Raw genomic sequence first — 111,762 nt, 5'->3', positions numbered from 1 at the left:
ACGGCCGCCAGATCGCGGTAGCGGTGGTGGGCGAACAGAGTGGCCGCGTCGACCGCGTCCTCGATCGTCGTCACGGCGTCGTCCCTGGTGAGCATGGTTTGAGTCTAGACGACTCTTACCTGGTTCGGCAAGGGGGTCCGTATGCCCGCCGACGACGGGCGAAGAAGCGAAATGGTTACGGAAACGGTCGTGTAGGTACAAATCCCGTGCCGTTCGACCGCTCCGGAGAATAGACTGAAGTGGCCGAACAAGGGGGTGGTGACCTTTCCGGAACAGTCGCGGAAAAGCCAAGGGGTGGCCGTTCTGCTCGCGATCGGAATCGTGCTGGGATCCATCGCGGCTTTCGCCGGGAGATGGACGGCCGAGGGGCTGGCCGGAAGGTACGATTTACGCGCGGTGGTCTCTGTGTCGGATTCCAAGACCACCGAAGGACAGAACGGCCCGCACACCACTTACGAGATCATGGCCGTCACGGAAAACGGCCGTGCGCTCGAGCTGCCGACGGCCGAGACGTTCGGCCTCGCGGAGCCGGTGATCGTGCGGCTTTCCTCGCTGACGGACCGGGTGCTGTCCGTCCGTGGCGCGGACGCCGTGGTGGAAGCCCACCATCCGGGGGAGAAGATCACGGCGATGTCGATCGGCGGAGCGCTCGTGGTGCTCGGGGTCGTCGTGGCGTTCCTCGTGGCGAGGCCGGTGACCGTGCGTAAGTCGCTGTCGTTCCTGGCCGGGTTCGCCTTCGCCGCCTATGTCGTGCTGGCACCGCTCGGTTTCGGCGGGACGGCGTACCGCGAGGCGGCCGATCCCGTTCCGAACCTGTGGGAGCATCGCCGCGAGGCCTGGGGGCCGCCACCGGTGATCGGCAAGGGACAGACCGCGGTGTCGGGGGAGTCGGCCGTGCGTGTACTCGACAGCCGACCGGAGCCGCCAGAAGGAGCCGAGGCGTGGCTGAGCGGGTTCCGGGTCCTCACCTTGCAAATGGAGGCGTCCAGGCTGGGCGACACGGCTTTGGAGCTGTCAGCCGACGAGCACGGTGCCCCGCAACGGGTCAAGGACTGCGCGGGCGCTCCGGATGCTTTCGACGGCACCGCGGGTCTCGTCTGTTTCGTGGTTCCGGCCGGGTATCAGCCGAAGTACCTTCTCGTCGGCAATCTCGACCGGGAAGTCCTGCTGGCGCTCCAGTGATTCGAGGAAAGGAATTCCGTGCCGGAGAAACCATCGAATTCCGGGGTTCTTTCGCAGGTTTTGCAGTTCGCGATCCCGTTCCTCGTTCTCTTCGGGTTCGTCTGGGGGTTCTTCGGCTCCGATGTCCGTGAACTGAGCACCGGCGAGGACGTCACGATCACCGAAATCTCGGGGTGCACCGCGGAGGGATCCGCGGTCGGCGGGCAGACGCCCTACTGTGCCGGGAAGTGGCGGTTCGACGACGGGCGTACGGGAGGCGGCAGGATCGAAGGCGGCAAGACCACTGAAGGCGACAAGGTCTTCGTCGGCGACGGATTCGCCTACAGTTCGAGGTCCTCGCTGATCTGGAGCGTGTCGCTGAACGGTCTGCTGGGGCTGTTCCTGCTGGGCCTGGTGGTCGTCGGGGCCGTGCTCCACCGGCTGGACAAGGCCCGGCAGCGTCGCGAGGAGTGACGCCGCCGGGGTGCTCAGAGCCGGGTCGCTTCGATCTGCCGCTCGTCCTCCGTGGAGCAACTCGTCACCGGATCGTTCGGTCCGCTCCCGCACGTCCACGCGCCGATGACGACCGGCCCGGGGCCCTGCGGCGAAGCGGCTTCGGCGGGGGTCAGCTTGGCGAAGTAGTCCGTGAGCACCTGCGTCGCTTCGGCGCAGTCGGTCTTCCCGTGGGCGACGACCTTGTTCTTCGCGCTCTGAAACCCGGTGACCTCGCCACACGGTGTTCCAGTCGGGGCCTTTTCGGCAACGGGGGACGACGGCGCCGGCGCGGCCGACGGGGTGGGATCGGCGCCGCAGCCGCTCAGCACGACGACGGCCAGCAGGACAGGGAGTGCGGAGAAGCTCTTCATGGGCCCTTCTTCTCGGGGATGGTTCATTCGACGGGGACGACGGCGGCGAACACGTTCTGTTCGCCCTTGCCGCAACTGGTGCCGCCTTGCGCGGCGGGAGCGCCGGAGACGCACAGCCAGCCGTCGACGGTCTCGCTGACCGGCTCGTCCGAGCTCGCGGACTGGCGTCCGGCGATCGTCTTGTGGAACGAGCCGACGATCCCGGTCGCGTCCGCGCAGGAGACCCCGGGCCCGTTGAGTACCTGCAGGGTCAGCCCGCTCGCCGCGGTGACCGTGCCGCACGAACCCTGTACCGGTTCAGCCGGTTTGGGTTTGGGGGCGGATTTCGGGGCAGTGGACGGACTCGGCGCGGTCTGCGAGGGGATCGGCGGTACCGGCACGCTGGTCACGTTCGAAAGGGGTGCGGGCGGCGAGACCGACACGGAGGTGACAGGCGGTGGCGGATCTTCGCCCGAACAGGCGGCGAGTGTTCCGGCGGCCGCGCAGGCCGCGAACAGGCGCCGCCACGTTCCCGTGGTCGTCGAGACGGGCAAGGCGATCCTTTCGTCGGCCGTTGCTGGCCTGCCCATTCTGACCAGGGCGGGCCCGATGCCGTGGCATTGAGCCACGTTCGATGCGCGGGAGGCTATCGCGCCGAGGGCGCGGCGGTACGCGAGGACCGCCCAACCACTGTCCATTATGGACAATTAACATGCCGTCACAGCGTGACGACACCCTACTGTCGTCGCGAACCGATCGGACGAATCCGGCACCGGGTCGTTAACGCCCGGCTCTGTTCCGCCGAAAACAAAGGTAGCGCTCCGGCGTGTCCCAGTCCCCGTCACCGAAACCGTGAGAGCGATGAAGACCGACGAACAGAACGACCCCGCGTCATTCGAGGCCACCGCACCGGCGAGCACGGAGCTGCCACCCACGGCACCGTGCACCGTCGTCTGGTGCGGCGGCCGCCCGTACGTCCTGGAGAGTTCCTCCGGCCACACCCGCTGGATAGGTACCGACCATCGGGGCAGGCCCGTGGCGCTGACCAGCGCGGACCTGCAACGCCGCGGCTGGAGCCACACGCGGGCCAGCTGACGCGGGAGAACCCGCCGCCGCTGGATAGGCTGAGCGGGTGAGTACGCCCCCCGAACCGAGCGTGACCAGCGAAGAGCCTTCTTTGCTGCGGCAGGCCCTGAACGTTCCCAACATGCTTTCGATCCTCCGGCTCGCCGGGGTGCCGGTCTTCCTGTGGCTGCTCCTCGGCCCGAAAGAAGACGGCTGGGCGTTCGCGCTGCTCGTGTTCAGCGCGCTCACCGACTGGCTCGACGGCAAACTCGCCCGCTGGCTCAACCAGATGTCCCGGCTCGGTCAGCTGCTCGACCCCGCCGCCGACCGGCTCTACATCCTCGCGACGCTCGTCGCCTTCCTGATCCGCGACATCATCCCCTGGTGGCTGGTGGTCCCGCTGGTCGTCCGCGAGGCCGTGCTGGGCGTCTGCGTACTGCTGCTGCGCCACCGCGGGTTCGCTCCGCCGGAGGTCACCTACATCGGCAAGGGCGCCACCTTCGTGCTGATGTACGCGTTCCCGTTCCTGCTGCTCACCCAGGGCGGTTCCGACCTCGCCACGATCGCCCGCCCGATCGGCTACGCCTTCACGGCGTGGGGTGCGGTCCTGTACGTCTATTCGGGCGTGCTTTACGTCGTCCAGACGGCCCGGGCCCTGCGAACGGCCGATCCGGACTAGGCCGTCTCTCCCAGAGTGGGGTTGGCAGGTTGGGCGAGGACACGAGCGTGCTTTTTCGGCCGGAGGCCTCGGATTTGCGAAGGCCGGCCGCTGATACGGCTGGGTGAGGGACCAGCTGATGCCGCGGCCCGGCTGCGGAAGTCCGAAACCACGCTTCGAGAGCCACAGTCCAGGCCGTGTCCTGGCTTGCGGGAGGCGCCGGGCGCCTGCCCCGGCGGGATGCGAAACTGCGCGCGTCGGTTTCGAGCGAGGGCGTCAGAAAGGGGAGCGGCGTTGTCCACTCCAGAAGAACTGCGTTACACCGAAGAGCACGAGTGGGTCTCCGTGCGCGACGGAGCGCTCGTGCGCGTGGGCATCACGGAGTACGCCCAGGACCAGCTCGGTGACGTGGTGTTCGTCGACCTGCCGGAGGTCGGCAAGCAGGTCGGCTCCGGCGACGCGTTCGGCGAGGTCGAATCGACCAAAAGCGTTTCCGAGCTGTTCGCCCCGCTCGACGGGGAGGTGGTCGCGGTCAACGACGCGGTGACCGAGTCGCCCGAGCTGATCAACAGCGACCCCTATGGTGAGGGCTGGCTGATCGAGCTCCGCCTCGACGACGCGAGTACGGTCGAATCCCTGCTCGAGGCCGAGGCGTACCAGGCCCTGATCAAGGAATAGCCGCTGGCCGCGGCCCTCCGGTCCGGGTAGGGGGAGCCGCGGACCGGAGATTCGATCAGACACGGTACGTTTGTCTTCTGCACGTTCTTGAGTAGTGGCAACACACATGCGTTAGGAGAGCTCAGGTGAGCACGAACGACGGGCCCGGCGTTCCCCCGGAGCAGTCTCCGGAGCGGACTTCTGTCTTCCGGGCCGACTTCCTGGCCGACGTCGAAGGCACTGAGGCTCCTCCGACAGCCGAGGCGCCCGTCCAGGGTGTGGACGCGCTGCCCGCGGGTTCCGCGCTGCTGGTCGTGAAGCGGGGCCCGAACGCGGGTTCGCGCTTCCTGCTGGACCGCGACACCACCAGTGCGGGACGGCACCCGGACAGCGACATCTTCCTCGACGACGTCACGGTTTCGCGGCGGCACGCCGAGTTCCGCCGTGAGGGTGGCGAGTTCGTCGTCATCGACGTGGGCAGCCTCAACGGCACCTACGTCAACCGCGAGCCGGTCGACCAGGCCGTCCTCGCCGGTGGCGACGAGGTGCAGATCGGCAAGTTCCGCCTGGTCTTCCTGACCGGTCCGGGTTCCGGGGGCCAGGGGGCACAGTGACGGCGGCCGGGCGGCCTGATCGGGATGCGTCGCAGCGCGATGGGTTGAGCATCGGGGCCGTGCTGGCACAACTGCGCGGTGACTTCCCCGATGTCACCATCTCCAAGATCCGGTTCCTCGAGGCGGAGGGTCTGGTCCAGCCGGGCCGGACCCCGTCGGGGTACCGGCAGTTCGCCCCGGCGGACGTGGAGCGGTTGCGATTCGTCCTGTCCGCCCAGCGGGATCACTACCTTCCACTGAAGGTCATCAAGGAACAGCTGGACGCGGCGGATCAGGGCGCCGCGCTCTCGGCGGAGGTGCCCAAGCCGCCGCGAAAACTCGTTTCGCTCGACGCCCCGGGGGAGAACGGCGGACTGCCGTCCCCCGGGGACTTCGAATGCGATCGCGAGATCAGGCTGACCGAGGAAGATCTGCTCCGCCAGGCCGGCATCGACGCCGCTACCCTGGCCGAGCTGCGGCAATACGGTCTGGTCCGCCCAGGCGTGGCGGGGTTCTTCGACCCCGACGCGGTCCTCGTGGCGAAGACCGTGAAAGCGATGACCGAATTCGGTATCGAGCCGAGACATCTGCGTGCCTTCCGGGCCGCGGCCGACCGCGAAGTCGGCCTGCTGGAGCAGATCGTGACCCCGGTGTATCGGCACCGTGACGAGGACGCCCAGGCGAGGGGCGACGAGGTCGTCCGCGAGCTCGCCGCACTGACCGTCGCGTTACATACGCTCTTGGTGAAGGCCGGAATACGGGCCGTCACGGGCGGCTGAGTGGTTACGGGGACCGGGAACCGTGGTGAGTCCACTTGTCAATGACTGAATGTTCGGCATCCAATGCCGTACCGTGAGAGTTGGTTTGCCACGAGCGAACCGGGAATGTCGGAGACAGCGAGCACAGCGCTCGGAAGACGGGTAGCGTCGGGATCGCCGTCGCTTGATCGTCGAGACAAGCGTTGCGGCCCGTGCGCACGAGAGGGAGGCGAAGCCCGATGAGCGAGATGCGCGTCGTCGGCGTGCGGGTGGAGCTGCCCGCGAATCAGCCGATCTTGTTGCTGCGGGAAACCGAGGGCGAGCGATACCTGCCGATCTGGATCGGCTCGGTCGAGGCCACCGCCATCGCGTTGGAGCAGCAGGGAGTCCGCCCGGCCCGTCCGCTGACACATGACCTGCTCAAGGAGGTCATCGGGGCGCTGGGCCGCGAGCTGGAACAGGTCGTCATCACCGACCTGAAGGAAGGCACGTTCTTCGCGGAACTGGTCTTCGACGGCGACATCCGGGTTTCGGCGCGGCCGAGTGACTCGGTGGCGCTGGCGTTGCGGGTGGGGGTTCCGATCCACGCCGTGGACGCGGTGCTGGAGGAAGCGGGTCTCATCATCCCCGACGAGCAGGAGGACGAGGTCGAGAAGTTCCGCGAGTTCCTCGACTCCGTCTCGCCGGAGGACTTCCGCGGCGCGGACACCTGACCCGTATCGCGAGATCTTGAACGAAGGGGCGGCGCCGGTAGCGCCGCCCCTTCTTCGTGCGTGCGGTGTTGAGCGCTGCCACGCCCCGGTCACGAGAGCTGAAGGGGACCATCCCTTCATCTCACGCGGTGAAGGGCGCTTTACCCGCATCGCATGCGGGGAAAGTCCCCTTCAGCTCCACGACCTCAGGCAGCGGTCGCCCGTGTGAACAGGTCCGCCAGTTCCCGCCCGTACCGTTCCAGGTCCAGCTTCGGGTCCGTCGCGAACTTCGCGGCGACGCCGTCGACGGCCTGAGCGATCGACAGGGCCATCACGTCCGGCGCGAAGTCGCCGAAAGCGCCTTCCTGCTGGCCTTGCCGCAGCTGACGCTCGAGCCGACCGGTGCGAAACTCCTCGACGATCGGCGCGGACATGAACCAGCCCTCGGTATCCGATCCGCTCGAAGCCATCTCGACCATGACCCGCACCAGTTCCGGGTACGACCCGAGGAACTCGATCTCCGCCTCGATGTAACCGCGCAGCAACCCGGCCCGGTCGGCCGTGCCCTGAATCCGCTCCTCGAGGAACTTGTCCTTCATCCCGGTCGCGGTGGTGACCACGGCCTGCATCAGGCCCGCCTTGTTGGTGAAGTGGTAGGAGATGATCCGGGTACTGGACAGCCCGGCGCGTTCCTTGATCTTCGCGAAGGTCGCCTTGTGGTAGCCGAGATCCGAGATCGTCGCGATGGTGGCGCCGACGATCTGGGCCCGTCTGGCGGCCTCGGTGACCGACAGTCCGAGCTCCGCCTGTACCGCGCTCGCGGCGGTTTCGGTGGAAGGAGTTACTTGCATGAGTAAAAAATAACACGGCTGAGTAAAAGTGGCAACGGTGCAGCCGAACGGGGGGCCACTCCCGGCAAGCCTCAAGAAGAGCTTGAGGTTGACCGCGCGTCGCGTTGACCGCTTTGCCGGACGCGCTTACCGTCAATGGAGGTAAGTCGCCAAGGTGTGATTCGGATGTCTGGGGCATCCGTCTTGACGGTTGACTCCGGTGCGGACTCACGTGGGTCCGCGCGGCTTTGTTCGCCGGCCGCCAGGTCGGGCGAGGGGAGGCATGGCGTGGTCGAGGCTGGTAGCCCTCAAGAGCCGCTCGTTCCGGTCGGAGACGGCGAGCAGGGTGAGCTGTTCCCCGACTCTTCCCTTCCGGACGAACTCGTCGGCTACCGCGGTCCCGCCGCCTGCCAGATCGCCGGGATCACCTACCGGCAGCTCGACTACTGGGCCCGTACGAAACTGGTCGCGCCGAGTATCCGCACGGCACACGGCTCCGGTTCGCAACGGCTGTACTCGTTCAAAGACATCCTCGTACTGAAGGTCGTCAAGCGCCTGCTGGACACCGGCGTCTCGCTGCAGAACATCCGGGTCGCCGTCGACCACCTGCGCCTGCGCGGTGTCCGTGACCTCGCCAGGGTCACCCTGTTCTCCGACGGAACCACCGTCTACGAGTGCACCTCACCCGAAGAGATCGTCGATTTACTGCAGGGCGGCCAGGGCGTTTTCGGCATCGCCGTCAGCGGCGCGATGCAGGAGATCAGCGGCACCATCCACGAATTCCAGGCCGAACGGGCCGACGGCGGCGTGATCGAAACCGTCACACCGGACGAGCTCACGCAGCGCCGTAACGCACGTCGTACCGGCTGATCATGAAGCCGCGCGAGCGGCAGGGTAGGCTCACTTTCGCGGTCGACGAATCCGCGCGGGAGAGATCGAGCCGATAACAGCTCGGCGCCGAAGGAGCAAGTCCTCCCCGGAACCTCTCAGGCACCCTGGACCGCGCGGACTAGACGCCTCTGGAAAGTGAGTCGTCAGGTCACCACCTGGCGGCTCCGCCGACGGTGCAAGCCCGACTCAACCCACGGGCGAAACTCTCAGGCGCCCCCACGGGGGTACGGACAGAGTGGGGAGGGCCAGGACAATCCGTCCCGGCCCCACCCCGCGTCTTGGGAGGTCCCCGATGGAGCCTGTTTCACTGGCCGCTCTCGAATGCGGATCGCCCTTCGCGGACCGGCACATCGGCCCCGGTGCCGAAGAACTCACGCGCATCCTCGACATCGTCGGCGTTTCGTCGCTCGACGAACTGGCCGAGCGGGCCGTCCCAGCTTCGCTGCGGGAGTCCGCGACACCGCCGGACCTGCCGCCGCCCGCCACCGAGACCGGCGCGCTCGCCGAACTCCGCGCGCTGGCCGCGCGCAACCGGCCGATGGTCCAGATGATCGGCCTCGGCTACCACGACACCGTGACCCCGCCGGTGATCCGCCGCAACGTGCTGGAGAGCCCGGCCTGGTACACCGCCTACACGCCGTATCAGCCGGAGATCTCGCAGGGCCGTCTCGAAGCGCTGCTCAACTTCCAGACCATGGTCGCCGACCTGACCGGCCTGCCGATCGCCAACGCGTCCATGCTGGACGAGGCGACCGCGGCGGCGGAGGGGATGACCTTGGTCCGCCGCGCCGGAAAGTCGAAGTCGAACCGGTTCGTCGTCGACGAGGACACTCTGCCCCAGACGATCGAGGTCCTGCGCACCCGCGCCGAACCGCTCGGTATCGAGCTGGTGACCGCCGACCTGTCCCAGGGCATCACCGGACTCGGCCTCGGTGGCGACTTCTTCGGGGTGCTGCTGTCCTATCCCGGCGCGTCCGGCGTCGTCCGCGAATGGGACCACACCATCGCCGAGGCCAAGGCACTGGGCGCGGCCGTGGTGATGGCGGCGGATCCGCTGGCCTTGACCCTGCTGCGGTCGCCGGGTGAGCTCGGCGCCGATGTCACGGTCGGGTCGACGCAGCGGTTCGGTGTGCCGATGGGTTTCGGCGGCCCGCACGCCGCGTACCTCGCCGTGCGGCGAGGGCTCGAACGGCAGCTGCCCGGACGGCTCGTCGGGGTGTCGAAGGACGCCGACGGCACCCCCGCGTACCGGCTCGCGCTGCAGACCCGCGAGCAGCACATCCGCCGCGAGAAGGCCACGAGCAACATCTGCACCGCGCAGGTGCTCCTGGCGGTCATCGCGTCGATGTACGCGGTGTACCACGGTCCCGAAGGACTCCGTGCCATCGCGAACCGCGCGCACCGGATGGCCACCGTGCTCGCGGCCGGGCTCGCCGAGAGCGATGTGGACGTCGTGCACTGCGAGTTCTTCGACACCGTCATGGTCGCGGTTCCGGGCCGCGCCGCCGGAGTCGTCGCCACCGCACGGGACCTGGGCGTCAACCTCCGGCTCGCCGACGCGGACCACGTCGCCGTCGCCTGTGACGAGACGACAACTCGTGAGCACCTTTCCCTGGTGTGGAAGGCGTTCGGCGTCGCGGTGTCCGATGTGGACTCACTCGACGCGGACACCGCCGACGGTTTTCCGCCGGACCTGCGCCGTACCAGCGAATACCTGACGCATCCCGTCTTCCACGCATACCGCTCGGAAACCGCGTTGCTGCGGTATCTGCGGGCACTGTCGGACAAAGACGTCGCGCTCGATCGCAGCATGATTCCGCTCGGCTCCTGCACGATGAAACTCAACGCCACGGCCGAAATGGAGCCGATCACCTGGCCGGAGTTCGCCGGGCTGCACCCGTTCGCGCCCGCCGAGGACGCGGCAGGATCACTGTCCATCGTCAAGGATTTGGAGCACTGGCTGGCCGGGATCACCGGCTACGACGCGGTTTCCCTGCAGCCGAACGCCGGCAGTCAGGGCGAGTTCGCCGGTCTGCTGGCGATCCGTGCCTACCACCGCGAGCGCGGGAACGTGGCGCGCGACGTCTGCCTGATCCCGTCGAGCGCGCACGGGACGAACGCGGCCAGCGCGGTGATGGCCGGAATGCGCGTGGTCGTCGTGAACTGCGACGACGAGGGCAACATCGACGTCGGCCACCTCAAGTCCACAGTGGACGAGCACGCCGACGACCTGGCCGCGATCATGATCACTTACCCGTCGACACATGGGGTTTACGAGGACACCGTCCGTGAGGTCTGCGCGCTGGTGCACGACGCGGGTGGCCAGGTGTACGTCGACGGGGCGAACCTGAACGCGCTGATCGGTGTCGCGCAGTACGGCCGGTTCGGTGCCGACGTCTCGCATCTCAACCTGCACAAGACCTTCTGCATCCCGCACGGCGGCGGCGGTCCCGGCATCGGGCCGATCGGCGTCCGGGCGCACCTGGCACCGTACCTGCCGAACCACCCCCTGCAACCGGACGCCGGCCCGGCCACCGGTGTCGGTCCGATCAGCGCCGCGCCGTGGGGCAGCGCGTCGATCCTGCCGATCTCCTGGGCCTACATCCGGATGATGGGCGCCGAAGGCCTCAGGCGTGCGACCCTGACCGCGGTCGCGAACGCCAACTACGTCGCCAAGCGCCTCGCCGAGCACTATCCGGTGCTCTACTTCGGACACGAGGGACTCGTGGCGCACGAATGCATCCTCGATCTCCGCGCGCTCACCAAGCGGACCGGCGTGACCGTCGATGATGTCGCCAAGCGGCTCGCCGACTACGGGCTTCACGCGCCGACGATGTCCTTCCCGGTCGCGGGCACGCTGATGGTGGAGCCCACCGAGAGCGAGGATCTAGGTGAACTCGACCGGTTCTGCGACGCGATGATCGCGATCCGCGGCGAGATCGACCAGGTCGCCGCGGGGGAGTGGCCGGTGGCCGAAAGCCCGCTGCGCAACGCACCGCACACCGCGCGCTGCCTCGCCGGGGAGTGGGATCGCCCGTACAGCAGGGAGATCGCGGTCTTCCCCGCCGGTTTCACCGCCGCGAAGATCTGGCCACCGGTGCGGCGGATCGACGGGGCCGCGGGTGACCGCGACCTCGTCTGCTCCTGTCCGCCGCCGGAGGCCTTCGCCTGATCGTCAGCCGGGCATCTTGTCCAGAAAGCCCAGCACCTGCTTGATCCGGCCGTCCTCGACGGTGATGACGTCGAAGCCGATCGCCAGGGGCTCCTCCGCCCCCTCCGGGCCGAGGTGCCACTGGAACCGCGCGATGTCGTGGTGCGCGTCGGGGGTCGACGGCAGGCTGAACCTCAAACCCGCGAACTGGGCCTGCGCACCGGCGATGAACCCGTCGACGCCGTCGTGCCCGGTGACCGCGCCCAGCGGGTCGGTGTAGGCGGTGTCCTCGGTGAACACTTCGGCGATGAGCGCGCGGCGCTTGTCCTCGTCGGTCTCGTTCCACACGGCGATGTACTGCTCGGTGACGCGCTGGATCTCCGACATGGTGCCTTCTCTCGTTGGTGGGTAACCGATGTCGCAACTCTGACCGGTGCGGGTGGGGCACGTCGATTACGTGCGAGGTAATGGCGGCCCGGCACCCTTGGCCGTAGGTTCGTGATCGTGACGACCACCTTGACGGCGGGCCGCGCCGGCCGCCCTGTCGGCGAACTCCTGCGGGAATGGCGCGATCGCCGCCGGATCAGCCAGCTCGACCTCGCCATCTCCGCGGAGATCTCGACCAGGCACCTGAGCTTCGTGGAGACCGGGCGGTCCAAGCCCAGCCGCGACATGGTGCTGCGGCTGGGAGAACACCTGGAGGTCCCCTTGCGGGAACGTAACCGGCTGCTCCTGGCGGCGGGCTACGCGCCCGCCTACCCGGAGAGCGGTCTCGGCGACCCGGAACTGGTGGCGGTCCGCCAGGCGGTCCGGCAGCTGATGTCCAGTCACGAGCCCTACCCCGCGGTTGTCGTCGACCGGGGGTGGAACCTGGTCGACGCCAACGCGAGCGTGTCGATCATGACCGATCTGGTCTCGCCGACCTTGATGACACCGCCGGTCAACGTGCTCCGGCTGACCCTGCACCCGGAGGGGATGGCGCCGTACGTGCTGAATCTGGGGGAGTGGCGCGCACACCTGCTCGGCAGGCTGCGGCGCCAGGTGACCCAGACGGCCGATCCGGTCCTGACGGAGCTGCTGGAGGAACTGCTCACCTATCCGTGTGATGATCCCGTGCCCGAGGTGGAGGTCCCCGGCCCGGGTGACATCTTCGTCCCGCTGCGGCTACGGCACGACGGGGTGGATCTCACCTTCTTCGGCACGGTCTCCACCTTCGGGACGCCGCTGGACATCACGGTCGCCGAGCTCGTGATCGAGTCGTTCTTCCCAGCCGACACGGCCACGGCGGAGTATCTGCGCGCGTACGCCCGGCGCGGGGTGGAATGATGCGGGGCAGGAAACCCCGCCGCACACCCCAGTGAGGATTTTTCTTCCATGGCCGTGCCTTCCGTCGTCCTGAACAACGAGGTAGCCATCCCCCAACTCGGTTTCGGCGTCTGGCAGGTGCCCTCGGGCGACACGGCCAAGGTCGTCCGGACCGCGATCGAGGCCGGGTACCGCAGTATCGACACCGCCGCGTCGTACCGGAACGAAGCAGGCGTCGGTGCGGCGATCCGCTCCGCGGGTGTGCCTCGCGACGAACTGTTCATCACCACCAAACTGCCGAACCCCGGCCACGGCTACGACGCGGCGCTGCGCGCGTTCGACGCCAGCCTGGCCGAGCTGGGCCTGGACCGGGTCGACCTGTACCTGATCCACTGGCCGATGCCGACCCGCGGCAAGTACGTCGAAACCTGGCGGGCGCTGGAAAAGCTCTACGCCGACGGCCGGGTGCGGGCCATCGGGGTGTCGAACTTCCACCCCCCGCACCTCGAACGGCTGTTCGACGAGTCGGGGATCGTGCCCGCCGTCAACCAGATCGAGCTGCATCCCCGCCTGCAGCAGAAGGCGTTGCGGGAGTTCCACGCCGAGCACGGCATCGTCACCGAGGCGTGGAGCCCGCTCGCGCAGGGATCGCTGCTCTCGGATCCGACCCTGAACGCGCTCGCGGCCAAGTACGGCAAGAGCCCGGCGCAGCTGGTGTTGCGCTGGCACTTGCAGCTCGGCACGGTGGCCATCCCGAAATCCGTGACCCCGTCCCGGATCCGCGAGAACTTCGACGTCTTCGACTTCGAACTCGCCGAGGACGACCTCGCCGCGCTCGCCGAGTTCGACGACGGGACACGCACCGGCCCGGACCCGGACACCTTCGACCTCGTCTAGGAGCTGAAGGGGACTTTCCCCGCATCTCACGCGGCGAAGGGCGCTTTCCTCCCATGACATGCGGGGAAAGCGCCCTTCAGCTCACGCGAGGAAACGGTGGGGCTTAGGTGGCCTTGATGCCCGCGGCGGCGAAGTCGGCCTGCTGGGCTGGCTGCTGCAGGAACTGCCGGAACGTCTGCGAGGCGCGCATCTGGACCTCGTCGATGCTCTTGCCGGCGAGTCCGACGAGCGGGTAGTCGGCCGAACGCGCTGTCGCGACCGACTGGGCGGGCGAACCGACCAGTTCGGGCTTCGCGATGTTCAGTTCGGTCACCCAGTAGGAAGACTCGGGGATCCAGGCGGCGGGGAGACCGCCGATGGAGTCCAGGTTCGTCCGTCCGACGAGGCCGTCGAGCACGGAAGCGGAGGGCAGCGCGTCGATCTGGATGATCACGCAGTGGTCGCGGACCACGGTCGCGGCGTTGTTCCACCGGTCCGCGGCCGCCCGGAGCGGCTTCTCGATACTGGGGGTGACGATGATCCGCATCGGCGTGTCACCGGCACTGCAGGCCTTGGCCTGGGCTTCGGCGCGGGTGTTGAGCTCCCCGTCCGCCCAGTTCCAGCCGAACACGCCGATCGCGACCAGGACCACGAGGACCAGGCAGGCGATGGGCCACTTGGCGATCCGGCGCCGCGGGGCCTTCTTCCCGATGATCCGGTGCGAGCCGGTCGCCTCACCGCGACCCTGAGGCCGTTTCGGCGGGTCGAGGGGATGCGGCACCGGCTCCTCGGCCACGCTGTGTCGCCCCATCGTTGTCCTTTCGAAACGTGCGCGCTCGCGCTGCGTATGCAATCAAACCGTTATCACTCTAACAGGGGAGGATGTTACGGGGAATGCGACGACTCACAGTTGTTTTCCGCGGGTGGCGGGCATCCTCTTTAACTCGGTCAGAAGTCGTTTGCAATGCGCTATCAGGTGCTCACGCAGCGGCGCGGCCCGGCGGGCGAAACCGGCCTGGGTGCGGGCGTACTCGGCCCGGCCTTCCGGGCTCTCGATCCGCACGGGTGAGTACCCGAACGCCGCGAGGTCGTACGGGCTGGCGCGCATGTCCAGCTCACGAATGTCCGCAGCCAGCTCGAAGCAGTCCCCGACCAGCTCAGCGGGCACGAACGGGTCGAGTTTGTAGGCCCACTTGAAGAGATCCATGTTGGCGTGCAGGCAGCCCGGCTGCTCGAACTCGATCTGGTTCTCCCGCTCCGGCCGCAGCGTATTACGCGGCTTGGCGGGCTCGGTGAAGAACCGAAAAGCGTCGAAATGCCCGCATCGGATCTCCAGCGACTCGACGACGCCGTCCGTTCCGGCCGAGCCGAGCCGGAGCGGAAGCTGTGAGTGACGAACCTCATCCGCCGATTCCCGGTAAACCATTGCCCATTCGTGAAGCCCGAAACAACTGAGCCTCGGCGCGCGCGACGCGGTCGCGGAAAGCAGGCCGACGACGAATTCGGCGGTTTTGGCCCGGCCCTCGGTGAAGCCCGCCGGGTCCAGCATGACGCCGTCCGGTGTCTCGACGTAGCCCTTCCGCTCCAGGAACCGGTGCGCTGACCGGCCTTCGAGCGCGACGCCCGGCCCCGGCTGCCAGCGTTCGACGTGGCCGGGGCGGTGCGAGTAGTAGGTGAAGAGGAAGTCGAGGACCGGGTGCTTCTCGCCCCGCGAGCGGCGGCGCTGGTGCGGCGTCGTCCAACGCCGCATCCGCGTGACGTGGTCGTCTTCCCGAGCCCGCCAGGCAGGCTCGGAAAGAACGATCACGCCGGTCATGACATGACGTGGGTGCCGTCGCGGACAGTTCCCACGTATTCCTCGACGAGGTCCTCCAGCGCGACGACCCCGATGGCTTCACCCGCCGGGTTCAGCGCCCGCGCCAGGTGACTGCCTTCCTTGCGCATCGCCGACAGCGCCTCGTCCAGCCGGGCGTCGGCACGCAGTTCGGTCAGCGTGCGTGTCTTGCCCGACGGCACCGCGGTCGACGGCTCCTCGCCCACGAGGTCGAGGACGTCCTTCACGTGGATGTAGCCGGTCAGCGACCCGTCGTCGGCGCAGACCGGGAAGCGCGAGAAGCCGGTCGAGGACACCGCGCGCTCGACGTCGCCCAGCGTGGGCGAGCAGGGCAGTGTCGTCAGTTGCGCCGTCGGGACCAGGACATCGGCCACCGTTTTCTCCACCGACGACAGCGTCTTGCTCAGCCGCTGGTGCTCGGACTGCTCCAGCAGCCCTTCGCGCCGCGATTCACTGAGCAGTTCCGCGAGTTCGTCGGAGGTGTAGGCGGTTTCGAGTTCGTCCTTCGGCTCGACCTTGAACAGCCGCAGCAGCGAGTTCGCCACGAAGTTCAGCAGCCAGATGAACGGGTTGGCGATCTTCACCCAGGCGACGTGCACCGGGACCAGCCACAGCGCCAGCCGCTCCGGTTCGGCGATCGCGAGGTTCTTCGGCACCATCTCGCCGATGAGGACGTGCAGGATGGTGATGAACGCCAGCGCGATCGCGAACGAGATCGGGTGCAGCAGCACGTCCGGGATTCCGATCAGCTCGAAGAACCCGGCCAGCTGATGCGCGATGGCGGGCTCGCCAAGCCGTCCGAGCAGCAGTGAGCAGATCGTGATGCCGAGCTGCGCGCCCGCGAGCATGAGCGAGACGTTCTTGCTCGCGTTGATGACGATCTGCGCGCGCGTCTTTCCCTGCTCCAGCAAGGCTTCCAGCCTGTCGCGCCGCGACGAGATCAGGGTGAACTCGGCACCGACGAAGAAGGCGTTGGTCAGCAGCAGTACCACGACGAGGAAGATGTTGAACCAGTCGCTCATCGGGCGGGCTCCTGCTCGGCGGAGGTAGCGGTTTCGCTGACCCGGCGGACTTCGACCTCGGCGATGCGGAGACGGTCCATTTTGGTCACCGTGAGCCGCCAGGCATCGAGATCGGTGGCGTCTCCGGGGGAGGGGATCCGGCCGAGCCGCTCGAGGATCAGCCCGGCGATGGTCTCGTAGTCGCCGTCCGGCATGCGGAACCCGGTCTCGTCGGTGACTTCGTCGGCGCGAAGCTGCCCGGACACGAGCCAGTTTTCGGCGCCGACCTGTTGCGAGGAGGGCTCTTCCTGGTCGTCGTGCTCGTCACGGACATCGCCGATGATCTCCTCGACGACGTCTTCCAGTGTCACGAGGCCCGCTGTGCCGCCGTACTCGTCGACGACGATCGCGAGCTGGAACCGGGAATCACGCAGCCGGTTGAGGAGCGAGTCGCCCGGCAGCGATTCGGGCACGGTCGGGATCGGCCGCATGACCGAGCCGATCCGCACCGTGGCGCGCTGGCCCGCCGGGATGGTGAACGCCTGTTTGATGTGCACCGCGCCCTGCACGTCGTCGAGATCCTCGGTGTAGACCGGGAAACGCGAGAAGCCGGTGCGGCGGGAGATCTCGATGAGGTCGTTGATCGTGTCGTCCACGGTCAACGATTCGAGCTGGACGCGTGGCGTCATCAGCTCGTCGGCCGTCCGCTCGCCGAAGCGCAGCGACTTGTCCAGCAGTTCGGCTGTCGAAGTGTCGAGCGTGCCGCTTTCGGCGCTGGAACGCACGATCGAACCGAGCTCCTGGGGTGAACGGGCCGAACGCAGTTCCTCCTGCGGTTCGACACCGAACTTGCGGACCAGGAAGTTGGCGCTGTTGTTCATCAGGGTGATGAGCCAGCGGAACAGCGACGAGAACCGCGAGTGGTACCCCGCGACGGCGCGCGCGGTCTGCAGCGGCCGGGCGATCGCGAGGTTCTTCGGCATCATCTCGCCGAGGATCATCGACAGCGACGTCGCCAGGATCAGCGCGACCGCCAGTGAGACGCCGTTCGCGACACCTTCGGAGAAGCCGATGGCGGTGAACAGCGGGTGCAGCAGGTCGCCGATCACCGGCTCCGCGAGGTAACCGGTGATCAGGGTGGTGATGGTGATCGCCACCTGCGCGCCGGAGAGCTGGAACGAGAGGGTGCGGTGCGCCTTCTGCACGGTGTGCGCGCGACGGTCGCCGACCTGGCGGACGTTCGCGTCGACCGTGCTGCGCTCGAGCGCGGTGAGGGAGAACTCAGCGGCGACGGCGAGGCCGGTGCCGATGGTCAGCAGCAGGAACAGGAGGATGCCGAGAACGGCGAGCAGGATTTCCATCATTTCCTGCCGGCGGGGACGGAGTCGGCGGGAAGATCCGCGGAACAGCCGGGTGTGCCACCCGGCTCGATACTGTCACCAGGTGACTGCGCGTCGCGCACGAAAAGAGTCACTCCTCAATCGGATGAATCGACCAGAGACCGCCGCTGTACTGCGGCGATAGGACAATCTTAACGCGTTCCCCCGGCCGCGTGGGCGCGGTGCCGCCGCACACTCTCCTCGACCAGGTCGAGGACGGGACCGAGATCGTCGCCGGGCTGGCCCGTCGCGAGGTGGGAGACGAGTCCTTCGAGGACCAGTTCGAGGTACGCGGTCAGGACGTCGACATCGACGTCGTCGCGCAGGATCCCGGCGTCGCGCTGGCGCAGCAGACGGCGGCGGGTCGCGGTGGTCAACTGCTGCGACCGCTCGGCCCAGCGGGCGCGGAACTCCGGGTCGGTCCGCAGCCGCCGCGAGACCTCCAGCCGCGTGCCGAGCCAGTCGGCGGGGTGCTCGCTGCGATTAGTCAGCAGGTCGCGCATCACCTGGACGAGCCCTTGCTCGGCGACGACGTCGGCCATGCGGACCGCGTCGTCCTCGGCCAAGGCCAGGAAGAGGGACTCCTTGTCGCGGAAATGGTGGAAGATGGCGCCGCGGGAAAGGCCGGTGGCCTCCTCGAGCCGCCGGACCGTGGCACCCTCGTAGCCATAGCGTGCGAAGCACACACGGGAGCCGTCGAGGATCTGGCGCCGGCGTGCGTCGAGGTGATCCTGGCTGACCCGTGGCATCCTGGAATCCTGTCACCGAGAGCCCGGGTAATGCAATCCGTACGTACGTACTGTGATCAGTTCCCGGGATCTTCGCCCGACAGGGGAACCGGTCGGCCTCGACACGCGTCCGACTACTCGGCCGGATCGGCTGACACGTCGACCGCCACTTGGCTACGCTTTGTCCGTCACGGTGCGTGAATGCTGAGGGGAAGGTGCGGGGCGTGGACATCATCGGCGATGCCGCCAGTGCGGTAAAGGCCGTCTGGGGGGACCTCTTCACGCCGCCGGAGCCGACCGTTTACGGCGGCGGAGGCGGTGGGGGCGGCAACTTCGAGATGAGCCCCGAGGAGCTGAAGACCGTCATCGGGCTGTGGGAAGACGAGCTGCAGAAGGTCGTCGACGACGGTGACAAGATCGATTTCATCCTCAGTGACCTGATGCCACCGGGGCAGGACGAAGCCAGCTCCAGCTATGTCAATTCCGGTGTTGACTCATTGCTCGCCCTGCAGAAGCAGAACGACTCGATGAAGGCTTACATCGAGGGCTACATCGCTAAACTTGAAGTTGCCCGTTCGAAGACTATGGCCACGGACGCGGCGAACACCCTGCGCACGACCTGAGGATGCCGAACGTGTTGAGGAATCGTGCCGCGGTGGCGGCGCTCGTGCTGGTTTCCGTCGCGGTCGCCGGTTGCACAGGAGAGACCCCGGGTACGCCGACGCCGACCCCGGGAACGTCGCCGTCATCGGCTTCGTCCGTCGCGCCGGAGGATCCGAATGTGCCGAAGGTGGCGAATCCGCTGGACGCCTCGGCGTTCGTCGGTGACGTCTGCAAGCTGCTCCCGGACGCCGCGGCAGCGGACCTGGGGTTCACCGCGCCAGGCGAACCGAAGGACGAGAGCAGCAATCCCGGTTGCAGCTGGGGGATTCGCGGCAAGGCCGACAGCCTGTTGATCATCCTCGGCAGCGGCAACCGCGAAAAGGGCATGGGTGGCCTGGCCGGCCTGCACAAGGCCAAGAAAGCCGGTCAACTGAGGTTCCTGGAGCCAGGTCCCGATGTCGACGGCTATCCGACCGTCTACTACGGAATCCAGGACCGGCGAGCGGGCGGCAACTGCGACCTCGCGGTCGGCGTCGCCGATGATCTGACGGTCAACACCCTCGCCGGGGGCTACGACAATGAGCAGGATTCCTGTGGAACCGCGCAGAAACTCGCGTCGGCCGTGATCAAGACACTCAAGGGGGCATGAGGGTGGACGGCAAGCAGATTTACGAGAACTTCACCGAGGGTGACACACGCAACCTGCGCAGCGCGGCCGATCGCATCTCGGACCTTTCGGACGCCTATGTCGATCGAGGCATGGCCATCAAGTCCCTGCAGTCGCGGATGACGTCGTCCTGGACGGGTTCCGCGGCAGACGCGGCGAACGCCGGCGCGGGCCCGCTCGAGCAGGCGTTCCGCGAGACCGCGGACCCGCTGTTCACCACGAAGGCCTCGGTCACCACGCAAGCGGACAGCTTCGACGACTCCGGGCAGACGGTCGTCCCCGTGCCGCCGAAGCCCGAAAAGCCCAACCCCTGGACCACCGGCCTCAAGGGTGCGATCCCGATCGCCGGTCCGTTCATGGTCAACAACGACATCAAGAACTACCAAGAGGGCGTCGCTAAGCACGAGGCGGCGAACCAGAACAACGTCCGCGTGATGGACCAGTACGACTCGGTCACCAGCAGCACGAGGTCGTCGTTGCCGACCGATTACGGCGTGCTCAAGAACGACGGTGCGAACGTCAGTGTCAAGGTCGGTGGCGGTCCGCCGCCGATCAAGCCGCCGCCCGTCATCCCGGTCAAGCCCGGTAAGCGGGGCGGCGGTGACGACGAGAACGACGAGAACGACGGCACCGACACGAGCGGCACGAACGACAACGACAACAATCAGCACCAAAATCAGAATCAGAACCAGAACCAGAACAAGCCCGGCGTCGGCGAAGACCGGCCGGTGAACCCGAGGGACAAGCCTGGCGGCGACCCCAACGTCACGACGCCGACGAGGAAGCCGGGGCCCGGGGACACGACGCTCCCGTCCGGCGGCGGCAGGGGCAAGCCGGGACAGACCACCGAGATCCCGGGCCGGGACGTCGGGCGCGGTACTGGCGGCAACCCCGACGACGTGCTCGGCCTGACCAACGGTCTCAACCAGAACAACGGCCCCGGTGGCGGCGGGGCCAACCCGCCCGGAAGCACCGGCGGCGGACGCAACGTTGCCGGGCCCAACAGTGCCGCGGGCAGGCTTCTCGGCGGCGAGGGTGGTACCGGTGGCCGCGCGGGCGGTCCGGGTGGACCCGGTTCCGGTGGTCTCGGTGCGGGCAGGGGCTCCGGCATGGGTGGCCTCGGCGGTGGCATGGGTGGCGCCGACCACCTGGCGGGTGGCCGTGGAGGGGCAGGCCGCGGCGGAGGTCAGATGGGTCCGATGGGTGCGGGCGGCAGGCGTGCCGAGGGCGACGAGGACGACGAGCACCAGCGTCCCGACTACCTCATCGAAGCCGACCCCGACGCGATCTTCGGCACCGACCAGCGGACCAGCCCGCCGGTCATCGGCGAGTAGCGGATGACCCTGAGAACAGGCCGGGTGGACGTCCCGGTCGAAGCCTTGGCGGTGCTCGCCGAGCGCGAACGCGTCGGCGACCTGCACATCACGCTGCGTCCCGAACCGCGCTGGTTGTCCAGGACAGCCCGCGCGGAGGCGGACAAGCGAGTGGAAGCCGCTTTGGCGCAGGCCGGGCTGCTGGATTCGAGCGGCCGCGCGTCGGTCGACTTCCTGGACTGGCTGCCGGTGCTCACGAAACCGGCGATCGAGTACTACGGCTGGGTGAACGCGGGCGGTCAGACCTACGGCCTCCTCGCCGCGTCGCTGGGGTTGCAGGCGGTGCTGGCGGTGTCGTCCGGTGACTGGGTCGGGCTGCAGGAGATCGACCGGCGACGGTTGCCCGAGTCACTGATCGAGCAGTTGCCACCCGTTCCCGCGGGTGGCGGCAGGCTTCGCACCGTTCGGGCGTACGAGCTCGAAGAGGCGGCGCGGCGTGGGCCGGACACGCATTCGCTGCCGCCGGTGATCGCGGACATCGTCAGCCTCGTGCAGCGGCCGGTCGAAGGGAGCGGTGAGCTCTACGTCGGCAAGCGGGACGAAGTCGGCAGACACGTGGCGGTCGAGGATCCGCTGCACTTCGCCGACACCGACTGGGGCCGGTACCTCAGCTACACGACCGGGCAGGGCCACGACGCGGTGGTCCACATCGGCCCCGCGGGCCCGTCCGAGCTGGCAGACGCGCTCCGGCACGTTTCGGGGACGCTGGGCAGCTAGCGCAAGTCCTTGAAGGTCTCCTTCCCTACCGTGAGGGTCAGGGTCCCTGCAAAGTCGAGGTTTCGCGGGCCAGGCGGTTATTCGTCGCGGGGTCACACCGGTTGCGGAGCTTGATCAACAGGGGTTCAGGGACCTGCCCTCCGGCCCTCCCCGCTCGGCCTTGCAGGCACTAGCGATGTCAAGTCCGGACTACCAACAGCAGGGCTGACCAGCAGCTCTGCGACTTCGCCGGGACGTTGACCTTCAGGGTAGGCAAGGAAGCCTTCACGTCGTTCTGGACCGAAACCTCGCACACCAAGCCACCCTCCCGGCTATTGTGACAGCGCTGTTGTATTCTTGCGGGTCTGGGAGGACGAGGAACGTGACACGGCTATACCCGGAAATCGAACCGTACGACCACGGGATGCTCGACGTCGGCGACGGGCACCTCGTGTACTGGGAGGTCTGCGGGAATCCCGACGGCAAACCCGCCGTCACACTGCACGGCGGCCCGGGGACCGGCTGCAGCGCCGGTCTGCGCCGCTACTTCGACCCGGCCAAGTACCGCGTCGTGCTGTTCGACCAGCGCGGGTGCGGCCGGAGCACGCCGCACGCGGGGGAGCCCGACGCCGACCTCTCCGCCAACACCACCGACCATCTGATCGCCGACATGGAGAAGCTTCGCGAGCATCTAGGCATCGAGAAGTGGCTGCTCTTCGGCGGTTCCTGGGGCTCGGTGCTCGCGCTGGTCTACGCCGAGCGGAACCCCGGCCGGGTCTCCGAGATGGTCCTGATGGGCCTCGCCACCGGACGTCGGAGCGAGACCGACCTGCTCACCCGCGGCCTCGGCGGCGTCTTCCCCGAAGCTTGGGCCAAGTTCCGTGACGGTGTTCCCGAGGCGGAGCGCGACGGCGATCTGGCGGCCGCGTACCTCAAGTTACTCCTGGATCCCGATCCCGCGGTGCACGAGAAGGCGGCCGCCGACTGGTGTGCCTGGGAGGACGCGATCATCCTGACTTCCCCGCCGTACAAGAGTTTCGAGACTCCGGAGTTCCGGCTCGCCTTCGCCAGGTTGGTCACGCACTACTGGAGCCAAGGGTCCTTTTTGGACGAAGGCGTGGTGCTGAGGGAAGCCAAGACGCTGGCCCACATCCCGGCCGTGCTCGCCGAGGGAAACCTCGACCTGAGCAACCTCATCGGCACCCCGTGGGAACTGGCGCACGCCTGGCCGGGCAGCGAACTGGTGGTCATCGCCGAGGTCGGCCACAGCACTCAGGACGAGCCGATGCGCGAAGTCCTCGTCGGCGCGACAGATCGCTTCGCTTCGTAAGCCCGATCCCGCGCGCAGGCCCCCTTCCCTCGGTCCAGCCGAGGGAAGGGGGCTGCACGCGCGAGACGTCAGGGAATGACCAGTGCGGGGGCGGCTTCATGGGCGGCGTCCGAACGGGTGGTTTCGGCGAGCCGCAGGCCGGTGGTGCGCGGGGCGATCCGGTCGAGGTTCCACGAACTCAGCAGCAGCGCCACCTTCGTCCGCATCTCGGTCCGCAGCCGGAGGAACGAGTCGGCGGGGTCCGCGCCGACCTCGCCGAGCAGGAGCCACCACGCCCACGCGGCCGCGCCGGCGTTGGCGACGAAGTCCGGGATCACCGGGATGCCCCGGGCCGCGAGGACCGCTTCGGCGTCGGGTGTGGTCGCCGCGTTGGCCGCTTCGATGACGACCTTCGCCTTGACTACGCCCTGGTTCCCGGCGCGCAGCGCGTAGGAGATCGCCGCCGGGACGAGGATGTCGGCCTCCGTCGCCACGATCTCGTCACGGGGGAGCAGCCGGACGTCGGATGGCAGCCGGCCGCGGTCGATCTCGCCGTAGGCGTCACGCAGGTCCAGCAACGCCGGGATGTCGAGGCCTTCGGGCCGGTACAGCGTTCCGGCGGCGTCGGCGACCGCGACGATCTTCATCCCGGCTTCGTGCAGGTACCAGGCCGCGCCGCCACCCATGGTGCCGATGCCCTGCACGGCGACGGTCGTCTTCTCCACCGGCCATTCCCACGCGTCGGCGACACCGAGGCAGGCCTGCGCGACACCGTAGCCGCCGATGACGTCGCCGAGCAGGAGGCCGCCGGGGACCGGGGTGCCCAACCCGGCCTGCACGCGGCGAAGGGTGTGCGCCGGATCAGCCGAACGGCGGATCGCGGCGTGGTACGACTGCTCGAGTCCCAGCTTCGCGAACACCTCGTCGATCAGGTGCTGAGGCACGCCGAGGTCCTCGGCGGTCACCCAGTGGTTGTCGATCCACGGCCGCAGGAACGCGCAGAACCGTTCCAGCACACCAAAAGCACGCTCGTCCTTGGGATCGAAGTCGATGCCGCCCTTCGCGCCGCCGACCGGCAGGCCGAAAGTCGCGGTCTTGTTCGCCATCCCCCTCGCCAGGTCTTCGACCTCGGACATCGTGCAGCCCGCGCGCATCCGGGTCCCCCCGGTCGCGATGCCGGAGACCAGGCTGTGCACAACGAGGTAGCCGGTGGCACTGGTGACGGCGTCGGTCCAGATGAGCCTCATCAGCGGTTCGGCGTTCCTCGCGGCCATGCGGCCACCTCCTTCGGGATCCGGGGTTCGTCCTGCGCCACTTCCGAGAGTGCGCCCCACCAGGCGCGGGCGTCTATTTACCGAATCTGAACGATGATGTGCAGAGAAACTGGTGTAACACGTCAACCGGCATCCGCGACCGCGCCCGATTACGTTGGTGACATGGAGCTTTCGTTGCACCGCCTGCGGATGCTCCGCGAGCTGAGCAGGCGCGGCACCGTCACGGCGGCCGCCGCGTCACTGCACTACACCGCTTCGGCGGTGTCGCAGCAGCTGGCCCAGCTGGAGCGGGACGTGGGCGCGAAACTGTTCGAACGATTCGGCAGACGGGTGCAGCTGACCGAACTGGGACTGCTGCTGACCGAGCACGCCGAGGAGATCCTGGGGTCGGTCGAGCGGGCGACACTGGCGTTGGAGGAGGCACAGGAGACGGTCTCGGTCCGGCTCATGGCCGGCGTGTGGGCGTCGGTCGCTTCGGGGCTTCTGCCACACGCACTGGCCGCGCTCGCAGGCGAACATCCGGGGATCCAGGTACGGACCCGTGAGCTGGCACCCGAAGACACCGCCGACGCCGTACGTGACGGCGAACTGGACCTGTCGTTCGTGATCGACTACTCCGACGCGCCGATGCCGTGGGACGCCGGGCTGGAGCGCGCGGTGATCGCGGTCGAACGGCTGCACGCCGCGGTGCCCGCCGGCGCCGTCCCCGCCGGGAGCGCGTCCCTGCTCGAACTGGCCGAGCATCCGTGGATCCTCGCCAGCCCGAAGAGCCACTTCGGTCGCGCGGTGCGCACCGCCTGCCACCGGCACGGGTTCGAACCCAAGATCAACCACGAGGTCGAAGAGCAGTCGACGGCGATGGCGATGGTCCGGGCGGGGCTCGGGGTGACCCTCGTTTCGGACCTCGGGCTCGGCCTCCGGCCGCCGGGCATCGACGTCGTCGCGTTGACCACACCGCTGCTCCGAACGGTTTCGATCGCCTACCGGACGACGTCGGCCCGGCGGCCCGCGCTGCAGCTGGTGATCCAGGCGGTGCGCAGCGCGGCCGCTGCGCTGGGCCTGGGCACCGAGCCCGCTTTGCCCTGATTCGTCCCGTCTTGAAAGGTGGTCCGCCGATCCTGCCCGGCAAGAACGCACCTGAATTTGTCGGACCCCGCGTGTAGCGTCCGAAGTCAAGGTTCCTCCTTGATCGGACTACCGACTGGACGGTGGAAAGATGACAACTGTTCACGATTTCCCCGAGAAGTCCGGGAGCGCGTCGAACGCGACGGCGAAGGTCCTGTCGGACCGCGCCGAAGGTGAGGCGTATGTGGCTTCCGTGTGTTTCAAGCACGGGCCACCGAGACTCCTCGGCGTAGAGCTGGAATTCACCGTGCACTACGCCGACGAGCCCGCCCGGCCTCTCGATCCCGACGATCTCGCCACCGCGCTCGGCCCGCACACCCCGCGGACACTGCGCCCCGACAGCCCCGCCCTCCCGCTCCCGGCAGGCTCACCACTGAGCCTCGAGCCCGGATGTCAGGTGGAGATCTCCGCTCAACCACAGACCACGCTGCGCCACCTGGACGCCGTCGTCTCGGCCGATCTGGCCCACCTCGAAACCCTTCTCACCACCCGAGGCCTGTACCTGGGTGACACCGGGATAGACGGGCACCGGGCCCCTGACCGCAAATTGGGCACACCCCGCTACGCCGCGATGGAACGCCGCTTCGCCCCGATGGGTGACGGGGGCGCGACGATGATGTGCAGCACCGCGGGCCTGCAGGTCTGTGTGGACACCGGCGAGGCGGGAGAACTGGCCACCCGCTGGGCCGCCGTCCACGCGCTCGGCCCGCCACTGCTGGCCACCTTCGCCAACTCCCGGGTCCACGCCGGTCGCGACACCGGCCACGCGTCCGCGCGCTGGCTGGGTGTGATGGACACGGAGGAGGCCCGCACCCGGTCGGCGGCGCCGTCCCGGGATCCGGCGGGGGAATGGGCACGCAGGGTCCTGGACACCCCGCTGATGGTGCTGCCCGGTCATGGCTGGGACGCGCCCGATTCCCTGACCTTCGCCGACTGGATCGACGGGCGGGGCGAGGGCGCCGGACTCGGCAAGCCGACCGAGGACGACCTCGCCTATCACCTGACGACCTTCTTCACGCCGGTCCGTCCACAGGGGTACCTGGAGATCCGCTACCTGGACGCCCAGCCCGCCGCCAGGTGGCTGCACCCGGTGGCCCTGCTGGCCGCACTGCTCGCTCGCCCGTCCACAGTGGACAAGGTGCTCGAGCTGTGTGAACCGGTCATGGGCCGGTGGGAGTGCGCGGCCCGGTTCGGCCTGTCCGACCGGGCGATCGCGGGCGTCGCGAGCGAGGTGGTGGACCTCGGCTGTGCCGAACTCGGCATGACCGGTCTGCCGCCGGAGACCATCACGGAGATCAGCGAGGGTGTGCAGTCCCTCGTGCACGGTTCGAGGAGCCCCCAGTCATGAGCGTGGAAAGCACCGAGATCAACCCGCTTCGCGCGCTGAGCCCGCAAGACCTGCGGGCCCACGCGGCCGAGGCGCTCACCAGGGCCCGCGAACGCAGTGTCGTGCTGACCGACGCCGTCGACGACGAAGACCTGGTGCGCCAGCATTCGAAACTGATGTCGCCGCTGGTCTGGGACCTGGCACACATCGGCAGCCAGGAAGAACTCTGGCTGGTCCGTGACGTCGGCGGCCGCGAGGCGCTCCGGCCGGACATCGACCAGATCTACGACGCGTTCCAGCACGCCCGCGCGGATCGCTCGGAGCTGCCGCTGCTGGGCCCGGAGGAGACCCGCAAGTACGTCCGGGAGGTGCGGGAGAAGTCCTTCGACATCCTGGAAAACGTTCCGTTGCAAGGCAGGCGGCTCACCACGGACGCCTTCGCCTTCGGCATGATCACCCAGCACGAGCAGCAGCACGACGAGACGATGCTGGCCACCCACCAGCTCCGCAAGGGCGATCCGGTGCTGCACGCGCCCGCTCCGCCGCCGTCACGGTCCGGGTGGCTGCCCGCCGAGGTCTTCGTGCCCGGCGGTGCCTTCACCATGGGCACTTCGGCCGAGCCGTGGGCGCTGGACAACGAGCGCCCGGCGCACGAGGCCGCGGTGGAGGCGTTCTTCATCGACACCGCCCCGGTCACCTGCGGGGCGTACGCCGAGTTCCTAGACTCCGGCGGTTACGAAGACCCGAAGTGGTGGAGTGAGCGCGGCTGGGCGTACCGCGGTGAGCACGGCATCGACGCGCCGCGCTTCTGGAAGCGCGAACAGGACGGCTGGTGGCGGACGCGGTTCGGCGTCTACGAGAAGGTGACCCCCGCCGAGCCCGTGGTCCACGTTTCCTTCTACGAGGCCGAGGCGTACGCCGCTTGGGCCGGACGGCGCCTGCCGACGGAACCGGAGTGGGAGAAGGCAGCCCGGTTCGACCCGGCGACCGGCCGATCACGCCGGTTCCCTTGGGGAGACGAGGAACCCGGCCCCGAGCACGCCAACCTCGGGCAGCGGCACCTGCGGCCCGCGGAGGCGGGCGCGTACCCGGCGGGCGCATCGCCACTGGGGGTGCATCAGCTGATCGGCGACGTCTGGGAGTGGACCAGCAGCGGGTTCGAGACATATCCGGGATTCTCCGCGTTCCCGTACAAGGAGTACTCGGAAGTGTTCTTCGGCGGGGACTACCGGATCCTGCGTGGTGGCTCGTTCGGTACGGACGCGGCGGCCATCCGTGGCACGTTCCGCAACTGGGACCACCCGATCCGGCGACAGATCTTCTCGGGGTTCCGCTGTGCCCGAGACGCGCGACCGGGCGAGGTGGGCTGAGCGGCATGTGCCGTCATCTCGCGTATCTCGGCGAGCCACGTTCGCCCGCCGAGCTGCTCTTCCATGCCCCGCATTCGCTGCTCGTGCAGTCCTATGCCCCGGCCGACATGCGGGGCGGCGGCTCGGTCAACGCGGACGGGTACGGCCTCGGCTGGTACGCCGAAGGTCCCGATCCGCTGCGGCTGCGCCGGTGCGCTCCCTTGTGGACCGACGGAGACCTGCCCGCGCTGGCCGGGTCGGTGCGGGCGCACGCCTTCATGGCGGCGGTTCGCAACGGCACCACCGGGATGCCGGTGGTCGAGGCGGCCAACGCGCCGTTCACCGGCGGCGGCCATCTCTTCAGCCACAACGGGATGGTGAAGGGCTGGCCGGGTTCGATGGCCGAACTCGCCGCGAAACTGCCGATCACCCGCCTGCTGACACTGGAGGCGCCCACGGATTCGGTGCTGCTGTGGGCTCTGCTGCGTGAACGGCTCGAGGCGGGCGAAGACCCGCTCTCGGCCGTCGCGTGGTTGACCGGTGTGGTCGAGGAGGCGGGGCCGGGTTCGCGGCTCAACTTCCTGCTGACCGACGGCCGGACGCTCATCGGCACGGCGTGGACGCATTCCCTGTCCTATCGGGACACCGGTGACGGTGTCGTCGTCGCTTCGGAACCGTGCGACGACGGTCCCGGATGGACTCCCGTTCCCGAACACCACGCCGTGCGGGTCACCGGCACCGGCGTGGAAGTCCTTCCCCTCGAAGCCGATCGGAGCACTGAGGCAAGATGACCGAAGTGGACCTCGACGTACACCGCAGCGAGTCGGACATCACCGAGCAGCTGCGCGCGGACGTCCGCACCGGCCTGGAAGCGGACCAGAAGTGGTTGTCGCCCAAGTGGTTCTACGACGCGCGCGGCAGCGAACTGTTCGAGAAGATCACCACTCTTCCCGAGTACTACCCGACCCGCAGCGAACGGGAGGTGCTCGCCGCGCGCGGCGGTGAGATCGCGGAAACCTGCGGCGCGCACACCCTCGTCGAACTCGGTTCCGGATCGAGTGAGAAGACCCGGCTCCTGCTCGACGCGCTCACGAGCCATGGCACGCTGAAGGAGTTCGTACCGCTCGACGTCTCCGAAACCGCGCTCGCCGAAGCCGCCGAAGCCATCAAGGCCGACTACCCGTCCCTCGAAGTCCGCGGCGTGGTCGGGGACTTCACCCAGCATCTCGACCTGCTGCCGGGCGACCGGCCGAGGTTGGTGGTCTTCCTCGGCGGCACGATCGGCAACTTCCTTCCCGCCGAGCGCGCCTCGTTCCTGCACTCGGTTCGCGAAGTGCTCGACGAAGGGGAGTGGCTCCTTCTCGGGACGGACCTGGTGAAGGACCGGGAGACGCTGGAACGTGCCTATGACGACGCGGCGGGGGTCACCGCCGAGTTCAACCGCAACGTGCTCCACGTGATCAACAACGGCCTCGGCGCGAACTTCGATCCGGCCGCCTTCGAGCATGTCTCGTCTTGGGACGAAAAGAACGAATGGATCGAAATGCGCCTGCGTGCCCGCGAGGCGGTGACCGTCGACATCCCGGGCGCTGATCTGCTGGTGAAGTTCGCCGAGGGCGAGTACGTGCGCACCGAGATCTCCGCGAAGTTCCGGCGGGACGGAATCGCCGCGGAACTGGCCGAAGCCGGTTTCTCGATGGAGAAATGGTGGACGGACTCGGAGTCGCGGTTCGGGGTGAGCCTGGCAAGATCTGTGCGTGGCTAACGCTCTTACGTCCCTCGCTCGCGCACTCGGCACGAAACCGTGGCTGATGGGGCTCGCGGGCGGGATCATCTGGGTGGACAAGAAACTCCACCGGCTGTTCAAGGGGAAGGTGAGCCTGGTCGCGCTGGCCGGGCTCCCTTCCCTGCGGCTGACCACGACCGGCCGCAAGAGCGGGCTACCTCGCAGCACCCACCTGCTGTACTTCCCGCATGAAGGGGACTTCGTCCTCGTCGGCTCCAATTGGGGAAGGCCGAATCATCCGGCGTGGACACACAACCTGCGCTCGCGTCCGGACGCGAGCGTCGCGCTGGCCGGCAAGGAGATCCCGGTCAAGGCCAGGGAACTCCTCGGCGACGAGTACGACGCGATGTGGAAGCTCCTGCTGGACTTCTGGCCGGGTTACTCCATGGAGGAGCGATCCGCTCGCCGCGTGTTACCGATCTTCGAGTTGAAGACCCCCGCTCGCTAGGTTCGTACCATCCTTTCGGCCGGTGACGGGGTTACCGGCTTGTGCGAGGCTCGCTGGGTGTTACGCGCCGTGACGTCGGCGGCGCGCCGAGCGACGTGTCGCGACACGTCGCCAGCCGAGGGAGGAGTCGTTTTGCCGAGATCCACAAGGAGGCCGGTGCGCGGTCTCGCACTGGTAGGGGCACTCGTGGCCGGCGCCGCGTTCACCGGGCTTTCCGCCGGTAGCGCGGTCGCGGCCGAGGGCGGCGGGCTCTCCGCCGCCCAGGTCGGTGCGACCCCGCCGGTGAACTGGGAGGCCTGCACGGCCGACCAGATCCGCGGTGTTCCCGCCGACCAGGTCAAGTCCTACAGCTGCGCGCGCTACCGCGTGCCGATCGACCACGACAACGCGGCGCTCGGCACCATCGACATCGCGATGCTGAAGCGAGCGGCGAAGACGCCCGGCACAAAGGTCGGCTCGCTGTTCCTCAACCCGGGTGGCCCGGGCGGTTCCGGGTTCCGGATGCCGATCGGTGCCACGAACTACTTCCAGCCGCAGGTGCTGGACCGGTTCGACCTGATCGGTTTCGACCCACGCGGGGTCGGCGCCAGCAACCCGCTCAAGTGTTTCACCACGCAGGAGGACGCGAACGACGTCTTCGCCGCGCAGATCCCCGTACCGTTGTCAAGGCAAGAGATCTCCGGAACGCTGGCGTCGTACCGGGACTACGGCCAGTTCTGCAAGAACAACGCCGGTGCGCTGCTGAACCACATGTCCACCAAGGACGTCGTGCGTGACCTCGACAAGATGCGGGCGGCCGTCGGCGACCAGAAGCTGACCTTCGTCGGCTTCTCGTACGGGACCCTGATCGGGTCGACGTACACGGGCATGTTCCCGAAGCAGAGCCGTGCGATCGTCATCGACGGCAACGTCGACCCGGCGCTGCGCACCAGCGACGGCGTGCAGTACGACCGCGAGCGTGCTCGCGGTTTCGAGATCGCGCTGGACGCCTTCCTGCGCAAGTGCGGGCAGGTCGGGCCGAAGTGCTCGTTCAGTTCGGGCACGCCGCGGGCGAAGTTCGACGAGATCCGCGAGTACCTGCGCCGGCAGCCGATCAAGCTGCCGGACGGGAGCACCTACGACATCAACGCGTTCACCAGCACGGTGGCCGGGGTGCTGTACTCGCCGACGTCGTTCCCGCCGCTGGCCGACGACCTGCAGACGCTGTACAACGTCGTCCACCCGCCGTCGGCGCAGACGCAGACGGCACAGGCCGTCGAGCTGAAGGTGCTGCGATCGGGCGCGAACGGGCGCGCGGACGCGGACCCGGACAGCCCGTATGTCGGGGACGACTCCTACTTCGCCGTGAACTGCTCGGACAAGAAGATCACGATCAAACAGGAGAAGGTTCCGGGGATCGCCGCGAAGTGGGAGAAGGAATCGCCCACTTTCGGCCGCTATCAGGCGTTCGCCGACATCGCGGGCTGCCCGGTGTGGCCCGCGAAGAAGCCGGACGTGTTCCGCGGCCCGTGGCGGGCCAAGACCGACACCCCGGTGCTGGTCGTCGGCAACTACTACGACCCGGCGACCCAGTACCTGTTCTCGAAGCGGATGGCCAACCAGCTGGGCAACGCCCGGCTGCTCTCGGTCGACGCCTTCGGGCACTGCATCCTGGGTGACTCGCTCGGTGTGGACAAGGTGACGGCCGATTACCTGATCGATCTGAAGGTTCCGGCCAACGGCCAGGTGTTCCAGCCGAACGTCCAACCGTTCGAAACAGCCTGATCTCAAGCGTGTGACCGCGAAGGCCACCTCTGAGGCGATCACCGTCTCGGAGGTGGCCTTCGCGGCGCCGCTGGCTCAGACGTCGATACTCGCGTAGGTGTCCAAGCCGTAGTTCGTGGCGTACGCGTTCTCGACGCCGACCAGCAGATCGACGATCTCGAAGTACCGGTCCCAGAAGGGCGTTTCGCGTAGCGCCTCGACGAGCAGCTGGTACGAGTGGTGGTCGTCGGCCTCCCACACCCACACGTCGGTCACCCGCGCGGAGTAGAACTCGGTGTCGTAGAAACGGGAACGGACTCCCTTCACCTTGCTCTCGATTGCCGGGAGAACTTCGGTCTTGAAGGATTCCACGCGCTGTTCGACCGTCAAGCCGAGCCATTCGGGGGTGGTCTTCACCAGTATGAAGGCGGTTACCGCGGACATTGTGCTTCCTTTCAGGCGTACGTGCTACCGATTCCCGGGAGTGCGGGAAAGTCGTGACTGCAGGACGACGAGCGCACCGAGGACGAGCACGCTCACGCCGATCACCCGCAAGGCCGTGCTGGTGCTGGTGACGAACGCGGAGATCACCTCGGGCGCGCGGTCCGGCGCGACGGCGAGGGCCTGCGCCACGGTGTGCGGATCATGGTTCGCGCGGATGTCGGGCGGCAGCGCGGCGACGAACCGTCCGGTGAGGACGGTGCCGATGACCGCGACGCCGAGCGCGCTGCCGAACTCGCGCGTGGTGGCCTGCAGCCCGGCGCCGACACCGGCTTGAGCAGGGGGCAGCGAACCGGAGATGGCGGCGGACAGTGTCGGAAGGGCCAGCGTGACCCCGATGCCGGTGACCACGAGCCAGGCCGCGTAGACGATGTACGGCGTCGCGGCGTCGATTGTGGACAGTCCGATGAGGCCACAGCCGCCGAAGGCGAACGCCAGCGCGACGGTGGCGTCGACGCCGACGCGCTGGACGAGGCGGCCGACATGCCGTGCGCCGAGGATGATCGGGATGGTCATCGGGATGATCCCGAGCCCGGTCAGCAGGACGCTGAAACCCTTGCCGTACTGCAGGAACGAGGCGTTGACGTAGAACAGCGCGAACATCCCGAAGAAGATCGCGGTCATGCCGAGGCAGGCGCTGCGCAGCGCGGGGACGCGGAACAACCGGGGATCGAGCAGCGGGTGCTCGACCTTCAATTCCACGAACGTCCACAGGACGAACAGCACGAGGGCGCCGGCGAACCCGATCAGGACGATCGGGCTGGTACAGCCCGCTTCGGGTCCCTCGACGATGCCGAGCAGGAGGGCGACCGACGCGCCGACGAGCAGGAAGGCGCCGAGCAGGCTGAGCGGGCGGTCGTGTCGCGGGGACACCGGCGCGACGCGGGCGACGAACGCGGCGAGCAGTAGGGAGATCGGGACCGCGACCGCGAACAGCCAGCGCCACGACCCGCCGGAGAGCACCGCGCCACCGCCGACGTTCCCGACGATACCGCCGATCCCGGTCATCGAGGCCCAGGTCGCGATGGTCACGCCCTTGCGCTCGGCGGGCACGGCGTGGAGCAGGACGGCGAGCGTGTTGGGCAGGACCGCGGCGGCGCCGATTCCCGTGATCGCCCGGCCCGCCAGCAGGACGGGCACGTTCGGCGCGACCGTCGAGAGCAGCGCGCCGAGGCCGAACAGTGCCAGGCCGGCGAGGAGGACCCCCTTGCGGCCGAAGCGATCGCCCGCGGCGCCACCGAGGATCACCAGGCAGGCGAAGAAAATGACGTAAGTGTCGACGATCCAGACCAGCGCCGACGCGGACGGGCGCAGGTCGCTCGCGGCCAGCATCGGGACGGCGAGGTTGATCGCGGCGACCATCCCGACGACGAGCACGACGCACGCGCACATGACGGCCAGCAGGCCGCGTCGCGCGACCGGGCGGCTCGCGTCGGCTGCCGGATCGTCGCGGATGTGAAGTCGAAGTGGCATGTCTTTTACGCTATGGACCAGCAGCTACTTCGTGCCACGCAACTTTGGCAAGGACGAGTTGCGTACAATGCAACTATGGTCGACCAGTTGGACCTGAACCTTTTACGCGTGTTCGACGCGCTGCTGCGGGACGGCAGCGTCACCGCGGCCGCCGAGCGCCTGCACCTCTCGATCCCGGCGACGAGCCGGGCCCTCGGCAGACTGCGGCGGGCGATGGGGGACCCGATCCTGGTGCGCGCCGGCCGTGGGATGGTGCCGACGCCCTTCGCACTGCGGACCGCGCCGCGCGTGCGGTCACTGCTCGACGAGGCGTCGGCTCTGATCAGCGCCGACCGGGAACTCGCCATCGGGGACCTCGAACGCACTTTCACCATCCGCATCAACGACGGCGTCGCCGCGACGCTGGCGACGGCGGCCGTCGAGGCGACCGCCGCCGTCGCGCCGGGTGTGGTCCTGCGCTTCGTCGGGGAAGGCAGCGAAAGCACCGAGGCGCTGCGGGACGGCTCTGTGGATCTGGACATCGGCGCCGGTGACGTCTCGGCTCCCGACATCCGCTCGATGCTGCTGTACCGCGAACGAGTGGTCGCGATCGTCCAGGCGGACAGTCCACTGGCGCGCACGCGCCGCCCGACGCTGGCGCAGCTTTGCCGGTATCCCCACGTTTCCGCCTCCCGGCGCGGCCGCACCCGAGGGCCGCTCGACGAGGTCTTGGAGGCCGAGGGACTCCAGCGCCGGGTCGCGGCGATCGTCCCGACGTCCGCCGTCGCCGCGTTCCTGGTCGCGTCGAACGAGTACATCGGACTCGCGCCGCAGCGGCTCGCCGAGCAGTACGGCCGGTCGCTCGGCATCCGCTGGTTCCCGATCCCCGCGGACCTCCCGGAGATCGAAGTGCGCCAGCTCTGGCACGCCCGGCTCGACGCCGATCCGGCCCAGCGCTGGCTGCGCGGCACGATCCGCGACGCGTTCGATTCACCCGCTTAGCGGCGATTTCCGGAGCCGGAATTGACCTGGGAGGACTGATCGCCTCTCGCCAAGGTGATCTCGATCTGCGGCTTGCGTCGCAGCTGGGGGAAGGAAAACTTCGCGTACCAACAGAACTCTGTCCATCGCCGGGACGTCCGCGGTCACGCTGGCCGTTCTCGTTCCCGGCTCGGCTTCGGCGGCGCTGGCGAGATCAACGACGCCGGGATAGCGGTCGGCTGGTCCGACACGAGCGGCGCCGACGACGAGGTCACCGATCTCGGCACCGCGGCCGGTGACACCGGGAGCGAGGCCACGGGGATCAACGACGCGGGAACGGTGGTAGCGCGGTTGTTATCGGGAGCGACGTATTGCCAGGCGGACGCGATCAACGCCACCGGTGAGATCGGCCGGTCCGCTGGAGCGTCGACGGGAAGGTGACCGCACTGGCCATGCCCGGCGGGACCTCCGGTGGCGGGGCCGCGATCGCGGACGACGGCACTGTCGCGGGCTACTTCGCGTAGGTGATGGGCTTCGGTGCCGACGGCGACGATCGTCGACAGGGTGCAGCGGTCGGTCGGCGGTAGCCACGGCGTGTTCGCGGTCGGTATGTCGAAGGACACAGAAAGGGCGCTCCACCGCCGTGCGCTGGAACTCCGAGGAACCCTCACCGACTTCGGAAGGGCGGCTGGAGCAGGGCCGGGAACCATCACCTTCGCCACCTCGGTCAACACGCACGGGGTGATCGTCGGCCGGTCCAGCGCGGTCGCGGTGCGCTGGACGCCTTGATCGGCGTGGTATCTTCCGAAGGTTGATCAACACCGTTCGAGTACGAAAGCGAGGTGAGCGGCACATGCCGGAAGACAGTTCTGGAACGACCGGATGCGGTCGCCGTTCACCCGTGTGCGCGGTGCGGTGACCTTTCCGGTCTCCTTTCCCTGTCTGGCCTTGTGTGCGCACGCCAGAAAAGAGCCGGAATCATGAACACCTTCGAAATGCTGCTCAGGGTCGGCACCGGCGTCGGACTGGGCGCCGTCATCGGCATCGAGCGCCAGTACCGCGCCCGGATGGCCGGACTCCGCACCAACGCCCTCGTCGCCGTCGGCGCCACCCTCTTCGTCCTGTTGTCCGCGCACGGTTTCGGCGGGCTGGACACCAGCGGTGACGCCGACCCGACGAGGGTGGCCGCCCAGATCGTTTCCGGCATCGGCTTCCTCGGCGCCGGGGTGATCCTGCGGGACGGCCTCAACGTCCGCGGACTCAACACGGCCGCCACACTGTGGTGCTCGGCGGCCGTCGGATCCCTTGCGGGAGCGGGACTTTACGTCGTCGCGCTCGCGGGGACGGCCGTGATCGTCGGGGTCAACGTACTGTTGCGCCCGCTCGGCCACGTCCTGGACCGTCGCCCGGAGAACCGGGAAGAGTCCTCCGAGCAGGAAGAGCGCGAGACGGCTTAGTGCCCTGTGAGGTTGTCTTTGCCCGTCGCTGGTTTCGGTACAGGGAAACCTTGACCGGTTGATCTCGTGAGTGGGACGTTGAGTGTCCAGGTTCTACCCTCGGGGCAGCCACCTGGGAGTAGGCAAATACCTCCTCAGTTCTCTTTTCGGCTGGGCAAGGGTCGCTCACCCGGCGTCCTGGTGGTGAAGGCCTCCTTGCTGATCGCTGGTGACACTGAGACGACCGTGACGCCACGCTCCGCGCTTGAAGTCCGTGAAGGCCTCCTTGAGGGACCCAGAGTCCCTCAAGGAGGCCTTCACGGACCCGCCACCCGACACGAGATCGTTCGGCCCAAGCGGTCCAGGAAATCCAGCAGGAGCCGGGAAAACTCGGTGGGCTTCTCCAGGTTGATCATGTGCGCGACCCCGGGAACGACAAGTTTCCGGGGTCGCGTGCCTCGCGATCGATCTGCTCGGCGATGTCGAGGATGCCCGAAAAATCCAGTTGGTCCATCAGCGTGAAGCTGGTGCCACCGTGCCGGGTGATCGTGTGCGTGTACATCTCCCGGCACCGTCGGCGGCTTCCTGGTCGACGTCCGCCGGGGGGCCGTCCACCCGCATCCGCAATACGCACTCGATGGCGGCGGGGAGATCGCCTCTGGCGCCGGCTTCTTGGAGTTTTTGTTCTGTCCAGGACACAGGGGTCTTTCGTCGTCATCGCGCTGCGGCCGGTGGCCACGAGAACGAGGTCCTCGACGAGGTCTGGGCAGGTCAGGACGAAGTCCATCGCGATCCGCCCGCCACCGGACGACCCGATCAGTGAGGCGCGGGGGAGTTCCAGGGCGGTCATCAGCTCGCGGAGATCGTCGTAGTGCCTGAACCGCTCGGTCGGTGTGGACGATCCGCCGTGTCCCCGGGCGTCGTAGCGAACGGCGGTGCAGTGGTCTTCGAGCGCTGACATCTCGGCGTCCCACATGCGGGAGTCGAGCATCCCGCGCGCCATGGCGGGCACGGTACCGAAGAAACGCAAGAGGCCCCTTTCCCCGCACTTCGGGGAAAGGGGCCTCTTGCGTACAGAGTGCTTACGCCTGGGTCATCTTCCGCAGGACGTACTGCAGGATGCCGCCATTGCGGTAGTAGTCCGCCTCACCCGGCGTGTCGATGCGGACGTCCGCCTCGAACTCCACCTTGGTGCCGTCGGTCTTCGTCGCGGTGACGTGGACCGTGCGCGGGGTCTCGCCGTCGTTCAGCTTCGTGATGCCCGAGATGTCGAACGTCTCGGTGCCGTCGAGGCCGAGCGACGAGGCCGACTCGCCCGCCGGGAACTGCAGCGGGATGACGCCCATGCCGATCAGGTTCGACCGGTGGATCCGCTCGAACGACTCGGTGATCACCGCGCGGACGCCGAGCAGCGAGGTGCCCTTGGCCGCCCAGTCGCGGGAGGAACCGGAGCCGTACTCCTTGCCGCCAAGGACGACGAGCGGGATGTTCTGGGCCGCGTAGTTCCGCGCCGCGTCGTAGATGAACGACTGCGGGGCGTCGTCCTGGGTGAAGTCGCGGGTGTAGCCGCCCTGCACGTCGTCCAGCAGCTGGTTGCGCAGCCGGATGTTCGCGAAGGTGCCGCGGATCATGACCTCGTGGTTACCCCGACGGGAGCCGTAGGAGTTGAAGTCCTTCTTCTCCACACCGTGCTCGGTCAGGTACTGCGCGGCCGGGGTGCCCGGCTTGATCGCGCCGGCGGGGGAGATGTGGTCGGTGGTGACCGAGTCGCCCAGCTTCGCCAGCACGCGGGCGCCGGAGATGTCGGTGACCGCCGACGGCTCCGCCTTCATGCCGTCGAAGTACGGGGGCTTCCGGACGTAGGTGGACTCCGCGTCCCACTCGAAGGTCTTGCCCTCGGGGGTCGGCAGCGACTTCCACCGCTCGCCACCGTCGAAGACGTCGGCGTAGTCCTTGGTGAACATCTCCTGCGTGATGGCGTAGTCGATGGTCTCCTGGATCTCCTTGGCCGCGGGCCAGATGTCCTTCAGGAAGACGTCGTTGCCTTCGGTGTCCTGGCCGAGCGGCTGGTTCTCGAAGTCGAAGTCCATCGTGCCGGCGAGCGCGTAGGCGATGACCAGCGGCGGCGACGCGAGGTAGTTCATCTTCACGTCGGGGTTGATCCGGCCTTCGAAGTTCCGGTTGCCCGAGAGCACCGAAACCGCGGTGAGGTCGTTCTCCTGGATCGCCGCGGAGATCTCGTCCGACAGCGGGCCCGAGTTGCCGATACAGGTGGTGCAGCCGTAGCCGACCAGGTGGTAGCCCAGCTTCTCCAGGTACGGCCAGAGACCGGCCTTGCTGTAGTAGTCGGTGACGACCTGCGAACCCGGCGCCATCGAGGTCTTGACCCACGGCTTGACCGTGAGGCCCTTGTCGACCGCGTTCCGCGCGAGCAGTGCCGCGCCGAGCATGACCGACGGGTTGGAGGTGTTGGTGCACGAGGTGATCGAGGCGATCACCACGGCGCCGTGGTCGAGGACGAATTCGCCGCGGTCCGACGTGCTGACCTTGACCGGGTTGGTCGGGCGGCCGCTGTGGCCGTTCGCCGCCGACTGGACCTGGACCTCGACCGCACCCTCGTCCTTGAACGAGAGGGCGGCCGGGTCGCTGGCCGGGAAGGACTCCTCGACGCTTTCGTCGACGTTGGTGTGCGGGACCTGCTCGCCGCCGACGTAGTCGTGGATCGACTTGCGGAACGAGTTCTTCGCGTCGGTCAGCTCGATGCGGTCCTGCGGGCGCTTCGGGCCGGCGATCGACGGGACGACCGTGGAAAGGTCCAGCTCGATGTACTCGGAGAACTCCGGCTCGTGCGACGGGTCGTGCCAGAGACCCTGTTCCTTGGCGTAGGCCTCGACGAGCGCGACCTGCTCCTCGGACCGGCCGGTGAGCTTGAGGTAGCGGACGGTCTCCTCGTCGATCGGGAAGATCGCCGCGGTGGAGCCGAACTCCGGGCTCATGTTGCCGATGGTGGCGCGGTTGGCCAGCGGCACCGCGCCGACGCTCTCGCCGTAGAACTCGACGAACTTGCTGACCACGCCGTGCTTGCGCAGCATCTCGGTGATGGTGAGCACGACGTCGGTCGCGGTCACGCCGGTCGGGATCTCGCCGGTGAGCTTGAAGCCCACGACGCGCGGGATGAGCATGGAGACCGGCTGGCCAAGCATGGCCGCCTCGGCCTCGATGCCGCCGACACCCCAGCCCAGCACGCCGAGGCCGTTGACCATGGTGGTGTGCGAGTCGGTGCCGACACAGGAGTCGGGGTACGCCTGGCCGTTGCGGGACATCACCGTGCGCGCGAGGTGTTCGATGTTGACCTGGTGCACGATGCCGGTGCCCGGCGGGACGACCTTGAACTCGTCGAAGGCGCCCTGGCCCCAGCGCAGGAACTGGTACCGCTCGCGGTTGCGCTCGTACTCGATCTCGACGTTGCGCTCGAACGCGTCGGGGCGGCCGAAGACGTCGATGATGACCGAGTGGTCGATGACCAGCTCGGCCGGCGCCAGCGGGTTGACCTTGTCCGGGTCGCCGCCGAGGTCGGTGACGGCCTCGCGCATGGTGGCGAGGTCGACGACACAGGGCACGCCGGTGAAGTCCTGCATGATCACGCGGGCGGGGGTGAACTGGATCTCGATCGACGGATCGGCCTTGGCGTCCCAGTCGCCGAGCGCGCGGATGTGGTCGGCGGTGATGTTCGCGCCGTCCTCGGTCCGCAGCAGGTTCTCGAGCAGGATCTTCAAGCTGTAGGGAAGGCGCTGGGAGCCCTCGACCTTGTTCAGGCGGAACACCTCGTAGGAGGCGTCGCCCACCTTCAGCGTGTCTTTGGCGCCGAAGCTGTCCTTGCTGGCGGGTGCGGTCACTTCTAACTCCAGTGGCGGGTCAGTTCGGGGTGTTCTCCAGGTCGTTCGGGCCGACTAGGAGCGAGTGTTGCGCACCCCCACCGTAAGTCCGGACCCGGGATGGCACACCTCGTTCGTCCCCACAAACAGTACGCCTGTCCTTTTTTCGATTCAAGTCGCCCTCGGCTCGGGTGTCCCTTCTTGCTCGGTTTGAGTGGCAAGCCGACACGCTCATCGCGAAGGTTGCGGCCATTCGAGTGATGAAACGTTCGTCTGTTCGTCCCCCGTTGAGGGGAAATGGTGCCTACGGTGTGTAAGTTCCTGGTGGTGTTTCTGGTATTGCTGTGACTGAAGTGGCACAGTGAGTTCGTCGTTCAAGATCAGGAGGTGGGCGGATCGTGCGTGGTGAAACCGGGTCCGGCAGCGTTACCCGCCGTGGCGTGACCATCGGCGCGCTCGGCGTCGCCTTGTTGCTCGGGGTGACCGGTACGGGTCTCGCGGTTCCGCCGCCCCCGCCGAACCCCAGCGACTCCGAGATCAACTCCAGCAAGGCCGACGCCAACGCCAGGGCGGGTGATGTCGGCAGACTCACCAATCAGCTGGCCCAGGCCGAGTCGAAGCTCTCTCAGCTCAACGACGAGGTCGAGCTGAAGATGGAGGAGGCCAACAAGGCCAGGGTCGACGCGGAGACGGCGCTGGACGAGGCCGCGCTGGCGGACCGTGAAGCGCGGTCGGCGCGCACGGAGGCCGACGCCGCGCAGTCCACCATCGACGAGGCCCGTGCGGACCTCGACAAGTTCGCCGCCGCCAGCTTCCAGCAGGGCAGCACCGTCGGCTCGGTGTCGGCGTACCTGACCGCCAACAGCCCCAAGGAACTCCTCGGCCGCGCCCAGATGCTCGACGCGGTCGGGGGCAGCAGGCTCAACGCGCTCGACACGATGAAGCGCGCGCAGACCGAGAAGTCCAACAAGGACGCCACGGCCCGCAAGAAGCTGGAGATCGCGCAGGAGCGCAAGCGCGAGGCCGAGGCGGCCAAGCACGAGGCCGACAACGCCCAGAGCGCCGCCCAGCACGCGCAGGACACCCAGGCCACCCAGAACGACCTGCTGGAAGCCGACAAGACCAACGTCGAGAAGCAGCTTTTCGAGGCGCAGCAGAAGGTCAGTGGGCTCCAGGGGCAGCGGCAGCGCTACGACGACTGGAAGGCGCAGAAGGCCCGCGAGGACGAAGAACGCGCTCGTCAGGCCGCTCTCGCCGCGTCCCGGCCCAGCCCCGGTCAGGGTGGCGGTGACCGTCCGTCGACCGGCAGGCCCGTCCAGTCGGCTCCCGCTGGTTCGAGTGTCGAGGCCGTCGTCCGGCGGGCGCTGTCACAGCTGGGACTTCCGTACGCGTGGGGCGGTGGCAACGGCTCCGGGCCGACGCGCGGCATCCGCGACGGCGGCACGGCGGATAGCTACGGCGACTACCTGAAGACCGGCTTCGACTGCTCCGGGCTGATGATCTACGCGTTCGCCGGGGTGCGGTCGCTCCCGCACTACAGCGGATACCAGTACAACGCGGGGCGTAAGGTGCCGCTCTCGCAGATGCGCCGCGGCGACATGCTCTTCTGGGGCGGCAGCGCGCGGGGCATCCACCACGTCGCGATCTACCTCGGGAACGGGCAGATGGTCGAGGCGCCGCAGTCCGGTCTGCGGGTCCGGATCGCGCCGGTGCGCTACGGCGGCATCATGCCGTACGCGGCGCGTTTGATCGGCTAGAGCGTGTCTCCCGAACTGACGTTGGCTGGTCGAGTGAGAGCACGCGCGCGCGTTTCTTTTGGGTCGGAGGCCTCGGATTTGCGGAGGTGGGTCGCTGACATGGCCGCCAGAGTGAACGGCCAATGCCGCGGCCCGGCCGCGGAAGACCGAAAGCGCGCTTTGAGAGACGCGGCCTAGCCGTGGCGTACGCGGGGATCGTGCTGGCGGGCGGTGCCGCGCGCCGCCTGTCCGGTGTGGACAAACCCGCCCTCGTCGTCGGCGGGAAACCCTTGCTGGCACGGGCTCTGGCGGCGCTCGCCGAAGCGGACCCGGTGATCGTCGTCGGGCCGGAACGGCCGGGTTTCGGCGACGTCCGGTGGACGAGGGAAGCCGAGCCCGGTACGGGACCGGTGGCCGCGCTGGCGGCGGGACTCGCCATGGTGCACACGGGGATCGTCGCCGTCCTCGCCGGTGATCTCGCCGGAGTCCGGAAGTCTACTGTGGACCGGCTGGTGGCCGCGCTGGGGTCCGCTTCCGGCGCGGTCCTCGTCGACGCCGGTGGTGAGCGGCAGTGGCTGTTAGGCGTCTGGCGGACGGAAGCGTTGCGTGGCGCCTTGCCGGAGCCGGTGGAGAACGCGTCGCTGCGGCGGACCTTGGGCGGGCTGGACATCGTCGACGTCCCTGAGGAACCGGGGGAGAGCGCCGACATCGATACGCCCGAAGATATCGGTCGATTCTCTTGAGACTGGTGGCTATTGTGGACCGATGGCGTCGGTCAAACAGGTCCAAGTCACCTTCGATTGCAAGGAACCCGAGCGGGTGGCCCGATTCTGGTGCGAGGTGCTGGGGTACGTCGTGCCGCCGCCGCCGGAAGGATTCGCCACCTGGGACGACTACACCCGTTCGCTGCCGCCGGAGAAACAGGACGCGGGGTTCGTCTGCCAAGATCCCACCGGGGTGGGCCCTCGGCTGTATTTCCAGCGCGTTCCCGAAGGCAAGGTCGTCAAGAACCGGGTGCATCTCGACGTCCGGGTCGGTACCGGGCTCGTCGGTGAGGAGCGCCTCGCCGCCCTCGAGGCCGAGTGCGCGCGACTGGTCCCGCTCGGCGCCGTCCGCGGGCCGCTGCTGCTCGCCGACGAAGAGAACGAGTCCTGCCTCACCATGCAGGACATCGAGGGCAACGAGTTCTGCCTCGACTGAGGTGTCCCCGGCGGCTCCTTCACAGCCGTCATACCGGTGGTCCGGTTGGCTACCGTCACGAACGGCTGTGTCAGCGACCACTACGGTCACAGCCGGACGCAAGAACGCAAGCGGGGAACACAGGAGGCACGAGTGACCGAGCCCGGCTACGCCGACGGCGCGCAGCAGCAGCCCGGAACGCCGGCGCGGGACGCCCAGTTGCTGGAGCGGACCGTGTTCGAGGTCAAGCGGATCATCGTCGGCCAGGACAGACTGGTCGAGCGGATGCTCGTCGGCCTGCTTGCCAGGGGCCACCTCCTGCTCGAAGGTGTCCCCGGTGTCGCGAAGACCCTCGCCGTCGAGACCTTCGCGCGAGTGGTCGGCGGCTCGTTCTCGCGGGTGCAGTTCACCCCGGACCTGGTCCCCGCCGACATCCTCGGCACCCGGATCTACCGCCAGGGCGCCGAGCGGTTCGACGTCGAACTCGGCCCGGTGGTGGCGAACTTCGTGCTCGCCGACGAGATCAACCGCGCGCCGGCGAAGGTGCAGTCGGCGATGCTCGAGGTGATGGCCGAGCGGCACGTGTCGATCGGCGGCCAGACCTTCCCGATGCCCGACCCGTTCCTCGTGCTCGCCACGCAGAACCCGATCGAGAACGAGGGCGTGTACCCGCTGCCAGAGGCGCAGCGCGACCGGTTCCTGTTCAAGATCGTCGTCGAGTACCCGACCGCCGAGGAAGAGCGGGAGATCATCTACCGGATGGGCGTCACTCCGCCCACCCCGCAAGAGGTGCTGAGCCCTGGCGAGCTGGTCCGGCTGCAGAACGTCGCTTCGCAGGTGTTCGTGCACCACGCGCTGGTCGACTACGTCGTCCGCGTGGTACTCACCACCCGTACCCCGAACGACCACGGCCTCGCCGACGTCGCGGGCTGGGTGTCCTACGGTGCCTCGCCGCGTGCCAGCCTCGGCATCATCGCCGCCGCGCGGTCGCTGGCGCTCGTCCGCGGCCGGGACTACGTGCTGCCGCAGGACGTCGTCGACGTCGTGCCGGACGTGCTGCGTCACCGGCTCGTGCTGTCCTACGACGCGCTGGCCGACGGTGTTCCCATCGACCACATCATCACGCGGGTGCTGCAGACCGTGCCGCTGCCGCAGGTCTCGGCCCGTCCGCAGGGCGGCGCCGGGCAGGGCGGCCCGGTCCCGGCCGGCGCACCGGTCAGGTAAGGGACGAGCGTGAAGAACGAGAAGGGCGACCGTCCTTCCTGGGCGCCGCCGGTACTCCGCGGGGAGCGGATGGAGGCGGGCCTGCGCACACTCGAACTCGACGTGCGCCGCCGTCTCGACGGTCTGCTGCAGGGAAACCATCTCGGCCTGGTGCCGGGGCCGGGTTCGGAACCGGGGGAGGCCCGGCCGTACCAGCCCGGTGACGACGTCCGCCGGATGGACTGGGCGGTCACCGCGCGGACGACGAGCCCGCACATCCGGGAGACCGTCGCCGACCGCGAACTGGAGACGTGGCTGGTGGCGGACGTGTCCGCGAGCCTCGACTTCGGCACCGCGCTGTGTGAGAAGCGTGACCTCGTCGTGTGCGCGACGGCCGCGGTCGCCCACCTGACCGGCGGGGGCGGCAACCGGATCGGCGCGCTCGTCTCGAACGGGGCGGGCAGTATCACGCGCATCCCGGCGCGCGGCGGGCTTCCGCACGCGCGGGGACTGGTCCGTAAACTCGCCGAGACCCCGCGTGCCGAGGAAGGTGTCCGCGGTGATCTCGCCGCGGCGCTGGAGAAACTGCGCCGCCCGCCCCGCCGTCGCGGGCTCGCCGTCGTGATCTCCGACTTCCTCGGCGACAGGGAATGGCAGCGCCCGTTGCGCGCGCTCGGCGGTCATCACGACCTCATCGCCATCGAAGTCCTCGACCCGCGCGACATCGACCTGCCCGACGTGGGCACCGTCGTGCTGGCCGACCCGGAGACAGGAAAACAGCGCGAAGTGCACGCTTCGGCCTTGCTGCGCAAGGAATTCGGCGCCGCGGCGCACGCTCACCGGCAGGAGGTCGCGGCCGCGCTGCGGCGGGCCGGTGCCGCGCATCTGGTGCTGCGTACCGATTCGGACTGGATCGCGGACATGGTCCGGTTCGTGGTGGCCCGCAAGCGCCGCTGGTCCGGTGGTGTCGCGTGAGCCTGACCGGATTCGCCTCGCCGTGGTGGTTCCTGCTGCTGCTGGCGGTCGCCGCGGTCGCCGTCGGCTACGTGCTTTCCCAGCGCGCGCGGCGCAAGCGCACCATGCGGTTCGCCAACCTGGAACTGCTGGACAAGGTCGCGCCGAAGAGTCAGGGCTGGGTTCGGCACGTTCCCGCCATCCTGATCGTGCTCTCGTTGCTGGTGCTCACCGTCGCGCTCGCCGGGCCGACGGCCGAGCAGAAGGTGCCCCGCAACCGGGCCACCGTGATGCTGGTGATCGACACCTCGCTGTCGATGGAAGCGACCGACGTCGCCCCGACACGGCTGAAGGCGGCCCAGGAGTCGGCGCGCTCGTTCGCGCAGAACATGACTCCGGGGGTGAACCTCGGCCTGATCTCCTTCGCGGGAACGGCGACCGTGCTGGTCGCGCCGACGACCGATCGCGGCGGCGTCGTGAAGGCGATCGACAACCTCAAGCTGGCGCAGTCGACAGCAACCGGTGAAGGGATCTTCGCCGCGTTGCAGTCGATCGAGAGCTTCTCGGCGATCGTCGGTGGCGCGGAAGGTCCGCCGCCCGCGCGGATCGTCCTGATGAGTGACGGCAAGCAGACCGTCCCGGACGACCTGTACGCACCGCGAGGCGGGTACACGGCCGCGCAGGCGGCGAAGCAGGCGCAGGTGCCGATCTCGTCGATCTCGTTCGGGACCACGCACGGCTCGGTCGACATCGACGGCAAACCGCAGGACGTGAAGGTCGACGACGAATCGCTGGAGGAGATCGCGCGCCTTTCGGGCGGCGACTTCTACAAGGCGGCCAGCGCGGACGAGCTGAAACGCGTGTACGACGACCTCGGTGAGCAGATCGGGTACGAGCTGAAGGACGCCGACGCGAGTCGTCCTTGGGTGATCCTCGGGACGCTGGTGCTGATGATCGGGGCCGCCGCTTCGCTCTTCCTGGGGCAACGACTTCCGTAGCTCGCACGACAAAGTCTGTGAAGGTTCCTTCCCTACTTTGAGGGTCAGAGTCCCGGCAAAGTCGAGGTCTTGCAGGTCGGGCGTATGCGGGCTCACCCACAGCGGGGCTGACCAACAGCTCTGCGACTTCGCCGGGACCCTGAGAGTGGGAAGGAGGCCTTCACTACGTTGCGGGCGAGATGTGGCGAGTTGCTCGTGAGTGGCGACTCGGCTCGCGGGGAGGTTTGGGCAGTTGATGAAGGAATGAACGCGGGCGCGGCCCCGTGACACTTCAGGGAGTAGCGAAGCCGTTCTGCCGCCAAGCCTCGTAGACGCTGATCGCAGCCGTGTTCGCCAGATTCAGCGAGCGGCTCGTCGGCAGCATCGGCAGCCGCACCCGCTCGGTCACCTGCGAGGCCTCCTGGACCTCCGCGGGCAGCCCGGCCGACTCAGGGCCGAACATCAGCACGTCTCCCGGCTCGTAGGCGACCTCGGTGTGCAGCCGCGTCGCCGAAGCGCTGAACGCGTAGACCCGGGCGGGCAGCAAAGCCGCCCACGCCGCGTCGAGGTCCGCGTGGACGTGGACCCGCGCGAGGTCGTGGTAGTCGAGCCCGGCGCGTCGCAACTGCTTGTCCTCCAGCGTGAACCCGAGCGGCTCCACCAGGTGGAGCTCGCAGCCGGTGTTCGCGGTCAAGCGGATCGCGTTACCCGTGTTGGGCGGGATTTCGGGGCGGTAGAACAGGATGCGGAACACGGAGGTTGATCGTCTTTCGTTCACGGGCGCTTCGCCTGAGGGCGGCCGGGAGGCCATATACGCGGACGAGCATGAGGCCGCCCGTGACCATCCCACCACAGGAGGGCTTCATGCCTTCGCTCCCTCACCCCCTGTCGCGGCGTCGCTTCCTCGGTTACGGCTCCGCCGGTGCGGCCGCCGTCCTCCTGGGGACCGGTGCCTGGAACGCCGCCGGCGCGATGCCGCTCGCGAGCGGCTCCGGTGACCCGTTCACCCTCGGTGTCGCGTCGGGTGACCCGTTGCCCGGCGGTGTCGTGCTCTGGACCAGGCTCGCACCACAGCCCTACGACGCCGACGGCTTCGGCGGGATGCCGCGCAAGCCGGTTCGCGTCGAGTACGAGGTCTCGCTCGACGAGCGCTTCCGCGCCGTGATCCGCCGCGGCTCCGTGGTCGCCACCCCTGAACTCGGCCACTCCGTGCATCCCGAGGTCCACGGCCTCGCCCCGGATCACCAGTACTTCTACCGCTTCCGCGCGGGCGGCGAGATCTCCCCGGTCGGCCGCACGCGGACGGCGCCGATCGCGTGGTCGTCGCCGCGCGAACTGAACTTCGCGTTCGCGTCCTGCCAGAACTGGGAGGCCGGGCACTTCACCGCGTACAACCACCTGGCCGCCGAGGATCTCGACCTGGTCGTGCACCTGGGTGACTACCTCTACGAAAGCGGCGTCACCGGCGTCGGACGCGGGACGCCGGTGGGGCCGCAGTTCAAGGGTGAGACCTTCGACCTCGCGCGCTACCGGCTGCAGTACGCGCTCTACAAGTCCGAAGCGCCACTGATGGCCGCGCACGCCGCCTTCCCGTGGATCCACGTCAACGACGACCACGAGGTGGAGAACAACTGGGCGGGCGACCACTCCCAGGCCGACAACGAGCCCGACCAGGACCCGGTGGTGTTCCGTCAGCGGCGCGCCCAGGCGTTCCAGGCGATGTACGAGCACCTGCCTTATCGCATCGCCCAGCTGCCGAAGGGGCCGGACGCGCGTCTGCACCGGCGGCTGAGCTACGGCACGCTGGCCGACTTCACCATGCTCGACACCCGCCAGTACCGCGACGACCAGCCGTGCGGCGACGGCCAGTCGGCGAACTGCGCCGAGCGGCTCGACGAGGACCGCACCCTGCTCGGCTCGGAACAGCGGAGGTGGCTGCTCGACGGCTTCTCCCGGTCCCACGCGCGGTGGCAGATCCTGGGCAACCAGGCGCCGATGGGCCAGACCGACACCGACGCGGGCGAGGCGACCAACGTGTACCTGGACCCGTGGGACGGCTACGTCGCCGACCGCGACCGGGTGCTCGCGGCGGCGCGGGACCGGGGTGTGCGGAACCTGGTGGTCATCACCGGCGACCGGCACCAGAACTACGCCTGGGACCTGAAGCGCGACTTCGGCGACCCGGGTTCGCCCACCGTCGCGAGTGAGTTCGTCGGGACGTCGATCACCAGCGGTGGCAACGGCGCCGACATGACGCCCGCCGGGGAGAACCTGCTGAAGGCCAACCCGCACATGAAGTTCTTCAACAACCAGCGCGGCTACGTCCGGGTCAACGTCAACCGGCACCGCTGGCGGAGCGACTTCCGAGTGGTGCCGTTCGTCAACACCCCCGGCGCGCCGATCAGCACGCGGGCCAGCTACGTCGTCGAGGACCGCCGCCCCGGCGTCCAGGCCGGCTGAGCCGGCCGGAAGGCGGCGTACGACTCGCTTACGGACGCGGGCGGCGCCGCCTTCCGGAGCGTCGCCGGATCAACGAAGATGTAGTGGCTCGTAGGAGCTGAAGGACGCTTTCCCCGCATCGCATGGGGTGAAAGCGTCCTTCGCCCGATGGCATGTGGGGAAAGTCCCCTTCAGCTCTACTCGATGAAATCGATATTCGGATATCGCGGGGACTCGCCGTCGAACATGCGCTTTTCCCAGCCACGAAGGTGCAGATCGAAGAACGCTCCGACGTAATCCCGTTGCGCGGCAAGCGAACGACGGGGATCGATGGTGCCGATGACCGCCTCACGCTTCTCCGGCGCCACTCGCGAACCCAGCTGCGGCACGACGACCTGCAGATCGCTGTAAGCCATGTGCGTGCTGCCGCCACGCAGGAGCAGGTCCCGCTTCCAACCACGCTGGTTGGCCCAGAAGTCCGCCCAGCTGCGGTCGAATTCGGGATGACGGTGCGTGTGCTCGATCGGTTTGCCTTCCGGGTCGACCCCTTCGGCGCCCATCAGCATGAACGGCCGGTCGAGGCCGCGTTTCGTGACCTCGCCAGGGATGTAGGCGCTTCCCGGTGGATAGCCGAACGCCGTCGCCATCGCGCCGTCCAGGTTGATCCCGGCGTCGACCCGGCGATCGTGGACCATCGTCTCGCCCGCCGTGAACCCGCCGTAGGAATGCCCGTAGGCGCCGACCCGGGACAGGTCGAGTGACCGGCCGAGCCCGCGGGGGAGCGGCCGGTTCTCCGCGTCCGGGTTCTGGCCGCGGGTGATCTTCGTGAGCTGGTCGAGGACGAACCGGCTGTCGCCGACCCGCGCGTCGAGCGCTTTCTTCATGAACTCGGAGCCCTCGCCCGGGGGAAGCGCGGTTTCGAGCCGTCCGCCGGGGAATTCGACGGCCGCGCTCTCGTAGGTGTGCGAGAGCGAGACGACCACGTAGCCGCGGCTCGCCAGATCGTCGACGAGGGCGGTGTACATCTCTCGCGGACCGCCGAAGCCCGGCGAGAAGAGCACTACCGGCTTCGGAACGCCGTGAGCCGCAGGGACGCCGGTTTCGGCCCGTCGTTTCGCCGACGCCCAGTCGATGGAGCCGACCGGGAGGTCGAGGTAGTCCTCGCCCGCGAGCGCCTGGTCGATGACGCCGCCCATGGCGGGACTGAACCATGGTGCCCGGGGGCCGTCGGCGAACCGGTCCGCCGGATAGGTGACGGTGGCCATGACCTCCCGGCGCCGCTCCGGTTTCCACGGATCGGGCCGGGACCGGTCGACGAGGTGGAGGTCGGTGGTGCCGACCTCGTACTGGCCGGTGAGGGCCGGTGCGGTGAGTTTGGCCTGCTCCGCCGCGACGGCGGGGGCGGTCGTGGCGAGCCCGCCCACGAGCGCGAGGCCCGCGACGAGCGCCGAACCCCACACCACCCTGGTGTGTCTCGATGACACTGCTGGTCCTTCCGGATCGGGGCGGCCGGGGTGGGCCGCCTGCCTCCGACCATGGCAGCGCTCCGGTACTACGCGCATCACCCTGGAGATGGAGCCGGTCTCACCCGTGAAGGGCACGGTAGGCCGACGCGGCCCCGGGGTGCAGCGGAACCTTGCCGGTGCCGATCAGTGTCCGGACGTCGAGGAACTGGGTTCCGACGGCGGGTGCCGGGACGAGATCGGCGGCGTGCCCGGCCAGCACCCGCGTGACGGCGGCCGCGACGTCGTCGGGAAGGGAAGGCGCCGCCAGCAACAGATTCGCGACGCCGATCGTCCGCAGTTCCCCGACCCCCTGGTAGGCCTGGGCCGGGACGTGGACCAGGTCGTACACCGGGCCGTAGCCCGCGCGCAGGGCGGGAAAATGGGCGTCGAGCGGGAGGAGCGTGATCGGGGTGGTCCGGTTCAGCTCGGTGAGCGCGGGCGTGGGGATCCCGCCGGACCAGAACAGCGCGTCGACCTCGTGCGCCACCAGCGCGTTGGACGCCTGCCCGAGCAGGAGGTTCTTCGCGTTCACCGGGACTTCGGCGCGGGCGAACAGCCGGGTGCTGAACACCGCGACGCCGGACCCGCTCGCCCCCATCGCCACCGGCCGTCCCGCCAGGTCGGCGAGCGAGCGCACGCCGCCGTCCGCGCGGACCACGAGCTGGTGGTAGTTCTCGTAGACGCGGCCGATGGCCGAGAACGCGATCGGGACGGAGAACGGCTCCGCTCCGGCGAAGGCGGACTCGGAGACGTCGCCGAGGACGAGCGCGAGGTCGGCCCGCCCGTCCCGCAGGCGCCGCAGGTTCTCGACGCTGGCCTCGGTCGCGACGGCCGTCGCGCGCAGCCGTGGTTCCGCCCGGTTCAGCTGCTGGGCCAGCAGTTCCGCGAAGGCCAGGTAGAATCCGCCGCTCTCACCCGCCGCGATGACGATCTCCCGGTCCGGGCCCTGGTAGCCCGCCGTCGAACAGCCGGCGAGGGTGGCGAGCCCGGCGAGGAGTGCGGTGCGCCTGGTGACGGTCATGGCGTGCTCCCGGCGAGAGGAATTTCGACGCGGACTTCGAGTCCACGCGGTTTCGCCTCGCGCAGCTCGAGCTTCCCGCCCCTGGCGAGTACGTGCTGGCTCGCGATCGCGAGCCCGAGCCCCGTTCCGCGCGGCGCGCCGTCGCCACCGGCCCGCCAGAAACGTTCGGTCGCCCGTTCACGGTCCTTTGTGGACAGTCCAGGACCGTTGTCGGACACGAAGACCGTGGCGGTCGAGTCGCCGGTTTCGTAGCCGGTGGTGATGGTCGCGCCCCGGCCGGCGTAGTGCACCGCGTTGTCCAGCAGGACGTCCAGCACCTGGGCGAGATCGCCTTCCGGGCACCGTACCGGCACCGGCGCGTGATGCCCTTCGGCAGCCGCGAGGTCGACTCCGGCGTCGTCGGCCGACGGACGCCAGGCGTCGACCCGTTCCGCGAGCACGGAAGGAAGGTCGCAAGGTTCGTCACCGGATTCGCCGGCGGCCAGCCTGGTCGCCGCGCTTTCGGCGAGGGCGAGCGCGAGCAGTCCGTCGAGCAACGACTCCAGGCGTTCGACCTCCGCGACGGTCGCCCGATACGCCCGCTGGCCGTCGCCGTCGACCTGCGCGGCCAGCGAGTCGACCCGCAATCGCAAAGCGGCCAAGGGATTCCGCAACTGATGCGACGTGTCCGCGACGAGCCGCCGTTGCTGTTCGGACGCCTCGACGACGGCGTCGGACATCCGGTTGAACGACGTCGCGAGCGACCGCAGTTCCCTCGGCCCTGCCCGGTCGGGCACCTGTGCGCGATGCCCCTCGGTCACCGCCTGCACGCCGGTCTCCAGTTCGTGCAGCGGCCGCACCATCCACCGCGCCAGCAGCACCGCGAGCAGTACGAACACCGCCGCCACCAGCACCGCGCCCGCGACGATCGCGGCCCAGCGGGCGGTGACGTCGTCCGCCGCCGCGGCCACCGACGCCCGCAGCACGACCACCCCGGCCACTCGCGTGCCGGTGCCGACAGGACGGGCGAAGTAGACCGGATCGGCCGACCACGGGCTGAGCTGTTCGGGTCCTTTCGCGAGCTGGTTGCGAAGGGCGGACTCGACGAGCGAGTGGACCACCGGTTCCGCGGCCGCCATGCCGCCGGTCTCGACCAGCGGCACCCCACGCGCGTCGACCACCACGACGTCCTCGCTGTATAACGACGAATACCGTGCGGCGTCGACCGCCAGCGCGGACGGGTCACCGGCGTCGACGGCCTGCTGGGCGAGGACGACGAACCGGTCGACGTCGGCGTTGCGGGCGATCACCAGCTGCTGTGTCCGTTGCGCGGCGGTCGATCCGAACAGCGGGATCGCGAACGCGGCGACCACGGTCAGCGCGAGCGCGACGAGGACGACCAGCAGCCGGGTGCGCACCGGTCAGTCCCGGCCGAGACGGTAGCCGAAACCCCGGATCGTGGTCAGCAGTCCCGGCCGGTCGAGCTTCGCGCGCAGCTGGGTCAGGTGCACGTCGAGCGAGCGGGAGACGGCGAGGTACGCGTCGCCCCAGACCTCGTCCATCAGCTGCTGTCTGCTCACCGCGGTACCCGGCCGCGTGGCGAGCACGGCCAGGACGGCGAACTCCTTGGCGGTGAGACCGATGTCGTGCCCGTCGACCAGCACCCGCCGTGCCCCGAGGTCGATTTCGACGTCTTCGACGCGGACGACACCGTCCTGCGGAGCGGCCGAGACGGCGGCGCGCCGGACGACGGCGTCCATCCTCGCCAGCAGTTCGGCCAGGCGAACCGGTTTGGTCAGGTAGTCGTCGGCTCCGAGCCGCAGCCCGCGTACGACGGAGCGCTCGTCGCCGCTCGCGGTGAGAACGAGCACCGGCACCGGCGAGACCTGCCTGACCTTCCTGAGCACGTCGAGCCCGTGCACGTCGGGCAGGTTGAGATCCAGCAGGATGACGTCCGCTTCGCGGTGCCGGTGCAACGCGTCGCTGCCCCGGATCACCGCGGAGACGGTGTGGCCGCGCGCTTGCAGTGCTTCGGCCAGCGCGTCGGCGACGCCGGCGTCGTCCTCGACAAGCAGCACTCGCACGGCCATACCTTCCCGCCTAGCCTTCGCGACCGGACACCAGCTCGGGCTCGGGCTGCTTTTTCCTGTCCAGCTCCGAGGTCTTCGAGGTTTCCCGCATTGTGCCGTACACGATCAGCGACACCAGGACACAGCCCGCGACGTAGTAGAAGAACACCGACTCGTGGCCGGCGCCTTTCAGTGCCTGGGCGATGAGCTCGGCGGTGCCGCCGAAGATCGCCACGGTGAGCGCGTACGGGAGACCGACGCCGATGGCGCGGATCTTCGTCGGGAACAGCTCGGCCTTCACGATGGCGTTGATCGAGGTGTACCCGGTGACGATCACCAGCCCGGCCAGCATCAACAGGAAGGCGAGTACCGGTTCCTTCGTCCCGCCCATCAGCGTCATGATCGGGACGGTCAGCAGCGTGCCGGCGATGCCGAAGAACATCAGCAGCGGGCGGCGGCCGATGCGGTCGGACAGCTTGCCCGCGAACGGCTGCAGGATCGCGGCGACGAGGATCGCGCAAAACAGGATCAGCGTGACCGTCCGGCGCGGGATGCCCGCGGTGTTCTCCATGAACTTCTGGCTGTAGGTGGCGAAGGTGTAGAACGACACCGTGCCGCCGAGGGTGAGGCCGATGACGAGCGCGATCTCCTTGGGGTACTTGATCAGCGCGCGCAGTGTGCCCTTCTCACCCGCGTCCTTGCCGGTTCCGGACGTCTTGGCCTCTTCGAAGCTGGCCGACTCGTCCATCCCGCGCCGCAGGAACATCACCACGACCGCGGCGAGCGCTCCGACGACGAACGCGATCCGCCAGCCCCATGACGTCAGCTGGGCCTCGGTGAGGATCGCCTGCAGCAGCAACTGAAGGCCGAGCGCCAGCAGTTGGCCGCCGTACAGCGTCACGTACTGGAAGCTGGAGTAGAAGCCGCGTTTGCCGGGAGTGGCCACTTCGGACAGATAGGTCGCGGAGGTCGAATACTCCCCGCCGACCGAGAGTCCCTGGATGAGCCGGGCGACCAGAAGCAGGATCGGCGCGGCGATCCCGATCGTGGCGTAGGTCGGGGTCAGCGCGATCATCAGCGACCCGGCAGCCATCAACGTGACGGAGAGCACGAGTGCGCTTCGTCGCCCGAAGCGGTCGGCGAACCGGCCCAGCATCCAGCCGCCGAGCGGCCGCATGAGGAACCCGACGGCGAACACCGCCGCCGTGCCGAGGAACGCCGCCGTCGTGTCCTTGGTGGGGAAGAAAGACTTGGCGAAGTAGGTGCTGAAAGCGGCGTAGGCGTACCAGTCGTACCACTCGACCAGGTTGCCGATCGAGCCGCGCAGCACGTTGCCGACGACTCGTCGCTCGCTCACGGGCGGCGACGCTTCGCCGATCCGGGTTGTCATCTTTGACCTCCTGTGTTCCGGCTCACGGTGAACAATCCGTGACGGCCGGGCAAGGTTTTCGCGCGGTTCCTAACATCCGCTTAGGACGGTCACGGTTACCCGGAGGTAGGGGTGGCGCGAGTCCGGCTGGTCCCGGGCGAGCCGATAACCTCAGTGCGTCAGCGGGACGAAGACGAGGCGAGGAGAGCTCTGTGGGACGGTCGGTACTGGTCACCGGCGGCAACCGCGGCATCGGTCTGGCGATCGCGAAAGACCTCGTGGCGCAGGGGCACAAGGTCGCGATCACGCACCGTGGCTCCGGTGCGCCCGAAGGCCTCTTCGGGGTGCAGGCCGACGTCACGGACGCCGAGCAGATCGACGCCGCCTTCAAGCTCGTCGAGGAGCACCAGGGCCCCGTCGAGATCCTCGTCGCGAACGCCGGGATGACCGACGACACCCTGCTCATGCGCATGAGCGAGGAGCAGTTCACCCGCGTGGTGGACGCGAACCTCACCGGCGCCTACCGGGTCGCCAAACGTGCCTCACGCGGCATGCTGCGCGGCAAGTGGGGCCGCTACATCTTCATCTCGTCCGTCGTCGGTCTCACCGGGTCGGCGGGCCAGGTCAACTACGCCGCGAGCAAAGCCGGTCTCGTCGGTCTCGCCCGCTCGCTGGCGCGCGAGCTGGGCTCGCGCAACATCACCTCGAACATCATCGCCCCGGGCTTCGTCGCCACGGACATGACCGGCGAACTCGGTGAGGACCGCAAGAAGGAGATCCTCGCCCAGATCCCCTCCGGCCGGTACGCCGAACCGTCGGAGATCGCCGCCGCCGTCCGCTACCTCGCCTCCGAAGAGGCCGGTTACGTCAACGGCGCTGTCCTGCCGGTCGACGGCGGCCTCGGCATGGGCCACTGACGTCCCCCGTTTTCCCGTACTGATCACCCACTCCGGACTGGAGGTCCCGTGCCAGGACTGCTCGAAGGCAAGCGCCTGCTGATCACCGGCGTCATCACCGACGCCTCGCTCGCGTTCCACGCGGCCAAGATCGCGCAGCAAGAGGGCGCGAAGGTCGTGCTCACCGGCTTCGGCAGGCTGTCGCTCGTCGAGCGCATCGCCAAGCGTCTCCCCGAGGAGGCGCCGGTGCTGGAGCTGGACGTCACCAACCAGGAGCACCTCGACTCACTCGCCGACCGCGTCCGTGAGCACGTCGACGGACTCGACGGCGTGCTGCACTCGATCGGGTTCGCCCCGCAGTCCTGCCTCGGCGCGCCGTTCCTGGACGCCCCGAGCGAGGACGTGAAGGTGGCCGTCGACGTCTCGGCGTACTCCTTCAAGGCGCTCGCGGTCGCGACCCTGCCGCTGCTCTCGCGCGGTGCGTCGATCGTCGGCATGGACTTCGACGCGCGTGTCGCGTGGCCCGTCTACAACTGGATGGGGGTGGCGAAGGCGGCGCTGGAGTCGGTGAACCGGTACCTGGCGCGCGACCTCGGCCCGAAGGGTATCCGGGTCAACCTGGTCAGCGCCGGTCCGATGAAGACCATGGCGGCGAAGTCGATCCCCGGTTTCTCCGAGCTGGAGGAGGGCTGGGGCGACCGCGCGCCGCTCGGCTGGGACAGCTCCGACCCGGATCCGACGGCGAAGACGGTCTGCGCTGTGCTGTCGGACTGGCTGCCCGCCACGACCGGCTCGATGATCATGGTCGACGGCGGAGTGCACGCCCTCGGCATCTGAGTTCGCGAGTACAGGCAGGCCCCCTTCCTTGCGCCGGGCGCAAGGAAGGGGGCCTTCCTGTACTTCAGGGGAGGACGGCGTTGGCGACGTGCCAGGAGTCTTCGAGCATCAGGTACTTGGTGATCAGGCCGTCGTCGTTCACCTCGAACTGGATGGTGAAGGCCGTCTCGATCACCTTGCCGGTGCTGCGGATGGTCGAGCGCAGTCGTCCGACCGCGACCGCGTGCGGCCCGTCGACGAGGACGCGCTCGATGTCGAACCGGTCCTTGATGAGGCCCTTGTCGAGCAGGTCGTAGAACTCGCGGATTTCCGCCGGGTTCCGGCGCGGGCCGATCCACGGGACCAACTCGGTCGCGCCGGGGATGTCCCACTCCACCATGTCGGCGATGAGTTCGGAGGCCCCGTCGGTGTCCCCTGTGGACATTCGGCGGAAGAACTCGTCGAGGGTGGCTTGTGTTCGGTCGGACATGATTCTCCTTACTGGGTAACGGGTTCGCGAAGCAGGCGGGTGTCGTCGGTGCGCTGGACACCGGCGGCGAAGGTGAGGGCGAGCACGGTGGCGACGCCGAGTCCGACGCTCACCCACGCGACGCTCGGGTAGCCGAGGCCGGCGTCGATGGACTCGCCGCCGAGCCACGGGCCGACGGTGTTGCCGACGTTGAAAGCGGCCGTGGTGCTGGCGCCGACGAGCGTCGGGGCGTTGCCCGCCACGGCGAAGGCGCGGACGTTCAAAGCCGGATTGACCCCGAATCCGGCGACACCGAACAGGAACACGGCGAGGATCGCGACGGGGGTCGCCGGGCCGGAGAGCGCGAGCAGCACCAGGGCGAGCAGGGCGACGGCCAGACCGCCGTAGAGGGTGGCGAACGGCCTCGCGTCGGCGAGGCGGCCACCGACGGTGATGCCGATCAGCGCGCCGAGCCCGAACAGGGACAGCACTCCCGGAACCCAGCTTTCCGGTAGTCCAGCGATTTCGGTCAGCAACGGCGCGAGGTAGCTGAAGGTCGCGAAGATCATCGCCTGCGCGAACGCGATCACGCCCAGCGCCAGCCAGAACCGGCCGCGACGGTAGAGCCGCAGTTCGGTCGCGACGACGGTCTTGACCTCGCCGTTCTGCGTTTCCGGGACGAGGGCGAAGACGCCGATCAACGCGACGACGGTCAGTGCCGTGACCGCCCAGAACGCGGCCCGCCAGCCCGCGTGCTGGCCCAAGAACGTCCCGGCCGGGACGCCGGCGATGTTCGCGATCGTGAGCCCGCCGACCAGGATGGCCAGCGCGCGGCCACGGCGCTCCACCGGGACCAGCGCGACCGCGGTGGCCGCCGCGACCGCCCAGAACCCGGCGCAGGCGACAGCGCTGACGACGCGGGTGACGAAGAGCAGGGCGTACCCCGTGCCCAACGCCCCGACGACGTGCGAGAGCCCGAAGACGACGAGTAGCGCCATCAGGGTGGCCCGCCTCGGCACCCTCAGCGTCGCGATCGCGAGCAGGGGAGCGCCGACGACCATGCCGATCGCGAAGGCGGAGATGAGCAACCCGGCTTCCGGGATGCCGACGTTCAGATCGGCCGCCATCCCCGGCAGCAGGCCGGTGATCATGAACTCGGACGTGCCGAGCGCGAACACGCTCAGTCCGAGGACGCAGACTGCCAAAGGCACGGGATTCCCCTCCAGTTTTGTATTGATCAGTCCAAAATTTGGGCGGCGTTTCGCACAAGGCTTGTCTCGGTTTATTTCGCGGCGATCGCGCCCAGCGCGATATCGGCGACCGCTTCCATGGCCGTCCGTCCGGCGCCGCGGCGGGACATCAGCCGGAGTCCGGCGACGGTGCTGTGTGCGAACTCGGCGACGTCGTCCGGCTCGCGGGCGCCGTCGATCGTCCCGTCGAGCCTGCCTTCCCTGGCGCAGGCCGCGAGAAGGGCGAGGTGCCGTCCGGTGTCGGCGTCGATCCGCGCCTTGATCTCGGGATCGCGGTCGCCGAACTCGGCCACGGTGTTGACCACGAGGCAACCGCGGCCGTGGGTGGCGACCTCCTCGTCGATGGTGAACGAGAACAGTGAGCGGAACCGCTCGATGCCGGTCCCAGGGTTCTCCAGTAGCGCCGTCCTGGCGACGATGCCGCGGTCGGCGTAGTGGTCGAGTACGCGCATGAACAGCTCGTGCTTGCTGGTGAAGGTGTTGTAGATGCTGCTGCGGCCCAAGCCGGTGGCTTCGCAGAGGGCCTGTGTCGACGTGCCCTCGTAGCCGCGACCCCAGAACGCGTCCATGGCCCGCCCGATCGCGGCGCGCTCGTCGAATTCCTTCGGCCTGGCCATGGAAGTGACCGTACCAGGTTTTGGATCGGTCAGTCCAAAATGGGCCGGGTCAGCGTGCGGGGCGCCACAGCGGCAAGATGTCAGGGTGGGTTATGACGCGCTGCTTTGGCTTTCGTTCGGTGGTCCCGAGGGATCCGACGAGGTGATGCCGTTCCTGGAGAACGTCACGCGGGGGCGGGGGATCCCTCGGGAACGGTTACTCGAGGTCGCCGAGCACTACCAGCACTTCGGCGGGGTCTCGCCGATCAACCGCCTGAACCGCGCCGCGATCTCCGCGGTGGAGAAGCAGCTCGCGACCGCCGGGATCGACCTGCCCGTCCACTTCGGCAACCGCAACTGGCGGCCGATGGTCGAGGAGACGCTGGCGGAGATCACCAAGACGGGTGCTCAGCGTGTCCTGGTCTTCCCCACGAGCGCGTACGGCGGCTATTCCGCCTGCCGTCAGTACGACGAGGACATCGAGCGCGCCCGCGCGGCGGTCGGGGACGGCGCGCCGGAACTGGTGAAGCTGCGGCAGTTCTTCGACCACCCGCTGTTCGTCGCGGCTTTCGCCGACGCCGTCCGCGCCGCGCACGCGGAACTGGGGAACCCGGCAGGAACCCGGACGGTCTTCTGCGCACACTCGGTGCCCGAGTCCGCCGATACCGCGTCCGGGCCGCCCTCGGAAGGCGGTCGCCGCTACTCGCGCCAGATCGCCGAAGCCGCGCGTCTCGTCGCGGTCGAAGCGGGCATCGAGACCTACGACGTCGTCTGGCAGTCGCGTTCCGGCCCGCCGCAGGTGCCGTGGCTGGAGCCGGACATCGTCGACCACATCGACGCGTTGCACGCGGACGGCGTCACTTCGGTGGTGGTCTGCCCGGTGGGTTTCGTGTCCGATCACCTCGAGGTGATCTGGGACCTCGACAACGAGGCCGCCGAACGTGCCGCGGAGCACGGCATGGGCTTCGCACGGGCCGCGACGCCGGACACCGACCCGCGCTTCGCCGAACTCGTCGTCGAGCTGGTTCGCGAGCACACGGAGGGTGTGCCGGCGCGGAAGCTGTCGCCGTTCCCGGTGGCCGGATGCACGATCAACGGGGCGCCTTGCGCTGTCGGGTGCTGCGAGCCCGCGAAGCGCCCCACGCGCCCGTAGCCGTCCGGTCTCGTGAGACTGCCCGCCGGAAGTACATAAAAGGCGGCCTTCTGTAGCTCCGGAGGCCGGCAGCCGTCTGACCTGCGCTAACACGGCTACTGGCCTTCGGCGGTACGCAGCGGGTATACAACAGCGGAGAACAGGTCATCCGTGAGCGGGCGCGCTCGTGGGCCTGCTCGAACAGGTGCCCATGTAGTCGGGGGACCTGTTCCATCGATGCTCCCCGGTGCGACGGGCCGCCTTCGATGAGCCGGGACGCGTAGTAGTGGCAAGGTCGCGCCGTAGGCACCGCCGGACTTCAGGCCGTCCGGCTGGATCGCGGGGTGCCAGAGGTCCCGGTTCCACGCGCCCGGTGTGAACAGGCCGCCCTGGCTCCGGTAAACGACGAGGTCACACGTCCGAAGCGGGAGGGTAGAGTCCGTGTGCGGCCTGGGGTGCACACCACAGGACAGCAGGCAGTCCCTCCGGCCCACGAGCGCGCGGAAGCGCTACGGCAGGAGCTTCCGCCACAGAGCAAGCCCGGCGAACTGGGCCGGAAGACTCACGGCCGATGGTTCGCGAACGACGGGGCAAGACGTGACACCGATCTTGAGCGGCCGACGAGATGGCGGCCGAAGCACAACGCCGGCTTGAAGCGCTGGACATCCCTGGGACGCCAAGCGCGGTCGCCGACGTTGAGACGAAGTTAGCGGCCCATATGGCGGCGTCAGCCATCACCAACGCGAGCGTCGTTGCCCGCACTCCCTCCGGAGGGCTCCGTAACCTGCGATCGACTGGTTGCTACGGGTGGCGGTCCGCCTGATCCGCGAACACCCGCACCGCCTCGTTGATCGCCGCGTACCGGGCAATACGGACGGCCTCGGTCAGCGGCCGCAACGCCTCCGCCCGGCGGTTGACGGCGGACGCGGACAACGCACCGCCCGGATCGTCGGCGTGTGCGATCGCGAGGATCGCCGCGATCTCCTCCGACCGCTGGAGCACTCGCAGTGAACGGCCGGGCATCCCAGCGGGCCAGGGCGCGTCGGTGGCGGATCGCAGGCGTGCCGAAAGTTCCGCTCGGACACCCGGCCGATCGCTGGCGACGTCGAGGGTCTGCAGTGCTCCGGCGCTCGCGCGGATCGCGTCGGTCAGGCCGTGCTCGGCTTCGCCCAGTGGGCGGTACTCGAGGACGCCCGGCGTGGGTACCGAGTAGACGGTCCACCGCATCAGGCCTTCGGCGATCGCCTCCGGGACCAGGCCGTAGCCGAGATCCGGCAACAAGGCGGCGTCGCCGGTCCGCAGCGCGGCCTCGGAGAAGAGACCGCCACCGCCGAGACCACGGACATCGCCAGGCACCGGCATCAGCAACTGCAGGCTTTTCGCGCCCTGCGAACGCAGGGCCAGCAACAGTTGGACCGGGGTCGCCGCGCGGTTGAACGCGAGCGGCAGCTCGAACGCCTCGGCGGCCGCGGCATCCGCGGCGACGACGTCGTGGGCTTCGGCCCAGACCTGCAGGGCGTCAAGGATGTCGTCGGAGGCGGCGGCTCCGTTCAGCCACGCCGAAGACCAGACCGCGAGGGTCGCACTAGGACGGCACACTCTGTTTATTTTATCGTGCGCTGACGGAAACCGTCCGCAGGGCGCAGATCGGAATCAAAGTCACCCTGGCGGAGAGGGCGCCCTGCGAACGGTTTCCGTGGGCCTTCGGCCCGAAAGAGGGCGCACGACCGGTGAAGCCGGGCAGCGTGACCACGTCCGGCCGGCCCCGCCTGAGGTACGCGGCCGCGACCAGGGCGAGCACGCTGAGGCCGATGCGGCAGGATTCACCCGCGGGAAGGCGGCGCGGGTGGTTTCTCGGGCATCGACCGAGCCTCGCGTGCGGGTACCCGGTTCCACATCGACCGATCTCCTGAAGTGCTCTCCACCGACTGGTTGATCCAGAGCTGGAGTTGGTTCACGTCGACAGGGGGCACGATCGAGACGTAGCGTCGAACGGGTGAACGATGTTCCCGCAAATCTGCCCCGGACCGCCGGGGACCTTCGCGCGGCTGGCCACCCGCCGCGTTCGGTCAAACAAGAACTGCACGACAACCTGCTCGTCAAGCTCCGCGCGGGGGAGGACCCCTGGCCCGGGATCGTCGGTTTCTCGCGCACCGTGCTGCCCCAGTTGGAGCGTGCGCTGCTGGCCGGGCACGACGTCGTGCTCCTCGGCGAACGCGGCCAAGGCAAGACCCGGCTGCTGCGCACCCTCGCGGGACTCCTCGACGAATGGACGCCCGTCATCGAGGGTGCCGAACTGGCCGAGCACCCGCTCGACCCGATCACCCCGGAATCACGCCGCCGTGCCGCCGAACTCGGTGACGCACTGCCGGTGACCTGGCGCCATCGCGATGAGCGCTACACGGAAAAACTGGCCACACCGGACACTTCGGTCGGTGACCTGATCGGTGACGTCGACCCGGTGAAGGTCGCCGAGGGCCGCAGTCTCGGCGACCCCGAAACCATCCACTTCGGACTCGTCCCGCGCGCCCACCGCGGCATCGTGGCGATCAACGAGCTGCCCGACCTCGCCGAGCGCATCCAGGTCGCGCTGCTGAACGTGATGGAGGAACGCGACATCCAGGTGCGCGGGTACACCCTGCGCCTGCCGCTGGACGTGCTGCTGGTGTCGACCGCCAACCCGGAGGACTACACCAACCGGGGCCGCATCATCACCCCGCTCAAGGACCGGTTCGGCGCCGAGATCCGGACGCACTACCCGCTCGACGTCGAATCCGAGATCGCGGTCGTGCGGCAGGAGGCGCATCTGGTCGCCGAAGTCGGCGAACCGTTGCTGGAGGTGCTCGCCCGGTTCGTGCGGAACCTGCGGGAATCGCCGGTGATCGACCAGCGGTCCGGTGTCTCGGCCCGGTTCGCCGTCGCGGCGGCGGAAACCGTGGGCGCGGCGGCGTTGCGCCGGTCCGCGCTCACCGGCGAGGAACCCGCCGTGGCGCGCCCGGTCGACCTCGACGCGGTGCCCGCCGTGTTGCGTGGCAAGCTCGAATTCGAGCCGGGGGAGGAGGGACGCGAGACCGAGCATCTCGTGCACCTGCTGCGGAGGGCGGTCGCGGAGACGGCCCGCTCGCGGTTCGCCGGACTGGACCTGCTGCCGCTGGCCGACGCCGTCGAGGACGGGCACCTGGTGACCACCGGCGAACGCGTCCCCGGCAAGGACGTCCTCTCCGCACTGCCGGAACTGCCCGTGCTCCACGACGTCGCCGCGCGTGCCGGCGTTGGCAAGGACGAACCGGCGGGACGGATCGCGGCCGCGGTCGAGCTGGCACTGGAATCCCTTTTCCTGTCGAGGAAACTCGCCAAGGACTCCGACGACGCGACGACCGTCTACGGCCGATGAGCGCCGTACCGGAGGGGTATTCGTACGGGCCATGGCACGACGGCCCGGACCCGCTGGCGCCGCCCGCCGACCTGCGGGACGCGCTCGACGAGATCGGCCGCGACGTCATGGCGGGCGCCTCGCCCCGGTCCGCGCTGGAAGAACTGTTGCGGCGCGGCACGCCGCGCACCGCGGGCCTGGACGAGCTGACCCGGCGGCTCTGGCAGCGCCGGTCGGAGATCCAGCGGCGGCACCGGCTGGACGGCACGCTCCACGAGGTCCGGCAGCTGCTCGACCAGGCGTTGGAGGCCGAGCGGCGCGAACTGTTCCCCGATCCGGACGACGACGCCCGCTTCCGTGAGGCGCAACTGGACGCGTTGCCGCCGGGAACGGCGGCGGCGGTCCGCGAACTCGGTCAGTACGACTGGCGATCCCGGCAGGGCAGGGAGAACTACGAGAAGATCCGCGACCTGCTCGGCCGTGAGCTGCTGGATTCCCGGTTCGAGGGGATGAAGGAAGCACTCCAGAACGCGGGACCGGAGGACGTCGAGCGTGCCAACCGGATGCTCGCCGACCTCAACAGCCTGCTGGCGGCGCACGCGCAGGGCCGTGAGGACGTGCCCGAGCGGTTCGCGGAGTTCATGCGCGAGCACGGCGAGTTCTTCCCGGAGAACCCGAAGAACGTCGAGGAACTGATCGACGTCCTCGCCGCCCGCGCCGCGGCCGCCCAGCGGATGCTCAACTCGATGACCCCCGAGCAGCGCGCCGAACTGGCCGAGTTGTCGCAGCAGGCGTTCGGCGATCCCCGGCTCGCGCAGCAGCTGTCCACTTTGGATTCCCAGCTGAAAGCACTGCGGCCCGGCGAGGACTGGACGTCGTCGGAACGCTTCCGGGGCAATGATCCGCTCGGCCTCGGCGAGGGCGCCCGGGCGATGTCCGACCTCGCCGAACTGGACGCGCTGGCCGAACAGCTCGGCCAGTCCTATCCCGGTGCGAGGCTGGAGGACATCGACGTCGACGCGCTGAGGAGGCAGCTGGGGCCGGACGCGGGTGTCGACGCGCGGAGGCTGTCCGAACTGGAACGCGAGCTGCGGCGGCAAGGCCTGTTCGAACGCGCTCCCGACGGCACGCTTCGCTTGTCGCCCAAGGCTTTGCGACGCCTCGGGGAGACGGCGCTCGCCGACGTCGTGAACGCGTTGCGCGGCAAGGCGGGTCAGCGGGAGACCGAATCGGCGGGCGCCGCGGGCGAGCCGACCGGCGCGACCAGGCCGTGGCGGTTCGGGGACACGCAGCCGTGGGACGTGTCCAGGACGGTCCGCAACTCGGTCTTGCGTTCGGTTTCGGTTGGCGATCGGTCCGTCCGGCTGGACGTCTCCGACGTCGAGGTGATCGAGACCGAGCACCGGTCGCGCGCGGCGGTGGCGTTGCTCGTGGACACCTCGTGGTCGATGGTCCAGGAGGGCCGCTGGCTGCCGATGAAGCGGACGGCGCTCGCGCTGCACCAGCTGATCAGCACCCGGTTCCGCAACGACGCGCTCCAGCTGATCACGTTCGGCCGCTACGCCACCTCGGTCGAGCTGGCCGAACTCGTGGGTTTGGAAGGCGCTTGGGAGCAGGGCACGAACGCCCACCACGCGCTGCTGCTGGCCGGACGGCATCTGCGGCGGCATCCGGACGCGCAACCGGTGGTCCTGATGGTCACCGACGGCGAGCCGACAGCGGATCTGGAACCCGATGGCACGGCGGAATTCGACTACCCGCCCCAGCCGAGGACCCTGCTCAAGACACTGTCCGAAGTGGACCGGATGGCGAAGCTGGGTGCGTCGGTGACCGTGTTCCGGCTCGGGGACGACCCGCGCCTGACGGCGTTCGTCGATCTCCTCGCGCGCCGCTCGGGCGGCCGGGTCGTCGCTCCGGACCTCGACGGGCTCGGCGCCGCCGTGGTCGGCGACTACCTGCGGACCAGGAAGCGGTAGGTCAGCGGCCGGTCACCTTGATCCTGGCTCCACGGGCCGGTTCCAGCGTGATCGGCCGCGACCGGACCCGTTCCGGCCGCGCGTGCTCCGGGGTGACCGTGAACCGGCCGAACAGCTCGCGTAGCACGATCGTGGCCTCCATCAGGGAGAACCCCGCACCGAGACAGCGGCGCGCGCCGCCGCCGAACGGTAGCCAGCTACCGGCGGGAGGCGTGCCTTCGAGGAACCGCTGCGGCCGGAAGACCTTCGGGTCGGGATGGTGATCGTCCTCGCCGTGGACGACGATGATCGACGGCATGACGTCGAACCCGGCCGGGATCCGGTAGCCGCCGATCTCGACGTCTTCAGTCAGCCGTCGGACGACTTCGCCGATCACCGGGCGTAGGCGCATCGCCTCCTTGATCACCGCTTCGAGCGCCTTCTCGTCGCCGTCGTCCGCCGCGCGGGTGGTGAACGCCGCCTGCCCGGGATCGCGGGAAAGCTCGTGCAGCGCCCAGGCGAGCGCGGTCGCGGTGGTCTCGTGGCCCGCGAGCAGGAGGGTGACCAGCTGATCGCGGAGTTCCACGTCGGTCAGCTCGTCCCCGTCGGCGGGTACGGTGAGGAGGCGGGACAGGACGTCGGTGCGCCGGTCGAGGTCGGCGGCCCGGCGTCGCTCGGAAATCTCGGCGTAGAGCAGTTCGTCGACCCGGGCCTGGCGTTCGGCGTAGGTGCGCCAGGGGCGGTAGCGCCGCAGCCGAGGGTCCTGCCAGCCGATCACCTGGATCAGGCCGATCTCCACCAGATGCCCGATCAGCCGCCGGAGTTCGTCGAGTCGTGGTCCTTCCGCGACACCGAACACCACCCGCAGGATGATTTCCAGGGTCAGCGCGCGCATCCGGTCGTGCGCGCCGAAGGCCCGGTTCTCCGGCCAGCGGTCGAGTTCGGCCCCGGTCAGCTCGGTGATCATGTCGCGGTAGCCACGCAGGGCCGCGCCGCTGAACGCGGGCATCAGCAGCTTCCGCGCGCGCAGGTGCCGGTCCTCGTCGGTGATCAGGACGGAGTGCTCGCCCATCACCGGCTTCAGGACGACGTTGCCCTCGCCCGCGTGGAACGTGGTGACCGGTCCGGAGAACACGGTCTTGATGTCGTCGAGGTCGGTGAGCATGACGATGTCGCGATGCGGCGCGAACTTCATCCGGACGACGGAGCCGTAGCGGCGCTTGAGCAGCGGGAGCACGTGATGCCGGAGGTTGCCGACGGCGAGCGTCTGGACGAGGGCGGGCAGCGGGGGTCCTGGCGGAAGTGCGGCCGGCACGGTGTTTCCAGCTCTCCCCATAAGTCGTTTCTACGCGCGGTGGGGGAAGACGTCCACCTACGCTGAGCCGATGGGGTATTCGGTGGGGAAGGTCGCGGCGCTGTCGGGAGTGACCGTGCGTACGCTGCACCACTACGACGAGATCGGCCTGCTGTCACCGGGCGGGCGGACACCGGCGGGCTACCGCAGCTACAGCGACGGCGACCTCGACCGGTTGCAGCGCATCCTGTTCTACCGCGAACTCGGGCTCGGCCTGGAGGCGATCGCGAAGGTCGTCGACGACCCGGGCCTGGACGCGCTGGAGCACCTCCGGCGGCAGCGGACGCTGCTGCGGGAGCGGATCGGCGAGCTGACCCGGATGGCCGAGTCCGTCGAGCGGGTGATCGAGGCCAAGAAGGTCGGTGGCGCGCTGACCCCGGAGGAGAAGTTCGAGGTCTTCGGCGAGTTCCGTGAACCGGAGGGCTACGCGGAGGAGGTCGTCCGCCGGTGGGGCGAGACCCCACACTGGCGGACGGCGGCCGTGCCACTGTCCAAGGAGGAGTGGATCGAGGCGGAGAAGGTCCGGCAGGACTGGGTGCGGCGGCTGCTCGCCGTCGTCGATTCCGGCGCGCCGGCGGAGAGCGCCGCGGCGATGGACCTCGCCGAGGAACACCGGCTGCTGCTGGCCGCGTTCATGGGGGACTGCGACCACGCGATGCACCGCGAGGTCGCCAAGATGTACGTGACGGAACCGGTGCAGCTCGGCTTCCTGGTGCGTGAGCCGGACCAGCGGCCGGGCCTGGGGGAGTACATCCGGGACGCGGTCCACGCCAACGCCGACCGGTCCTGAAGGGCGAGTTCGGTTACTCCGGCCGTGTCCGGCTCCCACCGGACGGGAACGGCGCGGCGGCTCCGCTTACAGTCGAGGTATGCAGACTTGGTCAACGGTCGACGTGCCCCGTATCCCCGGCACCCCCCGTCCGCTGCGGCTCCATGACACCGCGACGGGGCAGATCCGCCCCACCGCGCCCGGGTCCACCGCCCGGATGTACGTCTGCGGCATCACGCCGTACGACGCCACCCATCTGGGGCACGCCGCCACGTACCTGACCTTCGACCTGGTGAACCGCCTGTGGCGTGACGCCGGGCACGAGGTCCACTACGTCCAGAACGTGACGGACATTGACGAGCCCCTGCTGGAGCGCGCCGAGCGCGACAAGGACGACTGGGTCGTCCTCGGCATGCGCGAGACGGCGTTGTTCCGTGAGGACATGGCCGCGCTGCGGGTGCTGCCGCCGCGGCAGTTCGTCGGGGCCGTGGAAAGCATCCCGGAGATCGTCGAGGTCATCGCCAAGCTGCTGGCGAACGGCAGCGCGTACCGCGCCGACGACGCCGAGTACCCGGACATCTACTTCGACCACAACGCGACCGGGCACTTCGGTTCCGAGTCGAACTACGACGCCGAGACCATGGCCAAGTTCTTCGCCGAACGCGGCGGCGACCCGGACCGGCCCGGCAAGCAGCACCCGCTCGACGCGCTGCTGTGGCGGATGGCCCGGCCGGGTGAGCCGTCGTGGGAGTCGGAACTGGGGGCGGGACGCCCGGGCTGGCACATCGAGTGCAGCGCGATCGCGGTCAACCGCCTCGGCCTCGGCTTCGACGTCCAGGGCGGCGGCTCGGACCTGATCTTCCCGCACCACGAGTACAGCGCCGCGCACGCGGAGGCCGTCGCGGGGGACCGGCCGTTCGCGCGGCACTACGTGCACGCCGGGATGATCGGCCTCGACGGCGAGAAGATGTCGAAGTCGCGGGGGAACCTCGTGTTCGTCTCACGGCTGCGTGCCGACAAGGTCGACCCTGGCGTGATCCGGCTCGCGCTGTTCGCTGGCCACTACCGCTCCGACCGGCCGTGGACCGCGCAGTTGCACACGGACGCCGAAGCCCGCCTCGCGCGCTGGCGTGACGCCGTCTCGCTCGGCACCGGCCCGGCCGCGGAGGACACCGTCGCGCGCCTGCGCGACCACCTGACCGACGACCTCGACACCCCCAAGGCGCTCGCCGCCGTCGACGCCTGGGCGGAGCAGTCCCTGAACCGCTCGGGCACCGACCCGGCGGCTCCCGGGCTGATCCGGAACGCGGTCGACGCACTGCTCGGCATCGAACTGTAGACACGCGTATAACGCCCTACGCGGCGACGCGACCGGCTTCCAGCCGGAGGTGGTCTCCCGCCCAATCCCGCCGCAGCCATCGATCGTGGGAAGCGATGACGACGGCACCCGGCGCCGAATCGAGTGCGGCGGACAACTCCTCGGCCAAGGTGAGCGAGATGTGGTTCGTCGGCTCGTCCAGCAGGAGCACCTCCGGCGGATCGGCGATCAGCAACGCCAGCGCGAGCCGCCGCCGTTGCCCGACCGACAGCGCGCCCACCCGGGTCCCGAGATCGCGCGGCGCCAGCAGGCCAAGGCCGCGCAAGGGCGGAGCGTCCTCGCCGAGCGCTTCTGCGTAGGTCCGCTGCGCGGTCTTGTCCGGCTCGGCGAACGCGACATCCTGTGCCAGCAGGCCGATCCGCACCCCGCGTCCGGAAAGGACGGTCCCTGAGTCCGGTGTCAGCGCGCCGGCGAGGACGGACAACAGCGTCGACTTCCCAGCACCGTTCCCGCCGGTGATCAGAAGCCTCGACGTCGTCGTGATGTCGAGGGTCGCCAGGCGCAGCCGTCCGGCGATCTCGATCTCCCGCACGGAGATCGCCGTCTTGTCTGCTCCGGGTTCACCGGTCAGGCCGCCCTGGAACCGCAGGGGTGCGGTCGGTTTCCGTACCTGGTCGCGTTCCAGTTCGTCCAGCCGCAGTTGCGCGTTGCGGACCCGGCGTGAGATCTGTTTCTGCACCCTCCCGGTTTTGAAGTCGTAGAGCATCTTGGCGTTGTCGCGCTGTGGCCGGTTGTGCGCGACGTTGCGCGCGGTGACGGCCACCGACTCGCGCAGTTCCTTCAGTTCGTCCTGTTCCTCGGCGTAGCGCTGCTCCCAGCGCGCCCGTTCGGATCGTTTCTGGTCCAGGTAGTCGGAATACGTGCCGCCGTACCGGGTCGTGCCGCCCAGTGCCGGGTCGAGGTCGACGATGTCGGTGCATACCGCGTCGAGGAACACGCGGTCGTGCGACGACAGCACGAGCACACCGGTCAGCGAAGCGAGATGGTGTTCCAGGAACTCCATCGCGACGTCGTCGAGATGGTTCGTCGGCTCGTCCAGGATGAGCGTGCCCGGTCGCCGGATCAGCAACGCGGCCAGTCCGAGCCGCGACCGCTGCCCGCCAGACAAGGTGCCCAGTTCGCGCTCCGGGTCGATCCCGGCGAGCCCGAGACCCGCGCATACGACCTCGGCCCGCCGGTCGGCGTCCCAGAGATCGTGAACCTGCGCCCAGTCGAGGACGGTGCCGTACTCGTCGAGTACCGCCGCGTCGTCCGGGTGGTCGGCGAGCGCTTCGGTCAGTTCGCCGAGTCTCACCGACGCCTGCCGGATCTCGGCGAGTGCGTCGTCGATGACGTCGTAGAACCGGGCGGTCAGCGGGAAAGGCAGCTCCTGCAACAGGAAGCCGAGGTCGTCGCCGCACAGCACCTCACCCGCGTCGGGTTCCTCGACCCCGGCCAGCAGGCGCAGGAGCGTGGACTTGCCGACGCCGTTCTCGCCGACCAGGCCGAGCCGCTGCCCGGCCGAAGCGGTCAGGTTCACGCCGTCGAGCACGACGCGGGCACCGTAGGAGTGGACGAGATCTTTGGCGATCAGGGAAAGAGACATACGACATCACCGCGTTTCGAGGTCATGAGGGATCCCAGCCGGGCCTGATCGCTTACGGGAGCCGTGCTCCACCGAAGCCGCCTCGGAGCGGGGAAGGTGCGGTGTCAGTTGTCCATGATGCGAGCAGTCTAACGCAACCCATGTAGCGTTAGTCAACCCCCAGTGCGCAACCTGTTGGCTTCTTGCTCGGCGAAGGTGCGCCCGTCGGTCATGACGCCGAGCAGTCCGGCGAGCTGGCGCCGGTCCAGGCGGCCAAGGCGGTCGCCGAAGAACCGGGCCATGGGGGCGTAGAGGTCTGAGACCTCGCCGAGCCGGTCCGGCAGTGGACGGACCAGGAGGCGACGGCGATCGGCCGGATGCGGGACCCGTTCGACCAGGTCCCGTGCCTCCATGCGATCGAGCATCCGGGTCACCGCGCCGGTGGTCATGCCGAGCGCCCGTGCCAGCTGGGTCGGGGAGGTCGCGGCGCCGCTGATGACCAGTTGGAGTCCGTGCAACTCGGTGGGGCTGACCCCGAGCCGTTCCGCCATGGCCGTGTGGAACAGCACGGTCGCGCTGACGAACCGGGGGATCTCCAGAGCCGCCGCGGTGGCGAGTTCTCGCTGGTCAGGCATGTGCGTTCCCACGGGTCAGTAGTTGAGTTGTGCAGTTACTGCGGTGGGCAGCAGCTGTCGCGGCAAGGGTATCGAGGTCGGTTGACATGCTTGCGGCCACCTGCAACTCTGAAAGAGAACTTTCGAAAGACTTCTTTCAGATTGGATCGAGGCGATGGCCGGGTTGCCGCCGCGCAAGCGGATCGAAGACGTCGAGCTGATGCGGGCGCTGGCGCATCCGTTGCGTTCGGCGCTGGTGGACCACCTGATGGCGGTCGGCCCGCGGACCGCGAGCGAATGCGCGACGGCCGTGGGCTCGACAGCCTCGAACTGCAGCTGGCATCTGCGCCAGCTGGCCCAGCACGGCCTCGTGGAGCGGGTCGAGGGGGAGGACGGGCGAGAACGGCCCTGGCGCGCTTGCCAGGTCGGCATCGAGCTCGGCGACGGACCGGAGCTGCGCGGGGCGCGGCTGGCGGTCGTCGGAACCACGCTCGCGCGGGAGAAGGAGCTGATCGAGCGCTATCTCGACGCCGCCGACCAGCTCGACAAGGAATGGCAGGACGCGTCCGGGATCAACACGTACTCGCTGCGGGTGACCGCTGCGGAGCTGGACGAGCTGGTCCGGGGGATCGACGCGCTCGTACGACCTTACGTCAGCACGATCCGCGAAGACGCCCCTGCGGGAGCCCTGCCCGTCCACTTGGGACTGCGGGCGTTCCCGCGCATCGACACCGAGGGGAAACCGAGTACTTGAAACCGTTGACAGAACCCGCTTTCGCGAGGCTGTGGGTCGCCGCCTTCTTCTCCGAGACCGCCGAGTGGATGCTGCAGATCGCCCTGCCGGTGTTCGTGTTCCAGGCGACCGGTTCCGCGGCCACCACGGCGTTGAGCATCATCCTCGGCCTGGTGCCCGCGGTGCTGCTGAGCCCCATCGCCGGCGTGATCGCGGACCGCTGGAACCGGCGGCTGGTGCTGTGCGTGGTGTGCGCGGGGCAGGCTTTCGTGGCGCTGCCGCTGCTGTTCGTCGCGTCCGGCGGCCCGGTGTTCGTGCTCTACGGGGTCATGGCCGCTCAGGCAGGACTGGCTTCGTTGTTCGAACCCACGCGTAACGCGCTCGTACCGGAACTGATCGCACCGGACGAGCTGATCGGCGCCAACGGGCTCATGAGCATCAACAGCAGCGTCGCGCGCCTCGCCGGAGGCTGGGCGGGCGGTCTCCTGCTCGGTTTCGGCGGGCTGGGCTGGGTCGTGGTGGCCTATCTCGGGGTGCTGGTGATCGGCTCGGCCCTGCTGGCACGCCCGTTCCGGCAAGTCGGCGCGCCGATCGCGGCGGGCCCGCACGAACCGGTGCTGCGAGCCTGGCTGGACGGGCTTCGCGAAATCGGCCGCGAAGGGCGCCTTCGCCTCGCCAGCGTCGTCGTCGTTCTGACTTCTCTGGCGCAGGGGATGTTCCTGGTGCTGTTCGTGGTGTTCGTGCTCGGCATCCTCGACGGCACCGAAGGCGACGTCGGACTACTGCGCGGGGTGCAGGCGCTGGGTGGGCTGGCCGCGGGATTCGCCGTCGCCACCGTCGCCCGCAAGGTCGCGCCCGCCGCTCTGCTCGGCTGGGGCGGGCTCGCGCTCGGCCTGCTGTCGGCGCTGATCTGGAACCTGCCCGCGCTGACCGCGTCGCTGGGTGTCTTCATCGGACTCTTCGCACTCGTCGGCGCGCCTGGGGTGCTGGCCGGATCCGGTTTGCTCTCCCTGGTCCAGACGACCGCGTCCCCCGAACGGTCCGGTCGCGTGCTGAGCACCATGTTCGCCGGGACGGCCGGGTTCACCGCGCTGGGCGCTCTGCTGGCTGGCGGACTGGTGAGCGTGCTGGGCACCGGCGTCCTGCTGAATCTCCAGGCGGGGCTGCACGTCGCTTCGGCGCTCATCGTGCTGGGCGTGTCGGCATCGGGACGGTTACGCCGCGATGCGGTTTTGGCGGCTCACCAGTCCGGGTGAAGCTACGGTGGTGGAGTGCCGCATCTCTTCGCCACCAGCGACCTCCACGTCACCCATGAGGGCAACGCCCCGCTCGTCGACGAGGTCGTACCCCGGACCCCTGACGACTGGCTGCTCGTGGTCGGTGACGTCGCCGAACGAGCCGACTCCGTGACCGGGGTGCTCAGAACCTTGCGGGAACGCTTCGCGAAGGTCGTCTGGGTACCCGGTAACCACGAACTGTGGACCACCCAGAAGGACGAATGTCAGCTACGGGGCCAGGCGCGCTACGAGCACCTGGTCGAGCGATGCCGGGAGATCGACGTCCTCACCCCGGAGGACCCGTACCCGGTGTGGGAACACCAGGAGAAGCCGCTGACGATCGCCCCGCTGTTCGTGCTGTACGACTACAGCTGGCGGACCCCCGCGGCGGAGGGGCTGCCGCTGCTGACGGCCGTCGACCAGGCACGCGAGGCGGGCGTGCTGTGCACGGACGAGTTCTTCCTGCATCCGGATCCGTATCCCAGCAGGCAGGCGTGGTGTGCCGACCGGGTGAAGATCAGCACGGAGCGGCTGGAGGCGATCCCGGAGGATCACGGGACGATCCTGATGTCGCATTGGCCGCTGCACCGCCACCCCACCGAGCCGTTGTACTGGCCGGAGTTCGCGCTGTGGTGCGGGACGACCGAGACCGAGGACTGGCACCTGCGTTTTCGCGCGGAGGTCGCCGTCTACGGGCACCTGCACATCCCGCGTTCGACCGAGGCGGACGGGGTGCGGTTCGAAGAGGTCTCGCTCGGCTATCCGCGTGAGTGGCGGAAGCGGGCGCGAGGCCCCATCCCGCTGCGACGCATCTTCTGAGACCCGATCCAGGCGGTTACCGGCGCCCTGGTCGCTCTGAAGTACATGAAGGCCCCCTTCCTTGCGCCTAGCGCAGGGTCCCGGCCAAGTCGCGGAGCTGCTGGTCTGCGCTGCTGGGCGGTAGTCCGGGCTTGACGTTGGTGCCTGTACGGGTCGAGTGGGGAGGATTTGGGACCTTGAGCGTCCGAAATCCTCCCCACTCGGGCGTGTGCCGGAGGTGAACCTCTGTTGGTCAAGCTTCGCAACCGGTGTGATCAGCTCGCGCAGCGACGGATAGCCGCTTGACCTGCGAGATCTCGACTTTGCCGGGACCCTGGCGCCTAGCGCCGGAAGGGGTCCCTCATGTACTGGGGGAAGGTGTGAAGGTCGAGTTACTGTCGGCTCCAGCCGCCTCTACCACTCCGAGCACCGGCTTTTCCCGCGTGTCCCGATCCCTCACGCCTGCCTGCCTGCCTGCCTGCCGCAAGTAGTCCTCTACTTGCGGCAGGCAGGCCAGGGTGAGTGAGAGGGCTTGGCTGTCAGCCTCGTCCCGGACCGTCCTGGCCGGGACGGCGCCGCCGCAGGTACCGCTCGAACTCGGCCGCGATCTTGTCCCCGCTCACGTCGTCCAGCGTGAACTCGGTTTCCGCGTCGCCGCGCTCCTCGAGCCCCCGGACGTACTCGGTGATCTCCTCGTCCTCTTCGGCCATCTCGGTGACCGTCCGCTGCCACTCCTCGGCCTGCTCGGGAAGGGCGCCGAGCGGGATCTCGACGTCGAGGACGTCCTCGAGTTTGTGCAGCAGCGCGAGGGTGGCCTTGGGCGACGGCGGGTGCGAGACGTAGTGCGGCACGGCCGCCCAGATCGACACCGCCGGGACACCGGCCTGTACGCAGTAGTCCTGGAGGACGCCGACGATGCCGGTCGGGCCCTGGTAGTTGTTCAGCTCCAGGCCGAACTGTGAAGCGGTGTCCTTGTCGTACGCCGTTCCGGTGACCGGGACGGGCCGGGTGTGCGCGGTGTCGGCCAAGAGAGCGCCGAGGGTGACGACGGTGGCCACGTCCAGTTGCTGGATGTGCTCCAGCAGTTCGGCGCAGAAGGCTCGCCAGCGCATGTTCGGTTCGGGCCCTTGGACCAGCACGACATCCCGGCTGACGCCTTCCGGGCGGCAGACCGAGAGCCGTGTGGTCGGCCAATCGACCCTGCGGGTGACGCCGTCCACCATGCGAACGGTCGGTCTGCTCACCTGGAAGTCGTAGTACTCGTCCGGACTCAGCTCGCTCAGCGGTGTCGCATCCCAGTTGAGCTGCAGATGCTCGACCACCCGGCTGGCCGCGTCACCTGCGTCGTTCCATCCTTCGAACGCCAGGATCATGATCGGCTTGGTGTCATCCGGGTGGTCGCGGCCGGGCCGCTGGGTCTCGTCGACGGGCTCACTCACCGGACCAGCCTACGACCACGCGGCCCCGCGCCGTTGAGCATGTCCGGTCGTCTTCAGCCGGGTTGGAAGAACGCGAGCAGTTTCCGGGCGGCGTCCGGCGAGCTCAGCAATTCGTGCATGTCCGCGCACATCCGGGCGGCGGCGCTGGTGCGTTCGAACATCTCGCGTTCGTATTCTCCGACGGCGGCGGGGAAGTCGTCCGGGTGCGCGGCCAGCGCGAGTGCGAGCAGGGCGCCGTCGAGCAGCGCCATGTTGGCGCCCTCGCCCGTCGGCGGCATCAGGTGCGCGGCGTCGCCGACCAGCGTGACGTCCGGCGCCGACGGCCAGGTCAGGCCGGCCGGGAGAGTGGTGATCTGCCGTGACACGACCGTGTCGTCGCAGGCCGCGATCAGCGCGGTGAACCGCGGGTCCCAGCCGTCGAGCAGGGCGATCAGCCGCGCCCGGGCGGCCGCCGGGTCGTCGAACGGGATCCCGCTGACGGCGAGCCAGTCCTCGTCGGTGTGGTAGAAGCTGAGGCCGATGCGAACGCGGCCGTCGCCGTTGCGCTGCGCCCCCATCGATATCCCGCCGCCGAGCACCCAGTAGTTGCCGCGTCCGACCATCGCCGCGAGGTCGGGGTGCGTGCGGTCGATGTCGGGAATGCCGACCTCGACGGTGTTCTGGCCGATATGCGCCGGGCGGGCGTCGGTGAGCAGCGCGCGGACGCGGGACTGCGCGCCGTCCGCGCCGACCAGCAGGTCGTACGTCGCGCTGCGCCCATTGGCAAAGCGCAGCACGCCGTTGTCGGCGGAGCTGAACGCGTGCCCCCAGCGAACCGTGTCTTCGGGGAGGGAATCGAGCAGCAGGTCGCGCAGATCGGCACGGTCGACCTCGGGGCGGACGAGCGGGGCGTCGTCGGGCGTGTCCTCCTGGAGCAGCAGGGTGCCGTCCGGTTCCAGAAGCCGCATGTCCTGGCCCTCACCGCGGGCGATCGCGAAGAACCGGTCGATCAGACCGGCCTCGCGCAGTGCTCGCTGGCCGGAGTGGATGTCGAGCATGCCGCCCTGGCCACGGGCGTCGCGTGACGGTTCACGTTCGTACACGACGGCGTCGATGCCGTGCACGTGCATTACTCGGGCGAGAGCCAGGCCACCGAGGCCTGCTCCGACGATGGCGATCGTCATGGGCATCCCCCTTCGATACACCGTACTTGTCAATACACTGTATCGACACGATGCGATGTATTGTCAACGGAATGTTGGTGTGGGAGAGGCCGGAGCCGCCGAATCGACCCGTGCCGGTCCCGCTGAGCAGGGAGCGGATCGTGCGAGCGGCGATCCAGCTGGCCGACGCGGACGGCCTGGACGGGGTGTCGCTACGCAAGATCGCCACCGCGCTGGACGTCGGCCCGATGCGGCTGTACGGCTATATCGAGAGCAAGGACGAGTTGCTCGATCTGATGGTCGACGCCGTCCACGCCGGGATCCAGCCGTCCGGGGACGGACGGCGGGAGGTGCTCCGGTCCCTTGCCGAGACCACCCGGCACGCCGCTCACGAGCACGAATGGCTCGCCGATCTCCTGGGCGGCAGGCCCCGGCTCGGGCCGCACGCGCTGGCCACGTCGGAGTGCGTGTTGGCCGCGATGGACGGCGCCGGCCTGGACGTCGTCATGCCGGTCGTCGCCGCGGTCAACGCGTACGTGATCGGCGCGGTGCGCCGGGAGATCGCCGAGCGACGTGCCGAACGGGCCACCGGGATCGACAAGAGGCGCTGGCAGGTCGCGCACGGCCCCTATTTGGAACGGGCCTTCGCCGAAGGCCGTTACCCGGCGCTGGCAACGGTGGTGCGTGACGCCGCCCACCTCGACGCCGACGAGACCTTCCGGATCGGCCTCGAATGCCTGCTCGACGGCATCGAAGCCCGTATCTCCAGGTGAGCTGGGCTCGGTTACCGTGGAGACGGAAATCGGTACTTCAACACGCGATCATCGAGGGGGAGCCGTGACCGAACCGTCCACACTGGACGGACTCGCCGCCGTGCTGTGGGATATGGACGGCACGCTGGTCGATTCGGAGAAGCTGTGGGACGTCGCCCTCTACGAGGCCGTCGAGACCCTCGGCGGCACGCTGACCGAGGAACAACGCCTGAGCCTCGTCGGGTCCAATATGGACGACACAGCCGCGTTCCTTCTTGAAGTGTGCGCCAAGCCCGTCACTCCCGGGTCGATCGCGGAGATGGGGGAGTGGATCCGCGAGCGCACGGCCAACCTCTTCGACGGCCCCCTTCCGTGGCGCCCCGGCGCTCAGGAGCTGCTCGAACTTTTGCGCGCCGAAGGGGTGCCGATGGCGCTGGTCACCTCCACCGAACGGTCGCTGACCGAACTCGCCCTCAACACCATCGGTCGCGAGTACTTCGCCGCGACCGTCTGCGGTGACGAGGTCGATGGTCTGAACAAGCCGGACGCCAGGCCGTACGAGCTGGCGACGGAGTTGCTGGGAGTCCCGGCTTCCCGATGCGTCGCGATCGAGGATTCACCGCCGGGCGCCGCTTCCGCGGCCGCGGCCGGGTGCACGGTGATGGTGATCCCGAACGACGTCGAGGTCCAGCCGGGAGAGCGGCGCGTGTTCCGGTCGTCGTTGGTCGGGCTCGACGTGTCCGCGCTGACCGCGTTGCTGCCATGACCACCATGTCGCATTCCCGCTAGACCCCGGCCGCGTGGTCGGTGATGCTGACGGGGTGCATGAGGACTTCGAGCGTTGCGTCCGGGCGGTCCAGGCGAAGGACGACCGTTTCGACGGCTGGTTCTTCACCGCCGTCCTGACGACGCGGATCTACTGCCGGGCGAGCTGCCCGGTCGTCCCGCCCAAACCGGAGAACATGTCGTTCTACCCGAGTGCGGCGGCCGCGCAGGAGGCCGGATTCCGCGCCTGCAAACGGTGCCGCCCGGACGCGAGTCCCGGTTCGCCGCAGTGGAACGAGCGTGCGGACCTGGTGGCCAGGGCGATGCGGCTGATCGCCGACGGCGTCGTCGACACCGGCGGCGTGAGCGGTTTGGCCGCCCGGCTGGGATACAGCGTCCGGCAGGTCGAGCGGCACGTGCGCGCCGAACTCGGCGCGGGCCCGCTCAGTCTCGCCAGGGCGCAACGCGCACAGACGGCGCGGCTGCTGATCGAGACGACCGGTCTGTCGATGATCGACGTCGCCCTCGCCGCCGGTTTCGGCAGCGTCCGGACGTTCAACGACACCGTCCGCGAGGTCTTCGCGCTGTCCCCGACCGAACTGCGAGCCCGGGTCCGCACCGCGCCGGCGACCGCGCCCGGGACGCTGAACCTGCGCCTGCCCTACCGGAAGCCGTTGTTCCCGGACAACCTGTTCGGACACCTCGTCGCGACGGGAATCCCCGGCGTCGAGGAATGGCGTGACGGCGCTTATCGCCGGACGCTGCGGCTGCCGCACGGTCCCGCCGTCGTCGCGTTGAAGCCCGAATACGGCTACATCGGTTGCCGGCTCACCCTTTCGGATTTGCGGGACCTCTCGACCGCGATCAGCCGCTGCCGCCGCCTGCTCGACCTCGACGCCGACCCGGTCGCGGTCGACGACGCGCTGGCCGCGGACCGGCTGCTCGGGCCACTCGTGGCCACCGCACCCGGCAGGCGGGTGCCGAGGACGGTCGATGGCGAAGAGTTCGCCGTCCGCGCCGTCCTGGGCCAGCAAGTGTCCACCGCCGCCGCACGGACGCACGCCGCCCGGCTGGTCCTCGCGCACGGCGAGCCCGTCGAGGACGCCGAGGGTGGAAGTCTCACGCACGTCTTCCCCGACGCCGCCGCGCTCGCGGAGATCGACCCGGAAAGCCTCGCGATGCCGCAGAGCCGCAAGCGGACCCTGCTCGGCCTCGTCGCCGAACTGAACAACGGCGGTCTCGACCTCGGGGCGGGCAGCGACTGGCAGCAGGCTCGGGAGCGGCTGCACGCGTTGCCCGGATTCGGCCCGTGGACCGTCGAGAGCATCGCGATGCGCTCGCTCGGCGACCCGGACGCCTTCCTGCCGACCGACCTCGGCGTCAAGGTCGCCGCGAAGGGGCTCGGGCTCGGCCAGGCCGCGTTCGTCGCGCACGCCGAGCGTTGGCGTCCGTGGCGTGCCTACGCCGTCCAACACCTCTGGGCGACCGGGGACCACCCGATCAACCGGCTGCCCGCCGCCTGAGTTCCGAGGAGCGCCATGCGCACGCACAACGTCATCGACAGTCCATACGGCCCGCTGACCCTGGTCGCGGACGGCGAGTGTCTCTGCGGCCTGTACATGGTCCAGCAGCGACACCGCCCGGCAGAGGAGACCTTCGGCCATCCGGATCCGAGCGCGCCGGTCTTCGTGGAGACCGAGAAACAACTGAAGGAGTACTTCGCCGGCCAGCGGAAGGACTTCGATCTCCCGCTGAGCTTCGGCGGCACCGAATTCCAGCGGATGGTCTGGAAAAGCCTGCGCGGAATCCCATATGGCGAGACGGTTTCGTATGGCAGGCTGGCCGACCGGCTCGGCAGGCCAACCGCGTCGCGGGCAGTCGGGCTCGCGAACGGGAAAAACCCGATGGGGATCATCGTGCCGTGCCATCGCGTCGTCGGTTCGACCGGCGATCTCACCGGCTACGGCGGTGGTATCGAACGGAAGAGGCAGCTGCTCGACTTCGAGCGGGAGGGCGCCACGCTGTTCTGAGGTGTGAAGCGGGTGCCAACTCACCGGCCCGGGGCAGCGCGACGCGAGCGTGGATGGAAGGATCTCCAGACTGTGAAGACCTTCGATGAGCTGTTCTCCGAGCTTGCCGACCGCGCGGTCACGCGCCCCGACGGTTCCGGCACCGTCGCCGCGCTGGACGCGGGTGTGCACGCGCAGGGCAAGAAGGTGCTCGAAGAGGCGGGCGAGGTGTGGATCGCCGCCGAGCACGAATCCGACGACAGGCTCGCGGAGGAGATTTCACAGCTGCTGTACCGGGTACAGGTGCTCATGCTCGGCCGTGGACTGTCGACAGAGGACGTGTACCGGTACCTGTGACGCGTTCGCGTCCGGAGAACCAAGGAGAAGCAATGCTGCGTGTCGCCGTGCCGAACAAGGGAGCCCTCGCCGCCGCCGCGTCGGAGATGCTCGGAGAGGCCGGCTATCGCAAGCGACATGAGGCCCGCGACCTGACCGTGCTGGACGCGGTCAACGAGGTCGAGTTCTTCTTCCTGCGTCCCAAGGACATCGCGATCTACGTCGGCTCCGGCGAGCTGGATCTCGGCATCACCGGCCGCGACCTCGCGCTCGACTCCGGTGCCCCGGTCGAGGAGATCCTCAGCCTCGGTTTCGGCGGCTCCGCCTTCCGGTACGCCGCGCCGGCGGGCCGGGACTGGAAGGCCGAAGACCTGCAGGGCAAACGGCTCGCGACGTCGTATCCGCGGCTCGTCCGGGAGAACCTGAAGCAGCACGGGGTGGAGGCGGAGGTCATCCGTCTCGACGGCGCCGTCGAGATCTCGATCCAGCTCGGGGTGGCCGACGCGATCGCCGACGTCGTCGAGTCCGGACGTTCGTTGCGCCAGCACAACCTCGTGGCCTTCGGTGATCCGATCTGCGTGTCCGAAGCCGTGTTGCTGCAGCGGGCCGGTACCGAGCAAACCAGGCCCAAGGACCAGCTGAAGGCGCGGCTTCAGGGTGTCGTCTTCGCCCAGCACTACATGATGCTGGACTACAACTGCCCGCGTTCGCTCATGGAAGCGGCCGTCGCGATCACGCCGGGCCTCGAGTCGCCGACGGTCGCGCCGCTGGCCGACGAGGACTGGGTGGCCGTGCGTGCGATGGTGCCGCGCAAGGAGGTCAACCGGATCATGGACGAACTCGCCGAGACCGGCGCGAAGGCCGTCCTGGCTTCGGACATCCGGGCCTGCCGCTTGTAGGTGATTGCGCGTGAGGTCGCAAGTAGTCGACTACTTGCGACCTCACTACCGAGGTCGGTTCGGCTTCTTGGGCATGAGGTCGTAGAGCCGCTTCCGCGCGCCGTTGTCGTTGGCGCTGCGCGTCACCGAGACCTCGGTGATGAAGTCCTCGAAGACGAACTCCTCGTCCGCTGGCACGATCGCCGGAGCCGGGTGGTTCCGCAGGTAACCGTCCAGCGTTTCCGCGATCTCCCGGAACGACAGAGCCTGCAGGGTTTCCGGCGCGTAGGTCGTCACGGGCACGCCGTGCGCGGCGGCCTCGTTCATCACCACACCGAGCGGGACGTGCGAGAGCATCGGGATCCCGAACGTGTACAGCTCCTGCAACGCGGCCGCCGCGTAATGCGAGATCGGGCGGCGGTACAGCCCGGGAACGAGGCCGTAGTAAGCGATCGGCGGGCGGCCGACGGTCTGTTCGACGTAGCGCACCTGGTCCGAAAGCAGGCGCAGCGCCCGGATGCTCGTCCGGTCCGGCTGCACCGGCACGAGGATCCCGTGCGAAGCGGCGAGCGCGTTGTTGGTCAGCACGTCGAGCGCGGGCGGGCAGTCGATGATGACGTGGTCGTAGTTCGCGAACTGGATGACCCTGGCCAGCTGCCAGCCCGGCACGCGGAACTGGTCCAGCCGCCGGATCAGGTCGAACATGCCCGGCGACGTCGGGATGACGTCGAACGCGCCACCCCGGCCGAGGTTGCTGCGCGGATGCCGCACGGCCAGTTCCTCGATCGGGCCCTTCCACACCTTGGTCAGGGCTTTCGCCAGGCTGGGCATCTGCGGGGCCACCTCGTCCAGACCGAGGAGTTCGGTGGTCGCGTGCCCCTGTGGGTCGAGGTCGATCAGCAGCACCCGGCGGCCACGCTCGGCCAGTGCGGCCGACGCGCCCACGCTGAGTGAGGTCTTGCCGACCCCGCCTTTCTGGTTGACCACCGAGGTGATCTGCATGCCGAAGCGCTCCCTGCGTCTGTTGTTCCGGGAAGGCTATTGGAAACGGGCTCAGAAAGCGCGTCTATCTGACGGTGTTTTGGTCGCGCGCTCCTGGAGGCATCCCGCAGGGCACATATCTCGGCACGCTTCGCTTCGCGTTGGACAGTGCCCTGTCAAATGCTTCCTGAGCCCCCGGCGTGAAGCGGCGCTCAACTGCGGTTCAGCTGGTCAGGGCCGTACGGCTGGCAATATCAACCCGCCTGTCGCGGCCGCACCAGCAACGCCTGCGCTCCGGAGGCGAGCGACCCCGACACGTCGTGCAGGGTGGTCGTCGCCGTGCCGACACCGTTCGGGCCGACCAGGGTGGCCGCGTCGACGCCGATCCATTCACCCAGTGGTGGGCGGCGGAGGTGCACGGTCAGCTCCGAGTTGATGAACCACCACTCGCGCGGGTCGAGGAAGTTCGAGATCCCGTTGCCGGAGTCCGCAAGGACGAACAGTCGCTGCAGCGCGCTCGGCTTCTCCCCGTCCACGAGGGCGACGCGCTGACGTCCCCAGACCGTCGCGGGGCCGGGTTCGTCCAGCGCGCCCTTGACGCGCCGCCACTCGACGGCGTCGAGGTAACCGCCGAGCCAGCCTTCCGGCATGCTCGACGTCGTCGGCAGGTCGTCCGGCGACGGCAGGGCGGGGCCTTCGGCGGTGGCGACCGCCGTGGTGTCCGAGGTCGCGATGCGCCAGGCCGAGGCGCGGGCGACGACTCGCTCGCCGTGGGCGAGTTCGGCCTCCAGCCACTCGACCGAACGGCCCGGCCGTGCCACCCGGGCCCGCACCGAAAGCTCCTTCAAGGGCGCGGGGCCGAGGATCTCGATCGTCACCCGCGCCAGCTGGCTCGCGTGTGGTGCTTCGAGGTCTTCGAGTGCGCGGACCAGCAATGCCGAGGGCGGCCCGAAGTGCTGCGCGTCCGGGGTCCACGGGCCGGCGGTGTGCGGGGTCGGGACGAACAAGTCGTCGCCTGACGGCACGTAAAAGGCTTCTGTCACACCGGCAGCCTAAGGCCGTGTCCGGTAAGGCTTGTTCCCGGTCTTCGCGCCAGGATCACGAAGCCCATCGAGCAGATTCACTGGACACGGCTAATCCGCACGGTCCAAAACGGACTCTTCGCCGGGATCCGGTTCGGGCCAGCCGGGATAAGGCGGGGGAGTGCCGCCGTACTGCGGGCAGACGGCCTGGTGGTCGCACCACGCGCACAGTTTGCTCGGATTGGGCCGGAAATCGCCGGTTTTGCCCGCTTTGAGGATCGCCTGCCAGATCGCCTCGAGCGTGCGCTCGAACCGGACCAACTCGGCCTCGTCCGGCGTGTAGGCCAGTGATTGCCCATCGGTGAGGTACATCAGTTTCAGCTGGCGCGGCACGACACCACGAAGCCGCCAAAGGACCACGGCGTAGAACTTCATCTGGAACATCGCCTTGGCCTCGCCGATCTCGCGGGGCGCGGCGCCGGTCTTGTAGTCGACGACGCGGATCTCACCGGTCGGCGCCACGTCCAGCCTGTCGACGTAGCCCCGCAGCAGTACCCCGGAGCCCAGCTCGATCTCGACGTGCAGCTCGCACGCTTCGGGTTCCAGCCGACGTGGGTCCTCGAGCCCGAAGTAGGTGTCGACGAGCTGCTCCGCCGACGAGAGCCAGGAAGTGACGGCTTCGGGATCCTCCTGATCGAACAGCTCGATCCACTCCGGACGTTCCGCGGACAGCGTCTCCCACGCCGGTGCGAGCAGCTCCTTGGCCTGCGGAGGGGTGCGATCGGCCTGGGGAAGGGAGAACAGGCGCTCCAGCACGGAATGCACCAGTGTGCCGCGAAGCTGGGCCTTCGTCGGGATCTCGGGCAGCCTGTCGACGGCGCGGAACCGGTAGAGCAGCGGGCACTGTTTGAAGTCGCTGGCACGCGACGGGGACAGGGCCGGCCGACGGCGCGGGGTTTCGGCGCCGGGCGGGGGATCGGCGGTGACCGTGTCGGTGTCGGGCATGCAGGCAGGGTAGCGCCGGGTACCGACAGTTCTCCGACCGCAACGCACCGGAGCGGCATGACCGACACCACCCGGACGGGAAGGGCGGGTCACGAGCATCCCACACCTGGACATCTACGCTCTGACACATGGCGGTGACGGGTGAGCAGGGTCCGCCTCGACGAGGCGTGGCCCCGGCGGGTGGGCTCCTGCTGTTCCGCGTCTCCGGGATCCCTGTGCTTCTCGCCCCTTCGTGGTGGATCGGCTCTCTGATCATCGTGGTGCTCTACACGCCACTGGTCGGCCGGTTTCTACCCGGTGCGAGCACGCTGACCTCGTGGCTGCTGGCGGCCGCGTTCGCGGTCCTGCTCGGACTTTCGGTACTGGCGCACGAACTCGGGCACTGCCTGGTGGCGCTGCGCCTGGGCATCCCGGTCCGGCGCCTGCGCCTGTTCCTGCTCGGTGGTCTCTCCGAGGTCGCCAGGACTCCCCGGCAGCCGCGCCATGAAGGGTTCGTCGCCGCCGCGGGTCCAGCGGTTTCGTTGCTGCTCGGTGGTTTCTGCGGGCTGCTCATGTTCGCCGTCCCGCCGGAAAGCGCGGCATGGCTGCTCATCGCCGAATGCGCCGTCGCGAACTTCGCCGTCGGGTTCTTCAACCTCCTGCCGGGGCTTCCGCTCGATGGAGGTCGCCTGGTTCGCGCCGGCGTCTGGGCGGCGACGGGCCGCCGGGACAAAGGCACTCGCGCCGCCGTCGTCGGTGGCGGTGTCGTCGCGGCCGGACTGATCGTCTGGGCGCTGTGGGGCCTGGCGGCTGGCAGCGAGGATCGCTGGCTGCGGCTCGGTGTCTGCGTCGTGACAGCGTGGTTCGTGATCCTCGGCGCGCGAAGCGAACTCGCCGCCGAAACACGGCGAGGCTGGCCCGAAGGCGTCCAGCTGAGTGAACTCGTCCGGCCCGTTCTCCAGCTTCCCGCCGAAAGCCCCGTATCGGACGCGCTGGCCGCTTCCGCGGGCCGTGGGGTGGTCCTGGTGCGTGCCGACGGCGTCGCCGCCGGCCTGCTCGACGAAACGGCCGCGGCACAACTGGCGGGCACGTCGCCGCACGCTCCCGCCGAGATGGCCGCGGAGCCGATCCGCGCCGACACCGTGCTGCTTTCTTCGGAGTCGGGGGAGGAGATCGCCGAGCGGGTCAGGGAAACCGCCGCGTGGCAATTCCTCGTCGTGGACGACGAAGGCAGGCCCGCGGGCGTGCTCCGGCGCGAGGACCTGCGCGCCGCGATGACCCGGAGTCGACCCCCGGCGTAGCGCGGTACGGCCACCTGCGAGGATCGGTCGTCCCGTCCGAGGCAATCTTTCCCGCCGAGGACGCATGGGCTCAGTGTGTTCGCGCGTATGGAGGTTCAGTGTCGGTCCGTGGGCCGTTTCGTATTGGTGACCGGGTTCAGCTGACCGACTCCAAGGGGCGGCACTACACCATGGTGCTCGCCGAGGGACAGCAGTATCACACCCATCGCGGCGCGCTGGCGCACGACGACGTGATCGGGGCGCAGGAGGGTTCGGTCGTCACTTCGGCGGGCGGCAGCCACTATCTGGCGCTGCGCCCGCTGCTGCCGGACTACGTGCTGTCGATGCCGCGCGGCGCGCAGGTGATCTACCCGAAGGACGCCGCGCAAATCGTGATGTGGGGTGACATCTTCCCGGGCGCGCGGGTGCTCGAGGCCGGCGCCGGTTCCGGTGCGCTGACCTGTTCGCTGCTGCGGGCGGTCGGTCCGGAAGGCAGCGTGCGGTCCTACGAGATCCGGGACGACCACGCCGAACACGCCGAACGGAACGTGGAGAAGTTCTTCGGCCACAAACCGGACAACTGGTCGCTGACGGTCGCGGACCTGTCGACGCACACCGGTGAGGTCGACCGGGTGGTGCTCGACATGCTGGCGCCCTGGGACCAGCTGGAGACGGTCGCCGCGCAGCTGGTGCCCGGCGGCGTGCTCACGGTCTATGTGGCGACGGTCACCCAGCTTTCCCGGATCACGGAAGCCTTGCGGGACCAGCAGTGCTGGACCGAGCCGGAATCTTTCGAGACGCTCATGCGCCCCTGGCACGTCGTGAGTCTCGCGGTGCGGCCGGATCACCGGATGGTCGCGCACACCGCGTTCCTGCTGACGGCGCGCCGTCTGGCCGACGGGACCGTGTCACCGCGGGTCCACCGCCGCTCCGGCAAGGGCTGAGGCGAACCACTCACGAGACCTTCCTGCCAGTCTGGCCGTCTCACGTGATTGGTTGGACGGCACGTGTGATCAGACGGACGACACGCGAGCGGCCGGGCTGGGCGTCGAGTCGTTTTCTGAACACGCGTGTCGTCCATCCCGTCACGCGAGGCGTCCCCCTGGTCACGCGAAACCGCCACCGGCGCACCGCGGTAGGTACCTCGGGCGCCTGGAGCGCCGGTGACCGAGGCTTACGGCACGCACCACTTCCCGTCGCGTTTCTTGAGTGGGAAGGGTGTGTCCTTCTGGCCGCCCGCGCCCTCGACATGGACGGTCACGGTGGCCGAGTCGCCACCGACCTTCGGCGGGTCCGGGACGGTGGCGCTCACCTCGCCCGCGGCCTCCCACTTGCGCTTCAGCTCGGCCAGATCCGCCGACGACTGCTGGGTGCAGGTGAGCTTGCCGAACGCCGTCGCGTCGTGATTCACGATGGCCGCGGCGATCGCCTTGCCGACCACCTCGACCGCCGCCACGTCCGGATCCACCGGGACCGGCCGGGACGAACCCGGCCACGACGGAGGCGCCGCGGTGCTCGACGCGGCCGGGTCGGAGCCTGAGGGGGCCACCAGCAGCAGCCCCACCACGACACCCACCACGACCGCGCCGCATCCGGCGAGAACGGCGATCAGCCTGCTGGACACCGTTTTCGCGTCAGCTCTTGCCGCCGGTGAAGCACCAGAGGTCGGACTCCTTCTTGAAGTTCAGGTTGCCCGAGTCGGCCTTGCCGTTCTGGGTGACCTTCGCCGGGAGCTTCGCGGTGTCGCCGCTGACCGTCAACTCCCCGGTCTTCTCCATCTTGATGTCCTTGGCGATCGGCACTTCGTCCTTGGTGTTCACGCTGCGGCAGGCCGACTGCGCGACGGTCTTGCCGTCGCCGGCGTTGTAGGCGGCGAGGACGGCGTCGGCCACCTCCTGCGGCGTCGCCTTGCCCAGCGGTGCGGGACCGGAGCCCTTGCTCGCCGAGGTGCTCGGTGAGCTGGACTTGCTCCGGGTCGAAGAGGTCGACGGCTTCTTGGACGACGAAGACTCGGAACCCGTCGGGGCCACGCTGCTGGAACTCGCGGGCGGCGCCGCGGTCGGATTGTCGTCGCCCGAGTTGAGCGCGATGACGAGGGCGGTGACACCGCCTCCGACCAGGACGACCGCGCCGATCGCGATGCCGACGATCAGGCCGGTCTTCTTTTTCTTCGGCGGCTCACCGTAGCCGCCTTCCTGCGGGTAGGCGTTGTAGCCGCCCTGCTGCTGACCGTACGGATCCGGCTGGCCGAACTGCTGCGTGGCACCGGGGTGTCCCTGCTGGGGTTGGGGGCCGCTCTGCGGGTACCCGCCCTGCTGGCCGTACGGATCCTGCCCGTACTGACCGGGCTGCTGGCCGTACTGGCCGTCACCGGGGTATCCCTGTTGCGGCTGGGGGCCGCTCTGCGGGTACCCGCCCTGCTGGCCGTACGGATCCTGTCCGTAGCCGCCGGGCTGCTGCGGCGGGTAAGTCATGGCTGTTGCCCCCTAGTTGTTCTGCGAAAATGCTCAACTCGACATGCCGGTCCGCCTCCCCGGCGAACGTCGGCCCGATGCTAGCCACCGAGCCGGATCGCCGCTCGATTAGGGCCGAACTGATACCGGAACCCGTTTGCACCCGGACGGAGCCGGGTATTCCGCCGCAGGTCAGGGCAGGTGGACGGAGTGTGACCATGGGAGTGCCGGACCCGGCACCGGGATGGCCTCTTGCGCGGCGGGAACGTACGTGCGTCAGGTCGTCCGGAACGCGACGCGCCGATCTTGTGATGCGGAAAGGCCTTTTATTGTCGGTGATCGCCGGTACCGTGGAATGAAAAGCACTCCGAGGAGGTGCCCAATGCATCATGACCTTCCCGGAGGTCGGCGCGAGGAGGCCGACCCTTCAGAAACGACCGGAGCTGGAACCACGTCCGACGAGCAGGCACGTCAAATTCGCTTCCTCGAGGAGGAAGTGGCCCTGCTGCGCCGGAAGCTCACCGATTCGCCACGTCAGAACCGGGTGCTGGAGCAGCGACTCGCCGAAGCGTCGGAACGAGTGAGCCAACTCACGGAACGCAACACGAAACTGGTCGAGACGCTCCGCGAGGCGCGTGGCCAGTTGCTCGCGTTGCGAGAGGAGGTCGACAGGCTGGCCCAACCTCCGAGCGGTTACGGCGTGTTCGTCACCGCATACGAGGACAACACGGTGGACGTGTTCACCGCGGGCCGCAAGATGCGGGTTTCGGTCTCACCCGCGGTGGAGGTCTCGTCGTTGCAGCGCGGACAGGCGTTGCGGCTCAACGAGGCCCTCACCGTCGTCGAAGGCGGCGACTTCGAGAAGATCGGCGAGGTCTGCGCGCTGCGCGAGGTGCTGGCCCCGGACGTCGAGGGCGGCAGCCCCCGTGCGCTCGTGGTGGGGCACGCGGACGAGGAGCGGGTCGTCCTGCTCTCCGATCCGCTGGCCGAACAGCCCCTCAAGCCGGGCGATTCCCTGCTGGTCGACTCGAAAGCCGGCTACGCCTACGAGCGCGTGCCGAAGGCGGAGGTCGAGGATCTCGTGCTGGAGGAGGTGCCCGACGTCCAATACGAGGACATCGGTGGCCTCACCCGGCAGATCGAGCAGATCCGCGACGCCGTCGAGCTGCCGTTCCTGCACGCGGATCTCTACCAGGAGTACCAGCTGCGCCCGCCGAAGGGCGTACTGCTCTACGGGCCTCCTGGCTGCGGTAAGACCCTCATCGCCAAGGCGGTGGCCAACTCGCTCGCCAAGAAGGTCGCGGAAGCACGCGGCGACAAGGCGGACGGGAAGTCCTACTTCCTGAACATCAAGGGTCCGGAGCTGTTGAACAAGTTCGTCGGGGAGACCGAGCGGCATATCCGCCTGATCTTCCAGCGGGCTCGGGAAAAGGCCTCCGAAGGTACCCCGGTGATCGTGTTCTTCGACGAGATGGACTCGATCTTCCGCACCCGCGGTTCGGGCGTGTCCTCCGACGTGGAGACCACGATCGTCCCGCAGCTGCTCTCGGAGATCGACGGTGTCGAGGGCCTGGAGAACGTCATCGTCATCGGCGCCTCCAACCGTGAAGACATGATCGACCCGGCGATCCTGCGGCCGGGCCGGCTCGACGTCAAGATCAAGATCGAGCGTCCGGACGCCGAAGGCGCGAAGGACATCTTCTCCAAGTACCTGTCCGACGGTCTGCCGATCCACGCCGACGATCTCGAAGAGTTCGGCGGGGACCGCAGGGCGACGTTCGACGCGATGATCCAGCACACGGTCGAGCGGATGTACGAGGAGACGGACGAGAACCGGTTCCTCGAGGTCACCTATGCCAACGGTGACAAGGAGGTCCTGTACTTCCGTGACTTCAACTCGGGCGCGATGATTCAGAACATCGTGGACCGGGCGAAGAAGTCGGCCATCAAGTCGGTGCTGGAGACCAAGCAGCCCGGCCTGCGTGTGCAGCATCTGCTGGACGCGATCGTCGACGAGTTCGCGGAGAACGAGGATCTGCCCAACACCACCAACCCGGACGACTGGGCCCGGATCTCCGGCAAGAAGGGCGAGCGGATCGTCTACATCCGCACGCTCGTCACCGGCAAGAACCAGGATTCGGGGCGGGCGATCGACACCGCCACGAACACCGGTCAGTACCTGTAGAACAAGCCGAAGGGGCCCTTCATCGCATGCAATGCGATGAAGGGCCCCTTCGTTTTCAAACGGCTACAGGTTCCTTGACCTTCTTGCGCGGGCTCAGGCGACCGTGCGCGGCCAGGATCCCCAGTACGACGAGCAGCGCGCCGACGGGCTGGTTCCACGCCAAGGGTTCGTCGAGGACCAGAACGCCGAGCAGTACGCCGACCACGGGTGTGAGGTAGGTCACTGCTGACGCGTTCGACGCGCCCCACGCCGCGATGATCGACGCGTTCCAGGCGTAGGCGAGTCCGGTGCCCAGTGCTCCGAGCGCGATCATGCTGAGGACGATCGGCGTGTCGAGGCGCACCGGCGTCGTCGCGATGAACGGCGCGAGCACCAGCATCACGACGGCGCCGCAGCAGACTTGCCCGAGGGCGATGGTCGGCGCGTCGAGGTTCCGCCAGGAGATGAACCGCCGCACGTAGACGAACGAGATCCCGTAGCAGGTCGTCGCGCCGAGGCACGCCAGTTGTGCGGTCAGTTCGTGGGAGAGATCGATCCCTTGCCAGACCCCCACGATGGTGAGCACGCCGAGGAAGCCGAGGACCAGGCCGGTCGTGCGGGCCTTCGTGAAGCGCTCGGCGGGCAGCGCGGCCGCGGCGACGAGCATGGTGATCAGCGGGGTCGTCGCGTTGAAGATGCTGGCGAGCCCGGACGAGATGTACTGCTCGGCCCAGGAGAACAGCAGGAACGGGATGACACACAGCAGCACGGAGACGACCGCGAGATGGCCCCACAGCGCCGGATCGCGGGGGAGTGGTTTGCGGCGCCAGGCGGCGATGCCGATCAGCGCCAGTGCGCCGAGGCAGACGCGGGAGAGCGCCACCTGAGCCGGCGAAAGGCCGGTGAGACCGATCTTGATGAACAGAAAACTCGCGCCCCATACGATCGCGAGTGCCGCGAACCGGGTCGTGATACCGAAACGTCCCAATTGTCCTTCTTCCGAGTCCTTGCCTTCGAACTCAGTGAAGCGGGAATCCACTGTGTACTCCAGCGGTTTTCGGACGATGTGTCCGACGCCTCCGGCGCGCCTCTCGGCCGAGGCGAGCGTATAACGCTCTATACTTCGGAGCCGTGAGCGAATCTTCCGGGCGCCCGCGCGCGCCGATCACCGAGGCCGATGTCCTGGCTTGGCTGGAAACGACGGCCGCCGCCGTTCAGGCGGGGGAAGTGAGCGCCCCCGAACTGATCGAAATCCTAGGGGAGTTGCGACGCGCCTCCGCGGCCTGCGCCGACGCGTCCGACTGGGCGTTGCTCGCCGCCAGGGAAGAGGGCGCCAGCCTCCGTCAGATCGCGCCGGTCTTCGGCAAGGGTTACGTTCGGGCTCCGGCGGCCCGCCTCGAAAAGCTCCATCGGCAGGCGCAGAACTCGAGCCAGTGGCTCGCGATCCTCCGGCACAAGAACGAAGGAGCCCGGTGACAGACTCGGAAATCCCCGTCGACGAACGCATCGCCGTCGGACTGGCGGCGCTCGGCAGGCCCGCGTACATCAATCTGGGCCGGGTCGACGCGCTGCCGCCAGTGCGCGACTTCGAGGCGATGCGCGCGGCGACCTATGCCGTGCTCGACGACGCGTACCGGGCAGGCGTCCGGTGGATCGACGTCGCCCGTTCGTATGGCTCCTCCGAGGAGTTCCTCGCCGGCTGGCTCGCCGATCGCGCCCACCCGGAGGTGACCGTGTCGAGCAAATGGGGCTACCGCTACGTGGGGGAGTGGAAGCTCGACGCGGCGGTGCACGAGGTCAAGGAGCACACCGCGGCGCGGTTCGCCGGACAATGGGCGGAAACCGTTGGTCTGCTGGGAAAGGCGGTGTCGCTCTACCAGGTCCATTCGCTCACTGTGGACAGTCCGCTGTTCACCGACGACAGGCTCGTCGGCGCGCTGGCCGAACTCGCCGCCGGCGGTGTCCCGGTGGGGTTCTCCACGTCCGGGCCGGAACAGGCCGACGCGGTCAGGCGGGCGTTCGAACTGGAAGTGTCCGGAACGCCGGTTTTCAGCGCCGTGCAGTCGACGTGGAACCTGCTGGAACCCTCCGTCGGCCCGGCGCTCGCCGAGGCGCACGCGGCCGGGAAACGGGTATTGGTCAAGGAAACGGTCGCGAACGGACGGCTGGTGGTCGAGCCGCCGCCCGCTCTCGGGAGGATCGCGCGGGAACACGAAGCCGGCCCGGACGCGGTGGTGATCGCGGCGGTACTGGCGCAGGACTGGCGGCCGGTCGCGGTCATCGGCCCGTCGAGCACGGCGCAGCTCGCGGAGAATCTCGTTGCCACGAAGGTGAAGCTGACCGCGGAAGAACTCGGGGAGCTGGCCGCGCTCGCCGAAGAACCGGTCGCCTACTGGCGGCACAGGTCCTGCCTCGGCTGGCACTGACGGGCTGGTCTAGTCTCGCGGCAAACGTCTGGCGGGTCACCGGGGAGGCTTGAGGGTGCGTCATCGGCAGGTGCTCGCGGTGGCGACGGTCGCGCTGTTCGGTTTGTCGGGCTGCGCCGACCGTCCCAACGATCTCGACACCTACTACGACGACCCCACACCGACGCCCGCGGCCGAACCCGCGCAGCCTTCGGTCAAGCCGCAGGCCGCCCCGATCCCGTCGCCGTCGACCTCGGCCCCGGTCCCCGCGGCCGTTTCCGCCGCGTTGCTGACCGACGAGGACGTCGCCGAGGAAGAGGTCGCCCCTGGCGAGAGCAAGATGTCCGGCTGCCTGACCGGCCTGACCCGCGGCACCAGCCGCTCGACGGCGTGGTCGTACGCGAGCGGTTCGACGCTGGAACAGCAGGTCACCGAGTACACCGACCGTGACGCCTCGGACGTCGTCACTCAGGCGGACTGCGAAGGCAAGAAGCTCACGCTGCCGAAGCAAACCGGTGTCGAAGTACAACGCGCATGGTGTGAAGGCACGACGTGCACGGTGTTGCTCGCGAAAGGGAAACTCGTCTCCGCGCTCAGCGTGACCGCCGGGACCGGGGCGCGGGCGACCGACGCGGCGAAGCGGCTGCTTCCGCTCGTCGCGCAGCGCCTCCGTTCGGCCTAGCGCGCGGCTTCCCGCCGGAACCACTCCAAGGCGCCGAGACGTCCGTCCGGCACGAACCGGCTCTCCGGATCATCGAGCCACGAACGCAACTCGTCCAGCGTCAGCCATCGTCCTTCGACGACTTCGGACAGCTGATGGACGAAGGGGCCGTCCCATCGCGCCTCGAAGGCGAAGTTGTGGCAGCGGATCGTGCCCACGTCGTAGACATGGGTGAAAAGCGGACGCAGGTTCACCCCGTGAACACCCAGTTCTTCAGCCAGTTCACGGCGTGCGCAGTCCTCCGGTGTCTCACCCGCCGCGACGACGCCGCCCGCCCAACAGTCCCAAGTGGAGGGATAGACGTCCTTCATCGGCGTACGCAGGTGCACGTAGACGGAGTTTCCATCACCCGAACGGACCAACACCACGCCCGCCGCGTGCCACAGTCCCTCGGCGCGGACCCGGGAGCGCGTGGCCGCCCCCACCGCGGTTCCGCCGAGGTCATAGAGCGCAACGAGTTCGTCACTGCCTGACATGGGGGGCATCGTCGCACGGCCCTGACCCCGTAGGGTGGTGGGTATGCGGCGGATCATGGGAACCGAAGTCGAGTACGGCATCGCGGTGCCGGGCGACGCGACGGCGAACCCGGTACTTACCTCGACCCAGGTCGTGCTGGCCTACGCGGCCGCGGCGGACATCCCACGGGCCAGGCGGGCACGATGGGATTACGAGGTGGAATCGCCTCTGCGCGACGCGCGTGGTTTCGACCTGACCGGCCCGAGCGGTCCGGGGCACGACCCGGACGTCGAGGACCTCGGCGCGGCGAACGTGATCCTGACCAACGGCGCCCGGCTGTACGTCGACCACGCTCACCCGGAGTACTCGGCGCCCGAGGTGACGAACGCGCGTGACGCGGTCATCTGGGACAAGGCGGGCGAGCGGGTCATGGAGCAGGCGGCACGCAAGGCCGCCACCGTGCCCGGCCAGCCGCCTTTGCAGCTGTACAAGAACAACGTCGACGGCAAGGGCGCGAGCTACGGCACGCACGAGAACTACCTGATGCAGCGGTCGACCCCGTTCACCGCGGTGATCGGGGGGCTGACGCCGTTCTTCGCCTCCCGCCAGGTGATGACCGGTTCGGGCCGAGTCGGTGTCGGGCAGCAGAGCGAGGAAGCGGGCTTCCAGCTCTCGCAGCGCTCCGACTACATCGAGGTCGAGGTCGGCCTGGAGACGACGCTCAAGCGCGGGATCATCAACACCCGCGACGAGCCGCACGCCGACGCCGACAAGTACCGCCGCCTGCATGTCATCATCGGCGACGCGAACCTGGCCGAGTACTCGACGTACCTCAAGGTCGGGACGACGGCGCTGGTGCTGGACCTGATCGAGGCAGGCATCCGGTTCGACGACCTGAAGCTGGACGAGCCGGTGCGCGCGGTGCACCAGATCAGCCACGACCCGACGCTGAAGGCGAAGGTGTCGCTGGCCAACGGGCGGAAGTACACCGGCCTAGATCTCCAGTTCGCCTACCACGAGATTGCCTCGGCGAACCTGGAGCGCACCGGCGCGGACGAGGCCGCCAAGGAGGTCCTGCGGGTCTGGGGCGAGATCCTGGACGCGCTGGCGCGGGACCCCCAGGAATGCGCGGACAGGCTGGACTGGCCGGCGAAGCTGCGGTTGCTCGAGGGCTACCGCGCTCGGGACCAGCTGGCCTGGGGCGCGCCGCGGTTGCGGCTGGTCGACCTGCAGTACTCGGATGTCCGCTTGGACAAGGGCCTGTACAACAGGCTCGTCACCAGGGGTTCGATGAAGCGCCTGGTGACCGAGGAGGAGGTGCTGGAGGCGGTCACGACCCCGCCTTCGGACACCAGGGCCTATTTCCGGGGCCGCGCGCTGGAGAAGTACGCCAGCTCCATCGCCGCGGCGTCCTGGGATTCGGTCATCTTCGACGTCGGCAGGGAATCGCTGGTGCGGATCCCGACGTTGGAGCCGCTGCGGGGCACGAAGGCCCACGTGGGGAAGTTGCTGGACGACTCCGCGACAGCCGAGGAACTGGTGGAAGCCCTCACCGGTTCGGACTAGCGGGAATTCCTTTCCTCAGGGTTAAGCGATCACGGATCCCACGGAATGTCGGGACCGCTGGGTAGGCTAGGTACATCAGCCACACCGGGAGGCGAGATGGCTCAGGAAAAGATCGAAAAGCACGGCGGAGGCGACTCGGACGAAGAGTTCGAGGGCGGCGGTCCGGCCGGCCAGGAGCGGCGCGAGAAGCTCGGTGAGGACGTCGACACGATCCTCGACGAGATCGACGACGTGCTCGAGGAGAACGCCGAGGACTTCGTCCGCGCGTACGTGCAAAAGGGCGGCGAGTAACTCGTCTTCCGGCGGCCGGATGCGGCCGCCCGCGCAGAGCCGGCGGATCACACAGATGGGAACTTTGAGCACGTATGGAACACACCTCGGGTAAGTCGGCGCTGCCCGCCGCGTACTTCACGTCGGGGACCTCGTCGTTCTCGGACTTCCTTCGGGCGCAGGCGCCTGAGCTGCTCCCGGAGCGGCGTGTCGCGTCCGGGGCCGCCGGGCTCGACGCGCCGCACGGGACGACGATCGTCGCGGTCAAGTTCGGGGGCGGGGTGCTGATCGCCGGTGACCGGCGGGCGACGTCGGGCAACTTGATCGCCTCGCGCGACATGGAGAAGGTGCACGTCACCGACGAGTACTCGGCTGTCGGCATCGCGGGCTCGGCGGGGCTGGCGATCGAGATGGTGCGGCTGTACGCGGTCGAACTGGCGCACTACGAGAAGATCGAGGGCGTTTCGCTCTCACTCGACGGTAAGACGAACAAGCTCGCCGGACTGGTGAAATCCAACCTCGAGATGGCGATGTCAGGGCTGGCCGTGCTGCCGCTGTTCGTCGGGTACGACCTCGACGCGGAGGACGCGAAACACGCGGGCCGGATCATCTCGTACGACGCGACGGGCGGGCGGTACGAGGAAAGCGCCGGTTACCACGCCATCGGTTCGGGTTCGCTGTTCGCGAAGGGCTCGCTGAAGAAGCTGCACGACCCGGACGCGGACGCCGAAGCCGCGATCCGGGTGGCGGTGGAAGCGCTGTACGACGCGGCGGACGACGACACCGCGACCGGCGGGCCGGATCTGGTGCGCCGGATCTTCCCGACGATCGTGACGATCACCGCGGAGCAGGGCGCGGTGGCGGTGCCGCAGGAGCAGACGATCGCGGTGGCCGAGGCGATCGTCGCCGCGCGTGCCGAGCGCGGGCGCTAGCCGTCGTCCCTGTCCCTTTCCGATGAGAGCCAGAAAGAGCGGAGCACCACAGTGACGATGCCGTTGTACGCCTCTCCCGAGCAGCTGATGCGGGAGCGTTCCGAGATCGCGCGCAAGGGCATCGCGCGCGGCCGGAGCGTGGTCGTGCTCAAGTACCGCGGTGGCGTGCTGTTCGTGGCCGAGAACCCCTCGGCGACGTTGCACAAGGTGTCGGAGATCTACGACCGGATCGGCTTCGCGGCCGTGGGCCGCTACAGCGAGTTCGAAAACCTCCGTGTCGCCGGCATCCGGCACGCGGACCTGAAGGGCTATCAGTACGACCGGCGGGACGTCAGCGCGCGTGCGCTGGCGAACGCGTACGCCGCGTCGCTGGGCAGCATCTTCACCGAACAGCTGAAGCCGTTCGAGGTGGAGATCTGCGTGGCCGAGGTCGGCGTGACCGCGGCCGAGGACCAGCTGTACCGGTTGACCTACGACGGTTCGATCTTCGACGAGCCGAAGTTCGTGGTGATGGGCGGTCAGGCCGACACGCTCACCACGAAGCTGAAAGAAAGCTACGAGGCGGATCTGGAGCTGGGTGCGGCGCTCGGAGTCGCGGTGAAGGCGTTGCGCGACAACACCCCGACGCCCACGAACGGCGACTCGGACCCGGTGAAGCTCGAGGTCGCCGTTTTGGAGCGGGAGCGGCGCGGCCGCAAGTTCCGCCGGGTCGCCGGGGTGGCGCTGGACGCGCTGCTGCCCGCCGAGCCGGAGGAACCGGCGAAGGACGAGGACAAGCCCGAAGGTGAGTCCAAGAAGGACTGAGTTCGTTTGTCGCCAGTACAGGAAGGCCCTCTTCCTTGCGCCTAGCGCAAGGAAGAGGGCCTTCCTGTACTGAGTGCCGGATCAGGCGGGGGTGTCGCCCCACCACTGGCTGCGGCCACCGGCGATGAAGCTCCACAGCTGGAGCCGCGTGCCGTTGGAGGACGAGTTGCCCTCCGCGGTCAGGTACCGGCCGCTGCTCGGGTTCTGGAACCGGACATAGCCCTCAGGGTTGACGGTGCCGCCCCACCACTGGTTCTTGGCACCGGCGACGTAGTCCCACAGCTGGACGATGGTGCCGTTCTTGTTGATGGTGTTGAGGTCCGCGTCCAGGTAGCGGCCGCTGGCCACGTTCTGGAAGCGGGAGTACCCCTCGGGGTTGTCGGTGATGTAGAACGCCTGGTGGTCCGCGTCCAGGTTGCAGTCCCAGAGCTGCATCTTGGTGCCGTTGCGGTTGATGCTGTTGAGGTCCGCGTCCCAGCACTTGTTCGAGTCCAGCCCGGACGGGATGAGGTACATGTCCGCGTCGGCCACGCCGTTGGCCTGCGTGCGCGCGCCGGTCGAGGTGCGCTTGACCGGGATGAGCTTGATGCCGTGCACGGAGACCGTCTTGAACCCGTCACCGGTGGGCTGCGGGGCCGCGGTGGCGGCGGGAGCGGTGGCCAGGGTCAGCACACCCGCCGCGGCGGTGATGATTCCCGCCAGGCGCTTCAGTTTAGTCAATTTCTTCCCCTTTGTGGAAAGCGTTTTCTCCCAGTGATGGTGAGGGAGAAGGCAGGAATCTTCAGGCCGCGACGAATCGCGGTCCTTTGAAACCTGCCGGTGAATCCCCCTCGTGGAAGGCTCCGCGTAAACCCCCGAGAAGCGGGCCTTCTTTCGAACATCATTCAGGTCTGAACCACGGCCGTCGAGGAGATTTCCGGGAGCGGCAATATGGCAGCTCAGCCATGTAACGGAACGGCGTTGCTCGCGATCACACGGCGAGACTCCGAGCAAGGCGAGGACATCCGTGCGCATCGAGCTGACGTTGCAGGACCTGACGCGCGTCCGGCTCGCGCCCGAAGCCGACCCCTTGGCCGAGCTGGTGTCCAGCCTGCAGATCCTGCAGCGGCGAGACGCGGGCTCGGCGTTGTTCAACCGGTGGCGGCACCGGGTCCGGCTCGGGCTGACGGAGTCGGCCGCGGTGCTGTTGTGGCTGTGCCGCCCCTACGCGCCGATCCCCGCGTTCCTCGTTCCGAACGCCGGGGTAGGTGATTTTGAGGCGGGCCTCGCGGAGATCGCCCGGACCGATTCGGTGTGTTTGAAGGCGGCGTTGCGGGACGCCCCGGTCAACCGGGAGTTGCCGGCCTGGGCGGCGGGATTGCCGGATGGGGACACCACCGGCCTGCCGAAGCTCGTCCAGGCGATGCAGGACTACTTCGACCTGTCGCTGGCGCCGGGATGGGAGCCGGCGCGGACGCAGGTCGACGCGGACCGCGGGATGCGGGCGCAGCTGTTGCTCCACGACGGAGTGGACGCGGTGCTGACGAGTCTGCGGCCGCTGGTGCGCTGGTCGTCTCCGGTGCTGGAGGTCGGCGACGGGATCGTCGGTGCGTGTGGTGCGAGCGGCGCCGGGCTCATGATCTCACCGACCTACTTCGCGGTGTGCCCGGTGATCGTCCCGGCGGTTAGTGAGACGCCGGTCCGGCTGCTGTATCCGTCGGTGCGGCAGGCGGCCCCGTCGACCGGCTACGGCCGCGACGTGCGGAGATCGCCGGACACCGCCCTCGCCGATCTGCTCGGGCCGACCAGGGCGGCGGCGCTGGCCGTCCTCGCGGTCGGATGCAGCACGTCGGAGCTGGCCGCCAGGCTGGGAGTGACGCCCTCGGCGGTCAGCAAGCACGCCACCGTGTTGCGGCGCGCGGGGCTGATCACCACCGAACGCGACCGTAACTCCGTGCTGCACTCGCTGACGCCGCTGGGTAGCGCCCTGCTGGTCGCCTAGGGGCTTGGCGCCCAGAAGGTTCGGCCCGACGTAGTCCGGCAGCGCCTAGTTTCGGTAGACGGTCAGCGCGCTGGGCCGCGACCGGAAGCGGAAGTCGTTGCCGAGCGGTCCGACCTCACCGTCGGTGGCGACGCGACGGTTGCCGTTGAGCAACTGGACGTGCAGTTCCGGAACGTCGAGTTCCTGGTAGACGTGGCTCGCGTTGAGACTGTTCGTGATCGTGGCCAGGATGAACCGCGCCCGCGAGTAGGGCAGGTCGGCACGCAGGTAGCGGACGTCGAGAAGGCCGGTGTCGAGTGCCGGGCGGTGCGAGGGCGCGAACCCCTTCGGCGCGTAGGTGCCGTTGCCGACGAACAGCAGCCAGATGCTGCTGGTCTTGCCGTTGAGGGTCACTTCCAGCGGCTTCGCGCGCCGCAGCGTGCGGGCGAGCGCCATCGCCGCGGACGGCCACTTCGGGTGCCGCTTCTGCAGCCTTTCCCGCACCCGCACCATTTCCGGGTAGCCGCCGAGGCTGGCGGTGTTGACGAAGTAGCGGTGGTCGTCGTCGTTGATCTCGACCTCGCCGAGGTCGACGCCCACGGCGTTACCCGCCTCGGTGGCGGCGTCCGCGTCGGGCATGGAGCGCATGCCGACGTCGCGGGCGAAGTGATTGAGGGTGCCCGCCGGAATGAGCGCGAGCGGCAGGTCGTGGTCGGCCGCGACGGAGGCCACCGCGGCGACCGTTCCGTCCCCGCCGGCGACGCCGAGCGCGCGCACGGTGCCGTTACGGGCGGTGAGCTCGTCGACGAGCTGTTCGCGCAGGTCCCGCTTCGAGTCCGGGTAGAGGATGGTCGCCTTGGGCCACGCGAAGCGGGTCTCCTCGGTCGGGTCCTGGCCGTCGATCCCCGAATGCGGGTTGACCAGGACGAGCATGTCCTCGCCGTCACGCATCTCGGGTGCTTCGGCGGTGTGCGCGGTGCGGCCGGGGACGTCGGGGTTCACCGGCCACCAGTGCCGTGTGAGCAGGCCCGCGCCGACGCCGATGCCGATGCCCACGCCGACGTCACTCGGCCAGTGGACGCCGGTGTGGACCCGGGAATAGGCCACGGCGGCGGCCAGCGGCACGAGGGCGGCGCCCGTCTTGGGCGATTCCATCGCGACGGCCGTGACGAAGGCGGCCGCGGACGCCGAGTGACCGGAGGGGAACGACGACGAGGTCGGCCGCCGGACGAGGCGCCGGTGCATCGGCACCTCCTCGGCCGCGGGGCGTCGGCGGGGGAACAGCGGCTTGCCGATCAGGTTCGCAGCGGCGCTCGCCCCGGCGATGGCCGCCACGCCGCGAAGCGCGCCTCGGCGTGTCGGGCCCTTCTTCGCCGCGAGCAGGACCGCGACACACCACCAGAGCTTGGATTTGTCCGCACTTTTCGAAAGCGAGGTGATCACGTCGTCGGCCCTGGTCCTCGGCAGCGCCGCGCTCTTGGCCATCAACCGCCGGTCGGTCCGGCCGACCTTGCGGAAAGGGCGCTTGAGCTGCTTTAACACGATTACACCGCTTCCGAGTCGGGACGTCATGTGCGTGATACCCGATCGGGACTCCCCGCACACCTTTCACCGAATGCAACGTACCGACCGCGTGTCGCCGCCCGAACGGCGCACCGTCAGTGGGTCCTCACCGCCTACTCTGGTGGGATGCAGCGGCGGATCTTTGGCATCGAGACCGAGTTCGGGGTCACGTGCACCTTTCACGGGCAACGCAGGCTCTCTCCGGACGAAGTGGCGCGTTACCTGTTTCGGCGTGTCGTGTCCTGGGGGCGTTCGTCGAACGTCTTCTTGTCGAACGGCTCGCGGCTCTACCTCGACGTGGGCTCCCACCCGGAATACGCCACGGCCGAATGCGACGACCTCGTCCAGCTGGTCACGCATGACAAGGCGGGGGAGCGGATCCTCGAGGATCTCCTGATCGACGCCGAGCGGCGGCTGGCGGACGAGGGCATCGGCGGCGACATCTTCCTGTTCAAGAACAACACCGATTCGGCGGGCAACTCCTACGGCTGTCACGAGAACTACCTGGTGACCCGTGCCGGGGAGTTCTCCCGGATCGCCGACGTACTGCTGCCGTTCCTGGTGACCCGGCAGCTGATCTGCGGCGCCGGCAAGGTCCTGCAGACGCCGCGCGGCGCGGTGTACTGCCTGTCCCAGCGAGCGGAACACATCTGGGAAGGCGTCTCCAGCGCTACCACGCGTTCGCGACCGATCATCAACACCCGCGACGAACCGCACGCCGACGCCGAGCGGTACCGGCGCCTGCACGTGATCGTCGGCGACTCGAACATGGCCGAACCGACCACGCTGCTCAAGGTCGGGTCGGCGAACCTGGTGCTGGAGATGATCGAGGCGGGCGTCCAGTTCCGCGACTTCACCCTGGACAACCCGATAAGGGCGATCCGCGAGATCAGCCACGACCTCACCGGCCGCCGCCAGGTGCGGCTCGCCGGTGGCCGCGAGGCGTCCGCGCTGGACATCCAGCGCGAGTACCACGCCCGCGCCGTCCAGCACGTCAAGGAGACCGGTTCGTCGCCCCAGTCCGAGCGCGTCGTCGAGTTGTGGGGCCGGGCGCTGGAGGCGGTGGAGCAGCAGGACTTCAGCAAGATCGACACCGAGATCGACTGGGCGATCAAGCACCGGCTGGTCGAGCGCTACCGCGCCAAGCACGACCTCGACCTGTCGAGCCCGCGGATCGCGCAGCTCGACCTGGCCTACCACGACATCCGGCGCGGCCGCGGCATCTTCGACCTGCTGCAGCGCAAGGGGCTCGTGCGCCGGGTCACCGACGACGGCGAGATCGAACTGGCCAAGGACACCCCTCCGCAGACCACGCGGGCGAAGCTGCGTGGTGACTTCATCGCCGCGGCGCAGGCCGCCGGACGTGACTTCACCGTGGACTGGGTGCACCTCAAGCTGAACGACCAGGCGCAGCGGACCGTGCTGTGCAAGGACCCGTTCCGTTCGGTGGACGAACGCGTCGAACGGCTCATCTCCTCGCTCTGAAAGTTGCTCCGTGAAGGCCATCCTGAGGGACTCCCGGTCCCCTAGGCTGGCCTTCACGGGTCTTCAGAAGAGAGGTGCGCCGATGCGTGCGCTACTGGTCCTGCTCGGAGCGGTCGGGCCGCTGGCGTTCACCGGAGTCGCGTATGCCGCGCCGGAGTGTCCCGACCCGGCGTGGGTGGAGACCCCGACCGGCACGGACGCGCAGCTGCGCGGGCTCTCCGCGGTGGACGCGAAGACGGCGTGGGTCAGCGGCAGCAAGGGCACCGTCCTGCGCACCACCGACCGCGGCCGCACCTGGAAGCCCGTCGCCCCTCCTGAGACGGCGGCTCTCGACTTCCGTGACATCGAGGCCTTCGACGCCGACCACGCGGTCGCCCTGTCCATCGGGCCGGGCGACGCGTCCCGGATCTACCGAACCGACAACGGCGGCAGGAGCTGGCGGCTGTCCTTCCGGAACGGTGACCCGGCCGCCTTCTACGACTGCCTCGCGTTCTTCGGCCACCGGCGCGGCCTCGCGATGAGCGATCCGGTGGACGGCAAGTTCCGGTTGCAGTCCACTTCGGACGGCGGTCGCACTTGGAAGCTCGTACCCGCCGAGGGCATGGTGCCCGCGCTCGACGGCGAGTTCGGGTTCGCCGCCAGCGGTCAGTGCCTCACCACGTCGGGCCCGCGTGACGCCTGGATCGCCACCGGCGGCGGCGCCCGCGCCCGCGTCCTGCACTCCGGTGACGGTGGACGGACGTGGGAAGCCGCCGACACCCCGTTGCCCAGCGGTGCCTCGGCCGGGGTCTTCTCGGTGACGTTCCGGGACCCGCGGCACGGCGTGGCCATCGGCGGCGACTACGCGGCGCCGAACGCACCCGGCCCCGCTGTAGCGCTGAGCGCAGACAAGGGACGAACCTGGCGAATGCCGTCGGAAGCTCCCGTCGGTTACCGCTCCGGCCTGGCATGGCTGGGGAACACGGTCATCGCCGTCGGCCCCGGTGGAAGCGATCTGAGTCCGGACGGCGGACGGCACTGGAAGTCGTTCGACACCGGTTCACTCGACTCCGTCGACTGCGCTCGCGGCGCGTGCTGGGCGAGCGGGGCGAAGGGCCGGGCCGCCCGGCTCGACGGGGTTTAAGCTCGAAGGACCATGACCGCACACGCCGAACCCCTCCAGGACACCGCCGAGCACCTGGTCGAGGTGCTCAAGGTGCTCGCCAACCCGGTCCGGCTCCAGGTGCTGGGGTGGCTGCGCGAGCCCGACCGGCATTTCCCGCCGGAGAAGGCGATCGCCGACCAGAACGAGGTCGGTGTCTGTGTGAGCCATCTCCAGGCGAAGCTGGGGCTCGCGCAATCCACGGTGTCGGCGTACATGGCGCTGCTGCAGCGCGCCGGGCTCGTGAAGTCCACGCGGGTGGGGAAGTGGACCCACTACCGCCGGGACGAGCAGCGGATCGCGCGGCTCGTAGACCTGCTCGGACACTCCATCTGAACCTCGCCGGGAATAACATATCGAAACTCTGCGATACTTCGATATGGAGAACTCGACGTGAGGAGCAGGCGGATGGAACTGGGGCGTTTCGGGATCTGGACGTTCGACTTCGAGGATCAGCCCGCGAGCATGCTGCGGGATTCGGTACGGGAACTGGAAGAACTCGGCTGGCCCGCGATCTGGATCCCGGAACGGGACGGCCGCGAAGCGCTGACCCACGCCGGATTCCTGCTCTCGGTCACCGATCGGATCACCGTGGTCAACGGGATCGCGCGGATCGGGTCCCGTGGGGCGCGCTGGGCCCACGGTGCGGCGCTTCTGCTGGCCGACGCCCATCCGGGCAGGCATGTACTGGGGCTCGGCTTCGGCGGCGCGCGTGCCGGGGTCAAGCCGCTGGAGGCGATGAGCGAATATCTCGACGAACTCGACACGGTCACCAGCGCCAACCCGCTGCCCGCGGCCCCGATCCGGCGCCTGCTGGCCGCGTACGGGCCGAAGATGCTCGGGCTCGCCCGTGACAGGTCCGAGGGCGCGCACACCTATCACGTGACGGTGCCGCATACCGCCGAGGCGAGGGAAGTGCTGGGGGACAAGGCCTTCCTCGGCGTCGAGCACGCGGTCCTGTTCGAGACCGACCCGGTCAAGGCGCGCGTGATCGCCCGTGAGCACCTGCACGCGTACCTCACGTCGGAGTACAACGTCGCCAAGTTCCTCCGGCTCGGCTACACCGAAGCCGACATCGACGGTGGCCGCGGCAGCGACAGGCTCGTCGACGATCTCGTGTTCTGGGGCGACCTCGACACCGTCGTCGCGAAGCTCCACGGACACCTCGACGCCGGTGCCGACCACGTCGGAATCCAGGTCATCGGTGTCGAACCCGGCGAATCGGCGATGCCGCACTGGCGGCGACTGGCCGAAGCGCTGCTGCCGCAGCCTGCCGCGACGCGCTAGCGGACCTGGCCGGTCGGGCGAACCACGATCTCGTTGACGTCGACCGAGGGCGGTTGCTCCAGCGCGTAGAGCACCGCCCTCGCGATGTCGTCGGGTTCCAGTTTCGGTTTGGACCGCGAATCCTCGGGGATCATCGAGGTGTCGACCAATCCGGGCTGCACCACGGTGACCCGGACGCCGGTGCCGATGGCCTCCTCGCGGATGGACCCGGCGAGCCCGGTCACCGCCCATTTCGTCGCCGAATAGAGGTTCCCCGGCCGGTGATAGCGGCCGGCGACCGAGCCGGTGAGCACGAGGTGTCCCTTCGATTCCGCCAGCGACGGCAGGGTCGCCCGCGCCGTGAGGGCGGTTCCGTAGACGTTGGTCAGCACCATGTCCCGCCATTGCTCGGGTTCCGCGCCGCCGTCGCCGAAGAAGGAGACGACGACGCTCTGGCCCGCGTTGGCGAACACCGCGTCCAGCCCGCCGAAGGTCTTCTTCACCGTCTCCACGGCGGACGACAGCGAGGTCCAGTCGGTGACGTCCACCGCGAGCGCGAGGGCGCGATCGTCGCCGAACTCGGCGACGAGGGGGAGCAGTGCCTCACGGTCGCGGGAGAGTAGCGCCAAGCGGAACCCGGCCGCCGCGGCCCGGCGTGCGGTGGCCTTGCCGAGGCCGCGGGAGGCTCCGGTGATCAGCAGTACTCGTTCGTTCATGCGTCCAAACTAGGCGGCGTGTACGTCTCCCACTCGGGCACCGGTTCACCGAGGAGGGCGGCGCCGAGCCGGTCGAGGTAGAAGTGCCAACCTTTCATGATGTCCGAGGTGTCCCACTCGGACTTGGGCATCAGGTGCACGAAATCGAGCACCGTTCCCGAGCCTTGCGGGGTCAAGGTCAGTACCACTCGCCAGGTCGGCTCGCCGGGGTTGATCAGATCCATGGCCAGCCGTTTCGGCGGATCGCATTCGCGGACGACGGCGGGGGCCGGTTCGGAATCCTTCTCCGCGGTCATCAAGAGCATGATCGTGTTGCCGACTCCGGCCTCACCCGTCCACGTGCCGATCCAGCGGGCAGTGCGGTCGGATTCGGTGAGCGCCGACCAGACGTCTTCGATCGGGTCCGGGTACTCACGCCGGAGTTCGAGCCGGGTCTTCTCGCTGTCCATCGACCGAATATAACTTGAGCCTTAATTAAGCGTCAACTTATTCGTTGGTGAGCGGGAGCCGTCCTCGTGATCCGCCTGCCGCCAGCCGCGCGTGTGCCTTCACCGTTTCGCCCGAGGGGAGGACGTCGCGCGGATCCAGACGTGCTCGACGTTGATGCCGCGCAAGGGCATCGGCGCCCGCTCCGGCCGCGAACGCCACGAACCGCCCTCGGCTCACCACGGCGTAAGGCTTCGAGTCCGGGCAGGGCCGTGTCTAGCGCCGCCGGGGATCTTCGCCCGCGCGCGGGGGCCAGGAAGTCTTCCCGGGATCTCGGTGAACTCCAGGACTTCCCGGGCCGCCGAACCGGCGGAGCACCACAGCACGCATTGCTCTCCAAGGGGCCGTTCGCGGTGAACGTATGGGGAGTTACTCTCCCAACGGGAAGTAGGCACTTCGAGGTGCCCGACCCACGCGGAGGTACGCGAACCGTGGTCACGCGCACGGCACAAGAACGCCGGAACGAGGAGAAGCAGGCCTACGACGCCTATCTCGCGGCGTGTCCGGCCCGGAAGCTGCTCGACGAGGTCTCGGGCAAATGGGTCAGTCTCGTCCTCGTCGCCCTCGGCGACGGGCCCGAGCGCTACAGCGACCTTTCCCGCCGGATCGCCGGCGTCAGCCAGAAGATGCTCACGCAGACACTGCGGACCCTGGAGCGGGACGGCTTGCTGACCCGCACCGTCACGCCGTGCGTCCCGGTCCGTGTGGACTACGAACTGACCGAACTCGGCCGGAGCCTCCTGCGGCTGGTGGCCGGGATCAAGGACTGGGCCGAGACACGGTTCGACGAGGTCGAGTCCGCCAGGGATCGTTACGACGCGCGATCGGCGGCTGTCACCATCGGGTCGGACGGCGCGGGCTAGGGTAGCCGGGTGTCCACCGCACGCGCCGAACGATTGGTCAACCTGGTTCTGGCCCTCCTGTCCACCCGGCAGTACCTCACCGCCGAGCGGATCCGCGGCATCGTGCCCGGGTACGCCGACGCGGCCAGCGACGAGGCCTACTTCCGCATGTTCGAGCGCGACAAGACGGAACTGCGTGAACTCGGCATCCCGTTGGAGACCGGGCGCAACTCCGCGTTCGACGGGATCGACGGTTACCGCATCGCGCGCCGCGACTACGAACTCGGAGAAATCGACCTCGCGCCCGACGAGGCGACCGCGGTCGGCCTCGCCGTCCGGCTGTGGGATTCGCCGGAACTGACCGGAGAAGCACAGGGCGCGCTGGTGAAGCTCCGCGCCGCCGGTGTCGAGGTCGACGACCACGCGCCGACCGTCGTCGAGCCCCGCGTCCGCGCCGAACCCGCGTTCGGCCCGCTTCTCGCCGCCGTACAGGCCGGGCAAGCGGTGCGCTTCGAGTACCGGCGCAGCGGTTCGGCCGAACGCAAGATCCGCACCCTCGAACCCTGGGGAGTGGTGTCCTGGCGAGGCCGTTGGTACGTCGTCGGGCATGACAGGGACCGTGGCGCGCCTCGCTGCTTCCGTCTCTCTCGCGTGACCGGGAAGGTTGACGCCTTCGGCGAATTCGGCGTCGTCGAACGCCCGGAAGGGGTCAACCTGTCGCGGATGGTCTCGGCCAGCAGCAGCGAGGACCCGTCCGCGCCGACCACCGCCAGCGTCTGGGTCGCCGACGGCCGGGCCGCCGGTGTCCGTCGCCGTGGCCGTGTCGTCGGCCGTAGCGACGCCGGGGGAGAAGAGGGCGACCTCGTGGAGATAGAGCTGTACTACCCCGAATCCGCCGCCGACTGGCTCACCGCCCACGGTCCGGACGTCCTCGTCCTCGAACCCGAGGTGCTCGCGAAGTCAGTCTTCAGTCGCCTCGAGGCCGTCGCGCACGCCGGTGGTGCCCGATGAGCGCCAGCGGACGCATGCCGCGCCTGCTCGCGCTCGTGCCGTATCTGCTCGCCCGGCCCGGCATCAAGATCACCGATGCCGCCAACGACTTCGACGTCACGCCCAAGCAGCTGCGCAAGGACCTCGAACTGCTCTGGATGTGTGGGCTGCCCGGCTACGGCCCCGGCGACCTGATCGACCTTTCCTTCGAGGGCGACACGATCGTCGTCACCCACGACGCCGGCATGAACCGCCCGCTGCGGCTCACCGGCGGCGAGGCGACCGCCATGCTCGTCGCGCTGCGAGCACTGGCCGAGACGCCAGGGGTGCTCGACGCCGACGCCGTTCGCCGCGCCATCGCGAAGATCGAAGCCGCCGCGGGGCGAGCCCAGCCGTCGGGCATCGTCGTCGGTGGGGGAGTCCGCGAAGGCAAGAAGACCGCCAGCACCCGCGAAGCCGTCCGGGCCGCGCTCACCGCGAAGCGCGCGTTGCGGATTCGGTACTACACCGCGTCCAAGGACGAGATCACCGAACGCACCGTCGACCCCATGCGGCTGCTCATCGTCCAGGCGGTCGGCTACCTCGAAGCGTGGTGCCGTCGCGCGGAAGACGTCCGGCTGTTCCGGCTCGACCGCATCGACGAACTCACCGTGCTCGACGAACCCGCCGTCCCGCCCGCGCACGCGCGGCCGACCGACATCTCCGACGGGGTGTTCCGCTCGCGTCCCGATCAGCAGGAAGCCGTTCTCGTCCTCGACCCCGACGCACGCTGGGTAGCCGAGTATTACCCGTGCGACGAGCTCGACGAGCTCGACGGCGGTCGCCTGCGGATCCGAATGCGGTACGCCGATGAATCGTGGATGGTCCGGTTGATCCTCGGTCAGGGTGGAGACGCGCAGGTGGAGAGCCCCGCCACACTCGAGGAGGCGGTTCGTCGACGGGCGGCCGACGCGCTGGCGCGGGCACGTCACCTTGCGTCAACCTACGAGCAGTAGGGTGACGCCGTGTCGTACCTGCCGAGCATCGCGCTCGCCGTCGCCGGGCTGATCGTTCTCTTCGTTCTACTCATCAAATTACGCGGAGTCTTGCGCGCGCTCACCCATACGATGAGCATGGTGGCTACGAACACCCGAAAACGGACAGGGCTCCTTCGTGCCCGGTCGGCCGCGCTCCGCGTGGCGATCGCGCGACGACGTGGGCTCGAAGACCGGTAACATCTCACCCAGAGACTCGAGAAGGAGGCCGCAAACAATGAACGCGCTGCAGCCGTGGCACATCATCATCCTGGTGCTCGTCGTTGTTCTGCTGTTCGGCGCCAAGAGGCTTCCGGACGCCGCGCGGTCCATCGGCAAGTCCATGAAGATCTTCAAGGCCGAGACCAAGGACATGGCCGGGGACAAGGACAAGGCCGCCGAGACCGAAGAGGTCGAGACCAAGCAGCTGCCGCAGGCCACCACGCCCGTGCCTGCCGCGTCGGCCGCGCAGGACAAGCAGGTCGCCGACCTCCAGCGCCAGCTCGACGAGCTCAAGAAGCAGCAGGCCACCACGCCCGTTCCGGCCGAGCAGGCGCAGAAGAACGCCAGCTGAGCGGTCTTGGCAAGCAGCTTCTAGCCAGCCCAGCGGAGCCTGTTCGCGGATGAGCGCGCCGAAGTCACGGTGCGCTCATGGTGGACCCAGACGAGAACGGACTGTTCAGTGGCGGATTCCGCCTCCGGTGAGGAGCGCCGCGGGTCGAAGCGGCGTAAGCGCAGCCGTCGGAGCAATCCCGACGGCACGATGACGCTCGTCGAGCACATCTACGAGTTTCGGCGCCGTCTGGGCTTCGCGCTGCTCGCTCTCGTGGCGGGAGGAATCCTCGGTTTCATCTGGTTCCAGACGACGATCGGTCCGATCCCGTCGCTGGGCAAGCTGCTGACCGACCCCTACTGCGCGGTGCCCGCCGATCGCCGGTTCGACGGCCCCACCGGTGGGTGCAAGCTGCTGCAGACCGTGCCCTTCGAAGCTTTCATGACGCAGTTGAAGGTCGGTCTCGCGGGCGGCGCGGTGCTGTTCTCGCCGCTGTGGCTGTACCAGATCTGGGCGTTCGTCGCCCCTGGTCTGTACTCCAAGGAGCGCAAGTACGCGCTCACCTTCGTCGCGTTCGCGTCGGGGCTCTTCGCCGCCGGTGCGGTGCTGGCCTACCTGCTCGTCCCGCACGCCCTCGAACTGCTGATGAACTTCGGTGGTGACCAGTTCATCACCGCGCTGACCGCGGACAAGTACGTCTCGTTCATCCTGTCGCTGCTGCTGATCTTCGGCGTCAGCTTCGAGCTCCCACTGCTCGTGGTGATGTTGAACCGTGTCGGCGTCCTGAAGTACCAGATGCTGAAGAGGTGGCGCCGTGGCCTGATCATGGCGCTGTTCGTCTTCGCCGCGTTCGCCACGCCCGGTTCGGACCCGTTCTCGATGCTCGGTCTGGCAGGCGCGCTGATCGTGCTGCTGGAGATTTCCATCCAGATCGCGCGCTTCCACGACCGCAAGCTCGACAAGGAACGCGGCACCGAGGGCTGGGACAAGCTCGACGACGACGAGGCCGCGCCGTTCGACTACACGCCGAGCACGGTCGACGACGAACCCTCGGCCACCACCGGTGGCAAGAGGACCAACACCGACGACGTCACCTGATCCCGGGATGCACGCGGCACTGGCCGTCCACCCCGCCTCCGGTAACGGAGCGGCGGGGCGGCTGATGGAGTCGGTCGCGGCGCGGCTGCGGCCCGTCGTGGACCGACTCGACGTCCTCGTCGCCAACACGGTCGAAGAATCCCGCGCGTTGATGACCGACTCGCGCGCGGCCGGGCTGGACGTCCTCGTCGTACTCGGCGGTGACGGGGCGGCGCACCAAGGCGTTCAGTTCTGCGCCGGATCCGGTGTCGCCCTCGGCCTCGTCCCCGCGGGTACCGGCAACGACTTCGCCAGAGCCCTCGGTATCCCGGAGAACCCACATGCCGCCGCCGACGCGGTCGCCCGGCGGTTGAGCGCCGGGAAACGGCGGAGGATCGACCTCGGCCGGGCCGGTGGCGAATGGTTCGCCACCGTTCTCTGCTCCGGCTTCGACGCTCTTGTCACCGAACGCGCCAACAGGCTGCGCCTGCCCCGGGGTCCGCGACGTTACGACATCGCGATCCTGGCCGAACTCGCCGCGTTCCGGCCCCGGCCGGTCGTGCTCCGCACCGACGTCGAGACCGTCGAACTCGACGCCACCATGATCGCGGTCGGCAACACCCCGTTCTACGGCGGCGGCATGCGGATCTGCCCGGGCGCCGACCCCGGAGACGGGTTGTTCGACGTCACCGTCGTGGGCGACGCGACCCGGCGTGACCTGCTCCGCATGCTGCCCGGTGTCCGCTCGGGCGGTCACATCGCGCATCCGGCGGTACGTTCCCTCAAAGCACGCCAGATCCACCTCGCGGGCAGCGACCTGCCCGTCTACGCCGACGGCGAACCGCTGGGCAGGCTGCCGATCGACATCACCTGCGTCCCCGGGGCGCTCACCGTCCTCGGATGAGCCCGGCGTAACCGCCGGCGCGCCATACCTGGCCCCGGAACGTCGCGGCCGACATCAGGTCGCCGCGCGGGAAGTAAACGCCGCCGCAGCGGTGGCAGAACCACGCCCGCCGCCAGTACGCGAGCGCGTCCGGGATGCCACGGCGGATCCGCGCGTTGCGCCACAGCCGGAGCACGAACAGCACGGCGAAGAGCGCGACCAGCGCGAACGCGCCGAACGGAAAGATCCACGCCCCGATCGCCGCCCCGACACGTCCGCCCGCGGTCGGCGCCTGGTTCTCGGCGAGGACGTCGTTGGCGAACGAGACGAACACGAACGCGGGGATCAGCAGGAGCAGCGCCAGCGTCAGGAAGCACCCACCGCCGCGGACCACCGGATACGGGTTGAGCGCCGCCGCGGTCGCGGTCACCGACACGCCACGGTGCGACGTCGCGGTGTAGACCACGCCGTCACCGGCGGGGACTGCCGTCATCGACCCCTGTACCCGGTAGGTGGTCTGTCCGCTCTGGAACACCGCCGGCACGCTCTGTACCTGGTCGACCTGCGCGCACTGCGGACAAGTGATCTCCATGGTGTCCCCTCTCGATCACGAATCGGCCCTTGGATGCGACAGGGGAGGACACCGTTCCCGCG

Annotated in this window: 114 protein-coding genes, 1 pseudogene and 1 riboswitch (1 of these 116 cut by a window edge); of the genes and pseudogenes, 73 read left to right on the top strand and 42 right to left on the bottom strand. The window is 68.7% G+C overall.

Features of this window, described 5'->3' with window-relative positions:
• Positions 1-95: the 5' portion of an adenylate cyclase gene (locus tag ACM6LR_RS10715; protein WP_414943667.1), read on the bottom strand. Its footprint begins 874 nt before the window's first position; only the first 95 of its 969 coding nucleotides appear in the window; it begins with the start codon at positions 93-95; its stop codon lies off the left edge, out of view.
• A gap of 199 nt (positions 96-294) precedes the next feature.
• Between ACM6LR_RS10715 and ACM6LR_RS10710 the strand changes: the two genes are divergently transcribed.
• A complete protein-coding gene (locus ACM6LR_RS10710; protein ID WP_414938851.1) occupies positions 295-1,182 on the top strand; it encodes a hypothetical protein in 888 nt (295 codons plus the stop codon).
• 18 nt (positions 1,183-1,200) lie between these two features.
• The gene (locus ACM6LR_RS10705; protein ID WP_414938852.1) at positions 1,201-1,635 is read left to right on the top strand and encodes a hypothetical protein; all 435 of its coding nucleotides are present in this window, start codon (positions 1,201-1,203) and stop codon (positions 1,633-1,635) included.
• A 14-nt stretch (positions 1,636-1,649) separates the two neighbouring features.
• Here the strand turns inward: ACM6LR_RS10705 and ACM6LR_RS10700 are convergent, their stop codons facing one another.
• Together ACM6LR_RS10700 and ACM6LR_RS10695 are read right to left on the bottom strand one after the other, a co-directional pair.
• Positions 1,650-2,027, bottom strand: coding sequence for a hypothetical protein (locus ACM6LR_RS10700; RefSeq protein ID WP_414938853.1), 378 nt, complete (start codon positions 2,025-2,027; stop codon positions 1,650-1,652).
• A 23-nt stretch (positions 2,028-2,050) separates the two neighbouring features.
• Positions 2,051-2,596 (bottom strand): hypothetical protein, encoded by a 546-nt coding sequence (locus ACM6LR_RS10695; protein WP_414938854.1) that lies wholly within the window; start codon positions 2,594-2,596, stop codon positions 2,051-2,053.
• Between the two features lie 271 nt (positions 2,597-2,867).
• On the opposite strand from ACM6LR_RS10695, the gene ACM6LR_RS10690 reads away from it, so the two are divergent.
• From ACM6LR_RS10690 to ACM6LR_RS10665, 6 genes are all read left to right on the top strand, one after another.
• Positions 2,868-3,101, top strand: a complete 234-nt coding sequence (locus ACM6LR_RS10690) for a hypothetical protein (protein WP_414938855.1) — start codon at positions 2,868-2,870, stop codon at positions 3,099-3,101.
• A gap of 37 nt (positions 3,102-3,138) precedes the next feature.
• Complete coding sequence (locus ACM6LR_RS10685) at positions 3,139-3,750, top strand: CDP-alcohol phosphatidyltransferase family protein (protein WP_414938856.1); 612 nt, start codon at positions 3,139-3,141, stop codon at positions 3,748-3,750.
• A gap of 273 nt (positions 3,751-4,023) precedes the next feature.
• Positions 4,024-4,407 carry a glycine cleavage system protein GcvH gene (gcvH, locus tag ACM6LR_RS10680; protein WP_409491304.1) on the top strand — a complete coding sequence of 128 codons (384 nt, stop codon included), beginning with the start codon at positions 4,024-4,026 and terminating at the stop codon, positions 4,405-4,407.
• A gap of 125 nt (positions 4,408-4,532) precedes the next feature.
• On the top strand, positions 4,533-5,000 hold the full coding sequence (gene garA, locus ACM6LR_RS10675) for a glycogen accumulation regulator GarA (RefSeq protein WP_414943666.1): 468 nt from the start codon (positions 4,533-4,535) through the stop codon (positions 4,998-5,000).
• Entirely contained in the window at positions 4,997-5,758 is a 762-nt protein-coding gene (locus ACM6LR_RS10670) for a MerR family transcriptional regulator (protein ID WP_414938858.1), read from the top strand. Before garA ends, ACM6LR_RS10670 begins: the two co-directional genes overlap by 4 nt.
• Positions 5,759-5,976: 218 nt before the next feature.
• Positions 5,977-6,450, top strand: coding sequence for a bifunctional nuclease family protein (locus tag ACM6LR_RS10665; RefSeq protein ID WP_005150031.1), 474 nt, complete (start codon positions 5,977-5,979; stop codon positions 6,448-6,450).
• A 185-nt stretch (positions 6,451-6,635) separates the two neighbouring features.
• On the opposite strand, the gene ACM6LR_RS10660 is transcribed toward ACM6LR_RS10665, so the two are convergent.
• Positions 6,636-7,280 (bottom strand): TetR/AcrR family transcriptional regulator, encoded by a 645-nt coding sequence (locus ACM6LR_RS10660; RefSeq protein ID WP_414943665.1) that lies wholly within the window; start codon positions 7,278-7,280, stop codon positions 6,636-6,638.
• A 267-nt stretch (positions 7,281-7,547) separates the two neighbouring features.
• Between ACM6LR_RS10660 and ACM6LR_RS10655 the strand changes: the two genes are divergently transcribed.
• Entirely contained in the window at positions 7,548-8,129 is a 582-nt protein-coding gene (locus ACM6LR_RS10655) for a MerR family transcriptional regulator (protein WP_414938860.1), read from the top strand.
• Positions 8,130-8,175: 46 nt separating this feature from the next.
• Positions 8,176-8,272: riboswitch (glycine riboswitch) on the top strand.
• 170 nt (positions 8,273-8,442) lie between these two features.
• Positions 8,443-11,322: an aminomethyl-transferring glycine dehydrogenase gene (gene gcvP, locus ACM6LR_RS10650; protein WP_414943664.1), complete on the top strand. Its 2,880-nt coding sequence runs from the start codon at positions 8,443-8,445 to the stop codon at positions 11,320-11,322.
• A 3-nt stretch (positions 11,323-11,325) separates the two neighbouring features.
• On the opposite strand, the gene ACM6LR_RS10645 is transcribed toward gcvP, so the two are convergent.
• On the bottom strand, positions 11,326-11,688 hold the full coding sequence (locus ACM6LR_RS10645) for a nuclear transport factor 2 family protein (protein ID WP_414938862.1): 363 nt from the start codon (positions 11,686-11,688) through the stop codon (positions 11,326-11,328).
• A 111-nt stretch (positions 11,689-11,799) separates the two neighbouring features.
• Between ACM6LR_RS10645 and ACM6LR_RS10640 the strand changes: the two genes are divergently transcribed.
• Together ACM6LR_RS10640 and ACM6LR_RS10635 are read left to right on the top strand one after the other, a co-directional pair.
• Entirely contained in the window at positions 11,800-12,627 is an 828-nt protein-coding gene (locus ACM6LR_RS10640) for a helix-turn-helix domain-containing protein (RefSeq protein WP_414938863.1), read from the top strand.
• A gap of 48 nt (positions 12,628-12,675) precedes the next feature.
• Positions 12,676-13,503 (top strand): aldo/keto reductase, encoded by an 828-nt coding sequence (locus ACM6LR_RS10635; RefSeq protein ID WP_414938864.1) that lies wholly within the window; start codon positions 12,676-12,678, stop codon positions 13,501-13,503.
• Between the two features lie 103 nt (positions 13,504-13,606).
• Here ACM6LR_RS10635 and ACM6LR_RS10630 read toward each other — a convergent pair whose 3' ends face one another.
• From ACM6LR_RS10630 to ACM6LR_RS10610, 5 genes are all read right to left on the bottom strand, one after another.
• Positions 13,607-14,293 (bottom strand): hypothetical protein, encoded by a 687-nt coding sequence (locus ACM6LR_RS10630; protein ID WP_414938865.1) that lies wholly within the window; start codon positions 14,291-14,293, stop codon positions 13,607-13,609.
• 93 nt (positions 14,294-14,386) lie between these two features.
• The gene (locus ACM6LR_RS10625) at positions 14,387-15,298 is read right to left on the bottom strand and encodes a 3-methyladenine DNA glycosylase (protein WP_414938866.1); all 912 of its coding nucleotides are present in this window, start codon (positions 15,296-15,298) and stop codon (positions 14,387-14,389) included.
• Positions 15,295-16,338 (bottom strand): hemolysin family protein, encoded by a 1,044-nt coding sequence (locus tag ACM6LR_RS10620; protein ID WP_414938867.1) that lies wholly within the window; start codon positions 16,336-16,338, stop codon positions 15,295-15,297. The genes ACM6LR_RS10625 and ACM6LR_RS10620 overlap by 4 nt, the downstream gene beginning before the upstream one ends.
• On the bottom strand, positions 16,335-17,681 hold the full coding sequence (locus tag ACM6LR_RS10615; RefSeq protein ID WP_414938868.1) for a hemolysin family protein: 1,347 nt from the start codon (positions 17,679-17,681) through the stop codon (positions 16,335-16,337). The genes ACM6LR_RS10620 and ACM6LR_RS10615 overlap by 4 nt, the downstream gene beginning before the upstream one ends.
• Positions 17,682-17,848: 167 nt before the next feature.
• On the bottom strand, positions 17,849-18,445 hold the full coding sequence (locus tag ACM6LR_RS10610) for a TetR/AcrR family transcriptional regulator (RefSeq protein WP_414938869.1): 597 nt from the start codon (positions 18,443-18,445) through the stop codon (positions 17,849-17,851).
• 203 nt (positions 18,446-18,648) lie between these two features.
• Here ACM6LR_RS10610 and ACM6LR_RS10605 point away from each other — a divergent pair, with 203 nt between their 5' ends.
• The 5 genes from ACM6LR_RS10605 (at position 18,649) to pip (ending at position 23,093) form a co-directional block, all read left to right on the top strand.
• Entirely contained in the window at positions 18,649-19,047 is a 399-nt protein-coding gene (locus ACM6LR_RS10605) for a hypothetical protein (RefSeq protein ID WP_414938870.1), read from the top strand.
• Between the two features lie 2 nt (positions 19,048-19,049).
• Positions 19,050-19,676, top strand: a complete 627-nt coding sequence (locus ACM6LR_RS10600) for a DUF3558 domain-containing protein (protein WP_414943663.1) — start codon at positions 19,050-19,052, stop codon at positions 19,674-19,676.
• Positions 19,673-21,028: a WXG100 family type VII secretion target gene (locus tag ACM6LR_RS10595; RefSeq protein ID WP_414943662.1), complete on the top strand. Its 1,356-nt coding sequence runs from the start codon at positions 19,673-19,675 to the stop codon at positions 21,026-21,028. The genes ACM6LR_RS10600 and ACM6LR_RS10595 overlap by 4 nt, the downstream gene beginning before the upstream one ends.
• A gap of 24 nt (positions 21,029-21,052) precedes the next feature.
• On the top strand, positions 21,053-21,784 hold the full coding sequence (locus tag ACM6LR_RS10590; RefSeq protein WP_414939150.1) for an ESX secretion-associated protein EspG: 732 nt from the start codon (positions 21,053-21,055) through the stop codon (positions 21,782-21,784).
• Between the two features lie 361 nt (positions 21,785-22,145).
• Positions 22,146-23,093: a prolyl aminopeptidase gene (pip, locus tag ACM6LR_RS10585; protein WP_414938873.1), complete on the top strand. Its 948-nt coding sequence runs from the start codon at positions 22,146-22,148 to the stop codon at positions 23,091-23,093.
• A gap of 68 nt (positions 23,094-23,161) precedes the next feature.
• Here pip and ACM6LR_RS10580 read toward each other — a convergent pair whose 3' ends face one another.
• Positions 23,162-24,346 carry a Glu/Leu/Phe/Val family dehydrogenase gene (locus ACM6LR_RS10580; protein ID WP_414943661.1) on the bottom strand — a complete coding sequence of 395 codons (1,185 nt, stop codon included), beginning with the start codon at positions 24,344-24,346 and terminating at the stop codon, positions 23,162-23,164.
• A gap of 162 nt (positions 24,347-24,508) precedes the next feature.
• Here ACM6LR_RS10580 and ACM6LR_RS10575 point away from each other — a divergent pair, with 162 nt between their 5' ends.
• The 7 genes from ACM6LR_RS10575 to ACM6LR_RS10545 all read left to right on the top strand — a co-directional run bounded on the left by ACM6LR_RS10575 (position 24,509) and on the right by ACM6LR_RS10545 (position 32,145).
• Entirely contained in the window at positions 24,509-25,432 is a 924-nt protein-coding gene (locus tag ACM6LR_RS10575) for a LysR family transcriptional regulator (RefSeq protein ID WP_414938875.1), read from the top strand.
• A gap of 130 nt (positions 25,433-25,562) precedes the next feature.
• Positions 25,563-26,819, top strand: coding sequence for a glutamate-cysteine ligase family protein (locus ACM6LR_RS10570; RefSeq protein ID WP_414943660.1), 1,257 nt, complete (start codon positions 25,563-25,565; stop codon positions 26,817-26,819).
• Complete coding sequence (egtB, locus tag ACM6LR_RS10565; protein ID WP_414943659.1) at positions 26,816-28,168, top strand: ergothioneine biosynthesis protein EgtB; 1,353 nt, start codon at positions 26,816-26,818, stop codon at positions 28,166-28,168. The genes ACM6LR_RS10570 and egtB overlap by 4 nt, the downstream gene beginning before the upstream one ends.
• A 5-nt stretch (positions 28,169-28,173) precedes the next feature.
• Positions 28,174-28,938, top strand: a complete 765-nt coding sequence (gene egtC / locus ACM6LR_RS10560; RefSeq protein ID WP_414943658.1) for an ergothioneine biosynthesis protein EgtC — start codon at positions 28,174-28,176, stop codon at positions 28,936-28,938.
• Positions 28,935-29,912 (top strand): L-histidine N(alpha)-methyltransferase, encoded by a 978-nt coding sequence (gene egtD, locus ACM6LR_RS10555; protein ID WP_414943657.1) that lies wholly within the window; start codon positions 28,935-28,937, stop codon positions 29,910-29,912. The genes egtC and egtD overlap by 4 nt, the downstream gene beginning before the upstream one ends.
• A 46-nt stretch (positions 29,913-29,958) precedes the next feature.
• Positions 29,959-30,381: a nitroreductase family deazaflavin-dependent oxidoreductase gene (locus ACM6LR_RS10550; protein ID WP_414943800.1), complete on the top strand. Its 423-nt coding sequence runs from the start codon at positions 29,959-29,961 to the stop codon at positions 30,379-30,381.
• A 156-nt stretch (positions 30,382-30,537) separates the two neighbouring features.
• Positions 30,538-32,145 (top strand): alpha/beta hydrolase, encoded by a 1,608-nt coding sequence (locus ACM6LR_RS10545; protein WP_414943656.1) that lies wholly within the window; start codon positions 30,538-30,540, stop codon positions 32,143-32,145.
• 75 nt (positions 32,146-32,220) lie between these two features.
• Here ACM6LR_RS10545 and ACM6LR_RS10540 read toward each other — a convergent pair whose 3' ends face one another.
• Both ACM6LR_RS10540 and ACM6LR_RS10535 read right to left on the bottom strand, forming a co-directional pair.
• Positions 32,221-32,568 (bottom strand): darcynin family protein, encoded by a 348-nt coding sequence (locus ACM6LR_RS10540; RefSeq protein WP_414938881.1) that lies wholly within the window; start codon positions 32,566-32,568, stop codon positions 32,221-32,223.
• A gap of 24 nt (positions 32,569-32,592) precedes the next feature.
• Positions 32,593-34,017, bottom strand: a complete 1,425-nt coding sequence (locus ACM6LR_RS10535; RefSeq protein ID WP_414939152.1) for an MFS transporter — start codon at positions 34,015-34,017, stop codon at positions 32,593-32,595.
• Between the two features lie 156 nt (positions 34,018-34,173).
• Between ACM6LR_RS10535 and ACM6LR_RS10530 the strand changes: the two genes are divergently transcribed.
• The 4 genes and pseudogenes from ACM6LR_RS10530 to ACM6LR_RS10515 form a co-directional block, all read left to right on the top strand.
• Positions 34,174-35,079, top strand: a complete 906-nt coding sequence (locus ACM6LR_RS10530) for a LysR family transcriptional regulator (protein WP_414938882.1) — start codon at positions 34,174-34,176, stop codon at positions 35,077-35,079.
• 54 nt (positions 35,080-35,133) lie between these two features.
• Positions 35,134-35,499 (top strand): hypothetical protein, encoded by a 366-nt coding sequence (locus ACM6LR_RS10525; RefSeq protein WP_414938883.1) that lies wholly within the window; start codon positions 35,134-35,136, stop codon positions 35,497-35,499.
• 96 nt (positions 35,500-35,595) lie between these two features.
• Positions 35,596-35,847, top strand: a complete 252-nt coding sequence (locus tag ACM6LR_RS10520) for a hypothetical protein (RefSeq protein WP_414938884.1) — start codon at positions 35,596-35,598, stop codon at positions 35,845-35,847.
• A 191-nt stretch (positions 35,848-36,038) separates the two neighbouring features.
• Positions 36,039-36,500: pseudogene (locus tag ACM6LR_RS10515) on the top strand (MgtC/SapB family protein); the annotation flags it as partial.
• A gap of 406 nt (positions 36,501-36,906) precedes the next feature.
• Here the strand turns inward: ACM6LR_RS10515 and ACM6LR_RS10510 are convergent.
• Both ACM6LR_RS10510 and acnA read right to left on the bottom strand, forming a co-directional pair.
• Positions 36,907-37,497 carry an alpha/beta fold hydrolase gene (locus tag ACM6LR_RS10510; RefSeq protein WP_414938885.1) on the bottom strand — a complete coding sequence of 197 codons (591 nt, stop codon included), beginning with the start codon at positions 37,495-37,497 and terminating at the stop codon, positions 36,907-36,909.
• Positions 37,498-37,576: 79 nt separating this feature from the next.
• Positions 37,577-40,390, bottom strand: coding sequence for an aconitate hydratase AcnA (gene acnA, locus ACM6LR_RS10505; protein WP_414938886.1), 2,814 nt, complete (start codon positions 40,388-40,390; stop codon positions 37,577-37,579).
• A 377-nt stretch (positions 40,391-40,767) separates the two neighbouring features.
• Between acnA and ACM6LR_RS10500 the strand changes: the two genes are divergently transcribed.
• From ACM6LR_RS10500 to ACM6LR_RS10475, 6 genes are all read left to right on the top strand, one after another.
• Positions 40,768-42,126: an NlpC/P60 family protein gene (locus ACM6LR_RS10500; protein ID WP_414938887.1), complete on the top strand. Its 1,359-nt coding sequence runs from the start codon at positions 40,768-40,770 to the stop codon at positions 42,124-42,126.
• A gap of 179 nt (positions 42,127-42,305) precedes the next feature.
• Positions 42,306-42,848: a molybdenum cofactor guanylyltransferase gene (locus ACM6LR_RS10495; protein ID WP_414938888.1), complete on the top strand. Its 543-nt coding sequence runs from the start codon at positions 42,306-42,308 to the stop codon at positions 42,846-42,848.
• A gap of 22 nt (positions 42,849-42,870) precedes the next feature.
• Positions 42,871-43,305 carry a VOC family protein gene (locus ACM6LR_RS10490; RefSeq protein ID WP_414938889.1) on the top strand — a complete coding sequence of 145 codons (435 nt, stop codon included), beginning with the start codon at positions 42,871-42,873 and terminating at the stop codon, positions 43,303-43,305.
• A gap of 132 nt (positions 43,306-43,437) precedes the next feature.
• The gene (locus ACM6LR_RS10485; protein WP_414938890.1) at positions 43,438-44,508 is read left to right on the top strand and encodes an AAA family ATPase; all 1,071 of its coding nucleotides are present in this window, start codon (positions 43,438-43,440) and stop codon (positions 44,506-44,508) included.
• Positions 44,509-44,577: 69 nt separating this feature from the next.
• The gene (locus tag ACM6LR_RS10480) at positions 44,578-45,462 is read left to right on the top strand and encodes a DUF58 domain-containing protein (RefSeq protein ID WP_414939153.1); all 885 of its coding nucleotides are present in this window, start codon (positions 44,578-44,580) and stop codon (positions 45,460-45,462) included.
• Entirely contained in the window at positions 45,459-46,439 is a 981-nt protein-coding gene (locus tag ACM6LR_RS10475) for a VWA domain-containing protein (RefSeq protein WP_410598855.1), read from the top strand. Before ACM6LR_RS10480 ends, ACM6LR_RS10475 begins: the two co-directional genes overlap by 4 nt.
• 271 nt (positions 46,440-46,710) lie before the next feature.
• Here ACM6LR_RS10475 and ACM6LR_RS10470 read toward each other — a convergent pair whose 3' ends face one another.
• Complete coding sequence (locus tag ACM6LR_RS10470) at positions 46,711-47,172, bottom strand: tRNA (cytidine(34)-2'-O)-methyltransferase (RefSeq protein WP_414938891.1); 462 nt, start codon at positions 47,170-47,172, stop codon at positions 46,711-46,713.
• 110 nt (positions 47,173-47,282) lie between these two features.
• Between ACM6LR_RS10470 and ACM6LR_RS10465 the strand changes: the two genes are divergently transcribed.
• Positions 47,283-48,878, top strand: a complete 1,596-nt coding sequence (locus tag ACM6LR_RS10465; RefSeq protein WP_414938892.1) for an alkaline phosphatase D family protein — start codon at positions 47,283-47,285, stop codon at positions 48,876-48,878.
• A 176-nt stretch (positions 48,879-49,054) separates the two neighbouring features.
• On the opposite strand, the gene ACM6LR_RS10460 is transcribed toward ACM6LR_RS10465, so the two are convergent.
• From ACM6LR_RS10460 to ACM6LR_RS10440, 5 genes are all read right to left on the bottom strand, one after another.
• Positions 49,055-50,341, bottom strand: coding sequence for an alpha/beta hydrolase family protein (locus tag ACM6LR_RS10460; RefSeq protein WP_414943655.1), 1,287 nt, complete (start codon positions 50,339-50,341; stop codon positions 49,055-49,057).
• Positions 50,342-50,441: 100 nt separating this feature from the next.
• On the bottom strand, positions 50,442-51,383 hold the full coding sequence (locus ACM6LR_RS10455; protein ID WP_414938894.1) for a TAXI family TRAP transporter solute-binding subunit: 942 nt from the start codon (positions 51,381-51,383) through the stop codon (positions 50,442-50,444).
• Positions 51,380-52,780 (bottom strand): sensor histidine kinase, encoded by a 1,401-nt coding sequence (locus ACM6LR_RS10450; protein WP_414938895.1) that lies wholly within the window; start codon positions 52,778-52,780, stop codon positions 51,380-51,382. The genes ACM6LR_RS10455 and ACM6LR_RS10450 overlap by 4 nt, the downstream gene beginning before the upstream one ends.
• Before the next feature lie 3 nt (positions 52,781-52,783).
• A complete protein-coding gene (locus ACM6LR_RS10445) occupies positions 52,784-53,452 on the bottom strand; it encodes a response regulator transcription factor (RefSeq protein WP_414938896.1) in 669 nt (222 codons plus the stop codon).
• A gap of 10 nt (positions 53,453-53,462) precedes the next feature.
• Positions 53,463-54,821: an MFS transporter gene (locus ACM6LR_RS10440; protein ID WP_414938897.1), complete on the bottom strand. Its 1,359-nt coding sequence runs from the start codon at positions 54,819-54,821 to the stop codon at positions 53,463-53,465.
• 191 nt (positions 54,822-55,012) lie between these two features.
• Here ACM6LR_RS10440 and fabG point away from each other — a divergent pair, with 191 nt between their 5' ends.
• Positions 55,013-55,717 carry a 3-oxoacyl-ACP reductase FabG gene (gene fabG / locus ACM6LR_RS10435; protein ID WP_414938898.1) on the top strand — a complete coding sequence of 235 codons (705 nt, stop codon included), beginning with the start codon at positions 55,013-55,015 and terminating at the stop codon, positions 55,715-55,717.
• A gap of 48 nt (positions 55,718-55,765) precedes the next feature.
• Positions 55,766-56,533: an enoyl-ACP reductase FabI gene (gene fabI / locus ACM6LR_RS10430; RefSeq protein ID WP_414938899.1), complete on the top strand. Its 768-nt coding sequence runs from the start codon at positions 55,766-55,768 to the stop codon at positions 56,531-56,533.
• A 64-nt stretch (positions 56,534-56,597) separates the two neighbouring features.
• On the opposite strand, the gene ACM6LR_RS10425 is transcribed toward fabI, so the two are convergent.
• The 3 genes from ACM6LR_RS10425 to ACM6LR_RS10415 form a co-directional block, all read right to left on the bottom strand.
• A complete protein-coding gene (locus ACM6LR_RS10425) occupies positions 56,598-57,002 on the bottom strand; it encodes a nuclear transport factor 2 family protein (RefSeq protein ID WP_414938900.1) in 405 nt (134 codons plus the stop codon).
• Between the two features lie 8 nt (positions 57,003-57,010).
• On the bottom strand, positions 57,011-58,192 hold the full coding sequence (locus ACM6LR_RS10420; RefSeq protein ID WP_414938901.1) for a Cmx/CmrA family chloramphenicol efflux MFS transporter: 1,182 nt from the start codon (positions 58,190-58,192) through the stop codon (positions 57,011-57,013).
• Between the two features lie 71 nt (positions 58,193-58,263).
• On the bottom strand, positions 58,264-58,848 hold the full coding sequence (locus tag ACM6LR_RS10415; RefSeq protein WP_414943654.1) for a TetR/AcrR family transcriptional regulator: 585 nt from the start codon (positions 58,846-58,848) through the stop codon (positions 58,264-58,266).
• An 85-nt stretch (positions 58,849-58,933) separates the two neighbouring features.
• Here ACM6LR_RS10415 and ACM6LR_RS10410 point away from each other — a divergent pair, with 85 nt between their 5' ends.
• Positions 58,934-59,980: a ferrochelatase gene (locus ACM6LR_RS10410; protein WP_414943653.1), complete on the top strand. Its 1,047-nt coding sequence runs from the start codon at positions 58,934-58,936 to the stop codon at positions 59,978-59,980.
• Between the two features lie 780 nt (positions 59,981-60,760).
• Here the strand turns inward: ACM6LR_RS10410 and ACM6LR_RS10405 are convergent.
• Positions 60,761-61,558 carry a hypothetical protein gene (locus ACM6LR_RS10405; RefSeq protein WP_414938904.1) on the bottom strand — a complete coding sequence of 266 codons (798 nt, stop codon included), beginning with the start codon at positions 61,556-61,558 and terminating at the stop codon, positions 60,761-60,763.
• Positions 61,559-61,955: 397 nt separating this feature from the next.
• Between ACM6LR_RS10405 and ACM6LR_RS10400 the strand changes: the two genes are divergently transcribed.
• Entirely contained in the window at positions 61,956-63,353 is a 1,398-nt protein-coding gene (locus ACM6LR_RS10400) for a sigma 54-interacting transcriptional regulator (protein ID WP_414938905.1), read from the top strand.
• Positions 63,350-65,308 carry a vWA domain-containing protein gene (locus ACM6LR_RS10395; RefSeq protein ID WP_414943652.1) on the top strand — a complete coding sequence of 653 codons (1,959 nt, stop codon included), beginning with the start codon at positions 63,350-63,352 and terminating at the stop codon, positions 65,306-65,308. Before ACM6LR_RS10400 ends, ACM6LR_RS10395 begins: the two co-directional genes overlap by 4 nt.
• A gap of 1 nt (position 65,309) precedes the next feature.
• On the opposite strand, the gene ACM6LR_RS10390 is transcribed toward ACM6LR_RS10395, so the two are convergent.
• On the bottom strand, positions 65,310-66,623 hold the full coding sequence (locus ACM6LR_RS10390; RefSeq protein WP_414943651.1) for a cytochrome P450: 1,314 nt from the start codon (positions 66,621-66,623) through the stop codon (positions 65,310-65,312).
• 49 nt (positions 66,624-66,672) lie between these two features.
• Between ACM6LR_RS10390 and ACM6LR_RS10385 the strand changes: the two genes are divergently transcribed.
• Entirely contained in the window at positions 66,673-67,431 is a 759-nt protein-coding gene (locus tag ACM6LR_RS10385) for a MerR family transcriptional regulator (RefSeq protein ID WP_414943650.1), read from the top strand.
• Positions 67,432-67,510: 79 nt separating this feature from the next.
• Complete coding sequence (mshC, locus tag ACM6LR_RS10380) at positions 67,511-68,749, top strand: cysteine--1-D-myo-inosityl 2-amino-2-deoxy-alpha-D-glucopyranoside ligase (protein WP_414938909.1); 1,239 nt, start codon at positions 67,511-67,513, stop codon at positions 68,747-68,749.
• Positions 68,750-68,765: 16 nt separating this feature from the next.
• Here the strand turns inward: mshC and ACM6LR_RS10375 are convergent, their stop codons facing one another.
• Together ACM6LR_RS10375 and ACM6LR_RS10370 are read right to left on the bottom strand one after the other, a co-directional pair.
• A complete protein-coding gene (locus ACM6LR_RS10375) occupies positions 68,766-70,373 on the bottom strand; it encodes an ABC-F family ATP-binding cassette domain-containing protein (RefSeq protein ID WP_414938910.1) in 1,608 nt (535 codons plus the stop codon).
• 152 nt (positions 70,374-70,525) lie between these two features.
• Positions 70,526-70,987: a MarR family winged helix-turn-helix transcriptional regulator gene (locus tag ACM6LR_RS10370; protein WP_414938911.1), complete on the bottom strand. Its 462-nt coding sequence runs from the start codon at positions 70,985-70,987 to the stop codon at positions 70,526-70,528.
• Positions 70,988-71,141: 154 nt separating this feature from the next.
• Here ACM6LR_RS10370 and ACM6LR_RS10365 point away from each other — a divergent pair, with 154 nt between their 5' ends.
• From ACM6LR_RS10365 to ACM6LR_RS10355, 3 genes are read left to right on the top strand one after another with little or no spacing between them, the layout of a single operon-like run.
• Positions 71,142-71,720: an ArsR/SmtB family transcription factor gene (locus ACM6LR_RS10365; protein ID WP_414938912.1), complete on the top strand. Its 579-nt coding sequence runs from the start codon at positions 71,142-71,144 to the stop codon at positions 71,718-71,720.
• Positions 71,717-72,955 carry an MFS transporter gene (locus ACM6LR_RS10360; RefSeq protein WP_414938913.1) on the top strand — a complete coding sequence of 413 codons (1,239 nt, stop codon included), beginning with the start codon at positions 71,717-71,719 and terminating at the stop codon, positions 72,953-72,955. The genes ACM6LR_RS10365 and ACM6LR_RS10360 overlap by 4 nt, the downstream gene beginning before the upstream one ends.
• Before the next feature lie 15 nt (positions 72,956-72,970).
• Positions 72,971-73,795, top strand: a complete 825-nt coding sequence (locus ACM6LR_RS10355) for a metallophosphoesterase family protein (protein ID WP_414938914.1) — start codon at positions 72,971-72,973, stop codon at positions 73,793-73,795.
• Between the two features lie 518 nt (positions 73,796-74,313).
• On the opposite strand, the gene ACM6LR_RS10350 is transcribed toward ACM6LR_RS10355, so the two are convergent.
• Positions 74,314-75,213: a PAC2 family protein gene (locus ACM6LR_RS10350; protein WP_414938915.1), complete on the bottom strand. Its 900-nt coding sequence runs from the start codon at positions 75,211-75,213 to the stop codon at positions 74,314-74,316.
• 53 nt (positions 75,214-75,266) lie between these two features.
• Positions 75,267-76,376, bottom strand: coding sequence for an FAD-dependent oxidoreductase (locus ACM6LR_RS10345; RefSeq protein WP_414943649.1), 1,110 nt, complete (start codon positions 76,374-76,376; stop codon positions 75,267-75,269).
• Between the two features lie 71 nt (positions 76,377-76,447).
• Here ACM6LR_RS10345 and ACM6LR_RS10340 point away from each other — a divergent pair, with 71 nt between their 5' ends.
• The 6 genes from ACM6LR_RS10340 (at position 76,448) to hisG (ending at position 81,116) form a co-directional block, all read left to right on the top strand.
• Complete coding sequence (locus ACM6LR_RS10340; RefSeq protein ID WP_414938917.1) at positions 76,448-77,128, top strand: TetR/AcrR family transcriptional regulator; 681 nt, start codon at positions 76,448-76,450, stop codon at positions 77,126-77,128.
• 64 nt (positions 77,129-77,192) lie between these two features.
• Positions 77,193-77,873, top strand: a complete 681-nt coding sequence (locus tag ACM6LR_RS10335) for an HAD family hydrolase (protein WP_414938918.1) — start codon at positions 77,193-77,195, stop codon at positions 77,871-77,873.
• Positions 77,874-77,928: 55 nt separating this feature from the next.
• Positions 77,929-79,395: a DNA-3-methyladenine glycosylase 2 family protein gene (locus ACM6LR_RS10330; protein ID WP_414943648.1), complete on the top strand. Its 1,467-nt coding sequence runs from the start codon at positions 77,929-77,931 to the stop codon at positions 79,393-79,395.
• 15 nt (positions 79,396-79,410) lie between these two features.
• The gene (locus ACM6LR_RS10325; RefSeq protein ID WP_414938920.1) at positions 79,411-79,902 is read left to right on the top strand and encodes a methylated-DNA--[protein]-cysteine S-methyltransferase; all 492 of its coding nucleotides are present in this window, start codon (positions 79,411-79,413) and stop codon (positions 79,900-79,902) included.
• A 72-nt stretch (positions 79,903-79,974) separates the two neighbouring features.
• Entirely contained in the window at positions 79,975-80,238 is a 264-nt protein-coding gene (locus ACM6LR_RS10320) for a phosphoribosyl-ATP diphosphatase (protein WP_414938921.1), read from the top strand.
• 32 nt (positions 80,239-80,270) lie between these two features.
• Positions 80,271-81,116 (top strand): ATP phosphoribosyltransferase, encoded by an 846-nt coding sequence (hisG, locus tag ACM6LR_RS10315; protein ID WP_414943647.1) that lies wholly within the window; start codon positions 80,271-80,273, stop codon positions 81,114-81,116.
• Between the two features lie 45 nt (positions 81,117-81,161).
• On the opposite strand, the gene ACM6LR_RS10310 is transcribed toward hisG, so the two are convergent.
• The 3 genes from ACM6LR_RS10310 to ACM6LR_RS10300 form a co-directional block, all read right to left on the bottom strand.
• Positions 81,162-82,097: a ParA family protein gene (locus ACM6LR_RS10310; protein ID WP_414938923.1), complete on the bottom strand. Its 936-nt coding sequence runs from the start codon at positions 82,095-82,097 to the stop codon at positions 81,162-81,164.
• Positions 82,098-82,330: 233 nt separating this feature from the next.
• Positions 82,331-83,119, bottom strand: coding sequence for a thioesterase family protein (locus ACM6LR_RS10305; RefSeq protein ID WP_414938924.1), 789 nt, complete (start codon positions 83,117-83,119; stop codon positions 82,331-82,333).
• A gap of 90 nt (positions 83,120-83,209) precedes the next feature.
• Positions 83,210-84,103 carry a PD-(D/E)XK nuclease family protein gene (locus ACM6LR_RS10300; RefSeq protein ID WP_414938925.1) on the bottom strand — a complete coding sequence of 298 codons (894 nt, stop codon included), beginning with the start codon at positions 84,101-84,103 and terminating at the stop codon, positions 83,210-83,212.
• A gap of 128 nt (positions 84,104-84,231) precedes the next feature.
• Here ACM6LR_RS10300 and ACM6LR_RS10295 point away from each other — a divergent pair, with 128 nt between their 5' ends.
• On the top strand, positions 84,232-85,383 hold the full coding sequence (locus ACM6LR_RS10295; RefSeq protein WP_414938926.1) for a site-2 protease family protein: 1,152 nt from the start codon (positions 84,232-84,234) through the stop codon (positions 85,381-85,383).
• 98 nt (positions 85,384-85,481) lie between these two features.
• A complete protein-coding gene (locus ACM6LR_RS10290) occupies positions 85,482-86,306 on the top strand; it encodes a tRNA (adenine-N1)-methyltransferase (protein WP_414938927.1) in 825 nt (274 codons plus the stop codon).
• A 230-nt stretch (positions 86,307-86,536) separates the two neighbouring features.
• Here the strand turns inward: ACM6LR_RS10290 and ACM6LR_RS10285 are convergent, their stop codons facing one another.
• Together ACM6LR_RS10285 and ACM6LR_RS10280 are read right to left on the bottom strand one after the other, a co-directional pair.
• Positions 86,537-86,986: a hypothetical protein gene (locus ACM6LR_RS10285; RefSeq protein ID WP_414938928.1), complete on the bottom strand. Its 450-nt coding sequence runs from the start codon at positions 86,984-86,986 to the stop codon at positions 86,537-86,539.
• Positions 86,987-86,996: 10 nt separating this feature from the next.
• A complete protein-coding gene (locus ACM6LR_RS10280) occupies positions 86,997-87,836 on the bottom strand; it encodes a hypothetical protein (RefSeq protein WP_414938929.1) in 840 nt (279 codons plus the stop codon).
• A 361-nt stretch (positions 87,837-88,197) separates the two neighbouring features.
• Between ACM6LR_RS10280 and arc the strand changes: the two genes are divergently transcribed.
• Positions 88,198-90,000 (top strand): proteasome ATPase, encoded by a 1,803-nt coding sequence (gene arc, locus ACM6LR_RS10275; RefSeq protein ID WP_076161922.1) that lies wholly within the window; start codon positions 88,198-88,200, stop codon positions 89,998-90,000.
• A gap of 55 nt (positions 90,001-90,055) precedes the next feature.
• Here arc and ACM6LR_RS10270 read toward each other — a convergent pair whose 3' ends face one another.
• Complete coding sequence (locus ACM6LR_RS10270; protein ID WP_414939154.1) at positions 90,056-90,967, bottom strand: DMT family transporter; 912 nt, start codon at positions 90,965-90,967, stop codon at positions 90,056-90,058.
• A gap of 143 nt (positions 90,968-91,110) precedes the next feature.
• Between ACM6LR_RS10270 and ACM6LR_RS10265 the strand changes: the two genes are divergently transcribed.
• From ACM6LR_RS10265 to ACM6LR_RS10255, 3 genes are read left to right on the top strand one after another with little or no spacing between them, the layout of a single operon-like run.
• Positions 91,111-91,455 (top strand): hypothetical protein, encoded by a 345-nt coding sequence (locus tag ACM6LR_RS10265; protein WP_410598890.1) that lies wholly within the window; start codon positions 91,111-91,113, stop codon positions 91,453-91,455.
• On the top strand, positions 91,452-92,405 hold the full coding sequence (locus ACM6LR_RS10260; protein ID WP_414943646.1) for an aldo/keto reductase: 954 nt from the start codon (positions 91,452-91,454) through the stop codon (positions 92,403-92,405). The genes ACM6LR_RS10265 and ACM6LR_RS10260 overlap by 4 nt, the downstream gene beginning before the upstream one ends.
• Positions 92,406-92,460: 55 nt before the next feature.
• Entirely contained in the window at positions 92,461-93,066 is a 606-nt protein-coding gene (locus ACM6LR_RS10255; RefSeq protein WP_414943645.1) for a hypothetical protein, read from the top strand.
• Here ACM6LR_RS10255 and ACM6LR_RS10250 read toward each other — a convergent pair.
• Entirely contained in the window at positions 93,063-93,581 is a 519-nt protein-coding gene (locus tag ACM6LR_RS10250; protein ID WP_414938932.1) for an NUDIX domain-containing protein, read from the bottom strand. The genes ACM6LR_RS10255 and ACM6LR_RS10250 overlap by 4 nt on opposite strands.
• Positions 93,582-93,624: 43 nt before the next feature.
• Between ACM6LR_RS10250 and dop the strand changes: the two genes are divergently transcribed.
• The 4 genes from dop (at position 93,625) to prcA (ending at position 97,133) form a co-directional block, all read left to right on the top strand.
• Positions 93,625-95,127, top strand: coding sequence for a depupylase/deamidase Dop (gene dop / locus ACM6LR_RS10245; RefSeq protein WP_414938933.1), 1,503 nt, complete (start codon positions 93,625-93,627; stop codon positions 95,125-95,127).
• A gap of 96 nt (positions 95,128-95,223) precedes the next feature.
• Entirely contained in the window at positions 95,224-95,418 is a 195-nt protein-coding gene (locus ACM6LR_RS10240) for a ubiquitin-like protein Pup (protein ID WP_005150863.1), read from the top strand.
• 74 nt (positions 95,419-95,492) lie between these two features.
• Positions 95,493-96,329 (top strand): proteasome subunit beta, encoded by an 837-nt coding sequence (gene prcB / locus ACM6LR_RS10235; RefSeq protein WP_414938934.1) that lies wholly within the window; start codon positions 95,493-95,495, stop codon positions 96,327-96,329.
• A gap of 51 nt (positions 96,330-96,380) precedes the next feature.
• On the top strand, positions 96,381-97,133 hold the full coding sequence (gene prcA, locus ACM6LR_RS10230) for a proteasome subunit alpha (RefSeq protein ID WP_414938935.1): 753 nt from the start codon (positions 96,381-96,383) through the stop codon (positions 97,131-97,133).
• An 81-nt stretch (positions 97,134-97,214) separates the two neighbouring features.
• Here the strand turns inward: prcA and ACM6LR_RS10225 are convergent, their stop codons facing one another.
• Positions 97,215-97,853 (bottom strand): RICIN domain-containing protein, encoded by a 639-nt coding sequence (locus ACM6LR_RS10225; RefSeq protein ID WP_414938936.1) that lies wholly within the window; start codon positions 97,851-97,853, stop codon positions 97,215-97,217.
• A gap of 286 nt (positions 97,854-98,139) precedes the next feature.
• Between ACM6LR_RS10225 and ACM6LR_RS10220 the strand changes: the two genes are divergently transcribed.
• A complete protein-coding gene (locus tag ACM6LR_RS10220; protein WP_414943643.1) occupies positions 98,140-99,114 on the top strand; it encodes an ArsR/SmtB family transcription factor in 975 nt (324 codons plus the stop codon).
• A gap of 45 nt (positions 99,115-99,159) precedes the next feature.
• Here the strand turns inward: ACM6LR_RS10220 and ACM6LR_RS10215 are convergent, their stop codons facing one another.
• Positions 99,160-100,635: a bifunctional phosphatase PAP2/diacylglycerol kinase family protein gene (locus ACM6LR_RS10215; protein ID WP_414938938.1), complete on the bottom strand. Its 1,476-nt coding sequence runs from the start codon at positions 100,633-100,635 to the stop codon at positions 99,160-99,162.
• Between the two features lie 147 nt (positions 100,636-100,782).
• Here ACM6LR_RS10215 and pafA point away from each other — a divergent pair, with 147 nt between their 5' ends.
• The 4 genes from pafA to ACM6LR_RS10195 all read left to right on the top strand — a co-directional run bounded on the left by pafA (position 100,783) and on the right by ACM6LR_RS10195 (position 104,569).
• The gene (gene pafA / locus ACM6LR_RS10210; RefSeq protein WP_414938939.1) at positions 100,783-102,141 is read left to right on the top strand and encodes a Pup--protein ligase; all 1,359 of its coding nucleotides are present in this window, start codon (positions 100,783-100,785) and stop codon (positions 102,139-102,141) included.
• Between the two features lie 82 nt (positions 102,142-102,223).
• The gene (locus ACM6LR_RS10205; RefSeq protein ID WP_414943641.1) at positions 102,224-103,264 is read left to right on the top strand and encodes a WD40/YVTN/BNR-like repeat-containing protein; all 1,041 of its coding nucleotides are present in this window, start codon (positions 102,224-102,226) and stop codon (positions 103,262-103,264) included.
• 12 nt (positions 103,265-103,276) lie between these two features.
• Positions 103,277-103,618 (top strand): ArsR/SmtB family transcription factor, encoded by a 342-nt coding sequence (locus tag ACM6LR_RS10200; RefSeq protein ID WP_414938941.1) that lies wholly within the window; start codon positions 103,277-103,279, stop codon positions 103,616-103,618.
• A gap of 72 nt (positions 103,619-103,690) precedes the next feature.
• Positions 103,691-104,569 carry a TIGR03620 family F420-dependent LLM class oxidoreductase gene (locus ACM6LR_RS10195; RefSeq protein ID WP_414938942.1) on the top strand — a complete coding sequence of 293 codons (879 nt, stop codon included), beginning with the start codon at positions 103,691-103,693 and terminating at the stop codon, positions 104,567-104,569.
• Here ACM6LR_RS10195 and ACM6LR_RS10190 read toward each other — a convergent pair.
• Complete coding sequence (locus ACM6LR_RS10190) at positions 104,566-105,264, bottom strand: SDR family oxidoreductase (RefSeq protein ID WP_414938943.1); 699 nt, start codon at positions 105,262-105,264, stop codon at positions 104,566-104,568. The genes ACM6LR_RS10195 and ACM6LR_RS10190 overlap by 4 nt on opposite strands.
• Positions 105,261-105,713 (bottom strand): SRPBCC family protein, encoded by a 453-nt coding sequence (locus tag ACM6LR_RS10185; protein WP_414938944.1) that lies wholly within the window; start codon positions 105,711-105,713, stop codon positions 105,261-105,263. The genes ACM6LR_RS10190 and ACM6LR_RS10185 overlap by 4 nt, the downstream gene beginning before the upstream one ends.
• A gap of 468 nt (positions 105,714-106,181) precedes the next feature.
• On the opposite strand from ACM6LR_RS10185, the gene ACM6LR_RS10180 reads away from it, so the two are divergent.
• The 7 genes from ACM6LR_RS10180 (at position 106,182) to ACM6LR_RS10150 (ending at position 111,129) form a co-directional block, all read left to right on the top strand.
• The gene (locus ACM6LR_RS10180; protein ID WP_414938945.1) at positions 106,182-106,613 is read left to right on the top strand and encodes a winged helix-turn-helix transcriptional regulator; all 432 of its coding nucleotides are present in this window, start codon (positions 106,182-106,184) and stop codon (positions 106,611-106,613) included.
• A 9-nt stretch (positions 106,614-106,622) separates the two neighbouring features.
• Positions 106,623-107,603, top strand: a complete 981-nt coding sequence (locus ACM6LR_RS10175) for a helix-turn-helix transcriptional regulator (RefSeq protein WP_414938946.1) — start codon at positions 106,623-106,625, stop codon at positions 107,601-107,603.
• On the top strand, positions 107,600-108,577 hold the full coding sequence (locus ACM6LR_RS10170; RefSeq protein WP_414938947.1) for a helix-turn-helix transcriptional regulator: 978 nt from the start codon (positions 107,600-107,602) through the stop codon (positions 108,575-108,577). Before ACM6LR_RS10175 ends, ACM6LR_RS10170 begins: the two co-directional genes overlap by 4 nt.
• A gap of 9 nt (positions 108,578-108,586) precedes the next feature.
• Positions 108,587-108,796 (top strand): bacteriophage holin, encoded by a 210-nt coding sequence (locus ACM6LR_RS10165; protein WP_414938948.1) that lies wholly within the window; start codon positions 108,587-108,589, stop codon positions 108,794-108,796.
• 37 nt (positions 108,797-108,833) lie between these two features.
• On the top strand, positions 108,834-109,169 hold the full coding sequence (tatA, locus tag ACM6LR_RS10160) for a Sec-independent protein translocase subunit TatA (RefSeq protein WP_414938949.1): 336 nt from the start codon (positions 108,834-108,836) through the stop codon (positions 109,167-109,169).
• Positions 109,170-109,277: 108 nt separating this feature from the next.
• Positions 109,278-110,246: a twin-arginine translocase subunit TatC gene (tatC, locus tag ACM6LR_RS10155; protein ID WP_414938950.1), complete on the top strand. Its 969-nt coding sequence runs from the start codon at positions 109,278-109,280 to the stop codon at positions 110,244-110,246.
• A 7-nt stretch (positions 110,247-110,253) separates the two neighbouring features.
• Positions 110,254-111,129 (top strand): diacylglycerol/lipid kinase family protein, encoded by an 876-nt coding sequence (locus ACM6LR_RS10150; RefSeq protein ID WP_414938951.1) that lies wholly within the window; start codon positions 110,254-110,256, stop codon positions 111,127-111,129.
• On the opposite strand, the gene ACM6LR_RS10145 is transcribed toward ACM6LR_RS10150, so the two are convergent.
• Positions 111,113-111,700 (bottom strand): hypothetical protein, encoded by a 588-nt coding sequence (locus ACM6LR_RS10145; protein ID WP_414943640.1) that lies wholly within the window; start codon positions 111,698-111,700, stop codon positions 111,113-111,115. The genes ACM6LR_RS10150 and ACM6LR_RS10145 overlap by 17 nt on opposite strands.
• Positions 111,701-111,762 lie beyond the last annotated feature (62 nt).

Origin of the sequence: Amycolatopsis sp. cmx-11-32 (assembly GCF_047608695.1) — a bacterium.
Taxonomy (GTDB): domain Bacteria; phylum Actinomycetota; class Actinomycetes; order Mycobacteriales; family Pseudonocardiaceae; genus Amycolatopsis.
This window is presented reverse-complemented; position numbering and strand designations above follow the sequence as displayed.

What these genes read in the sequence shown, in the direction of transcription:
- pafA (WP_414938939.1), top strand. Translation starts at nt 100,783, where the DNA reads ATGCAGCGGCGGATCTTTGGCATCGAGACCGAGTTCGGGGTCACGTGC.
- ACM6LR_RS10375 (WP_414938910.1), bottom strand. Translation starts at nt 70,373, where the DNA reads ATGTCTCTTTCCCTGATCGCCAAAGATCTCGTCCACTCCTACGGTGCC.
- ACM6LR_RS10535 (WP_414939152.1), bottom strand. Translation starts at nt 34,017, where the DNA reads ATGTGCGCGTGCGTCGTGCTCGTCGTCGGGATGGTCGCCGCGATCAAC.
- ACM6LR_RS10295 (WP_414938926.1), top strand. Translation starts at nt 84,232, where the DNA reads ATGGCGGTGACGGGTGAGCAGGGTCCGCCTCGACGAGGCGTGGCCCCG.
- ACM6LR_RS10690 (WP_414938855.1), top strand. Translation starts at nt 2,868, where the DNA reads ATGAAGACCGACGAACAGAACGACCCCGCGTCATTCGAGGCCACCGCA.
- ACM6LR_RS10465 (WP_414938892.1), top strand. Translation starts at nt 47,283, where the DNA reads ATGCCTTCGCTCCCTCACCCCCTGTCGCGGCGTCGCTTCCTCGGTTAC.
- ACM6LR_RS10250 (WP_414938932.1), bottom strand. Translation starts at nt 93,581, where the DNA reads ATGTCAGGCAGTGACGAACTCGTTGCGCTCTATGACCTCGGCGGAACC.
- ACM6LR_RS10575 (WP_414938875.1), top strand. Translation starts at nt 24,509, where the DNA reads ATGGAGCTTTCGTTGCACCGCCTGCGGATGCTCCGCGAGCTGAGCAGG.
- egtB (WP_414943659.1), top strand. Translation starts at nt 26,816, where the DNA reads ATGAGCGTGGAAAGCACCGAGATCAACCCGCTTCGCGCGCTGAGCCCG.
- ACM6LR_RS10700 (WP_414938853.1), bottom strand. Translation starts at nt 2,027, where the DNA reads ATGAAGAGCTTCTCCGCACTCCCTGTCCTGCTGGCCGTCGTCGTGCTG.
- ACM6LR_RS10660 (WP_414943665.1), bottom strand. Translation starts at nt 7,280, where the DNA reads ATGCAAGTAACTCCTTCCACCGAAACCGCCGCGAGCGCGGTACAGGCG.
- ACM6LR_RS10480 (WP_414939153.1), top strand. Translation starts at nt 44,578, where the DNA reads ATGGAGGCGGGCCTGCGCACACTCGAACTCGACGTGCGCCGCCGTCTC.
- ACM6LR_RS10170 (WP_414938947.1), top strand. Translation starts at nt 107,600, where the DNA reads ATGAGCGCCAGCGGACGCATGCCGCGCCTGCTCGCGCTCGTGCCGTAT.
- ACM6LR_RS10580 (WP_414943661.1), bottom strand. Translation starts at nt 24,346, where the DNA reads ATGGCCGCGAGGAACGCCGAACCGCTGATGAGGCTCATCTGGACCGAC.
- ACM6LR_RS10425 (WP_414938900.1), bottom strand. Translation starts at nt 57,002, where the DNA reads ATGTCCGACCGAACACAAGCCACCCTCGACGAGTTCTTCCGCCGAATG.
- ACM6LR_RS10635 (WP_414938864.1), top strand. Translation starts at nt 12,676, where the DNA reads ATGGCCGTGCCTTCCGTCGTCCTGAACAACGAGGTAGCCATCCCCCAA.
- mshC (WP_414938909.1), top strand. Translation starts at nt 67,511, where the DNA reads ATGCAGACTTGGTCAACGGTCGACGTGCCCCGTATCCCCGGCACCCCC.
- ACM6LR_RS10440 (WP_414938897.1), bottom strand. Translation starts at nt 54,821, where the DNA reads ATGACAACCCGGATCGGCGAAGCGTCGCCGCCCGTGAGCGAGCGACGA.
- ACM6LR_RS10625 (WP_414938866.1), bottom strand. Translation starts at nt 15,298, where the DNA reads ATGACCGGCGTGATCGTTCTTTCCGAGCCTGCCTGGCGGGCTCGGGAA.
- ACM6LR_RS10365 (WP_414938912.1), top strand. Translation starts at nt 71,142, where the DNA reads ATGGCCGGGTTGCCGCCGCGCAAGCGGATCGAAGACGTCGAGCTGATG.
- ACM6LR_RS10490 (WP_414938889.1), top strand. Translation starts at nt 42,871, where the DNA reads ATGGCGTCGGTCAAACAGGTCCAAGTCACCTTCGATTGCAAGGAACCC.
- ACM6LR_RS10550 (WP_414943800.1), top strand. Translation starts at nt 29,959, where the DNA reads ATGGGGCTCGCGGGCGGGATCATCTGGGTGGACAAGAAACTCCACCGG.
- ACM6LR_RS10630 (WP_414938865.1), bottom strand. Translation starts at nt 14,293, where the DNA reads ATGGGGCGACACAGCGTGGCCGAGGAGCCGGTGCCGCATCCCCTCGAC.
- ACM6LR_RS10415 (WP_414943654.1), bottom strand. Translation starts at nt 58,848, where the DNA reads ATGGCCAGGCCGAAGGAATTCGACGAGCGCGCCGCGATCGGGCGGGCC.
- ACM6LR_RS10600 (WP_414943663.1), top strand. Translation starts at nt 19,050, where the DNA reads ATGCCGAACGTGTTGAGGAATCGTGCCGCGGTGGCGGCGCTCGTGCTG.
- dop (WP_414938933.1), top strand. Translation starts at nt 93,625, where the DNA reads ATGCGGCGGATCATGGGAACCGAAGTCGAGTACGGCATCGCGGTGCCG.
- egtD (WP_414943657.1), top strand. Translation starts at nt 28,935, where the DNA reads ATGACCGAAGTGGACCTCGACGTACACCGCAGCGAGTCGGACATCACC.
- ACM6LR_RS10200 (WP_414938941.1), top strand. Translation starts at nt 103,277, where the DNA reads ATGACCGCACACGCCGAACCCCTCCAGGACACCGCCGAGCACCTGGTC.
- ACM6LR_RS10615 (WP_414938868.1), bottom strand. Translation starts at nt 17,681, where the DNA reads ATGATGGAAATCCTGCTCGCCGTTCTCGGCATCCTCCTGTTCCTGCTG.
- ACM6LR_RS10190 (WP_414938943.1), bottom strand. Translation starts at nt 105,264, where the DNA reads ATGAACGAACGAGTACTGCTGATCACCGGAGCCTCCCGCGGCCTCGGC.
- ACM6LR_RS10205 (WP_414943641.1), top strand. Translation starts at nt 102,224, where the DNA reads ATGCGTGCGCTACTGGTCCTGCTCGGAGCGGTCGGGCCGCTGGCGTTC.
- ACM6LR_RS10570 (WP_414943660.1), top strand. Translation starts at nt 25,563, where the DNA reads ATGACAACTGTTCACGATTTCCCCGAGAAGTCCGGGAGCGCGTCGAAC.
- ACM6LR_RS10595 (WP_414943662.1), top strand. Translation starts at nt 19,673, where the DNA reads ATGAGGGTGGACGGCAAGCAGATTTACGAGAACTTCACCGAGGGTGAC.
- ACM6LR_RS10665 (WP_005150031.1), top strand. Translation starts at nt 5,977, where the DNA reads ATGAGCGAGATGCGCGTCGTCGGCGTGCGGGTGGAGCTGCCCGCGAAT.
- ACM6LR_RS10620 (WP_414938867.1), bottom strand. Translation starts at nt 16,338, where the DNA reads ATGAGCGACTGGTTCAACATCTTCCTCGTCGTGGTACTGCTGCTGACC.
- ACM6LR_RS10280 (WP_414938929.1), bottom strand. Translation starts at nt 87,836, where the DNA reads ATGACTTACCCGCCGCAGCAGCCCGGCGGCTACGGACAGGATCCGTAC.
- hisG (WP_414943647.1), top strand. Translation starts at nt 80,271, where the DNA reads ATGCTGCGTGTCGCCGTGCCGAACAAGGGAGCCCTCGCCGCCGCCGCG.
- ACM6LR_RS10310 (WP_414938923.1), bottom strand. Translation starts at nt 82,097, where the DNA reads ATGCAGATCACCTCGGTGGTCAACCAGAAAGGCGGGGTCGGCAAGACC.
- gcvP (WP_414943664.1), top strand. Translation starts at nt 8,443, where the DNA reads ATGGAGCCTGTTTCACTGGCCGCTCTCGAATGCGGATCGCCCTTCGCG.
- ACM6LR_RS10455 (WP_414938894.1), bottom strand. Translation starts at nt 51,383, where the DNA reads ATGACCGTCACCAGGCGCACCGCACTCCTCGCCGGGCTCGCCACCCTC.
- ACM6LR_RS10530 (WP_414938882.1), top strand. Translation starts at nt 34,174, where the DNA reads ATGGTCGACCAGTTGGACCTGAACCTTTTACGCGTGTTCGACGCGCTG.
- ACM6LR_RS10195 (WP_414938942.1), top strand. Translation starts at nt 103,691, where the DNA reads ATGGAACTGGGGCGTTTCGGGATCTGGACGTTCGACTTCGAGGATCAG.
- ACM6LR_RS10645 (WP_414938862.1), bottom strand. Translation starts at nt 11,688, where the DNA reads ATGTCGGAGATCCAGCGCGTCACCGAGCAGTACATCGCCGTGTGGAAC.
- ACM6LR_RS10240 (WP_005150863.1), top strand. Translation starts at nt 95,224, where the DNA reads ATGGCTCAGGAAAAGATCGAAAAGCACGGCGGAGGCGACTCGGACGAA.
- ACM6LR_RS10510 (WP_414938885.1), bottom strand. Translation starts at nt 37,497, where the DNA reads ATGGCGCGCGGGATGCTCGACTCCCGCATGTGGGACGCCGAGATGTCA.
- ACM6LR_RS10695 (WP_414938854.1), bottom strand. Translation starts at nt 2,596, where the DNA reads ATGGGCAGGCCAGCAACGGCCGACGAAAGGATCGCCTTGCCCGTCTCG.
- ACM6LR_RS10145 (WP_414943640.1), bottom strand. Translation starts at nt 111,700, where the DNA reads ATGGAGATCACTTGTCCGCAGTGCGCGCAGGTCGACCAGGTACAGAGC.
- ACM6LR_RS10325 (WP_414938920.1), top strand. Translation starts at nt 79,411, where the DNA reads ATGCGCACGCACAACGTCATCGACAGTCCATACGGCCCGCTGACCCTG.
- ACM6LR_RS10390 (WP_414943651.1), bottom strand. Translation starts at nt 66,623, where the DNA reads ATGGGGAGAGCTGGAAACACCGTGCCGGCCGCACTTCCGCCAGGACCC.
- prcB (WP_414938934.1), top strand. Translation starts at nt 95,493, where the DNA reads ATGGAACACACCTCGGGTAAGTCGGCGCTGCCCGCCGCGTACTTCACG.
- ACM6LR_RS10150 (WP_414938951.1), top strand. Translation starts at nt 110,254, where the DNA reads ATGCACGCGGCACTGGCCGTCCACCCCGCCTCCGGTAACGGAGCGGCG.
- tatA (WP_414938949.1), top strand. Translation starts at nt 108,834, where the DNA reads ATGAACGCGCTGCAGCCGTGGCACATCATCATCCTGGTGCTCGTCGTT.
- ACM6LR_RS10370 (WP_414938911.1), bottom strand. Translation starts at nt 70,987, where the DNA reads ATGCCTGACCAGCGAGAACTCGCCACCGCGGCGGCTCTGGAGATCCCC.
- ACM6LR_RS10300 (WP_414938925.1), bottom strand. Translation starts at nt 84,103, where the DNA reads ATGCCCGACACCGACACGGTCACCGCCGATCCCCCGCCCGGCGCCGAA.
- ACM6LR_RS10340 (WP_414938917.1), top strand. Translation starts at nt 76,448, where the DNA reads ATGTTGGTGTGGGAGAGGCCGGAGCCGCCGAATCGACCCGTGCCGGTC.
- ACM6LR_RS10445 (WP_414938896.1), bottom strand. Translation starts at nt 53,452, where the DNA reads ATGGCCGTGCGAGTGCTGCTTGTCGAGGACGACGCCGGCGTCGCCGAC.
- ACM6LR_RS10610 (WP_414938869.1), bottom strand. Translation starts at nt 18,445, where the DNA reads ATGCCACGGGTCAGCCAGGATCACCTCGACGCACGCCGGCGCCAGATC.
- arc (WP_076161922.1), top strand. Translation starts at nt 88,198, where the DNA reads ATGCATCATGACCTTCCCGGAGGTCGGCGCGAGGAGGCCGACCCTTCA.
- ACM6LR_RS10395 (WP_414943652.1), top strand. Translation starts at nt 63,350, where the DNA reads ATGAGCGCCGTACCGGAGGGGTATTCGTACGGGCCATGGCACGACGGC.
- egtC (WP_414943658.1), top strand. Translation starts at nt 28,174, where the DNA reads ATGTGCCGTCATCTCGCGTATCTCGGCGAGCCACGTTCGCCCGCCGAG.
- ACM6LR_RS10345 (WP_414943649.1), bottom strand. Translation starts at nt 76,376, where the DNA reads ATGACGATCGCCATCGTCGGAGCAGGCCTCGGTGGCCTGGCTCTCGCC.
- ACM6LR_RS10385 (WP_414943650.1), top strand. Translation starts at nt 66,673, where the DNA reads ATGGGGTATTCGGTGGGGAAGGTCGCGGCGCTGTCGGGAGTGACCGTG.
- ACM6LR_RS10540 (WP_414938881.1), bottom strand. Translation starts at nt 32,568, where the DNA reads ATGTCCGCGGTAACCGCCTTCATACTGGTGAAGACCACCCCCGAATGG.
- ACM6LR_RS10185 (WP_414938944.1), bottom strand. Translation starts at nt 105,713, where the DNA reads ATGGACAGCGAGAAGACCCGGCTCGAACTCCGGCGTGAGTACCCGGAC.